Source organism: Arthrobacter sp. YAF17, from assembly GCF_052113365.1.
Classification (GTDB): domain Bacteria; phylum Actinomycetota; class Actinomycetes; order Actinomycetales; family Micrococcaceae; genus Arthrobacter.
Map to the genome: position 1 here is coordinate 113714 of NZ_JBFRDB010000009.1, position 113304 is coordinate 227017.

Here is a 113304-nt window from a genome sequence, read left to right on the forward strand (position 1 = left end):
CAATCCAACGCCTCTCGGAATTGCCTCCACTTCTATTCGAAGGAGGCCTTCGACACATGGGTGGATGATTTGTGGGAAGAACCATCGCACGCCGAAATCAGGAATCCGCCCGCTGCTGGCGGACGGCCGCCGCCGCGCCCACCCCGCGCGCGACCCGTTTGATGGCCAGTCCCGCGGGGTCACACTTCTCCAAGGACGAGCAGTGCCCGTGGCACACTGAGGGCATGGACAGCTCTGTTGCCCCGACCTCCAGCGCGGCCCTACCCGACGACGCGCTCCCCCAAACCTCTCGACCCGGCGCAGCTCATTCCACGGAGCTTCCTGTGGAGCTGCGCCGTCCCCTCGGTCCCCGTGACCCCGGTGATGCCTGGGTCGAGGGCGACCGCGGACGGTTCTGGGGGCGCTTCGGCTCGGCGGGGCTGCTGGTTCACGACCCCAGGAAGGGCATTTTGCTGCAGCACCGTGCCCTGTGGAGCGATCAGGGCGGCACCTGGGGACTCCCCGGCGGCGCCCTGCACCAAGGCGAAGAAGCGGTCCACGGCGCCTTGCGCGAGGCGAAGGAAGAAGCTGCCGTCCCGCCGGAAAACGTCCGGGTCTTGTTCACGTCGGTGTTCGACGTCGGCTACTGGACCTACACGACTGTCGCCGTCGAAGTTGTGGAAGCGTTCGACCCGGAAATCAGCGACCCGGAAAGCCTGGAGTTGCAGTGGGTTCCGGTGGAGCACGTCGCCGGCAAGGAGCTGCACCCCGGTTTCGGCGCGGCCTGGCCGGGCCTTCGCCGCAGACTCACCGGGTCTGACGCCGGGACGGACTGAGCCCAAACATCCGCCCGGGCGGCAGCGAGGGAAAGCGGGCATTCCGCACAGGAATCATCCGTCCTAAGGTTCCGGTATGACCACCGAAAATCACGCCCCGCCTCCCGTCCGGCAACTGCGCCTCGTCGTCGAAACAGAGGACTTCGACGCCGCCCAGACCTTCTACCGGGATGTCCTCGGACTCGTGGAACGTGAGGTGGTCCCCAGCGAGGGGGACGCACGCACCACGATCCTGGACGCGGGCCGGGCCACTCTGGAGCTCTCCAACCCCGCGCAGGTCAAATACATCGACCAGGTGGAAGCTGACGGTCAGCCGAGCGCCCGGATCCGGGTTGCCTTCGAAGTTGACGACGCGGCATCAGCGGCACGGGACCTCGTGGAAGCAGGCGGCACACTGATCGCGAAGCCGCGGGAAACACCGTGGCGCTCGCTGAACGCACGGCTGAAAGGCCCTGCCGGGCTCCAAATCACGCTGTTCCAGGAACTGGACCAGCTCGCGGACGAGCGTGCGGACGAGGACGCTTAGGCCTGCTTCGGGGCGGGACGACGGCGGTACAGCCAGATCAGGCCCAGGATCGGCAGCAGCAGCGGGATGAACGCATAACCGCGGCCGAACAAGGACCAGACGGTCTCATGCGGGAAGTTCACGGAGTCGAACACGCTGAGCGCCCCGACCACCAGCACGCCCACGAGTTCCACGAGCACAGCCGCGACGGACACCTTGAACCATGTGCGGCCGGACTTCGCGAGGGACACTGTCGCCACGAGATAGACGACGGCGGCGAACGCCGACAGCAGGTAGGCCAGGGGGGCTTCGGAGAACTTGGTGAGGATCTGGTATCCCGCCCGCGCTGTCGCCGAGATCGCGAACACGGCGTAGACGGCGATCAGGAGCCGGCCGGGGCCGGTGTTGCGCGTGTCCCGCGCCGCCGAAGCGCTTGCCGGAGTCGCGGCCGGGCCAGAACCGACAGTTCCGGAACCGGCCGTGCCGGAACTGGCGGCGTTGGCGCCGACCGCTCCGGAACCGGCGGTGTCGGAACCGGCAGTGTCGGAACCGGCGGCGTTGGCGCCGACAGTTCCGGACCCGGCAGCGTCGGAACCGACAGTTCCGGACCCGGAGACGTTGGCGGCGCCAGGGACGCCGGCAGAGCCGTTGTCCGGCGCAACCGCTCCCGGCGTCGTTCCGATGTCCTCGTTCGAAGGTTTCGCCGTCACGTTCTTTGCCTCTTCCACGTCAGTACCAAATCTGATTCATCCGGGCCGCCATCACCAGGGCGGTGACGCCGACGGCGGCCAGCACGAAGTTGCTCCACCGGGTGCGTTCCAGGATGGCCCAGTACACCGCCCCGACCGGCAGCAGCAGCGCGGTCAACAGGTAGCCCCAGAACTCCCACGGCTCCCCCGCGATCTGCTCCCCGGCCGCGACCCGCACGATTGAACCGACGAGGTACACCAGCAGTGACAGTTCGACGGCGGCCACCGAGAGGATGGTTGTGTCGTTCGGCGCCTTCTTAAGGATGCCCGCGGCCAGGCAGATGACGGTGGAGACCAGCCCGACCACCAAAATGATGTAAAAATACGCGTCCACTACTGCCCGGCCTGCTGTTCCGCTGTCGGGGGTTTCGGAGCGCGCTTCTCGTTGTCCGGCGCGAAGACCAGCACCGGTTTGGCGTAGCTGCCCTTGTCAGCGAGCAGCGCCACAAGAGTCCCGTCCGGGGCGAAGCCGGCGGCCGGATTCTCCGGCGTGGCTGCACCGGGAGTCCCCGCGGCCGCGCCGGCGGCGATCCTGCGGCCGAAGGAAATCTCCGTGGTCTCTTCGTCGCTGAGTTCTCGGTTGGGCATCAGCGCCCGGGCGGCCTGGGACATTTCCAGCACGTCCAGCTCTTCGGCGAGCTGTTCGAGGGTGTGGGCCTGGTCAATCGTGTAAGGGCCCACCTGGGTCCGGCGCAGCGCCGTCAGGTGGCCGCCGACGCCGAGCGCCTCGCCAAGGTCGCGGGCTAGCGCCCGGATATACGTGCCCGAAGAGCACTCCACGGTGACATCCACATCGAGGACATCCACGTCCAGTGCCTCACCGCCGCGCTCCGGACGGAGCCCGTGCACCTCGAAGCGGTGGATGGTGACCGGCCGGGCGGCCAGCTTGACCTCTTCGCCGGACCGGACCCGCGCATAGGCGCGCTCGCCGTTGACCTTGATGGCGCTGACGCTGCTGGGAACCTGTTCGATCTCCCCGGTCAGGGCCGCGACGCCGGCGCGCACCGCTTCCTCGGTGACCGAGGCGGCGCTGCGGGTGGCCGTGACCTCGCCCTCGGCGTCGTCGGTGACAGTTGATTCGCCCAGGCGGATGGTGGCCGTATAGGTCTTTGAGGTGCCCACGATGTAGGTGAGCAGCCGGGTGGCCTTGTTGATGCCCACCACAAGGACGCCCGTGGCCATGGGGTCCAGCGTTCCGGCGTGGCCCACCTTTCGGGTACCGGCGAGCCGCCGCATCCGTCCAACCACATCGTGGCTGGTCCAGCCTTGCGGCTTGTCCACTATTACCAGTCCAGAAAGCACGCTCCCCAGTATATCTGCGCCGGAGCCGCCCCCTGCGCGGGGGCCGCGCACGTCCCCCGCCGCCGCTGGCCACGGCGGCTAGGATGGCAGACATGCCCGAGCTTGCCGCCCACGTCCGCGACGTCCCCATCAACCAGATCCGCGAGATCACCGAAGCCGCCTGGGGAACTCCCGGCGCCATCGTCCTGAGCATCGGGGAACCGGGGTTCGCCGTCCCCCGCCACATCCTCGAGGCCGGGATGGCCTGCCTGGACCGCGACGAAACGAACTACACCCCCAACGCGGGCATCCCGGCCCTGCGCGAGGCGTTCGCCGCGAGGTTCCGCGAGCACAATGCGACGCCGGTCGGGGCGGACCGCGTGTACGTCGTCGACGGCGCCCAGCAGGGCCTGCACTTCGCGATGAGCCTGCTGCTCTCCCCCGGCGACGAAATCCTGATCCCCAATCCGGGCTATCCCACGTTCGCCATGACCAGCAGCCTGCTCCACGCCGTCCCGGTGCAGTATCCGCTCTACCCCGGGCACGACTTCCAGCCCCGGATCGCGGACATCGAGGAGCTCATCACCCCGCGGACCAAGGTGCTGATCCTCAACTCGCCGTCCAACCCGCTGGGCGCCGTCCTGGGCGAGGAGCTCACTCGCAGCCTCGTTGAACTGGCCGTCCGCCACGATCTGTGGATCATCTCCGACGAATGCTACGAGGCGTTCACCTACGACGTTCCGCATGTGAGCCCGGCCCGCTTCGACAGCGACGTCCCCGGCGAAGCCCGCGTGTTCACCTCGCTCACGCTCTCCAAGACCTACGGCCTCACCGGCCTGCGCATCGGTGCCCTGATCTGCCCGCCGGGCCTGGAGCAGAAGATGAACAACGTGATGGAGGCGATTGTCTCCTGTGTCGCCTCGCCTTCGCAGTACGCGGCGCTGGCCGCGCTCACGGGCCCGCAGGACTATGTCAGCCACGCCCACGCGCACTATCGGGCCAACCGGGACGCCGCCTCTGCGGTGTTGGAGTCCAAGGGGATCCCGTTCCTCACGGCGCAGGGCGCCTTTTACCTCTGGGCCGATGTGTCCCACGTCAGCGGCGGGGACGTCCGCTCGTGGGTCCGCCGCTTCCTGGCCGACTCCGGGGTGGCTTTCGCCCCCGGCACCGCGTTCGGCTCGATCGGCGAGGGCTGGATCCGGATTGCGCTGTGCAGCAGCCAGGCTGAGCTGGTGGAAGGCCTCGGCCGGCTCCCGGCCCGGCTGGCCTGAGGCCGGGGACCGGCGGGCCCCAGTCCCCTACCGCCGGGGGCCCGCAGCGCCTACCCTGAGCGCAACGCGTGCGCTTCGCGTGCCGTCCCGGGACATGCCGGGACTGGAGTTTCCGGGTTCGGTCAGAGAGGTTCATATGTGGTGGCAGGACTTGTTATGGGGCATCTGGAACGGGCTCACTGCGTGGATCGTGCTGATCGTCCACGTCTTCGGGCAGTGGAGCGAGTTCCCGTTCTACAACTCGGCCCGCGCGGGCAACTGGTACGACTTCGGCTTCCTGTTGGGCGTGGGCTCGCCGTTCCTGGGCGGCCTGGGAGCCCGGGGAGCGCGGAGCAAGCGCCGCTGAAGGCACCGCCTCCAGGCCCGCAGCGCGTCACAGCATGATCTCGTCCTCCGGCGCCACGTGCGCCAGATGCGCCGCGGCGGGCGCGTGTGAGAAGGACATCGTGACGACGAAGTGGGCCTCGGAGCAGTTCTGCGCGATGATTGCCCCGGCCTGACCGGCCAGCTTCACGCCGAACTGAACCTCCAGGCGCTCCGCACCGACTTCCTTCAGGACCTCCGCCGCCGCGGTGGCCGCCGGCCGGACGGCGGAAAGGGCATCTTCAAGCCGCCGCCCGGCGTCCGTGATCCCCTGTTCGTTCCGTGCAGGCCGTTCGACGCCGAAGCTGTTGTCCGCGGCTTCGACCAGCACGGTCCCGGAACCCACTTCATAGCGCAGTATTTCCGTCATAGCTCCTCCTTCTCGCCATCTCACCGTCTCCGTACCGTTGGGTCAGTCACGGGCGGCCCGGCGCCAGCGCGCCGTCGAGCCATTGGCGCAGGGCCGCCGCCGGCGGAGCGCCCGTCTGGCGGGCCACAACTTTGCCGTCCCTGATCAGCATCATGGTCGGTATGGCCTGGATGTCGAAGCGCTGTGAGAGCGCCGGTGATTTGTCGACGTCGACCTTGACGAGTTTGACCCGGCCGGCGCGTTCCTGGGCCAGCTTGTCGAGCACGGGGCTGACCATGCGGCAAGGTCCGCACCAGGCGGCCCAGAAGTCGATCAGGGCGGGAGTCGAGGACTGCTCGGCGACGACCGCGAAGTCGGCATCGCCGGCGTCGACGATCCAGGGCAGGTCCTGGCGGCAGTTGCCGCAGCGCGGGTGGCCGGCCGCCGCCGCGGGAATCCGGTTGGTCTTCCCGCAATGGGGGCACTTGATCAGGCTGGAGGCCACGGCCCGCCGCTTTCCCGAGTCCCCGCAGTCATGGTTCCATGGGACGCCCCTGCGCAGGGCGGGCATAGGGTCCAAAGTCCCCGGCTGCCCGCTGGCGCCGCCTCAGTACTCGATGCGGTCCGGGTTGTTGCGCCAGGCCTGGAAGGGAGCGTCCGACGCCGGGACAGCCGTTTGGAGCACCGGCATCAGGTCCGGCCTGGTCCCGTCGAAATACTCATAGAACAGCGCGTCGTCGAAGCCGGCGGCGGCGGCCGCGTGGCGGTCGGCGGCGAAGTAGACCGTGCCCACACGGGCCCAGAGGGCCGCGGCGAGGCACAGCGGGCACGGTTCACAGCTGGCATACAGCACGGCGCCGCTGAGGTCGAAGTTGGCGGACGCCGCCGCTGCCGTGCGGATGGCCACCACTTCGGCGTGCGCCGTGGGATCGTTGTCCCGCGTGACCCGGTTGACGCCCTCATGGATGCGCCCGTCGGCAGTGACCACCAGCGCCCCGAACGGTCCGCCGCCCGCAGCCACACTCCCTGCGGCGAGCCGGATCGCCTGATCCAGGAAGCGATTGATGTCCGGAGCTGAGGGAGGCGTGGCCATGGTCCGATCATAGCCAGCAACACCGTCGGTTGGGGGCGACCCTGGCTCGCCGAGGGGCCATCGACTTTGCGCCGCCGAGGGCCTAATATCCGCTTTAGGGGGCCGCCGTGAATTCTCCGGCCGCCAAAGTACCGGTCTCAGTGGTCTCAACGATGTGGATACTTCATCACTCGCCACGGGAGCCAACCATGAGAAAGAGTTTGTCATTGCTAGCCACGGCCGCCACGGCAGCCGTGTTCCTCTCGACAGGGACGGCCGCCGGCGCAGCCCCTGGAGGGAATGCCGGCGGAAATACCGCCGGGAACAGCGGCGGTAAGGAACCCGTTGTGCTCACCGGCGGGCTGGTGGGTCCGCTCCACCTCAGTGCCGGGCGCCACGGCTCCGTGACGGTGAGCGAGTCCTTCGCCGGCCGGCTGACCAGGGTCGACTCCGCGGGGAGCCAGCAAGTTCTCTACGAAAACCCTGACTGGAGCGTGGCGGGCAACGCCCAGCGGGACGGTTCGGTGTATTTCCTGGAGAGCCAGGGCGCCGGTCCCGACCCTGCCGAGCTGGCCGGCCACATCCGAATCATCGACGAAGAAGGCCACCAGCGGACCCTCGGCGATTTTGCCGCTTTGGAGACGGAGCACAACGCCGACCAGACAAACCGGTACGGCTTCCGGAGTCTGCCGGACGGCTGCGCGGCGCAACTACCCGCAGACATGCCCGAGACCTACAAGGGTGAAATTGATTCGCACCCGTACGGCATCGCCCTCACCGAGGAAACCATCTACGTCGCGGACGCCGGCGCCAACAGTGTGGTCTCCGTCGACGCCGGGAACGGCAAGACCAAGACCGTCGCGGTACTCCCGCCGCGGCCCTACAAGATCACCGCGGATGCTGCCGCTTCCAATGGCCTGCCGGACTGTGTCGTGGGATCGACGTACGACTTCGAGCCCGTCCCGACCGATGTCGCCGTCGGGCATGACGGCTGGCTGTACGTCACCACGCTCCCGGGAGGACCGGAGGATCCGGCGCTCGGCGCCCGCGGCGCGATCTTCAAGGTGAGCCCGGACGGGGACGAGGTTGAGCTCGTGGCCGAGGACATCATGTCGCCCACGGGACTCGCCCTGGCCGACAACGGCGACATGTACGTTGCCTCGCTCTTCGGCGACGGCGTCCTGAGGATCGACCCGGACTCGGGCGACCAGACAGTGGTACTCGCTGCCGGTTCCACCGCCGACGTGGACCTCCGCGGAAACACCGTCTACGCCACCGCCAACGCACTGCCCGGACCCGATGGCCCGCCCGACGGCCAGGTCGTGTATGTGGAGCTGCACAGCCACTGATCGACCCTGAAGCCAGACAGAAATGGCCGGTCCCCCAAAAGGGGGCCGGCCATTTCCTAGTGCAAAACGCTTTGTTCAGGACTGCAACGACGCTGGACTACTTGTTGCTGTCCTCGTCGACGTCGTCTTCGTCGATGAGGTCCAGGTCCTCTTCGTCGAAGTCGTCCTCGTCGAGCTCCACGTCCTGCGGAGTGTCGCTCTTGTAGGGGTCGGCGTCGCCGGCGTGCTTGGCGCTGGCGGCGAGTGCGGCCACCTCGGCGTCGCGCTTCTTCGCGGCGCGGAGCAGCTCCTCGAGGTTCGAGGCGTTGACCGGAATCTGGTCCGCCACGAACTCCAGCGTCGGGGTCAGCCGCACGGTGATGTTCCGCCCGACTTCCTGGCGCAGCACACCCTTGGCCTTCTCAAGCCCCTTGGCAGCCTCGGCCTGGACCAGCTGGTCACCGAACACCGTGTAGTAGACCGTGGCATGCTGAAGATCGTTGGTCACACGCGCATCGGTAACAGTAACGCCCTCAAGCCGCGGATCCTTAACCCTCCGGCCCAACGCCTCAGCAACAACAACCTTAATCCGCTGCGCCAACTTGGCAGCCCGTGCGGGATCAGCCATTTTCACTCCTAAAAATTTGGATGTACGACGGCGCGTTAGCGGCTTACGTACACCTGTTGGGTTTTCATGCCACGCGCCTAAAGCGAGTCTACGACGGACCCCCGTTGGATTCTTCCGGCGGCCCTTTGGAGCCGTGGAGGGGGCCCGGGAGTGGCATCGGGCCTGCCGGAGCTGGGTGGCCGACGTCGTAAGACGTCTCGATGATGTCGCCCTCGGTGATGTCGTTGAACGATCCAAGACCGATACCACACTCGAAGTCCGTGCGGACCTCGGTGGCGTCGTCCTTGAAGCGCTTGAGCGTCTCAACGGAGAGGTTGTCCCCGATGATCTTGCCGTCGCGGCTGATGCGGGCCTTGGCGTTGCGTCGGATAACACCCGAGCGCACGATCGAGCCTGCAATGTTGCCGAACTTGGAGGAACGGAACACTTCGCGGACCTCGGCGGTGCCAAGCTGGTGCTCCTCGTACTCCGGCTTGAGCATGCCCTTGAGGGCTGCCTCAATGTCATCGATTGCTGCGTAGATGACGGAGTAGAAGCGCATGTCCACGCCTTCGCGGTCTGCCAGTTCGGCAACCCGCTCGGCGGGCTTGACGTTGAAGCCGATGATGACGGCGCTGTCGACCGTTGCCAGGTTGACGTCGTTCTGCGTGATCGCACCGACACCGCGGTGGATAACGCGGAGCTGGACACCCTCGCCGACGTCGATCTTGAGCAGCGCGTCTTCGAGGGCTTCCACGGCACCGGACACGTCACCCTTGAGGATGAGGTTGAGGGTGTCGATCTTGCCATCGGCGACGGCCTGGTCGAAGTCTTCCAGGCTGATGCGCTTGCGGCGCTTGGCCAGTGCGGCGTTGCGGTCCGCAGCTTCACGCTTCTCGGCGATCTGGCGGGCGGTGCGCTCGTCAGCGGTCACGAAGAAGGTGTCGCCGGCGCGCGGGACGTTGGACAGACCCAGGACCTGCACGGGGCGGGACGGGCCGGCCTCGGTCAGGGCGCTGCCGTCGTCGTCGAACATCGCACGGACGCGGCCGTGGGCCGTGCCTGCCACGATGGTGTCGCCGACGTGCAGGGTGCCGGACTGAACCAGGACGGTGGCCACGGAACCGCGGCCCTTGTCCAGGTTGGCTTCAATCGCGATACCGCGGGCGTCCTTGTTCGGGTTGGCGCGCATGTCCAGGGCGGCGTCTGCGGTGAGCAGGACAGCCTCGAGCAGCTCGTCGATGTGCAGGTTCTGGCGGGCAGAGACCTCCACGAACATGGTGTCGCCACCGTATTCTTCCGGAACCAGTCCGTACTCGGTCAGCTGGCCGCGGACCTTCTCCGGGTTGGCGCCTTCCTTGTCGATCTTGTTCACGGCCACGACGATCGGCACGTTGGCCGCCTGGGCGTGGTTGAGGGCTTCAACGGTCTGCGGCATAACGCCGTCGTCCGCTGCGACCACCAGGATGGCGATGTCGGTGACCTTCGCACCACGGGCACGCATGGCGGTGAACGCCTCGTGGCCCGGAGTATCGATGAAGGTGATCTTGCGATCGGTGCCTTCGTGCTGGTGCGTGACCTGGTAAGCACCGATGTGCTGCGTGATGCCGCCGTGCTCGCCCGCCATAACGTCGGACTTGCGGATGGCATCGAGCAGGCGGGTCTTACCGTGGTCAACGTGACCCATGACGGTGACAACCGGAGGACGCGCCTCGAGGTCCTCGTCGCCTTCGGCTTCCAGCTCGGCTTCGAAGTCGATGTCGAAGCCGGAGAGCAGCTCGCGCTCCTCGTCCTCCGGGGACACGACCTGGAGCTTGTAGCCAAGCTCCTCGCCGAGCAGGGCGAAGGTCTCTTCGTCCAGCGACTGCGTGGCCGTAGCCATTTCGCCGAGGTGGAAGAGCACGGTCACCAGTGCGGCGGGGTTCGCCTCGATCTTGTCGGCAAAGTCCGTGATGGACGAGCCACGGCGGAGCCGGACTACGGTGTTGCCGTCGCCGCGGGGCACACTTACGCCACCCAGTGACGGGGCACTCATCTGCTCGAGTTCCTGGCGCTTGGCACGCTTCGACTTGCGCTGCTTGCCACGGCCTGCGCCGCCCTTACCGAAAGCACCCTGGGTGCCACCGCGACCGCGGCCACCCTTGCCGAAGCCACCGCCGGCCGGAGCGCCGCCACCGGCACCGGGAGCACCGGTACCTGGAGCGCCGCCCGGACGGCCCGGGCCGCGGGCTCCGCCGCCGGGACGGCCTGCACCAGCGGGTGCGGGACGTTCGGTGCGGTTAGGCATCATGCCGGGAGTCGGACGGTTTCCGCCGGCTCCTGCCGGACGGCCGGCACCAGCTGCGCCAGCCGGACGCGGAGCACCCGGACGTGCACCCGGAGCGCCGCCCGTGCGGGGAGCACCCGGACGGGGACCGCCGGCGCCTGCTGCGGGACGCGGGCCGCCGGGGCGTTCGCCCTCGGTACGGCTTCCGCCCGGACGCGGCATGCCCTGGGAAGGAGCGAACGGGTTGTTACCCGGACGCGACGGACGTTCGTTGTCGCCGCCGCGGCCGCGGGGCATGCCCTGGGACGTGGCGAACGGGTTGTTGCCGGGACGGGGACCGCCCGGGCGGGGTGCCGAGCCCTGGCGTGCCGGAGCAGCCGGGGTTTCAGCCTTGGGTGCCGGACGCGCGCCGGGCTTGATGCCCGTCGACGGCGCCGCCGGAGCCTGGGCAGCGGGTGCTGCCGCTGCGGCGGGGGCTGCCGGGGCAGCAGCGGGTACCGGAGCAGCTGCTGCCGGCGCCGGAGCTTCAGTCTTGGTTTCCGCAGCCTTCGGGGCGGCCGGCGCGGGCGCCGGACGGTTAGCCGAGGGGCTGGCGGGTGCCTTGGGGGCGGACGCGGGCGCTTCAGACTTCGAAGCTGCTGCTGCGTCGGGGAACGCGTTGCGGAGTTTACGCACAACGGGGGCCTCAATGGTGGAAGAGGCAGAGCGAACGAATTCGCCCAGTTCCTGCAGTTTGGTTACTGCATCTTTGGAAGTAATACCGAGCTCTTTAGCAAGCTCATGTACGCGGACCTTGGCCACATTTCTCCTGTCTCGGTCCGCACCGAGCCAGGCACGAACCGTCTACTTCTTACTGCGGACCTCCGCCGCGAGTGCAGCTGAAAGGTCCATTGCAGAGCGCAACAAAGTTGTCATCGTTGCGCACTCATCGCTGGGAACTCATCGGGTTTCCATCAGTTTTCTGACCCGCTTTCAGGTTGGACGGTTGTTGCTGCGGCCACCGGGGTGTCCACGGCTTGCGTGCCTGCCATGATCCGGCGCTCGACGTCGGCCGTTCCGGCAGCGCCGTTGAGGGCGCGACCGAACGCTCGACGTTTGACCGCCAGTGCCAGGCACTTTTCGCTGGGGTGCAGCCATGCACCCCTGCCAGCCATCCGGCGTCGTTCATCCACTACGACGGCGGATGAACCGCTGCCGTCGGCGACGAGCCGGAGTAGCTCCGACCGCGACCCTTTTTTCCGGCATCCGATGCAGGTACGCTGCGGCTGATTCTCGAGGTGTTGCACGTGTGCCACTTACGAGTATCTTCCTGCCAGTACATATCTGCCGCCCCGGGCTTCCGGCGCTTGCCTGGCGAGGATGTTGCGGACAACAGCTTCGCCGGACTCACCCGGACGCGTCGAGGACACGCGGATACCGGCCGTTAGGCGCGGTCATGTCTATTCTAGCCCCTCAAGCGCCCGGCCCCCGAACTTGCGGGAACCCGGACGCCGGCGGCGGGGGCCTGAGCCGGGACCCCGGTGTGGGGCCCGCGGCGGTCAGGCCTGCTTCGTTGGAGCCTATTTGTCGCGGGTGACCGCGGCGTCGGAGACGATGTCGATCCGCCAGCCGGTGAGCTTGGCGGCGAGGCGGGCATTCTGGCCCTCCTTGCCGATGGCGAGGGAGAGCTGGTAGTCCGGGACCACCACGCGGGCCGAGCGGGTTGCCTCGTCCGTGATGGTGACCGAATTCACCCGCGACGGGGAGAGCGCGCTGGCGATGAACGTCGCCGGATCGTCGCTGTAGTCGACAATGTCGATCTTCTCGTCGTTGAGTTCGTTCATGACTGCCCGGACGCGCGAGCCCATTTCGCCGATGCAGGCGCCCTTGGCGTTGATGCCGGGGTTGTTGGCCTTAACGGCCATCTTGGTGCGGTGACCGGCCTCGCGGGCCAGGGCAACGATTTCCACGGAGCGGTCCGCAATTTCCGGAACTTCCATTTCGAAGAGCTTCCGGACGAGACCCGGGTGGGACCGGGACAGCGTGATGGACGGACCCTTGGTACCGCGGTGCACGTCGATCACGAAGGCGCGGAGACGGTTGCCGTGGGTGTACTTCTCCCCCGGCACCTGCTCGGGCGGCGGCAGCAGTGCCTCCACCGTGCCCAGGTTGACCTGGATCATGTGCGGGTTGTTGCCCTGCTGGATGGTGCCGGCCACCAGCTCGCCCTCGCGGCCCTTGAACTGGCCCAAGACGTTGTCGTCCTCAGCGTCCCGGAGGCGCTGCAGGATGATCTGCCGTGCGGTGCTTGCCGCGATGCGTCCGAAGCCCGCGGGCGTGTCCTCGAATTCGCCGACCGGGGCGCCGTCGTCGTCGATCTCGGTGGCCCAGATGGTGACGTGGCCGCTCTTGCGGTCCAGCTCGGCCCGGGCCTTCTCGAAGGCGCCCGGCGTCTTGTGGTAGGCCACCAGCAGGGCCTGCTCGATGGTCGGAATCAGGAGATCCAGCGGGATTTCACGCTCACGCTCCAGGAGTCTCAGTGCGCTCATGTCAATATCCATTAGGCCTCCTCAGAAGGTCCATTGTTTGCGTTCTCCAGGCCGGCCTCTTCGAGGTGGCTGAACTCTATCTCGACTTTTCCACTGCGGATCCTGTCGAAAGGAAGCTTGACGGGCTCGCCCTGCTTGGGCTTCATACCCTTCTTCACGGTGATCTCCGGGACCAGCGTCACGCCGCCGTCGTCGACGGACTGGACCCGGCCGGTGACGTTCTCGCCCTGCAGGACGTTGACCTTGACCATGCGGCCCCGGGCGCGGTACCAGTGCCGCTCTTCGGTGAGCGGACGGCCGACGCCGGGCGAGGAAACTTCGAGCTCGTAGGGGCGGGAGTCGGTGCTGGGATCGTTGTCCAGGGTGTCGGAGAGGGTCTTGGAGATCTCCGCGATGACGTCGAGGCCGACTCCCCCGGTCTCCTCCTGCGGCAGGTCCACCACTACGTGGACCACCCGGTTGGCTCCGGCGACGTGAATGGAAACGTCCTCCAGGTACAGCCGGTTTGCCAGTACCTCGGGCTCCAGGAGGGCATGCAGCCGCTCGGCCTCGAAGTTGTGAGCGGGTGCGGCTTCAGCCTTCCCCGTCCCGGTCCGGTCTGTTGAAGTCGTGGCTTCTGCGTTGGTCATGATGCCGGCCGCCTCCCGCTAGATGATGTTGTGTGTACTAGCCTAGCGATTTTCCGGGCGACGTGGTGCACGGAGTTAGTGGCCGGCATGACAACATGGTCTGTTGTGAAAGACGACACCAGGCAAAAGCGGCGGCGGGGCCTCATTCCCCGCATCGCACTTCTGGCCTGCCTCGCCCTGGTGGTCGTCAGCCTGGGCATGGCGTTCAGTCCCGGCATCCCCAAAGAGCCCGCCGAACCGCCGTTTTCCGAGCAGGCGAGGTCCGCCGCGCTGACGGAAACCATGCGGCTGCGGGCCGCCGGCGAGGAACTTGGGCGGTCCATCGCAAGCGGCGGGCAACCGGCTGTGGCGCGGACTGTGAGTTTGCTGACAAGCCAGGCCAGGGCCCTCCTGCTGCCGGGCCAGGACAGCCCGGAATCCCCTCCGGCGGAGGGTGCGCCCTCAAGTGCTACCCCGTCCGCGTCGCCGTCATCCCCTCCCCTGCCCGCTACCGCCGCCGCCCTCGCGACCGAGCTGGCGGCCAGCGCCTCGCAACGGCTCGCCGACGCTGCCATGGCCGACGGCGGCATGGCCCGGTTGCTGGCCGCCGTCGGGACCGCGCAGCTGCTTCAGGCGTCCTCCCTCGCCGCGGCGGCCGGCGCACCGGCCCCTGCCGTGCCCGACCCGGCCGCACCGTCACTGTTCGGGGCGTGCCCGAGTGCCCCTGCGTCGCCGTCGTCCGCGCCGGCGTCCTCCGGGGCTGCTGCTTCGGCGGGCCGGGACACTGGCACCGCTACCCTGCCCGGAGCGCTGGCAGCCATCGTGCGGACCGAGCTGGAAACGGTGTACGGCTACCAGGTGGCGCTGACCCGGCTCTCCGGCGACGCGGCCGCCTCGGCGTCGCAGCAGCTCGCCCGGCATGAAGCCCTCGCTTCCGGCGCCGAAGCCCTCAGCAGGATGCACTGCGCCGCGGCTCCGGCCCGGGAAGCCGGGTACACCATGGCCCCGGCGTTCCTAGCCTCGCCCGCCACCGGCCTCGGCGGCCTGGAAACCTCTGCGCTGACGGCCTACGGCGACCTGGTGGCCCTGAGCGAGGGCCAGACCCGCCAGTGGGCGATCTCCGGACTCGTGGGGGCCGCCCGGCGGTCCGCCCTCTGGGGCGCTGACACCGGCGCCGTCCCCGGCCTGGCCGCAGACCCGGAGACGTTCCCGCCGCTGCCGGCTCCGTCGGTGATGCCCGGTCCCTAACCGGCTGGTCTCTCGCCCCCGGATTTCCTCCTTCCGGGTCCATGCCTGTCCGCACTCGCCCGCGGGGTTGGCACTCGCCCGCGGCCGTGCGGGGCAACTTTGGCGTCCGTGGGCCAGGATTCCGGCCCTGAGCGCGGCGTGTCCGTGTCAATGTGCCCCCGCTGCGCTGGCACGCCACGGGTTGATGGGCAAGGAAATCCCCCCGGGCCGGGGTAGCTGCGGCTTACCTTGCTTAGGCTTGTCATGCTGGCCAGCCGCGACCACCGGTGCTTTGCTGTAGTCATGGACAGCCAAGCCGCCCCCACGCAGCACGAGAACGAGCCCCACCACAACGACATTGCGCACCGCCTTAACTGGCTTCGCGCCGGTGTGCTGGGCGCCAACGACGGCATCGTCTCCGTCGCCGCGATTGTGGTCGGCGTTGCCGGCGTCACCACGGATTCCGGCCCCATCCTCGTCGCCGGTGCCGCCGGCGTCGTAGGCGGGGCAATCTCGATGGCCCTGGGCGAATACGTCTCCGTGAGCAGCCAGAAGGACAGCCAGAAGGCGCTGATCGAGAAGGAACGCCGGGAGCTGGCCGAGCAGCCCGAGGAGGAACTCGAGGAGCTCGCCGCGATCTACCAGGGCAAGGGCCTCAGCGCTGATACGGCGCGCACCGTAGCCAAGGAGCTCACGGCCCACGATGCCCTCGCCGCCCACCTCTCCGCGGAACTGCACATTGACGAGACGGACATTGTCAGCCCGTGGCACGCAGCGTTCGCCTCCGCCGCGGCGTTCCTCATCGGCGCGGTCCTCCCCATGCTTGCCATCCTGCTGCCGCCCGAGAACATCCGTGTTCCGCTGACCTTCGTGGCCGTGCTGGTCGCCCTCGCCCTGACCGGCGCCATCGGCGCGTGGATCGGCGGCGGCTCGAAGACGAAGGCGGCCGTGCGCGTGGTCATCGGCGGCGCGGCGGCGCTCATCGCGACCTTCCTCATCGGCAGCTGGCTCGGCGCCAGCGGCATCATCGTCTGACAACCATGTTTCGGCCGGTCTGGCTTGGCGGGCCGGTTGGTCCCGCCGGCTCGACTAACCCCTGCCGCGCCCAACTGCCACCGTCCCGCAGGCCGGATCAGGCGGCGTCAGCGGCTACCAAGCGCCCGGCAGCAACTACGCTGGATCCGATGAGCCAGACCGCAGACGTCCCGATCCCACCCGACCTCAGCCGCCGCTACTGCGGCAGCGCCACCGGCCGCGACTGGCTGGCGTCACTCCCCCGGCTGATCGAGCAGTCCCTCGACCGGTGGCAGCTCGAGCTTGACCTCGCTCCCGGTGAGCTGCCCTGGAACGGACACGGCGCCATCGTTGTCCCGGTGCGCCATCCGGCCGGCGCCGTTGCCGGCTCCCGCACCGGTGAACCCGCGGTCTTGAAGATCGCCTATCCGCACGACGAAGCCCTCGTGGAGCCGTATGCCCTGTCCCTCTGGAACGGGCACGGGGCTGTCCGGCTGCTGGCCCATGATGCCGGGGCCGGCGCGCTGCTGCTGGAGCGTCTGGACGCCGACCGCTCGCTACAGGACGCGCCGATGGACGTGGCAGTCCCGGTGTGGGCCGCACTGGTCCGCCGGCTGAGCCTGGTCCCGGACGGACAGCCGGACTGGGCGGAGTTCGGACACGTTGCGGCCCGGGCCGAACAATGGAGCGATGAGCTGCCGGAGACCTGGGAACGGCTGGGCCGGCCCTTCCCGCGCTGGCTGCTGGAAGCCGCGCTGGAGGTCTGCCAGACCCGAGGCGCCGTCGGCCGCCGCTCCGGCAAGGACGTGCTGGTCCATACCGACCTGCACTATCTGAACATCCTTGCCCGGCTCCCCCGCGACGAACCGGACCCCGGCGGTGAACCGGCCGGCGGCTGGGCCGCGATCGATCCGCAGCCCATGATCGGCGAGGCGGAGTTCGCGGTGGCGCCGTTGCTGTGGAACCGGATCCAGGAGCTTCCGCGGGCCGATCCCGCACGGGGCCTGCGGGAGCGCTGCCACGACTTCAGCAGTGCCGCCGGCCTCGACGCCGACGTCGCCCGGCAGTGGAGCCTGGCCCGCGAGGTGGAAAACGCCCTCTGGTACGCCGCCAAACCACGCCACAAGGGCGACCTCGCCCGTTCGCTCTGGGTGGCCAGCACGYTGGCCGGCCGGACCCTGCCGGGGCTTCCCGCACCGCACGAACTGCCGGCACCTGGGGACGCCGCCGGCTAAAGATGCTGCCTGCGGACCGCAGCCAGTRCATCCCGGACAGCGTCGACGGCGACTGCAACGTCGGCGTCGTCGGTGCTCCAGTTACTGACGGAGATCCGCAGGATATCCCTGTCCTGCCAGCGGGAACCGGACATCCAGACCCGCCCGTCGCCGATGATCCGCGCCGTCACCGCGCGGGTGGTGGCGTCGTCGCCGAAGGCCAGCGACACCTGGGTGTAGTCGACGTCGTTAAGCACCTCGACGCCGTCCAGCGCGGACAGCCAATCCGCGAGCTGCCGGGCGCGCAGCACGAGCCCGCGGACCTGGCCCGTGACGCCGTCCCGGCCCAGCGATTTCAGCGCGGCCCAGACCGGCACCCCGCGGGCCCGGCGGGACAGCTCGGGAACGGTCTCGAAGGGGTCCGCCGCGCCGTCCGCGTCCTGGATCAGGTAGCTGGTGTGGACGCCCATGGCTGCGCGCAGGGCCCGAGCGTCACGGACCACTGCGATCCCGCAGTCGTACGGGACGTTGAGGGTCTTATGCGCGTCAGTGCCCCACGAATCGGCCCCCTGCAGCCCGGCGGTCAGGGCGGCGAGCTCCGGGACGGCCGCGGCCCAGAGCCCGAACGCGCCATCCACGTGGACCCAGGCACCCCGCGCCTTTGCGACGGCGATTGCCTCCACGAACGGATCGAAGGCTCCGGAATGCAGGTTTCCAGCCTGCAGGCAGACCAGCAATGGCGCCGGGCGCGATCCCGCGGCCGACGCCTGTTCAACAGCGCGGCCCAGGGCACGGTCAAGTTCCCACGGGTCGATGCGGCCCTGCCGGTCCGCAGGGACAACGTCAGGCCGCCCCAGCCCGAGATACCGCAGTCCGAGATCGATGGTGTCGTGCCGTTCCTGGCCCACGAAGCAGCGGATCCGGGGCGCGCCGGCGAGGCCGTCGCCGTCGAGGTCCCAGCCGGAGTCGGCCATCAGCCGCCAACGCGCCGCTGCCAGGCCGGTGAAGTTCGCCATGGTGGCACCAGTGGCGAACCCGACGTCGGACTCCTCGGGGAGGCCCAGCAGCTCGAGGAGCCATTTGCCGGCGGCTTCTTCGATGGCCGCCGTCGCGGGCGTGGCGAACCGCAATCCGGCGTTCTGGTCCCAGGCGCTGACCAGCCAGTCCGCGGCCAGCGCGGCCGGAAGGGTCCCGCCGATGACCCAGCCGAAGAACCGTCCGGAGGGCATGGCCATCAACCCGGGTTCAGCCTTCGTCGCCAGGTAGTCCACCACTTCTGCGGCCGGCATTCCGTCCTGGGGCAGCGGACCGCCGAAGACTGCCGCCAGGTCCGCCGCGGTCACGCTGGGGCCGACGTGCCGGGTTTCCTGGCTCTCCAGCCACTGCCGTGCATGCCGGGCCGCAGCCTCCAGGGCACCTTCGTAGCGTTCTTCAGATGCTGACATAGCTGCATGCTACGCCCGCGGCGATGCGACGGGCAGGGCTGTTCGAACCTTCGTCGAACCGGTTCGGATGAAGCTGGGGGGTGGCGTCCAAAGTGCCGTCCGGCGCCGTGGATTTGAACGAATGGCCTTTTCCTGACAAGCTGTCGGCAAGATGTCGACATCGTGTCAGCAACCTTACCCGTTCATCCCTAAACCTAGGACTCCCAATGTTCCTTGCACTCCGCGAATTGATCTTCGCGCGTGGCCGCTTCAGCCTGATGGGCGGCGTGATTRCACTCATCGCCGTCCTGATGGTGATGCTCTCCGGCCTGTCCTCGGGCCTCGTCAACGACGGCGTGTCCGGCCTCAAATCGATGCCCGTGACCGCTTTCGCCTTCGACGAGGGCACCAAGACCGACAACGCCTTCTCCCGCTCCGTGATCGATGACCAGCAGCTCATCGCCTGGCGCGGCATCGAGGGCGTTGCCGCCGCCGAGAAGATGGGCGTTGGTATGGCCAATGCCACCACCGATTCCGGCAGGCAGATTGACCTCACGCTTTTCGGCATCGAGCCCGGATCCTTCCTGGAACCGTCCCGCTCTGCAGGTACCGGTCTCGGCGATACTGACGGCATTGTCGTGTCCTCGACCGCAAAGGCTGAAGGCATCAACCTCGGCACGGTGGTGACGCTGGACCGGATTGGCACGAAGCTTAGAGTTGTTGGCTTCACCGATGGGCAGGCAACGTTCGGACACGTCGATGTGGCCTACCTGCCCCTGAAAACCTGGCAGCTGATCGCCTCCGGCCAGGCCGCAGCCGGAGCCCCAAGCGCCGCGCAGCTGTCCGCAATTGATTTTGATACCGCCAGCGTCGTTGCCGTCCAGGCCAAGCCCGGCGCCAAGCCGGACCTTGCGGCCGGAGACAGTGCCGCCGGAACGTCCAGCAAATCCCTGTCCGCTGCCTTCAATGCATCTCCCGGCTATGAGGCCGAGACCATGACCCTCAGCATGATCCAGGTGTTCCTTTACGCGATCTGCGCTTTGGTGGTCGGCGCGTTCTTTACCGTGTGGACGATCCAACGCAAGCACGAAATCTCGGTGCTGCGGGCCATCGGGGCCTCGACCGGCTACCTGCTGCGGGACGGGCTGGCCCAGGCCGCCATCCTGTTGGTGGGATTCACCGCGCTGGGCGTGGCCGCCGGATTGGGCCTGGGCGCCGCCATGCCGGACGCCATGCCGTTCGCTCTCGAGGCCGCATCGATCGCCATCGCCACAGCTCTCACCATTGGCCTTGGCCTGATCGGTGCCGCCGTGGCCGTGGTGCGCATTTCCCGGATCGACCCGCTCAACGCCCTTGGAGGACAGCGATGACCAACCCCATGTTCCCGGCAGCCGGCGCAAGCCCCGCTGACACACTCCAAACCACCGGCCTGTCCATCCGCCACGCGGTGATGGAACTCGGCGACGGCGACACCCGGGTGAGAGCCCTGGATGACGTCAGCCTCGATGTTGCCCCCGGCGAGTTCCTGGCCATTGTCGGGCCGTCCGGTTCCGGCAAATCCTCACTGCTCGCCGTCGCCGGCGCCCTGGCAGCCCCTGATTCCGGAACGGTCACGGTGAACGGCCAGGACCTTTCCCAACTGCGCCAGGGCAAACGCGCTGCGTTCCGGCTGGCCAATATTGGCTTCGTCTTCCAGTCCGGCAACCTCATCCCTGCACTGACCGCAGCGGATCAGCTCAGGCTGGTCAACCGTCTCGCGGGCGGATCGAGGGCCTTCGACCCGATTGCCCTGCTGGAATCAGTCGGCATGGCCCACCGTGCGACCAACCGTCCCGGCCAGCTCTCCGGAGGCGAACGGCAGCGCGTCGGCATTGCGCGGGCCCTCGTCTCCGGGGCGAAACTGCTACTCGTGGATGAACCGACCGCGTCCCTGGACCGGGCGCGCAGCCGCGAAGTCGTAGAACTCCTCGCCCGGCAGAGCCGCGAGCACGGCGTCGCAACCGTCATGGTCACCCACGACCACGACGTCCTCGGCTACTGCAACCGCGTCGTCGAAATGGTGGACGGCCACTTAGGGGCCCCTGCCCCGGTCCGCTAACACGCACCACCCCGCGTACGACGACGGCGGCCTGCCCAGCAGGCCGCCGTCTCGCACCGTATCCTTGATGCGTACGTCAGTCAGTGTCAAAGGATCCCGCAATGCCCAGAATCAGTGCCGCCACCGTCGCGGAGCACCGCGCCGCACAGGAGCGCGCACTGCTGGACGCTGCCCACGAACTCCTGCAGGAAACTTCGGAAGCGCCGACCATGACCGACGTGGCCGCGCGGGCCGGACTTTCGAGACCCAGCGTCTACCAGTACTTCGACTCCCGGCAGGACCTGCTCCAGGCCCTGGTCCGCGACATTTTCCCACGCTGGACCGAGCGCGTGACCGGCGCCATGGCCGATGCCCCCACCAAAGCGGACCGTATCCTGGCCTACGCTACGGCCAATGTGGATCTTGTGGCCGAAGGAGCTCACGCCGTCGGGGCAGCGTTGGCCGCGCTGGCCCCGGGTGCCGAACTCGACGAGCAAGCCACCCTGATGCACCGGCAGCTTCAGGAACCGCTCATAGAGACGCTTAGGGAGCTTGGGGTTGCGGACCCCGAGTCGCTGGCAGAGTTGATCAACTCCGTCGTTCACGCCGGCACGCGAATGCTCGAATCCGGGCAAACGCTTGAACGAGTCCACTCCCACCTCAGGACGCTGCTCGGTCCCTTCGTGACAGAACACCAAACCGCCGAAGCCACCGGCCGTTAGGTCCGAAGTGCTGGCCGGCGGGAGCGGCTGCTAGGCGAAGCTGTCCTGCCAGATGTCCGAGCCGAGTTTGACGATGAGCGCCCCGACCACGGCCAGGAACACGATACGGATGAACCTGCTCCCCTGCTTCACGGCCGTCCGGGCGCCGAGGTAGCCGCCGGCCATGTTCGAGGCGCCAAGGACCAGCCCGAGTCCCCACAGCACGGCACCGTGCGGGACGAAGAACAGCAGGGCGCCTGCATTGGTGGCCATGTTCACGATCTTGGCCTTGGCGCTTGCCTCGAGGAAGGCGTAGCCCATCGCCGAGACGAGCGCGATGATCAGGAAGGATCCGGTCCCGGGGCCGATCAGCCCGTCATAGAAGCCGATCACGCCGCCGATCAGGCAGGCCACGACGTAGTGCCGGTGACCCTCGTGGCGCAGCTTGGTCAGCTGGCCGACGCTGGGCTGGAAGGCAGTGAACAGCGCGACGGCGACGAGCGCCACCAGGATGATGGGCTTGAACACACTCGCCGGCAGGTTCGCCGCGAGGACCGCCCCGCCGTAACTCCCGGCCATGGCGATCACCGCCATGGGCAGCGCCGTGCGGAGATCCGGCCGCACCCGGCCGTAGTACGTGGCGGCGCTGGTGGTGGTGCCGAAAATCGACCCCATCTTGTTCGTCGCCAGCGCCTGCACCGGGCTGATGCCCGGCACCAGCAGCATCGCCGGGAGCTGGATCAGTCCCCCGCCCCCGACGACGGCATCGACCCAGCCCGCGGCGAAGCCGGCGACGACGATCAGTATGAGGGTGCTGAGCTCGATTGATTCGAGTCCGGAAACCACGCCCGCAGGTTCAGCGGGTTAGTGGTTGCGGACGGCGTCGACACAGAAGTCGACGGCCTTCTCAACGGCGATGTTCTCGGCTTCGCCGCTTCGGCGGTCCTTGATCTCGACGACCCCGTCCACCAGGCCGCGCCCGACGGCGAGGATGGTCGGGACGCCGACGAGCTCGGCGTCGCCGAACTTCACGCCCGGGGAAACCTTGGGGCGGTCGTCGTAGATCACGTCGAGGCCGGCGGCTTCGAGCTCGAGGGCCAGCTTCTCCGCGGCGGCGAAGATTTCCTCGCCGCGGCCAACGGCGACGACGTGGACGTCGGCCGGGGCGACGGCGCGCGGCCAGACGAGGCCCTTGTCGTCGTGGTTGGATTCGGCCAGGGCCGCGACGGCGCGGGTGACGCCGACGCCGTAGGAGCCCATGGTCACCACGACCTGCTTGCCGTTCTGGTCCAGGACCTTGAGCTCGAGGGCTTCGGCGTACTTGCGGCCGAGCTGGAAGATGTGGCCCATTTCGATGCCGCGGGCGGTTTCCAGCGGGCCGGAGCCGTCGGGGGCCTCGTCGCCGGCGCGCACCTCGGTGGCTTCGATGACGCCGTCCCAGCCGAAGTCGCGGCCGGCGACCAGTCCGAAGACGTGTTTGCCGGCCTCGTTGGCGCCGGTCACCCAGGCGGAACCGCTGACGACGCGCGGGTCCACGAGGTAGAGCAGCTTGGCGGCACCCTCGGCGCCGAGCAGGGGCGCGTCCAGGGACATGCCCGGTCCGAGGTAGCCCTTGACGATGAGGGGCTGCTTCTTGAGGTCCTCCTCGTTGGCGGCCTCGAGCGTGATTTCGCCGGCGATGGGCAGGAAAGACCCGATGTTCGCTTCCACGCGCTTGAGGTCCACGCCGCGGTCGCCCGGAACGCCGATGACGACGAGCTGGCGTTCCCCGGTGGGCAGGGTGACGGCGAGGACGACGTTCTTGAGGGTGTCGGCGGCCGTCCAGGCGCCGCCGTCGGCCTCGGCACGGGGCACCAGGACGTTGGCGGCGTCCACGAGCGTGTCGATGGTGGGGGTGTCCGGGGTGTCCCGGACCTCGGCGGCAGGGGCGTTGCTGAAGTCGATGTCCGCGGGGACCACCGTGGTGACGGCCTCGACGTTGGCCGCGTAGCCGCCGGCGGAACGGACGAAGGTGTCCTCGCCGATCTCCGTCGGGTGCAGGAATTCCTCGCTCTTGGAGCCGCCCATGGCGCCGGCGGTGGCGGACACCGGAACGACCTCGAGGCCCAGGCGCTCGAAGATCTTCAGGTAGGCGCCGCGGTGTGCCTCGTAGCTGGCGTCCAGGCCGGCGTCGTCGACGTCGAAGGAGTAGGAGTCCTTCATGATGAATTCGCGGCCGCGCAGCAGGCCTGCCCGGGGACGTGCCTCGTCGCGGTACTTGTTCTGGATCTGGTAGATGCTCAGCGGCAGGTCCTTGTACGAGGAGTACAGGTCCTTGACCAGCAGGGTGAACATTTCCTCGTGCGTGGGGGCCAGCAGGTAGTCGTTGCCCTTGCGGTCCTTGAGCCGGAAGATGCCTTCGCCGTACTCGGTCCAGCGGTTGGTGGCCTCGTAGGGTTCCTTGGGCAGCAGGGCCGGGAAGTGCACTTCCTGGGCTCCGATGGCGGACATTTCCTCGCGGATGACCGTCTCCACCTTGCGCAGCACGCTCAGTCCCAGCGGAAGCCAGGTGTAGATGCCCGGAGCGGCGCGGCGGATGTACCCGGCGCGGACCAGGAGCCGGTGGCTGGCCACCTCGGCGTCGGCGGGATCTTCACGCAGGGTGCGCAGGAACAACTTGGAGAGTCGAAGGACCACTGGGTATCTATCCGTTTCTGGGAAGGTGCGGGAAAATCAGCGAAGCTGTGAACTTAGGCTGTGGATCAGGAGAGCCGGAGTGACCGGCGCAAAAGCCTAGATACTAATCTACCGTCCGCCCGGACGCAGAAGAGCCACGTCATGACCGGTGGAAGCCCCTGGCCGAATCCGGCTGGTCATCCTGTCATGACGTGGCTCTGCGGCCCCCAATACCGCCAAATCTCTGGCTGTGGGCCCCTGGTGTTGCCCTCAAGGGCGTCTGCTACCCCGGCTGGTACTCCCGGGGAAACACGTGCCCATGCGACACGGCTAGCTCGAACTTATGTGACGCGGGGCACGAAAACAAGAGTCCGCATCCAGATATTTTTCAGGAAGCCACGTGTTACTGCTGGGGCGGGAGAATACTGCTGTTAATCGTCGCGTAACCCGACGGCCAAAAAGCCACTGCAGTCAAGAAAGGATTGCCGCTAAAAAGAACTGGCGTCAAAAAAGAACTGTGGCGAAGGTGCCCGCCTGGCGGAAGCCCACTCGTTCGTAGGTGGCGCGCGCCCGGGAGTTGAAACTGTTCACGTAAAGGCTGGTCACCGGGGCCCGGGTTTGGGCCAGAACGACGACGGCGGCCATGTACCCGGCGCTGAGGCCCTGTCCGCGGAGGGCCGGGTTCATCCAGACACCCTGCACCTGCGTCACCTCCGGAGTGACCGCGCCGAGTTCGGCTTTGAAGACCACCTCGCCCGCGGCGTCCAGGTGGACCAGCGAATGCCCCTCGCGAATGAGGCCCTTGACCCGGCGGCTGTAGTACTCCCGGCCGCCCAGGTACGGCGAATAGCCCACTTCCTCTTCGAACATCGCCGCGCACGCAGGCAGGATCTTGTCGAAGTCGGCCAGCTGGCCAAAGCCCAGCCGCGGATTCGGCGCCACGGCGGGCGGGCCGGAAATCGTCATCAGCGGCTGGTCGTCGCGGATTTCATGGGCCGCCTGGCCGAACTGTTCCAGCCCGGCATACAGGGCCAGGACCGACTCCGCCGGACCGAAGATCGAGGCGTACCGGCGGCCCGTGCTGTGTGCGGCCACCGCCACCATGCCGGCAAGCTCCGGGTCCAGCTGCACCGGCACCAGGTTGGCGCCGGCCCARCACGCCCCCAGGAGGATGCCGCCGTCGAACACGCCAAGGATGCTGGCGCCGCCGGCAGTGGGGGCCGCCGAACCGGCGGTCTTCAGATGGGACAGGATAAAGACGTTGGCGACGGCGTCCTGCCGGGCCAGGTCCACAAGCTGGGAAGTGTCCGGGCCCCCGAGGGCCCGGACTGCGACGCCGGGAGCGGCGCCGTCCTTACGAGACGCTAACCACGGGGCTACCCTTGACAGCATCTTCGCCATCGGCCTCCCCCATCTCTTCAGCGATACGCATGGCCTCTTCGATCAGTGTCTCAACAATCTGGCTCTCGGGGACAGTCTTGATGACCTCGCCCTTCACAAAGATCTGGCCCTTGCCGTTGCCCGACGCGACGCCCAGATCGGCTTCGCGGGCTTCGCCCGGTCCGTTGACGACGCAGCCCATGACGGCAACGCGCAGCGGGATCTCCATGCCTTCCAGACCGGCCGTGACCTGTTCAGCAAGCGTGTACACGTCCACCTGGGCGCGGCCGCAGGACGGGCAGGAGACGATCTCGAGCTTGCGCGGGCGCAGGTTCAGCGACTGCAGGATCTGGTTGCCGACCTTGATCTCCTCCACCGGCGGGGCGGAAAGTGACACGCGGATGGTGTCACCGATGCCGCGGGACAGCAGCGCACCGAAGGCCGTGGCCGACTTGATGGTGCCCTGGAAGGCCGGTCCGGCTTCGGTGACGCCGAGGTGCAGCGGCCAGTCGCCCTGCTCGGCGAGCATCTCGTAGGCAGCGACCATGATGACCGGGTCATTGTGCTTGACCGAGATCTTGAAGTCATTGAAGCCGTGCTCTTCGAACAGTGAGGCTTCCCAGACGGCGGACTCCACGAGGGCCTCGGGGGTGGCCTTGCCGTACTTCTTCAGGATTCCGGGCTCCAGCGATCCGGCGTTGATGCCGATCCGGATCGAGGTGCCGTGGTCCTTCGCCGCGCGGGCGATTTCCTTGACCTGGTCGTCGAACTTGCGGATGTTGCCGGGGTTCACCCGGACCGCCGCGCAGCCTGCCTCGATGGCGGCGAAGACGTACTTCGGCTGGAAGTGGATGTCCGCGATCACGGGGATTTGGGACTTCTTGGCGATGATCGGGAGCGCCTCGGCATCGTCGGCGGACGGGCAGGCGACGCGCACGATGTCACAGCCGGACGCCGTGAGCTCGGCGATCTGCTGCAGGGTGGCGTTGATGTCCGTGGTGGGCGTGGTGGTCATGGACTGCACGCTGATCGGCGAATCGGAGCCGACGCCGACCGAGCCCACCTTGATCTGGCGGGTCTTGCGGCGCGGCGCAAGGACGGGGGGCGGTGCTGACGGCATTCCCAGGCTGACCGAGGTCACATGGACTCCTTGTATCGAAGTAGGTCTGGCGGGGTTGGTCAGGCGGCGTGACCGGCGAGGAGGCCGGTCAGGGGGGCCCAGACCATCGTGCGGGTACCGGAGATGGCGCCTGCGGTGGCGAAAGGATCCTGCTTGAGGAGCTGGTTCAGGGCCTGCTCGTCGGCGGCCTTGAAGATGAGGAGGGCACCGGCGCCGTCACCGTACGGACCGCTGGCGAGCAGCGTTCCCTCCTGGGCCAGTCCTGCGGTCCATTCGCGGTGTGCGGGGCGGGTGGCGTCGCGGACCTCAGAGGATTCGGCGCCGTATACGTACTCAACAGCAAAAACAGTCATACGGATACACTATCGCCCTGCCGGCCCGGTACCCATCCGGCGCCCACCGGGACACCGTGCGGGGCCGCGCTCCGGGGCGCAGCCGGGGACGCGCGGAGCCCCGCACGCGGCGGGACGGCGACGGGGCGGCGGGGTGGCGGGGCGACGGGGCGGCCAGCCCGCGTCGGGGTGGCGTCAGCTCAGGAAGAGCACTTTGGCCAGGGCCGCGACGCCAGCCGCCCACAGCAGGGACGTGAGGGTTCCGATGATGAACCGCTCCGCGGCGACCGGAGTCTCCTTCAACTCGGCAAAACGGCCCAGGCCCTTGATCGCAACCACGTAGGCGATAGCGACCGGTTCACCGGCGAGGATCGCAAGGCACACCGCCAGCCGTTCCAGCACGCCGATGATCGCGCCGCCGCGCAGGATCCGGACGCTGTTCACCGAGGCGCCCGCGGAGCCTGCTGCCAATGCCGCGGTGCCGGCGGCTGGAGTGGCTGCGGTGGGATCAGCGGCGGCCGAGGGGTCAACGGTGACGTCCGCCGCTGGATCGTTGGCCGGGTCCGTAGCGCGGGTGCCGGCGTCGGCCCGGTCGTCGATGGTCCGGGCGAGCCGGAAGACCAGCGCGGTGACGGGCCAGCCGACGAAGCCGGCAGCGAGCAGGGTCAGGGTGATCCAGAGGGCGTCCACCGATCTCCTTCTGTGCTGTCCCGCGGGCGGGAATCCGATTGCCGGGCCACTCCCGCGTCCCGGGCCCGGTCCGCAGGCTGCCCGCCGGCGTCGCCGTTTCCGGTGCCGTTTCCGGTGCCGGTGATTGTTCCGTGGGCGAAGGACAGCAGCATTTCCGCCGCCGGCCTCGCCGCCCATTCTTCCTGCCAACCGGAGCGCAGCAGTGCGCGGCTCACCGATTGTTCGGTGATTCCCAGTTCCTGTGCAGCGATTTTCTGCGTGCCGTGCGTGCCGGAGTGGCCCTGCTGCACCGAGCGCAGCGCATCCACGACCTTCCACTGGGCGGCCGTCCGGTCTTGGACGAGCCGTCCGATCAGCCGCAGCACCGCCTCGGCATTGGCGCAGGCGCGGGCGCCTGCTGATCCTGCGGGCGAGGGAGCCGCCTCTCCCCTGCGCAGCCCGCCGGAGACGACGGAGAACGGAACATGCGCTGACCCGGACTTTGCGTTCTCGACGGCCACACGCGCCGCCACGAAGGCCGGACCGGAACCTTCCCTCGGGCTGGCCGGCAGCGGCAGGTCCACAGCGCCCACTCCGATTCCCACGTACCAGCGGCCGCTCCGCAGGGCGTGCAGGGCAATCTCGACGACTTCGTCCGGACGCTCCACGACGCCCTGGACCTCGTCGCCCACTGAGCGCTCGAAGCGCCCGGCGGTGGACAAGCCGGCCAACTCCGCCAGGAGCCCGGGGACACGGTCTACGTCGGCGCTGCTGCCGCGCTGGTCGATCGTCATCACGTACATAGCCCCACCCTAAAGGGCTGATCTACGGGAATCAATCATTTTCAACTGATTACTGAAAATAAGACGAAATAAGCTGATAAGAGTAAATCATCGCAATCCGGTTCGCCCGGGCGGATTGGGCGGCCCCCGGCCCTCCGAGGTCGCCGGAAAGCTGCCAAATCGCCGTACAGTGTCGGCGAACTGGCAGCTTTCCGGCGATTTCGCGACTTCGACACAACGACGGCGGCCCCGGCAGGCCGGAAAGCCGCCGTGTCAGCCGAAGAGGTTGACCGGCTTGACGATGTCCGCGTAGATCAGCAGGGCGCCCATGCCCATCAGCAGCACTGCCACCACATAGGTGACGGGGAGCAGCTTGGCGATGTCGAACGCGCCGGGGTCCGGGCGGCCGAAGAGCTTGGCAATCCTGCGGCGCGCCCCTTCGTACAGCGCGCCGGCCACATGGCCGCCGTCGAGCGGCAGCAGCGGGATGAGGTTGAAGACGGCCAGGGCGAAGTTGAGCCCGGCCAGGAGCCCCACCAGGGTGGCCACCCGGGACTGCATCGGAACCTGCTCCATGGCGGCGACCTCGCCGGCCACCCGCCCCACGCCGACCACGCTGATGGGTCCGTTGGGGTCGCGGGGTTCCTCGCTGAAGGCTGCCTGCGCCACACCGGCCACACGGGCCGGAAGGTTCAGGACGACGCCGGCGATCTGTTTGATGTTCTCGCCCGCCATTGGCAGGACGGTCGACGCCGGCTGCGGCACGAGCGCGGTCTGCGCGCCGATGCCCAGGAAGCCGACGTCCTGGTACTGGAGGGTGCCGTCGGCGCTCTTGGCCTGCCGGCCGTCGTCGCCCACCACGGGCCGCGCGGAGAGGACCGGGGTGACGGTGGTGGTGACCGGGACGCCGTCGCGCTCCACCGTGATGCTGACCTGCTTGTCCGCGGAGGCGCGGATCCAGCCGGTGAGTTGATCCCAGCTGGTGACGGCCTTGCCGTCGAAGGAGGTGATGACGTCGTTGGGCAGCAGGCCCGCGGTGGCGGCGGGCGTGAGCTTGCAGTCGGCCGAGTTCGGGTCCACGGTTTCGCCGGCCTTGACCTGGCATTTGGAGACGTCGGCGATGGTGGTGGTTTGGGTGGCAATGCCGAAGCCCATCAGCAGCACGGCCGTCAGGGCGAGTCCGATGAGCATGTTCATGGCCGGGCCGCCGAGCATGATGATGATCTTCTTCCAGACCGGCAGCTTGTAGAAGACGCGGTTGGCGTCGGCGGGACCGACTTCCTCGTGCGCCAGGGAGCGGGCGTCTGAGGCGAGCGACTGGAACATGCCGGTGCTGGAGGTCCGGACGGTGCCGTCCTCCTTGTTCGGCGGGTACATGCCGATCATGGAGACGAAGCCGCCCAGCGGAATGGCCTTGAAACCGTATTCGGTCTCGCCCTTTTTGCGGGACCAGAGTGTGGGCCCGAAGCCGATCATGTACTTGGTGACGCGGACCTTGAAGAGCTTGGCGGGCAGCAGGTGGCCGACCTCGTGGAGGGCGATGGACACGGCGATGCCGATCGCCACAAAGACGACACCGAGGATAAAGAGGAGGACGGGGCTCATGCTTGAATCTGCTGCTTCCTAGACGCTTCTGAGGGCTAAACGTTCGTGGGTGCGGGCGCGTGCCCATCTTTCAGCATCCAGTACGGACTCCACCGTCAGCCCGGAGGAACCTGTGTGTTCGCTGAGCACCGCTTCGATGGTATCGACGATGTCGGTGAACCGGATCCGCCCGGCATGGAACGCCATCACGGCCTCCTCGTTCGCGGCGTTGAAGACCGCCGGGTAGGTACTCCCCTGCCTGGCGGCATCCTTCGCCAGCCCGACGGCGGGAAACGCCTCCGTGTCGAGCGGCTCGAAGGTCCAGCTGGTGGCCTGGGTCCAGTCGCACGGCCGGGCCGAGCCCGGAACGCGGTCCGGCCAGCCGAGGCCCAGGGCGATGGGCAGGCGCATGTCCGGCGGGGAGGCCTGGGCGATCGTGGAGCCGTCGATGAACTGGACCATCGAGTGGACCACGGACTGCGGGTGGACCACGACGTCGATCTTCTCCAGCGGGATGTCGAAGAGCAGGTGCGCCTCGATCACTTCCAGTCCCTTGTTGACCAGGCTGGCGGAGTTGGTGGTGACCATAAGGCCCATGTCCCAGGTGGGGTGCGCCAGGGCGTCCTGCGGGGAGACATCGTGCAGCTGCTCCCTGGTCTTGCCGCGGAAGGGACCGCCGGACGCCGTGAGGACCAGCCGGTCCACCTCGGCGGCGGAGCCGGAGCGCAGGCACTGGGCGATGGCGGAGTGTTCGGAGTCGACCGGGACGATCTGGCCTTCGCGGGCCGCGGCCTTGACCAGGGCGCCGCCGACAATCAGGGATTCCTTGTTGGCCAGGGCCAGGGTTGCCCCGGACTTGAGCGCCGCCAGGGTGGGGGCGAGGCCGATCGAGCCGGTGATGCCGTTGAGCACCACGTCGGCCTCGATTTCGGCGATCCGGGTGGAGGCGTCCGGGCCGGTGATGATCTCGGGCCGGTAGCCGGTCACTCCCGCCGCCCCGGCGGCGTCGTCGATCAGGTGCTGGAGGGCACCCGCATCTCCGGACGCGGTGCCGACGGCCCGGGCCCGGGTGTGGACGGCCTGCCGGGCCAGGAGTTCGAGGTTGCCGCCGCCCGCGCTGAGCGCCACGACCTCGAAAAGGTGCGGGGCGCCGTCGACGACGTCAATCGCCTGCGTGCCGATGGAACCGGTGGACCCGAGGAGGACGATCTTGCGCGGCTGCATGGTTCAAGTATCCCGCACCGCGTTCGTGCTCGGGTTCCCCATCGAGTTGGCATGTCACGGCAGTGTTCGCGCGGAACATTGCCGCGAAGTGTCCACTCGACGGCCGCCGTTGACGCTGCGGACCGCAGGCGTAACGTGGGGATCGTGGAGTGGACCGCCTGGTTCGACGCGCCGGAGTACGAGTTCGCCCGGCAGCTGCTGCAGCGCGGCATCGCCATCATCTACTTTGTCGCGTTCCTGTCCTCGCACAACCAGTTTCCGGCCCTCCTCGGCGAGCGCGGCCTGTTGCCGGTCCCGGATTTCGTGGCACGCTCCAGCCGGTACCGCCGGCCCACCCTGTTCAGTTGGCGCTACTCGGACCGGCTGCTGCGGGCCGTCTGCCGGGGCGGTATGGCGATCGCCGCCACGGTCGTCCTGGGCCTGCCACAGCTGGGCCCTCCGTGGGTTCCGATGCTGGCGTTTCTGGCGCTCTGGCTGCTGTACATGTCGATCGTCAATGTGGGGCAGACGTTCTACGGCTTTGGCTGGGAGATGCTGCTGCTGGAGGCCGGCTTCATTGTGGCGTTCCTCGGCTCCGACCAGACTCCCCCGCCGCGGACCATCCTGATCCTGCTGGCCTGGCTGGTGTTCCGCCTCGAGTTTGGGGCCGGCATGATCAAGATCCGCGGCGGCCGGGAGTGGCGCGACCTCACCGCCCTGTACTACCACCACGAGACCCAGCCGATGCCGGGCCCGCTCAGCCGGCAGGCGCATCTGCTGCCCAAGGCGTGGCACCGGGTGGAGGTCCTGGGCAACCATTTCGCGCAGCTGGTGGTGCCGTTCTTCCTCTTTGCCCCGCAGCCGCTGGCCAGCGTGGCGGCGGGAATCGTCATTTTCACGCAGCTCTGGCTGGTGGCGAGCGGGAACTTCGCGTGGCTCAACTGGATGGCGATCCTGCTCGCCTTCGCCGCCGTCAGCGACCCGGTGGCGCATGCCCTGGTCCCGGCGATTCCGCTCGACTGGCACACCGCGGCGGCCGGCACGGGCGGGGCAATTGCCACGGCGGGCGGGGCGGCAGCGACGGGTACCCAGGCGCCGGTCCCGTGGCTGGTGGTGGTCCTGGTCGCCACCGTGCTGCTCGTGGTGCTCAGCTACCGCCCGGCCGAGAACCTGTTCTCCCACGACCAGCTGATGAACGCCGCCTTCAACCGCTGGCAGTTGGGGAACACTTACGGCGCCTTTGGCACGGTCACGAAGCAGCGGATCGAAATCGCGGTGGAGGGAACCCTCGACGCCGAACCCGACGAAACTGCGGACTGGCAGGAATACGGCTTCCGCGGCAAGCCCGGCGACGTCCGCCGCATCCCGCGCCAGTGGGCGCCGTATCACCTGCGCCTCGACTGGCTGATGTGGTTCCTTCCCCTGCGCACCGTGCACGAGCAGTGGTTCTACGCCTTCCTGGCCAAACTACTGGAGGCCGACCGCCCCACCCTGCGCCTGTTGCGCCATGACCCGTTCGACGGCGCCCGGCCCCGCTGGGTGCGGGCCCGCAGCTACCTGTACCGCTTCGCCACCCGGAAGGAATTCCGCGCCACCGGCGAGCGCTGGATCCGGATCCCGCTGTACGAGTCCATCCCGCCGCTATCCTTGCCGCCGGAGGACTGAGTCCCGTTGCCGGGGCCCGGGGCACGGTCTGCGGCCCACCGCACCACCGATCTGACGCAAATGGCCGGAATGGTGGTCACCATTCCGGCCATTTGTGGCGAATCAGGAGAGCGTTCTGGCTAGACGGACAGCTCGTCCTTCACCGGCGCAGCCTCCAGGGACGACTGCCGGCGGCGGAGCCACCAGGAGCCCACGAAGATCAGTGCCATCGACACGTACACCACCACAGCGAACGGCGAGGAGAACAGGGCCGTGGGGTCGTTCTGGGAGAGCTGCAGCGAGCGCCGCAGCTGCACTTCGAACATCGGCCCGAGGATCATCGCCACCACCATGGGCGCCACGGGATAGCCGTAGCGTCGCATGAAGTAGCCCAGGATGCCGACCACCAGCAGGATGCCGACGTCGGCCGCCGCGAAGTTCACCGAGAAGGCGCCCAGGGCCGCGAAGACGAGGATGCCTGCGTACAGGTAGGGCCGCGGGATCTGCAGGATCTTCACCCAGAGCCCGACCAGCGGCAGGTTCAGCACCAGCAGCATCAGGTTGCCGACGTACAGCGAGGCGATCAGGGTCCACACCAGCGCGCCCTGGTTCTCGAACAGGAGCGGTCCGGGCTGGATCTGGTAGCGCTGGAACGCGGTGAGCATCATGGCCGCGGTCGCCGTCGTCGGAATTCCGAGCGTCAGCAGCGGGACCAGGACGCCGGCGGCAGCGGCGTTGTTCGCCGCTTCCGGACCGGCCACGCCCTCGATGGCGCCCTTGCCGAACTGTGCCTTGTTCTCGCCCTTGGCGAGTTTCCGCTCCGCGGCGTAGGACAGGAACGTGGAGACGTCCGCCCCGCCTGCCGGCACCGTACCGATCGGGAACCCGATGAAGGTGCCCCGCAGCCACGGCTTCCAGGACCGTTTCCAGTCCTCCTTGGACAGCCAGGCGTTCTTGCCCTTGCTGACCGGGATGACCTCGACCGGGCCGTGCCGCAGCTTCGAGGCCACGTACAGGGCCTCGCCGAGGGCGAAGAGACCCACAGCCACGAGGACCATGTCGATGCCGTCCACCAAGGTGGGGTTGTCGAAGGTGAACCGCTGCTGCGCGGTGCTGTCGTCGATGCCGATCATCCCGATGAACAGCCCCAGGGCCAGCGATGCGAGGCCGCGGAGCACGGAGGCGCCCAGCAGGGCACCGACGGTGAGGAACGCCACCACCATAAGCGCCACGTAGTCCACGGGTCCCAGGCCGACGGCCAGTTCCGCGACGACGGGGGCCAGGAAGGACAGCAGCACAGTCGCGATGGTGCCGGCGATGAACGAGCCGATCGCCGCCGTCGCCAGTGCCGCCGCGCCCCGGCCGGCCTTTGCCATCTTGTTGCCCTCGAGCGCCGTGACGATCGAGGACGATTCGCCCGGGGTGTTGAGCAGGATGGACGTGGTGGAGCCGCCGTACATACCGCCGTAGTAGATGCCGGCGAACACGATGAGCGCGGCCGCGGGATCCAGCGCGTAGGTGATGGGCATCAGCAGCGCGACGGTCATCGCCGGACCGATGCCGGGCAGCACGCCGACGGCGGTGCCGACGAAGACGCCGCCCAGGGCGTACAGCAGGTAGACCGGCTGCAGCGCCGTCGAGAAGCCCTCCAGGAGCAACATGAAGCTATCCATGGAAGAACGGCACCCCCTCAAGCAGCGGGCCCGGCGGCAGGGAGACGCCTAGCAGCCCGCCGAAGACGTACTGCAGCACGAGCGCCAGCACCACGGAAATGATGACCGCCTTCCAGAGCGGCTTGGCCTCCAAGGACCACGCCGCCCCGCTGAACAGCACAGCTGCGGCGATGGGCCAGCCGGCCGGTTCGATCAGGAAGATGTGGAGCACCACGAAGCCCACGAGTTTCGCCAGGGCCACCCAGTCTGTCTTGGCGGTGACGTCGAGGTCTTCGCTTTCCTCGGCCTGGCCCACCTTGCCGCGGAACACCTGCGCCACGATGCCGGTGCCCACGAGCACCAGCATGGTGCAGACGATGTACGGAAAGGCCCGCGGGCCGATGCCGGTCTCTGACGGCGGGATCGGAATGGACCCCGCCGTCAGGAGGCCGGCTGCGCCCACGCTTACGAACACCAGGGCGAAGAGGATCTCCCCCGTGGGCTGCTTGGCGGGCGTGCTGACTTGAACGGACATTGTTACTTGACCAGGCCAATCTCGGTGAGCGTGGTCTTGACCTTGGCGATGTCCTCGGTGAGGAAGGTCTTGAAACCGTCGCCGGCGAGGAAGGCGTCGTCCCAGTTGTTCTTGGCCAGGGTGGCCTTCCAGGCTTCCGTGGCGTGCAGCTTGGTGACAACCTCGGTCAGCTTTGCCTTCTGGGCATCGTCGATGGACCCCGGTGCCACGACGCCGCGCCAGTTGGTCAGGACGACGTCGATGCCCTGGTCCTTGAGCGGCTTGACGCCCGGCAGGGCCGGGGCCTCGGACGTGCCGGAGACGGCGAGCGCCCGGACCTTGCCGGCCTTGACCTGCTCGGCGTACTCCCCCACGCCGGAGATGCCGGCCTGGACCTTGTTGCCGAGCAGGGCCGCGATCGATTCACCGCCGCCGGAGTAGCCAATGTAATTCAGCTTGTCGGATTCGACGCCCTGGGACTTGAGGATCTGACCGGCCAGGATGTGGTCCGCTCCGCCGGCCGAGCCGCCGGTGATCGCCACGCCCTTGCCGTTGGCCTTGATGTCGTCCACAAGGTCCTTGACGGACTGGTACTTGGACGACGCCGGGACCACGAGGACCAGCGGCTCTTCGGTCAGGCGCGCAATGGGGGTGGTGTCTTCCAGCCGGGTCTTGGCGGCGTTGGTTTCCACGGCGCCCACCATGACGTAGCCCATCACCATCAGGGTGTTGACGTCCTTTTCGGTGGCGAGCTTGGCAAGGCCGTTCGTGCCGCCGCCGCCGCCGATGTTGCTGACCTGGGCGGAGGTGACGAGTTTGTTGGTCTGCAGGTCCTGCTGCATCGCACGGCCGGTCTGGTCCCAGCCGCCGCCCGGGTTGGCCGGAACGATGATGCTCAGCTTCTTGATGGGGTCGGCTGCCGCGCCGCTCTGGCCTGCCGCCGCGCCGCTCGCACCACCGGCACAGGCCGACATGGCGAGGACGACGCCGGCTGCCCCGGCAGCGAGCGCAGCCCGGCGGGTGAAGCTGGACCGCGTGGAATTGGAAGGGGAGGTCATGGTTTCTCCTTGTTGAAATGTGACGCACGTCATCGGAATCACTTCCCAGAGACTAGGAGCACCCCGGCCCGGGGACCAGAATTTGGCCATAGAGGTAGTAGTGGTCATATTGGTCACGGCCTGGAGCCCTCGTTTGGCCGGTGGGGCGGTGGCCGGATGGGAAACTTGTGACATGGTTCACAGGATTCCCTTACGCTTCCAGCTGGTGGCGCTGCAGCTCGCCATCGTGCTGGCCGTCCTGACGGCGGTGGGGGCCGTGACCATCCGGATGCAGGAACAGCAGCTCCGGGACGCCTACAAAGGCAGGCTGATCGGCGTCGCCGAAAGCGTTGCCCGGCTGCCCTCGGTGGTGCAGGCTTTCGGGACACCGCATCCGGCCCAGATCATCCAGCCCATCGCCGAAGTCATCCGGCAGGCCTCGAATGTCACCTATGTGGTGGTGACGGACCGGAACGGGGTCCGGCAGTCCCACCCGAACCCGGCGGAAATCGGCAGGCCCGTTTCCACCGATCCGTCTGTCCCGCTCTCCGGCGAGATCTACGTCGGCACCCAGACAGGAACCCTGGGTGAGTCCTGGCGGGTGAAGGTTCCCATTTTTGACGGAACCGGCACTGTGATCGGCTCGGCCTCGGTGGGCGTGCTCGAAACCACCCTGGCCCAGGACCTCTACGAGGACCTGCCGCAGCTGTTCGGCTGGCTCCTTGGGGCGGCGCTGCTCGGGTCGCTGGGGGCGATGTACATCTCCAAGCTCGTGTGGCGGCGGATCTACAAGCTGGAACCGGAGGAGATCGCCGCGCTCCTCGAGACCCGCGACGCGATGCTGCACGGCCTGGGCGAGGGGCTGGTCGCCGTCGACGCGGCGGGGACCGTGGCGCTGGTCAACGACGAAGCCCGCCGGCTGCTGGGACTGGGCGAGGAGATCACCGGGAAACCCGCCAGCGAATGCCTGGAACCCGGAATCCGCCGGATGCTGACCGCCGGGTCAGTCACCGAGGAGCTGGTGCTCTCCGGGGAACGGATCCTGCTGGGCAAGGTCAACGCCGCAACCGTGGACGGCCGGGAGGTAGGCAAGGTGCTGATCCTTCGCGACCGCACGGAGCTCCACACGATCCTCCGCGACCGCGACGGCGCCCTGGACGTCACGCAGGCGCTCCGGGCACAGGCCCATGAATTCGCCAACAAACTGCATGTGATCTCGGGTCTCCTGGAGCTGGGCGAGCAGGACAAAGCCGTGCAGTACCTGGGCCGGAGCCACAGCGACGCCGCCTTCGTCAGCCGCCCGCTGGCCGCTGGAATCACCGACCACGACGTCCGGGCGCTGCTGATTGCCAAGTCCACGGTCTGCGCCGAGCGCGGCATCGAGATTCTGGTCAGCCCGGATTCGGTGTGCACCCCGGACGGGACCGGCGACGTCATCACGGCCCTGGGGAACCTGATCGACAACGCGGTGGACGCGGCGGGCTACGACAGCACCGTCGCCGTCCGGTTGGAGGAGTCCCCCGACGGCGGCCGCACGATCACGGTCGAGGACGACGGTCCGGGCGTCCCCGAGCCAGAGTGGGCGGCCGTCTTCGAGGCCGGCGTCACCACCAAAGCAGCCGAGGGGATCAACAGCCGCGGCTTTGGGCTGGCACTGGTCCAGCGGGTGGCCCGGCGCCGGGGCGGCGGGGCGTCGGTGTCGCAATCCGCGCTGGGCGGCGCCTGCTTTACGGTGGTACTCAGGACAAAAGAGGCGGAACTACAAAAACAATGAGCCCCATTCGCACCCTCATCATTGATGATGACGTGGCAGTCGCCGGGATCCACCACGGGTTCCTGCTGGCCCGCGGCGGCTTCGACGTCGTCAGCATGGCCCACACCGGACAGCAGGGCCTCGACCTGGCGGCGGAGCTGCGGCCGGAACTGGTCCTGCTGGATATCCATCTCCCGGACATGTCCGGCCTGGACGTGCTCCGGCAGCTCCGCGGCCGCCAGCAGGCCCTGGACGTCCTGGTCATCACGGCGTCGCGGGAGCTGGAGACGGTCCGCGGCGCCATGGCCGGCGGGGTGCTGCACTACCTGGTGAAGCCCTTTACCTCCCAGGCCCTCAACGAACGGCTCGACGAGTACCTGTTCCTCCGCCGTGAACTCGCCGCGGGTGGGGCTGCGGGGCCGCTGGACCAGGACAGCATCGACAGGCTCGTGGCGCCGACCCGCCGGGCCACAGCCGGGGACCCCTTGGCCGGTCCGGTGGCTGACCCGGCTGCCGAGCCGATGTCGAGGCTGCCGAAAGGGCTGTCCCGGCCCACGCTGGACGCCGTCATCGAGGCGCTCAAGTCGAGCCCGGAGGACGTCTCGGCGGCCGGGATGGCGCTTCAGCTCGGGCTGTCCAGGGTCAGCGCCCGGCGCTACCTCGAGTACCTGGTCATCCACGGCTTCGCCCGGCTCACCCCCCGCTACGGCGCCGCGGGCCGGCCGGAGAACAGGTACTTGTGGAAGCGCTGAGCATGTCCATTCGTCGCCAATAAACCCCTCGCGGGACCCGGTCTCGATGCAATTGAGCACACCATCTGACGCAAGTGGCCGCTAAACGACCCGCCATAGCGGCCAATCGTGGCGAATCGACGAGGTTCAACCCCATGGGCCACACCCCGCCCCGCAGCTCAACCCAGGAGAATCCGGCAGAACAAGCCAGGACGCTCCGTGGCCCTTGCTCCGCACCCAAGGGGCACCCATCTGACGCAAGCGGCCGCTAAACGACCCGCCATAGCGGCCATTCGTGGTGAATCGACGAGGTTCAACCCGATGGCCCACACCCCGCCCCGCAGCTCAACCCAGGACACTCCCGCAGAACAAGCCAGGACGCTCCGTGGCCCTTGCTCCGCACCAAAGGTGCACTCATTTGACGCAAGTGGCCGCTAAACGACCTGCCGTAGCGGCCACTCGTGGCGAATCGACGACGTTCCACGCCATGGGCCACACCCCGCCCCGCAGCTCAACCCAGGACAATCCGGCAGAACAAACGAGGACGCCCGGTGGCCTGCGCTCCGCACCGAGGGGCACCCATTTGACGCAAGTGGCCGCTAAACGACCCGCCATAGCGGCCATTCGTGGTATCGACGAGGTTCGAACCCGCGGACCACACCCCGCCCAGCAGCTCAACCTAGGACACCACCCCCGCGGAACAAGCCAGGACGCCCGGTGGCCCGTGCTCCGCACCCAAGGTGCACCCATCTGACGCAAGTGGCCGCTAAACGACCTGCCCAAGCGGCCATTCGTGGTGAATGGCCGAGGTTCCACGCCGCGCAAGACCGGGCCGCAGCCACACGCCGCGCCACAAACGAAAGCCGTAGCCCCAGAAGCTAGCGGCCGGCGCGCCGGAGCGTGGATTCGGCGTGCTTGAGGATGGGGCCGTCGATCATCTTGCCGTTGAACTGGAACACACCGGAACCTGCCTCGGCGGCGGCGGCCAGCAGTTCGGCGGCCGCCTCGACCTCGGCTTCGGACGGCGCGTAGGCCCCGCGGACCACGGCCACCTGGTTCGGGTGGATGCAGGCCTTGGAGCCGAAGCCCGAGGCGACGGCGTCGCGGGCTTCGACGGCGAGGCCGTCCAGGTCCGGGATGTTGACGTAGACCGAGTCGACGGCTTCCTTGCCGAACGCGCGGGCGGCCAGCAGCACGGTGGAGCGGGCGTGCAGCGCAACCGCACGGTAGGCGCCGTCGTCCGTCCTGCTGGACGTGCCGCCGAGCGAGGCGAGCAGGTCTTCGGCGCCCCACATCAGCCCGACCACATTGGGTTCGGCCGCGATGGCCGCGGCATTAACAACGCCCAGCGCTGTCTCGCAAAGCGCAATCACGCTGAAGCCCTCGAGCTCCTTGAGTTGGGCAGCACTCTCGGCCTTGGCCAGCATGATGTGCCGGTAGGGGGTGTGCTTGAGGCAGTGCAGGTCCTTCTCGAACTCCTCCGTGCCGGCAGGGTTGATCCGGACGATCGTGCGGCTCGGGTCCAGCTCGGGGACGTCCCCGGTGGCGCCGAGCTGGGCGAGGATGGCGCCGCGGGCCCGCTGCTTGTCCGCGGGTGCGACGGCGTCCTCGAGGTCCACGATCACGGCGTCAGAGCGCTCGGCCGCCTTCTGGTAGCGCTCAGGGCGGTCGGCAGGGCAGAACAGCAGGGCGGGGCCCATCAGGAAACTCATGGATCTATTCTGCCCTTTTGCGCGCGTTCTGGGCTTCGGAGTGCGCATCCCGTGTCCACATCAGGCAGCTGCGGGTGGCGAGGGCGACGACGTCGCCGTTCTGGTTCCGGCCGGTGTGCTTCATGGTCACAATCCCCTGGCCCGGGCGGGAGGAAGACAGCCTTTTCCCGGTCACCACCGTCTCCGTGTACAGCGTGTCGCCGTGGTACATCGGGTGCGGGAAGGACACGTCCGTGAGCCCCAGCTGGGCGATGATGGTGCCCTGGGTCAGCTGCGGCACGGACTGCCCCACCACCGTGGCGAGGGTGAACATGGAGTTCATCAGGCGCTGGCCGAACGGCTGCTCCGCGCTCCAGGCGGCGTCGAGGTGCAGCGCCTGAGTGTTCATGGTCATGGTGGTGAAGAGGACGTTGTCCGCCTCGGTCACGGTCCGGCCGGGCCGGTGCGCGTAGACCACATCCTCTTCGAGTTCATCGAAGTAGAGTCCGCGCTGTTCAATGACGCGGGGCTCGACGGCGCGGGGTTCAGCCGCGTGCTGGGAATTCGTTGTCATACGGTCAGTTCCTGGTCTTCCTCGAAGAGTTCGGCGCCGGTGGCAGCGGCCACGTCCTCCGCCGTCACGTTGGGGGCAAGTTCGCGCAGTACCAGCCGGGACGTGCCGCCCTCCGTCACGACGTCGATCACCGCCAGGTCCGTGATGATGCGGTCCACGCAGCCCTTGCCGGTCAGGGGCAGCGTGCACTGTTCCACGATCTTGGGCCGGCCGTTCCGGTCGACGTGCTCCATCATCACGATCACCTTCTTGGCACCGAACACCAGGTCCATGGCGCCGCCCATGCCTTTGACCATCTTGCCCGGGATCATCCAGTTGGCCAGGTCACCGTTCCGGGCCACTTCCATCGCGCCGAGCACTGCGACATCCACGTGGCCGCCGCGGATCATGCCGAAGGAGGAGGCGGAGTCGAAGAACGCGGCGCCCTTGTTGACGGTGACGGTTTCCTTGCCGGCATTGATCAGGTCCGGATCCACCGCGTCCTCGGCCGGGTACGGGCCGACGCCGAGGATGCCGTTCTCGGAATGCAGGACCACCTCGACGCCAGCCGGGATGTAGTTGGGAATCAGTGTGGGCATCCCGATGCCAAGGTTGACGTACTGCCCGTTGTGCAGCTCCCGCGCCACCCGCGCGGCCAGTTCGTTGCGCGTCCAGCCTTTGCTCTCAACACCGGCGGGATGCCCGACGGCGGGGGGCCGGTATTCGTGGCGGACCGCTTCGGGACGGGGCGGCGCACCCGGCAGGCTGTTGGATTCCATGGCCTAGGCTCCTGACTGGACTGTTGCTGGGACGGCGGCGGCAGGGTTCGAAGCTGCGGCGGCAGGTGCGCTGCCGGAGGCGGACGCTGCGGCCAGCGCCACCGTCCGCTTCTCGATCCGCTTCTCAGCGCCGGGCGCGAGCACCACACGCTGGACGAAGATGCCGGGAATGTGGACGTGTTCGGGGTCCAGCTCCCCCGGCTCCACGAGTTCCTCCACCTCGGCGATCGTGACCTTCCCGGCCATGGCGCAGAGCGGGTTGAAGTTCATCGCGGTGGCGTGGAAGACGAGGTTGCCGTGGCGGTCGCCCTTCCATGCGTGGACGAGGCCGAAGTCGGGGGTCAGCGATTCCTCCAGGACAAAGTCGGCGCCGTTGAAGCTGCGCACCTCCTTCGCCGCCGAGGCAATCGCAATGTTGCCGTCGGCGTCGTACTTCTGCGGCAGGCCGCCGTCGGACACCTGGGTGCCGACGCCGGCAGGCGTGTAGAACGCCGGGATGCCGGCCCCGCCGGCACGCAGCTTCTCGGCCAGCGTGCCCTGCGGGGTGAGGATCACCTCGAGCTCGCCGGCGAGGTACTGCCGGGCGAACTCCTTGTTCTCCCCCACGTAGGAGCTGATAGTGCGGCGGATCCGGCCGTCCTTGAGCAGGATTCCGAGCCCCCAGTCGTCGACGCCGCAGTTGTTGCTGACGGTTTCCAGGTTCTTGGTGCCGCTCGCGTGCAGCGCGTCGATCAGGGCCACCGGAATGCCGCAGAGTCCGAACCCGCCGACGGCGAGCGAGGCGCCGTCGTGGATGTCCGCAACTGCCTCGGCAGCGCTGGCCACAACCTTGTTAATCATCGTTGATTCCCTCTCTCGACGGTTGCGGCCAGCGGGCCGGTCAGAGCCCCAGTTCGCGGGCGATCAGCATCAGCTGGACCTCCGTGGTGCCCTCGCCGACTTCAAGGATCTTGGAGTCGCGGTAGTGGCGCGCCACGGTGAATTCGTTGATGAAGCCATAGCCGCCGAACACCTGGGTGGCGTCCCGCGCGTTGTCCATGGCTGCCTCGCCTGCGACCATCTTAGCGATGGCTGCCTGCGTCTTGAACGGCTTGCCGGCGAGCATCCGGGCGGCCGCGTCGTAGTAGGCCAGCCGGGCAGTGTGGGCGCGCGCTTCCATCCGGGCTATCTTGAACGCGATGGCCTGGTACTTGCCGATGTTCTGTCCGAACGCGCTGCGTTCCTTGGCGTATTTCACCGACTGGTCCACGCAGCCCTGGGCCGCGCCGACGGCCAGCGCCGCGATCGCGATCCGGCCCTCGTCCAGGATTGAGAGGAAGTTGGCGTAGCCGCGGCCCCGGGTGCCCAGCAGGTTTTCCTCGGGGACGTGGACGTTGTCCAGCGTCAGCGGGTGGGTGTCCGAGGCGTTCCAGCCGACCTTGTTGTAGGCCTTCTCCGCCTTGAAGCCGGGCGTGTCGGTGGGCACCAGGATGGTGGAGATTTCCTTCTTGATGCTGCCGTCCGGGCGTTCCTCCTGGCCGGTGACCGCGGTGACGGTGACGAGCTTGGTGATGTCCGTGCCGGAGTTGGTGATGAACTCCTTGTTGCCGTTGATGACCCATTCCCCGCCGCCGAGCTTGGCGGTGGTCTTGGTGCCGCCGGCGTCGGAGCCTGCTTCCGGCTCAGTCAGGCCGAAGCCGGCGAGCGCCTTGCCGGAGGCCAGCAGCGGCAGCCACTCCTGCTTCTGAGCCTCGTTGCCGAAGCGGTGGATCGGCATGGCACCGAGGGAGACGCCTGCCTCCAGGGTGATGGCGACGGACTGGTCCACGCGGCCCAGCTGTTCGAGGGCGAGGGCCAAGGCGAAGTAGTCGCCGCCCATGCCGCCGAATTCCTCCGGGAACGGCAGGCCGAACAGGCCCATTTCCGCCATCTGGGAGACAACCTCGTAGGGGAAGCTGTGTTCCTCGTCGTGCTTGGCGGAGACCGGAGCCACTACTTCATCGGCGAATTCGCGGACGGTGTTGCTGAGGTCCTGGTAGTCCTCGCTGAGTTCAAAATCCGGCATGGTGACTCCTTTGTCTGGAAATTCTGTTGGTGGTGCTGTCTGAGAATTGCGGTCTGGTGGTGAAGCTGTGGAATCTAGTCCGCGGCGCCCATCGCGATGACGGATTCCTCGATGGAGTCTTCGGCTCCGGAGGGTTCCGGAGGGTGGATGGTGGCCAGGATCTGGTCTGCCTTCACGAGGTCGCCGGAGGCGGCGCTGATGTGCACGGTCCCGTCGAGCGGCGCCACGAGCTGGTGCTCCATCTTCATGGCCTCCACGGAGAGCAGGACCTGGCCGGCGGTCACGGCGTCCCCGTTGCTGACGGAGACGGACACCACCGTGCCCGGCATCGGCGAGCGCACCGCGGGGTCCGCGGCACCTTCCACGCGTTCGACGGCGGCCAGCACCCGGGCGAGCTTGGTCTCACGGGTGAGGGGTTCGAGGCGGCAGGACCACCCGTCGTTGCCGAGATAAACGAATTCCGGCGGGTTCTCCCGCGGGTGGTCCTGTCCGGACCCCGCATGGGCGAACCTGAGTTCCCCGCCGTCGAGCTCCAGAAATACGTTGGAACTGGACAGCCCGATGACTTTCACGTCGTGCGCCGGGCCGTTGTTGACCCGGACGGTGGCGTGGCCGAGGTCCAAATAGTTCAGCCAGGTCACGGCCACAGTAGCCAAGGCCCCACCGGGAACACCGAAGCTCATGGTCCAGGCGGCCGGTGCCCCCAGGCGCCAGCCCGTGGTGGTGTCCCACGGCGAGCTCAGCGTTTCCGGTGCCTCGGCCAGGACCCAGAACGGCATCGCCGCGGCGATCAGCTCGGCGTCGCCGGCGCGGCGGAAGGTGAAGCCGTCCATCTTCCGCTCGATCAGGCCGGTGTCGAGCCGGCCCGCCCGGACGTCGGCGTCGTTGATCAGCAGGCGGAGGTATTCGACGTTGGTGTCGATCCCCAGCGCCGTGTACCGGGAGAGCGCCGTGTCGAGCTTGTCCAGCGCCGCGGAGCGGTCCACGCCCCAGGCGATGACCTTGGCGACCATGGGGTCGTAGTCGCTGGAGATTTCCAGGCCTTCCAGCAGCGAGGAATCGATCCGGATGTCAGGATCAGCAGAGGCCGGGCTAACGGCGTCCAGGTCGTCCATCGCAGTGAAGATCTCGCCTCGCTCATCCAGGAGCAGCACCTCACCGCCCGAGGGCAGGAAGTTCCGTTCCGGGATCTCCGCGTAGACACGCGCTTCCACCGAGTGCCCGGTGAGGACGACGTCGTCCTGCCGGACGGTGAGTTCCTCGCCGGCGGCGATCCGCACCTGCCATTCGACGAGGTCGACGCCGGTAACCATTTCGGTGACGGGGTGCTCGACCTGCAGCCGGGTGTTCATCTCCATAAAGAAGAACTCGTCCGGGGCGTTGTCGGAAACCAGGAACTCCACGGTGCCGGCACCGCTGTAGTTGACGCTGCGCGCGGCGTTGCACGCGGCCTCACCGAGGCGGGCCCGGATATCGGCGCCGTCGGGCAGGGCGTCGAGCAGCGGGGACGGCGCTTCCTCGATGACCTTCTGGTGGCGGCGCTGCAGCGAGCACTCGCGCTCCCCGAGGTGGATGACGTTGCCGTGGTTGTCGGCGAGGACCTGGACCTCGATGTGCCGCGGGGTCAGGACGAGCCGCTCCAGGAACAGGGTGTCGTCGCCGAAGGCGCTGGCCGCGACCCGGCGGGCGGTGGCGAGGGTTGCCTCCAACTCCTCGGCGCGTTCCACGATGTGCATGCCCTTGCCGCCGCCGCCGGCGGAGGGCTTGATCAGCAGTGGGAAGCCGACGCCGGCCGCGGCGTCGATCAGCTGCGCGTCCGTCATGCCGGGTTCGGCGATGCCGGGGACCACCGGAACGCCGTAGCCGGTGACGTGGTTTTTGGAGCGGATCTTGTCGCCCATGACGTTGAGGGATTCGACGCCGGGACCGATGAACGTGATCCCGGCCTTCTCCAGCGCGCGGGCGAAGTCCACGTTCTCGCTCAGGAACCCGTAGCCCGGGTGCACGGCTTCGGCGCCGGTGTCGCGGCAGGCCTGGAGGATCGCCTCGATCTTGAGGTAGCTCTCGGCCGCGGCCGCAGGGCCGATCCGCACGGCGACGTCGGCCTCCCGCACGTGCCGGGCGTCTTCGTCGGCGTCGGAATAGACGGCCACCGAACGGATGCCCAGCGCCCGCAGGGTGCGGATCACGCGGCACGCGATCTCGCCGCGGTTGGCGACGAGCACGGTGCCGAAGAGAGGCTTGGCGCCCGTCAGCGTCGGCGACGTTGTAGTCGACGAAGAAATACTCGAGGAAGAAATAGTCATGGCTGGCTCACATCCGGAACAGGCCGAAGGAGGTCTCCGGCAGCGGGGTGCGGGAGACGACGTCGAGCGCCAGTCCCAGGACGGTGCGGGTGTCCGCGGGGTCGATCACGCCGTCGTCCCAGAGGCGGGCGGTGGAGTAGTAGGGGCTGCCCTGATCCTCGTACTGCTGTTTGATCGGGGCCTTGAAGGCTTCCTCGTCGGCGGCGGACCATTCCTCGCCGCGGGCCTCGTACTGGTCCCGCTTCACGGTGGCGAGCACGCTGGAGGCCTGGTTGCCGCCCATCACCGAGATCCGGGACGCCGGCCACATCCACAGGAACCGCGGCGAGTAGGCCCGGCCGCACATCGAGTAGTTGCCGGCGCCGAACGACCCGCCGATCACGACAGTCAGTTTGGGAACCCGGGCGGTGGCGACGGCGGTGACCATCTTGGCGCCGTTCTTGGCGATGCCGCCCTGCTCGTAGTCCTTGCCGACCATAAAGCCGGAGAGGTTCTGCAGGAAGATCAGCGGAATGCCGCGCTGGTCGCAGAGTTCGATGAAGTGCGCGCCCTTGAGCGAGGACTCGCTGAAGAGCACCCCGTTGTTCGCCACGATGCCCACGGGGTGGCCGTGCAGCTTCGCGAAGCCGGTGACCAGGGTGGTGCCGTAGTCCTTCTTGAACTCGTGGAAGCGGCTGCCGTCCACCAGCCGGGCAATCACCTCGCGGACGTCGTACTGCGCGTTGACGTCCGTGGGGACGGCACCGTAGAGCTCATCCGGGTCGGCAACGGGTTCGACGGCGGTGTCGATGTCCCAGGCGGGGGCCGCCGGCTTCGGCAGCGTGGAGACGATGTCGCGGACGATCTGGAGGGCGTGCTCGTCGTTTTCGGCGAGGTGGTCGGTGACGCCGGAGATCTTGGAATGCACGTCGCCGCCGCCGAGTTCCTCGGCCGTGACGATCTCGCCGATGGCGGCCTTCACCAGCGGCGGGCCGCCCAGGAAGATGGTGCCCTGGTTGCGGACGATCACGGTTTCATCGCTCATCGCGGGAACGTAGGCGCCACCGGCGGTGCAGGAGCCCATCACCGAGGCGATCTGCGGGATCCGGGCCGCGGACATCTTGGCCTGGTTGAAGAAGATCCGGCCGAAGTGTTCCCTGTCCGGGAAGACCTCGTCCTGCTTGGGCAGGAAGGCCCCGCCCGAGTCCACAAGGTAGATGCACGGCAGCCGGTTCTCCAGCGCGATTTCCTGGGCCCGGAGGTGCTTCTTCACCGTCATCGGGTAGTAGGTGCCGCCCTTGACGGTGGCGTCGTTGGAGATGACCAGCACCTGGCGGCCGTGGACCAGCCCGATCCCTGCAATCACGCCGGCGCCGGGGGAATCGTCGTTGTACATGCCGTTGGCGGCCAGCGGCGCGATCTCCAGGAACGGGCTGCCGTCATCGAGCAGGTGGTCGATGCGTTCGCGCGGCAGGAGTTTGCCGCGGGCCACATGGCGTTCCCGCGACTTCTCCGGCCCGCCGAGGGCTGCCGTGGCGAGGCGCTCGTTCAGCTCGCGGGCCAGCCCCAGCTGGGCCTCGCGGTTCGCGGCGAAGGCGGCGCTTGTGGCGTCCACCTGGCTGGCGATTGTCTCCATTGACTGCTTCCGTTCCGGGCCTTCATGCCGGGGGCTGCAATTGCACCCGCTCCAGCCACTTCGGTTAGTACCGCATAACTGAGATTTAGGTTAGTCTCTATTAACTGTGATGTCCAACACAGGACAGCAGAGTCAGCTGCACAGTCAAGTGGAATTCGAAAAGAGGGACGTGCCGGTGACCGAGTCCAGCCAGACAACCCAGGCCCCTCCGGCCTCTTCCGGTTCGACGCCTCCTACATCGACACCTCCCGCATCAACCCAGCGCAGCCAGGCCAAGGAGAACAGGCGGCAGGCCCTGCTGTCCGCGGCCGCCGAGCTGTTCGCCGTCGACGGCTTCAACCGCGTCTCGCTGGAGGATCTGGGCGCCGCGGCGGGCGTCAGCGGCCCTGCGGTGTACCGGCACTTCTCCGGCAAGCAGGCAGTCCTCGGGGCGCTGCTGCTCAGCGTCAGCCAGGATCTGTTCGACGGCGGCCGGCGCGTGATTGCCGCTTCCGACGGCGCCGCCGTTGCGCTGCGCCGGCTGGTGGAGTTCCACGTGGACTTCGCGCTGAGTAACCCCGACGTCATCCGCGTGCAGGACCAGGACTTCAGCAACCTCGCCGACGACGACCAGGCGCAGGTCCGCACGCTGCAAAGGAACTACGTGGAGCTCTGGGTCGAGGTATTGGCCGGGCTGCACCCCGAGACCGAAGATACTGAACTCCGGATGCGCGCCCACGCCACGTTCGGCCTGATCAACTCCACGCCGCACTCGGTCCGCAGCCACGGGCGCCGGATCGCAGTCAAGCGGGCACGGCCCCTGCTCCAGAGCATGGCGCTGGCGGCCCTGATGGCCCCGGCCGTTCCCGACCCGCTCGACTGACCTGTCCCTGCCCGCGTGCCGGGTCCCCCTGGCCCCGCGGCTCACGCCGTCCCGCCCACGCCGCCCGGCCCCGCAGCTCACGCCGTCCCGCGCTCCGGGGGCCCTTTGGCGCGAACACGCCGACTGCCAAGGCGCCGCCGTCGAACTTTCCGGCCAATGTGCCCCCGGACGGACAACCCGCCGCACAACAAAGCTGCCGGCCACCCCGGGAGGGGGCAGCCGGCAGCCGTGACGTTGGGGGCCTAGACCATGGCGAGGGCCATGCCCGGGTCGGAGAGCATGGCGCCGAGGTCCTGCAGGAAGCGTGAGCCCTGCTCGCCGTCGACCAGGCGGTGGTCGAAGGACAGGCTGAGCGTCATGACCTGGCGCAGCGCCACCTCGTCCCGGTACTCCCACGGCATCTTCCGCACGGCACCGAGGGCCAGGATGGCGGCCTCGCCCGGGTTCAGGATGGGTGTGCCGGCATCGATGCCGAAGACGCCGATGTTGGTGATGGAGATGGTGCCGCCGGAAAGCTCGGCCGGGGCCGTCTTGCCGGACCGCGCCGTGTCCGTCAGTTCGGTCAGCGCCGTGGAGAGCTCCAGCAGGGACATCCGGTCGGCGTCCTTGATGTTCGGAACGGTGAGGCCGCGCGGGGTGGCCGCCGCGATGCCCAGGTTCACGTAGTTGTACTGCACGATCTCCTGCTTGGCCTCATCCCAGCGGGTGTTGAGCGTGGGGTGGTTGCGCAGGGCGATGAGCACAGCCTTGGACACGATGGTCAGCGGGGTCAGCTTGTAGCCGGCAAACGCGCGGCTGGCCTTGAGCTTCGCCAGCAGTTCCATGGTCGGGGTGACGTCGACGGTCAGGAATTCCGTGACGTGCGGCGCCGTGAAGGCGCTGGAGACCATGGCCGCGGCGGTGAACTTCCGTACGCCCTTGATGGGCGTCCGGGTTTCCCGCTCGCCCTGCGCCTGGGCCTGGACGGGCACGCCGGCCAGGTCCCGGGGTGCCACCGGCAGGTCTCCCCCGCCGACGAAGTTGCGGACGTCGTCGCGGGTGATGAGCCCGAACTCGCCCGTGCCGGCGACGGCCGCGAGGTCGACGCCGAGATCCTTGGCCAGCTTGCGCACGGGCGGCGTGGACCGCGGGCGGTCCCCGGAGTGCGCGGCGGCAGCGGGTTCGGCCACCGGGGCGGGCGCGACCGGTTCGACCACCGTGGCCGGCGCGGCCGGGGCCGGTGCGGCGGCCGAAGCCGCGGGAGCGGCGAAGCTGCGGGTGCGGCGGGCCGGTCGGCCGGAGTTCTCCAGGACGGCGCCGTAGCCCACGAGGTTCGGTTCACGTTTGGCGGGCGCGTCCGCACCGGTACCTCCGGCAGTTCCAGAGCCGCCGGCGGGAGCGCCGTCGTCGCCCTCTACCTCGAAGGAAACGATCGGCTTGCCGACCTCCACGACGGTGCCGGGCTGTTCGTGCAGGGCAGCGACTACCCCGGCGAACGGCGAGGGAAGCTCGACGACGGCCTTGGCCGTTTCTACTTCCGCGATGATCTGGTTGAGCGCGACGGTGTCCCCCACCGCGACCTTCCAGGCGACGATTTCCGATTCGGTGAGACCTTCGCCGAGGTCGGGCAGCCGGAATTCCTTGATCATGGTGGCGCTCATCCTTCCAGCCCGCTCAGGGAGTTGGGGCGGCCCAGGGCACGGTCGACGCCGTCCAGGATCCGGTCCAGGCCCGGGAGGTGGTGCATTTCAAGCTTTGAGTACGGGTACGGGACGTCGAAGCCGGTGACCCGGACCGGTGCGGTTTCAAGGTGGTAGAAGCAGCGTTCGGTGATGCTGGCGGCTACTTCGGCGCCGATGCCGCCGGTCTGGGAGGCCTCGTGCGTGATGACGAGCCGGCCGGTCTTCCGGACCGAGGCTTCCAGCGTCGCGAAGTCCAGCGGGGCGAGCGAGCGCAGGTCGATGACCTCGACCGACACGCCTTCGTCGGCGGCGGCGAGCGCGGCGTCCGTGGCGGTCTTGACGAGCGGGCCGTAGGCCACGAGCGTCACGTCCTTGCCTTCGGTGACGACGCGGGCCTTCTCCAGGGACAGGGCGGCGCCGAGGTCAAGGGTCTCGTCCACCTCGCCCTTGTCGTGGTAGCGGCGCTTGGGTTCGAAGTACAGCACCGGATCATCGGAGGCGATGGCCTGCTGGATCATCGTGTAGGCGTCCTGCGGGTTGGAGACGCTGACGACGCGCAGCCCCGACGTGTGGGTGAAGTAGGCCTCGGGCGATTCCGAGTGGTGCTCCGGGGAACCGATGCCGCCGCCGAACGGGACGCGGATGGTGATGGGCATCTTGACCGCGCCCTGGGTGCGGTAGTGCATCTTGGCGACCTGGCTGACGATCTGGTCGAACGCCGGGTATATGAAGCCGTCGAACTGGATCTCCACCACTGGGCGGTAGCCGCGGTACGCGAGTCCGACGGCGGTGCCCATGATGCCGGACTCGGCGAGCGGGGTGTCCACGACGCGGTGCTTGCCGAAGTCCTTCTGCAGGCCGTCGGTGACGCGGAAGACACCGCCGAGGGCGCCGATGTCCTCGCCCATGAGGATCACCTTGGGATCGTTCTCGAGGGACTTGCGCAGGCCCGAATTGATGGCTCGGGCGAAGGTCATCTTCGTCATCAGCGTGCACCTTCTTCAGTAGCGGCTTCTGCGGGATCGCCGAAGGAAGCCAGGTAACGGGAATAGTGGTCCTGCTGGCGGTCCAGCGAGGAATTGGGCGTGCTGTAGACGTGTTTGAAGATGTCCATCGGCTGCGGTTCGGGCATGTTGATGGTGCCCGCCCGCAGTGCCTTCGCGACGGCGTCCGCCTTGGCGGCGACGGCGGTTTCGAGGTCCTCGGTGAGGAGCCCCTTGCGTTCCAGCAGCGACTTCAGCCGGGCGATTGGGTCCTTGGCGGCCCAGTCCTCGAGCTCGTTGGCGTCGCGGTAGCGGGTGGGGTCGTCCGCCGTCGTGTGCGGGCCCATGCGGTAGGTGACGGCCTCGATGAAGGTGGGGCCGCCGCCGCGGCGTGCACGGTCGATGGCGATGCGGGTTGCGGCCATCACGGCCAGGACGTCGTTGCCGTCCACGCGCATGCTGGGGATGCCGAAGCCTGCGGCGCGGTCAGCGATCTGGATGTGGGACTGCAGCCGGACGGGCTCGGAGATGGCCCAGTGGTTGTTCTGGCAGAAGAAGACCACCGGGGACTGGAAGCTGGCGGCGAACACCAGGGCCTCGTTGACATCGCCCTCGCTCGTGGCGCCGTCGCCGAAGTAGGCCACGGCGACCGAATCGGCGCCGTCGTTCTGGATTCCCATCGCGTAGCCGGTGGCGTGCAGGGTCTGGGCGCCGATGATGATCTGCTGCGTGGCGACATTGACCGTGTAGGGGTCCCAGCCGGCCAGGGCGTTGCCCCGCCAGGCTTTGACGATGTCCTCGGGGTTGACGCCGCGGCAGTAGGCGACGCCGTTGTCACGGTAGCTGGGGAAGACGAAATCGTCGTCCCGAAGGGCCCGGGCCGAGCCGATCTGGGAGGCTTCCTGGCCCAGCAGCGGCGGCCAGAGGGCGAGTTCGCCCTGGCGCTGCAGGGCGGTGGCTTCGGCGTCGATGCGTCGGATGACCACCATGTCCTCGTAGAGCGCGCCGAGCTGTTCGTCGCTGACGTCCTGGACCCAGGGATCGAACTCGGGATGGCTTACGCGTTCACCCCCGGGGGTGATGAGTTGGACGAGGTCCCCGCCCGTCCGCCTGTTTGATTCTGCACTGTTCCCGGGGCCCCCGGCGGAAATACCGCCCTTGCCCGCGTCGTCGGTAAACACAGTTGTCCGCACCTTCTGACGTCGTCTGACCGATACTCGCAGGACTCGTGATCCCGGCGCGCACCGGCCGCCCGGGCGCCGTTGCCCCGGATAGTTGTGACCCTACTCACAACGCCCATTGGGTACAACCACCTGCAGAAAAGTTGAGCATTCTGCACTGTCCGGCACCCTGGCACCGTGCTAATCTTGCGCACTATGCAACCCTTGGATGGCACCGACACCCGCCTGCTTTCGGCCATGGCCCGCGACCCGCGGCGGACCGTCGTGGCGCTGGCCCAGAAGCTGGGCCTGTCGCGGAATACCGTGCAGGCGCGGATGGCCCAGCTGGAGAAAAAACACGTCTTCCTGTCCTTCGAGCGCCGCATCAATCCGGCCTCGCTGGGCTACCCGCTGATGGCCTTCATCTCGGTGCACGTCCAGCAGCAGAAACTCGGCCAGCTGGCGGTGGAACTGGCGGACATCCCGGAGATTCTGGAGGGCTACGGGCTCACCGGTTCGGCGGACCTGCTGCTGCGGGTGGTGGCGCTCGACGCCGAGGACCTGTTCCGGATCAACGGCAAGATCCTGTCCTGCGACGGGGTGGACCGGACGGACACCGCCCTGGCGATGAGCGAGATGATCCCGTTCCGGATCCAGCCGCTGCTGGAACGCGGCTCCGCCGAAGGCTGACGGTCTACACGGCAGGAGCCCCCATGCGGTTGCATGGGGGCTCCTGCGGTGTGAGCGGGCGGGGGGCCGCCGACCCTCTTAGTGGTTGGTGGCCTTTTCGGCGCCCACACCCGTCAGGGAGCGGACTTCCATTTCGGCCTGCTTGGTGGTGTCTTCCAGTTTCTTGTCCAGCACCGTGCCGAGCCAGCCCAGGAAGAACGCGAGCGGGATGGAGACGATGCCGGGGTTGCTCAGCGGGAAGATCGCGAAGTTGGCGCCCGGGATCATGGACGTCTTCGCACCCGAGACCACCGGGGACAGCGCGATCAGGATCACCGCGGAGCCCAGGCCCCCGTACATGCTCCAGACGGCGCCCTGGGTGGTGAAACGGCGCCAGAACAGCGAGTACAGGATGGTGGGCAGGTTGGCCGAGGCGGCCACGGCAAAGGCCAGGGCCACGAGGAACGCGACGTTCTGCCCGTTGGCGAAGATGCCGCCGATGATGGCCAGCACACCGATCACAACGACGGTCTTCCGCGCCACCTTCACCTCGGTGTCGGGGTCGGCCTTGCCCTTCGCCAGGACGTTGGCGTAGATGTCGTGGGCGAACGAGGCCGCCGCGGTGATGGTGAGGCCGGCGACGACGGCAAGGATGGTCGCGAAGGCCACCGCGGAGATAAAGCCGAGCAGCAGCGGTCCGCCGAGGTGGAACGCGAGCAGCGGAGCGGCCGAGTTGACGCCGCCCGGGGCGGCCTTGATGGTCTCGGCGCCCACCAGTGCCGCGGCACCGTAGCCGAGTACCAGCGTGAACAGGTAGAACAGGCCGATCAGCCAGATGGACCAGACCACGGACTTGCGGGCTTCCTTGGCGGTCGGGACCGTGTAGAAGCGCATCAGCACGTGCGGCAGGGCCGCGGTGCCGAGCACCAGGGCCAGGCCGAGGGACAGGAAGTCGAGCTTGGAGGTCTCGGACTTGCCGTACTGCAGTCCCGGGTTGAGGATGGCCGGGTTGCCCGCGGTTTCCACCGCGCCGCCCAGCAGGGAGGAGAGGTTGAAGCCGTAAATGGCCAGGACCCAGAAGGTCATGACAGCGGCCCCGGCAATCAGCAGGATGGCCTTGATGATCTGGACCCAGGTGGTGCCCTTCATGCCGCCGATCAGGACGTACATGATCATCAGGGCGCCGACGACGATGATCACCAGCGCCTGTCCGCCCCAGTCGCTGATGCCCAGCAGCAGGGAGATGAGGCTTCCGGCGCCGGCCATCTGGGCCAGGAGGTAGAAGAAGCAGACCGCAAGGGTGGAGATGGCGGCGGCAATGCGCACGGGGCGCTGCTTGAGCCGGAATGAGAGCACATCGGCCATGGTGAACTTGCCCGTGTTGCGCAGGAGCTCGGCGACGAGCAGCAGGGCGACGAGCCAGGCGACGAGGAAGCCGATGGAGTACATAAAGCCGTCGTAGCCGTTGATGGCGATGGCCCCGGTGATCCCCAGGAACGAGGCAGCGGACAGGTAATCGCCGGCGATGGCGGTGCCGTTCTGCGAACCGGTGAACGAGCGGCCGGCCGCGTAGTAGTCGGCGGCCGTCTTGTTGTTGCGGCTGGCGCGGAAGACGATCACCATGGTGACCGCCACGAACAGGGCAAAGATCCCCATGTTCAGCAGGGTGGTGTCTTTCAGGGCGGCGACGTTGACCGCGGGAACCATCAATGTTGTCATTTTGCCGATCCGCTCACTGGATTACCGTGGGTGTCGAACTCGTGGCCTTCGATTTCGTCGCGGATCTCGGCGGCAATGGGGTCCAGCTTCCGGTTCGAGTAGCTGACGTACCAGCCGGTGATGGCGAACGTGGTCACGAACTGGAGCAGGCCCAGGATCAGGCCGATGTTGATGTTGCCCCAGACCTTGGTGGACATGAACTCCACCGCGTAGTCGGCCAGCAGGACATAGGCGAAGTACCAGAGCAGGAATGCAATGGCCATCGGAAAGACAAAGCTGCGGTGACGTTTGCGCAGTTCCTGGAACCGCGGCGTCGACTGGACTTCCTTGAAGTCCACGGCCGCCGTAGCGTCCGTTTCTTGGGCATCGTTACCCATCGTTCCTCCTCATTGAGACTGGCGTGTCCACACCGGCTGCCCTGGCCTGCTCCGAACAGCCCTCCGGCCAATGTGACTGCAATCACTGTCCCCCGTGATGCGGGTTACATTCCAGAATTACCGCGCCCTGCGTCGCTCAACGGTCCCGATGCTGCGCTCAGCGGCGCCCGAAGCCGTGCCTGAAAGGCAGGCGGGCGCACCCTCGGCCCCGTCCGGCAGGTGCCGCGATACGCTGGGCCCATGCCCGACTCTCCCCTGTTCACCGCCGCCGCCGTTGCCGTGATCGCGGCGGCGATCGCCGTCGTCGTCGCCGTCGGGCTCAAGGTGCTCCGCTCCTTCCGGGAGCTTGGCACCGACGCGGAGCGGGCCACCTACAAGACGCTTCACGCGGCCTCGCGCGCCGGCCAGCACCTGCGGACCGGGCTCAATCCGGCCGGGGCCGCCAAGGCGAGCCGCCAGCTGCGCACCCTGCTGGGCTGCGACGCGCTGGCGATCACCGATGCCTCCGGCGTGCTCGCCTGGGACGGCGCCGGCGAGGAACTCACGCCGCTGCTGATGGAACTGTCGGCAGGAGTGCTCGACGGCGGCCACACCGCCGTGATCCCGGCCGGCGAGGTGCAGGAACTCGCCCGGGGCCGAGGCGCCGTCGCGACCCGCACGGATGTGGAACGTGCCGCGGTGATCGCCCCGATCAAGGCCGGGACCCGTGTGGTGGGTGTGGTGGCCGCCTTCGCCCCGGCTGCCGGCGCCGGGCTGGTCCGGGCCACCAGCGAGGTGGCCGACTGGGTGGCGACGCAGGTGGAGCTGGCGGAACTGGATGCGTCGCGCACGCTCCTGATGGAGGCCGAGGTGCGTGCGCTCCGGGCACAGATCAGCCCGCACTTCATCTACAACTCCCTGAACGCGATCGCCTCGTTCATCAACACGGATCCGGTCCGGGCGCGCGAGCTGGTGGTGGAGTTCGCCGACTTCACCCGCTATTCCTTCCGCCGGCACGGCGACTTCACCACGCTCGCCGAGGAACTGCGCTGCATCGACCGCTACCTGCTGCTGGAACGGGCACGGTTCGGCGACCGCGTCCAGGTGAGCCTGCGGATCGCCCCCGAGGTGCTCAGCACGGTGATCCCGTTCCTGAGCCTGCAGCCGCTCGTGGAAAACGCGGTACGGCATGGCCTCGAGGCCAAGGAGGGTCCCGGCCACATCACCATCACGGCCAACGACTCCGGCGCCTTCGCCGAGGTCACCATCGAGGACGACGGCGTGGGCATGGACCCGGAGCAGCTGCGGGCAGTCCTCGCCGGGCACGGGGAAGGCGACCACGTCGGGCTGCGGAACGTCGACGCCCGGCTGCGGCAGGTCTACGGCGACGACACCGGCCTCGTGATCGAGACGGCGCCCGGCGAAGGCACCCTGATTACGATGCGCGTCCCGAAGTCGCAGCCCCGGCACGACGCCTGAGCCTGCGGCAGGCCGAAGCGCCTGCGGCAGTAGTCTTGATCCATGATTAACGTCCTCGTCGCCGACGACGAGCTGCCCGCTGTCGAGGAACTGGCCTTCCTGCTCGGCAAGGATGACCGGATCGGCACCATCCACCGCGCGTCCTCCGGGGCCGAGGCGCTGCGGGCCCTCGAAGCCGAGAATGTCGACGCCGTCTTCCTCGACATCCACATGCCGGCGCTCTCCGGCCTGGACATCGCGCGGGTCATCTCGCGCAGCAGCAAGCCGCCCGCCGTCGTGTTTGTCACCGCCGATGAGGACTGCGCCCTGGAAGCCTTTGAACTGGCCGCCGTGGACTACCTGCTGAAGCCCGTCCGGGCTGAGCGGCTGGCGAAGTCCGTCGGCCGGATCTGCGAGCTGCTCAAGGACGGCGCGCCGCCCCCGGAGATGATCACGGTGGACCTTGGCGGCACCACGAAAATGATCCGCCGCGAGGATGTCACCTACGTCCAGGCCCAGGGCGACTACGCCAGGCTGCACACCGCCGACGCGAGCTACCTCATCCGTGTCCCGCTGGCCGACCTGGAACAGCAGTGGGCGGACGCCGGATTTATCCGCATCCATCGTTCGTACCTCATCGCGCTGAACCACGTCAGCCACATGAAACTTGCCGCCGCGGCGCCCAGTGTCACCGTGGCGGGGGCCGAACTCCCGATCAGCCGGCGGCACCTGCCGTCCGTCCGGGAGAAGCTTGAGGCCACCCGGATCCGGCCGCAGGCATGACCCGCGTCCGCGTCACCGCGCCGCGGAGCGGCAACTCAGGCGCCGCTGCGACGGGCGGTGTCGCCCTGGGTGGCAGCGCGCTCCCGGCTGTGCGGTCGGCCGCCGACTCGCGCGAAGCCGCCGAGGAGTCCGACGCCGGCCAGGTGTTTGTCCGCTCGCTGATTCGCTCTCAGTTGCGGCTCGGGGTGGTGGTGGCTGCGGGGTTCCTGCTGATCCTTGCCGCCTTCCCGCTCATGCTGGGACTGGTCCCCGGGCTCGCGGAGTCCACGATCGCCGGGCTGCCGTTCGACTGGGTGCTGCTGGGCGCCGGGATCTATCCGGTGGTCGGGCTCAGCGCCTGGCTGTACATCCGGACGGCGGCCCGGAACGAGTCCCGCTACCGGGACCTCGTCGGGGACAAATGAGGCGCCCGTGAACCCGGTCGTCGGCATTGCAGCGTTCGTAGCCGTCTCGCTGGCCACGGCCGGCATCGGTTTCTACGGCCTGCGGATTTCCCGCACCACCGGGGATTTCTACGTGGCTTCACGGACGGTCCGGCCCTGGTGGAACGCCTCGGCCATCGGCGGCGAGTACCTTTCGGCGGCGAGCTTCCTCGGCGTCGCCGGGCTCATCCTGCTCTCCGGCACGGACGCCTTGTGGTTTCCGGTGGGGTACACGGCCGGCTACCTGATGCTGCTGCTCTTCGTTGCCGCGCCGCTCCGCCGCTCCGGCGCTTACACCATCCCCGACTTCACCGAGGCGCGGCTCGATTCGCGGGTGGTCCGCAGCGTCACGAGTGTCGTCGTCGTGATGGTCGGCTGGCTCTACATTGTCCCCCAGCTCCACGGCGCGGCGCTGGCCATCCGGATCACCACCGGGCTGCCGGCGTGGGTGGGCATGGTGGCGGTGGTGGTGGTTGTCTGCGTCACCGTGGTGGCGGGCGGCATGCGGTCCATCACGTTTGTCCAGGCGTTCCAGTACTGGCTGAAACTGACGGCGCTGGCCGTGCCGATCCTGTTCATTCTCTTCGTGCTGGCAGACTCCGGAACTCCCCTCGCTGCCGAGGCGTCCGTGAACCCGACGGGAGCGGCACCGGCCGGGATGTACCAGAACGTCTCCCTGCTGGTGGCTCTGCTGTTCGGGACGCTGGGGCTGCCGCATGTGCTGGTGCGCTTCTACACGAACCCGGACGGGCAGTCGGCCCGCCGGACCACCCTGATTGTCCTGGGCCTGCTGTCGGTGTTCTACCTGTTCCCCACGGCGTACGGGCTGATCGGCCGGGTGTTCGCCCCGCAGCTGGCGCAGAGCGGGCAGTCCGATGCGCTGGTGCTGCTGCTCCCCGGGGAGCTGGTGGGCGGGACGGCAGGTGACCTGCTGTCCGCACTGGTGGTGGCCGGGGCGTTTGCCGCGTTCCTGTCGACGACGTCCGGGCTGGTGGTCTCGCTCGCCGGTGTGATCAGCCAGGACCTCTTCGGCGGCAGCGTCCAGGGCTTCCGGCGGGCGGCCGTGATCTCGGCGGTGGTCCCGCTGGGCATCGCGTCCATGACGGGTTCCCTTGCTCTGGCCGGCAGCGTGGGGATGGTGTTCGCGTTCACCGCGTCGACGATCTGCCCGGTGCTCCTGCTGGGCATCTGGTGGCGCGGGCTGACCGACGCCGGGGCGATCGCCGGCATGGTGACCGGAGCCGTGCTGTGCGGCGGGGCGATGGTGGCCGGAGCCTTCCTGAGTGCCGCCGGAACGCCGTCCTGGCTGGCGCAGCCCGCGGCCTGGACCGTGCCGGCGGCGTTTGCCGTAATGGTCCTGGTTTCCCGGGCCACCCGGGACCGCGTGCCGCGGACCATCACCCGGCTCATGACCCGGCTGCACACTCCGGAGCGGCCGCTGGCCACTGAGCGCTGAGCGCGCTCAGTCTATGGCGGCCATAAGTTCGACGACGCGGTCCAGGAAGGCGTCCACCTGGTTCTCCTCGTAGCCGTCCTTGCCGACGGCGGGACGGAAGACAGCGCGGCGGACATTGTCCACGCTCAGCGGCTTGTCTTCTTCGAGGTAGCCGATCAGGTCGTGGCAGAGGTCGTCCACGTCCGTGGTGTTGTAGCTGCGCGCTTTGGCCTTGGCCGGGCGCCGGAACCGCTGGCCGTCGGGGCGGTGCAACCGTCCGCGGAGCAGGCCGGCGAGCCGGCCGATCTCGCGGAGCCAGGCGTCCTCGCCGCGTGCGGCGACGAGTTCGTCGCGTTCCCGCAGGGCAAGGGCGTCCTCCAGGCGGTCCAGGGCTGCATCCACGTCCGCCGCGACATACCCGCCCTTGACGGGGTCGAAGGAGACCGACCTGACGTCCGCGCTCTTGACCGGCCGGGCGGCAGACCGTGGCGATTCGAACGACACCCGTGCGCGCTGCATGAACTGGTCGACCTGCTTGGCGTTGTAGCCGTACTGGCTCCGCTGCACACGGTCAAAGGAAGCAGGAATCTGCCGTTGAATGTCCACTGTAACTTTTTGTTCCTTCAATGCTGTTCGGCCGGACTGTCCGGTTTGTCCGGTCTGCCCGGCACCATTCTAGGGGCCGCAGGGTGAATGCCGTGATGCCTTACGCGCCGGCAAAGATCGAGTAGAGGATGAAGGCCACCGGGGAAGCGAAGACGATCGAGTCCAGCCGGTCCATGACCCCGCCGTGGCCGGGCAGGATGCTGCTCATGTCCTTGATCCCCAGTTCACGCTTCACCATGGATTCGGAGAGGTCTCCGGCGGTGGCCGCGGCGACCATGCCCACGGCCAAGGCCACGCCGACCCACCAGGGTTTGTCCAGCAGGAAGACGGAGGCGAGCACACCCACTGCGGTGGCACCGGCGATGGAGCCGGCGAAGCCCTCCCAGCTCTTCTTCGGGCTGATCTTCGGCGCCATCGGGTGCTTGCCGAGCGAGGCCCCGACGAGGTACCCGAACGTGTCGTTGGCGACCACCAGCAGCAGCAGGGTGGCAATCTGCCACGCTCCGGCGGGAACAACGCCGTCGGGCCACAGCCCCACCGGTGTCTCCCCCGCGAACGTGTGCAGCGGCAACACGGCGAAGCTGATGAGGAACGGGATCCAGGCCAGGGTGAAGACACCGGCGAAGATGCTGCGCGCGGAACCTGCAGCGCCCTCCAGGGACCGCCAGATCAGGACCGCGACGCTGCTGAGCATCATCGCGAACAGGAGGCTTTCGGGGCCGCCGAAGTAGGCGGCCGCCGGCATCGCAACGGTTCCGGTCATCACCGGGATGATCGGCAGCCTGGTGCCCGACGCTTCCAGGGCCCGGAAGACTTCCCAGACGCCGAAAACCGCGAACGTGGTGACGATGAGCACGAACCCCAGCGGAAGGAACAACAGCCCGCCCAGCACAACGATGAGCATGCCGAGGCCCACGGCGGTCGCAGCGGGAAGGTTCCTGCCGGCCTTGGGCGTGGGGTTCCGCCGCTGCTTCCCCCGCACCCGGATGCGTGCTCCGGGGTCCCCCTGTTCCTGCGTCATTAGACCTCGAGCAGCTCGGCTTCCTTGCGCTTGAGCAGCTCGTCGATCCCGTCGACGTGGGCCTTGGTCAGGGCGTCCAGTTCCTTCTCGCCCCGGCTGCCCTCGTCCTCGCCGGCTTCGCCGTCCTTGACCAGCTTGTCCAGGGTTTCCTTGGCCTTGCGGCGGATGTTGCGGATGGACACCTTGGCATCCTCGCCCTTGGACTTGACGATCTTGACGTACTCCTTGCGGCGCTCCTGCGTGAGGTCCGGGATGGTGATCCGGATGACGTTGCCGTCGTTGGAGGGGTTGGCGCCCACCTCGGAGTCGCTCAGGGCTCGTTCGATGTCCCGCAGGGCGGTCTTGTCGAACGGCGTAATCAGGATGGTGCGGGCGTCCGGGATGGCGAAGGAGGCCAGCTGCTGCAAGGGCGTGGGCGAGCCGTAGTAGTCCACCAGGACCTTGTTGTAGAGGCCCGGGTTGGCGCGGCCGGTGCGGATCGAGGCGAAGTCTTCCTTGGCTACTTCAACCGCCTTGTCCATCTTGTCCCCGGCTTCGAGCAAGGTTTCTTCGATCACGATCTCTCCTCAGAAATTTGGTGCAGCCGCCGCTGGCGGGTACTGCACGGTCTTGGTGGTGTTCCGACTGCTGGCCCCAGGCTTCGAAGTGCGGAAATGTCCTGAAAACATCCTAGCCGTTGCTAGGGCGTGACGACGGTGCCCAGGTCCTCGCCGCGGATGGCCCGGGTCACGTTGCCGTCGCCTTCCATGCCGAACACCACCATGGTCAGGTTGTTGTCCTTGCACATGGTCATGGCGGTCTGGTCCATCACGCGGATGTCTCGGCGAAGGGCGTCGTCGTAGCTGAGGCGGTGCAGCTTCTCGGCAGTGGGGTCCTTCTTCGGGTCGGCGGTGTAGACGCCGTCGACCCCGCTCTTGGCCATCAGGACGACGTCGGCGTGGACCTCCATGGCGCGCTGGGCGGCGACGGTGTCGGTGGAGAAGTACGGGAGTCCGGCGCCGGCGCCGAAGATGACGACGCGGCCCTTTTCCATGTGGCGGATGGCGCGGCGCGGAATGTACGCCTCTGCGACCTGGCCCATGGTGATGGCGCTCTGCACACGGGTTTCGACGCCGGCCTGCTCCAGGAAGTCCTGGAGCGCCAGGCAGTTCATGACCGTGCCGAGCATGCCCATGTAGTCGGCGCGGGAACGGTCCATGCCGCTCTGGGACAGCTCGGCGCCGCGGAAGAAGTTTCCGCCGCCGACCACGATCGCGACTTCGACGTCGGGGACCGCCGCGGCGATCTGCTTGGCCACGCCGCGGACGGTGTCAGGGTCGACGCCCAGCTTCCCGCCGCCGAAGACCTCGCCGGAAAGCTTCAACAGGACCCGGCGCCGGCTCTTCTTTGGCTGGGCTGAATTGGTGACGGTTTCCATGGTGCCTTCCCGTTGGTGAACTCTGAGCTAGGTTATCGTGCCGGGGACCAAAGGCGTGATTCCGCCTGGCCCCCGGCCTGCCCCGATCTTCCCGGGACTTCCCGGGACTGCGTCCCGGGTGCATGCAAAAGGGGTGGCCACCGCAGTGACCACCCCCTCAGCGTGTCTGACTAATGTCTGACTGGTGTCTGACTAGGAACCGACGCGGAAACGCGTGAATGCGGTGCCCTTGACGCCGGCCTCTTCGAGGACCTGCGCGACAGACTTCTTGGCATCCTTGGCGAATGCCTGGTCGAGGAGAACCTCGCCCTTGTAGAAGCCCGTGACGCGGCCTTCCACGATCTTGGTCATGGCTGCTTCAGGCTTGCCTTCAGCCTTGGCAGTCTCCTCGGCGATGCGACGCTCGGACTCGACGAGCTCGGACGGAACATCCTCGCGGGAGAGGTAGTTCGGGGACATCGCGGCGACGTGGACGGCGACGTCGTGGGCTGCGGTGGCAGCTGCTTCGCCTTCGCCGTCAACAGCGAACAGGACGCCGACCTGGGCCGGGAGATCCTTGGAGGTCTTGTGCAGGTAAGCGTCGACCGTTGCGCCCTCGATGCGGGAGATGCGGCGGACAACAACCTTCTCGCCCAGAACCGCGCCCTCTTCGACGACGACCTCGGACAGCGGCTTGCCGTCGACCTCGGTGGCCAGCAGGGTCTCGAGGTCGGCAGCGCCGGACTCGACTGCAATTGCCAGGACCTTGTCGGCGAGCTGGATGAACTTGTCAGCCTTCGCGACGAAGTCGGTCTCGCAGTTGACTTCGATCATCACGCCAACGCCGCCGTCGACCTTGGCAGCAACCAGGCCTTCAGCGGTGGAGCGGCCTTCGCGCTTGGTAGCGCCCTTGAGGCCCTTGATGCGGATGATTTCGATGGCCTTCTCGGCGTCACCGTTGGCTTCGTCAAGAGCCTTCTTGACATCCATCATGCCGGCGCCCGTGCGCTCGCGCAGAGCCTTGATATCAGCGGCAGTGTAGTTCGCCATGTGAACCCCTCTGTCTAGAAATTTTATGTGGTGTACGGACTGACAGGACGGCAGCTCACCTTGTGAGCGGCCATCCTGTCAGTTCCCCTGCGCGGAGACCGCGCGGGGAGATCCGGATTTATTTGTCAGCTGTGCAAAGCAGACTGTTGTGTCTGACTACTTGGATTCGCCTGCGGCGTCGTCGGCAGCCGGAGCTTCCTCAGCAGCAGCCGGAGCTTCCTCAGCAGCGGCGGGTGCTTCAACAGCCTCGGCCGGAGCAGCTTCTGCGGCCGGAGCGGCAGGGGCTTCTTCGGTCTTGCTGCCTTCGAGGAGCTCGCGCTCCCACTCGGCCAGCGGCTCTTCCGGAGCTTCCGTGGTGCCGGTGGCGCGCTGGTTGCGGGCGATGAGGCCCTCAGCAACGGCGTCAGCAACAACGCGGGTCAGCAGGTTGACGGAGCGGATGGCGTCGTCGTTACCCGGGATCGGGAAGTCGACTTCGTCCGGATCGCAGTTGGTGTCCAGGATGGCAACAACCGGGATGTTCAGCTTCTTGGCTTCGTCGACAGCAAGGTGTTCCTTCTTGGTGTCAACGATCCACAGTGCGGAAGGCGCCTTGGTCAGGTTGCGGATACCACCGAGGTTGGTTTCCAGCTTGGTGAGTTCGCGGCGAAGGAGCAGCAGTTCCTTCTTGGTGTAAGCGGAACCGGCGACGTCGTCGAAGTCGATCTCTTCGAGTTCCTTCATGCGCTGGATGCGCTTGGAGACCGTCTGGAAGTTGGTCAGCATACCGCCGAGCCAACGCTGGTTGACGTACGGCTGGCCAACGCGGGTGGCCTGCTCGGCGATGGATTCCTGCGCCTGCTTCTTGGTGCCGACGAAGAGAACGGTGCCGCCGTGTGCAACGGTGGCCTTCACGAACTCGTAGGCACGGTCGATGTAGGACAGCGACTGCTGCAGGTCAATGATGTAGATGCCGTTGCGCTCCGTGAAGATGAAACGCTTCATCTTCGGGTTCCAACGACGGGTCTGGTGTCCAAAGTGGACGCCGCTGTCAAGCAGCTGGCGCATAGTTACGACGGGCATGCCGACGCTCCTTCCGGCAGGTCATTCATGAGACAGCCCATGGACTGTCTTACCCTGCCAATAGTTGACGGTTGATTAGCAACACCCAGGCGGGCGGTGCTCCTGGCATCCACTGCGCTTCTTATCCGGACCACAAGGGCCGGACCGCAAGAGGCGCAGTCCTCCGCACGCTGAAGAGTTGAGGCTTCCAATGTGGAGGGCTGGATACGCGTAGTCAGCTGCTGCTCCCCCGCACCCCTGAATGAGGCGTGCCGGCTCTGATAATTACGTTGCTTATACAAAGACAGTACGTACACAAAGAGAATGATCAAGCGTGAGGGCACAGCAAACTGCTCCACCAAGTGTACTACAGGGCACGTACGGGAATGGACCGTTTCCGGGGGCTGCCGGATTGGCGCGCAGGGGTTTTGCCGAGGGCTGCGCAGGTGACTTTTTGGGCCGCATTTTCGGGGCACCTTCGCAGGGCTGGCACTCCCTCCGGGATCTATCCACATAGCGCGGAGTAGGGGTTAACCAGATCCGGCGGCAGCCGCAGGCTGGGTGGATGAAAACTCAGGCGATCAGGAACGTCATGGCTGCCGCCCTGCTCGTGGCCTTCTCCCCCGCCGCGGCGTCCGGGGGACCCGGCGCGGCAGTTGCGTCCAGTGTCTATACCGGCTCAGACGTGGCGGCCGGCGGGTGGAGCTGGCCCCTGGACCCGAGGCCCGCCGTACTGCGCGCCTTTGACCCGCCGGCCAAGCCGTGGCTCAGCGGCCACCGCGGCGTTGATCTTCGGGCAGCTCACGACGGCGCCCCGGTCACCTCACCGGCGGCCGGGACCGTCACCTTTGCCGGCGTCGTGGTGGACCGTCCTGTCATCACCGTTGACCACGGGAACGGATTGAGGAGCAGCTTCGAGGCGGTGCGCAGCGAACACAAGCCGGGCACCGCCGTCGCCGAGGGAGACGTCCTGGGCTGGATCCAGCCGGGCCATTGCGGACCTGGACCCTGCCTGCACTGGGGAGTCCGCCGCGGCGAGGAGTACCTCAATCCGCTGGGCTTCGTGACGGACCTGCGGCCCTCCGTCCTGCTCCCTCCCCTGGACCCCGCACCCGGGTAGGGGCTAGAGGAGGATGGCACGGCAGACTGAAGGGCCGCGTGCCCGGCCGGGCGCCGCCGGCTAGACGATCGCGGAGATGCCGGTGATTGCCCGGCCGGTGACGAGCGTGTTGATCTCGTGGGTGCCTTCGTAGGAGTAGATGGCCTCGGCGTCCGAGAAGATCTTGGCCATTTCGAAGTCGGTCACAATGCCGTTGCCGCCGAGGATGCTGCGGCCCAGGGCAACGCTTTCGCGCATCCGGGCGGTGGTGAAGGCCTTGGCCAGGGCGGACTGCTCGTCCTTGGCCTGGCCGAGGTCCTCCAGCTGGGAGAGCCGGACCATCATGCCCATCGAGCTGACGGCGTTGCCGAGGATCTGTACGAGCTGGTCCTGCACCAGCTGGAAGGAGGCGATCGGGCGGCCAAACTGGCTGCGTTCGACAGCGTAGCGGCGGGCGACGTCAAAGGCGGCGAGCTGCTGGCCGACAGCCTGCCAGGCGACGGCCAGCCGGGTGACCTTGAGGACTTTGTTCGTGTCGCGGAAGCTGTTGGCGTTTGCGAGCTTGAAGAAGTCCGGCACCACGACGTTGTCGAGGGTGATGTCAGCGTTCTGCACCGTGCGAAGCGAGATCTTGTTCTCGATCTTGCTAGCGCTGTAGCCCTCGGTTTTGGTGTCGACAAGGAAGCCCTTGACCTGGTTGTCGGCGAGATCCCGGGCGTAGATGACCACCCAGTCGGAGAACGTGGCGTTGCCGATCCAGCGCTTGGCCCCGTTGAGGATCCAGCTGTCCCCCTCGCGGCGCGCAGTCGTGCGGGTGCCGCCGGCGACGTCGGAACCGCCCAGGGGTTCGGTGAGGCCGAAGGCGCCGATCTTCTTGAGTGAGTAGATGTCCGGTAGCCACGCCTCCTGCTGCTCCTGCGACGCGAGAGCCTCGATCGAGCCGGTGAAGAGGCCGTCGTGGACGCCCATGAAGGTGGCAATGGATGTGTCCGCCCGGGTCACCTCGGCGTGCATGATGCCCGCGAAGACGTTGGAGTAGCCCTGCCTCCGGACGGGGCTCACCAGATCGACCTCGGCGAGCTTGGGAATGAGGTCCATAGGGAACTCGCCGCGGTTCCAGCAGTCGACGGCGATCGGCTTGACCTCACGGGCCAGAAAGTCGCGGACCTCCGCGAGCCTGTCCTGTTCCTTGCCGCTGAGCAGCTGTTCGAAGGCGTAGAAGTCGCCATCGGCGTACGGGAGGTTGTTGATGTCGACGGCAGCTTTGGACATGGTGTTCCTTCACGTGTGATCAGCAGCGACCAGAATGGCGCGCGCTTCGCGCCAACGGGATGTTACTCACCAGTAACTTATCGCAATCAGGAGGGACACTGCAAGTGACGGAGGCCATGTGGAGGACACAATCCCGGCGTGATTCCCCACGGGACGTTCCCAGTGCGCCGGCGGCGGAGCCGGGGAACGAGAAGGGAGCCGGGCCGACGTCGGAACATCGGCCACGGCTCCCGTGGACGCGGGTCCCCTGCAGGGTTCCGCGAAAATGTAGGGCTACTCGGACTTGAACCGAGGACCTTAGGATTATGAGTCCCGCGCTCTAACCAGCTGAGCTATAGCCCCTTGCACCCGGAAAACCGGCCCGACCAGGGCCGGATGGTTCCGGGCGAAAATCACTCTAACAATAGTAGTGGCCCGGTTCAGACCACGAGGTCGTCGTAGCTCGCGCCGCGGTAGAGATCCTCGAAGGACTGCAGGGTGCGCTCGATGCTGTGGTTCTCCACGATGCCCCGGCTCGCCTTGCCCATGGCCGCCAGCTCAGCCGCAGGGAGCGACAGGACGCTGACCATCTTGGCCGCGAGGTCGTCGCTGTCATTGGGCGTGAACAGGTAGCCGTTTTCGCCGTCGCGCACCAGGTGTGGCAGCGCCATGGCGTCCGCCAGCAGCACAGGCGTGGAGGCAGACATCGCTTCCAGCGTCACGAGTGACTGCAGCTCGGCCGTGCCGGGCATGCAGAACAGGTCCGCCGCGATGTAGGCGCGGCGGAGTTCGGCGTCGGTCGCCAGTCCCAGGAACTTGACCCGGGCCTGCAGGCCGAGCCGCTCGACCTGGGCCTCGAGGCCAGGCCGCACCTCGCCGCCACCGACGATTTCGAGATGGACGTCCAGTTCCTTCGGTGTCTTGGCAACGGCGTCGATCAGCACGTCGACATGCTTCTCTTCGGCGAGCCGGCCGGCGAACAGGACGGTGGGGCTGCTGTGGCGCGCCACTTCCTCACCGGGCTTGAGTTCGTAGGCGGCGGAGTCAATGCCGTTGGAGAGCGGCAGTACCTGGCGGAGGAAGGCGTGCTGGTGCATCGCTTTGGCCGCCAGCGGCGTCGGCGTCGTGACGACGTCGGCCTGGCCCATGACCTTGCCCATGTCCTTCCAGGAAATGCGCCCCACGATGTCTTTGAACCACTGCGGGAACGGAAGGAAGGGGTTCAGGTTCTCAGGCATAAAGTGGTTGGTCGCAACGATCCGGATGCCGCGCTTGACGGCTTCGTAGAGCACGTGCTCGCCGATCATGTAGTGGCTCTGGATGTGCACGACGTCCGGCTGGATCCGGTCGAACAGCAGGCTGATTTCCTTCTTGATCTCCCAGGGGAAGGTGATCCGGAAGTACTCGTGCGTGGGAACTGAGTGCGAGCGGATCCGGTGGACGGTGCCTTCCTCGCAGAACTCGGTGTAGCTCTTGCCCTTGTCCGGGCGGCAGGCCAGAACGTGGACATCGTGTCCGCGCGCCGTCATTCCCTTGGCCAGGCGGTAGCCGAACATGGCAGCGCCGTTGACGTGGGGCGGGTAGGTGTCCGCGGCAATCAGGATGGTCAGCGGGTGCTGGTGGTCAGGCATGGTCACGGGGAGAACTCCTGGTGGTCACGGTGCGGTCAGCTGGAACTGTAGTGGCCGGCTGGCCCTCGGCGCAGGCGTACCGGGCCTACTGCTGAAGTCTGGTTTTGTCCGGGGATACCCGCCCCGCGGCCTTGCGCGCGTCCTTCTTGCGCTTGGTGACTTCGGGGTGGTGCCTGGACAAGGCGATCACTCCCACGATAGCAAGCAAACCGGCCGCCCCCATCGCAATTGCGGTGACGGCGTGGACATCCGGGCGCAGCTCGCCGAGGATCGTGATGCCGATTCCTATGCCCACGATCGGGTCGATCACGGTCAGCCCGGCAATCACAAGGTCCGGCGGGCCACCGGAATAGGCGTTCTGGACGAACCACGAGCCAAGGACGCCTGCGGCCACAATCGCGACCACCGAATACCACGGCACATTCAGCACACCCAGGCCATTGGGATCCAGCAGGTGCTTGCCGATGATGCGGGTCAGGACGGCGACGAAGCCGAACAGGATCCCCGCGCCAAGGATGTAGATGAAGGCGCTCATCCGGTGCCGGAACACCAGGGCGAGCGTCCCGAACAGCCCGACCGCCAGGGCCAGCAGAAGCACAACCGTCAGCTCGTCGGAGGCACTGACCTGGTGGTTCTCCTGGGTCACGTTGACCGCCAGAATCACAAACAGGGCCGAACCCGTGACGCAGGCGGAGATGGCCACCACCGTGGCCCGGTTGATGCTCAGTCCCTGGTCCTTGGCGTTGACGATTGTGGTGATGACAAGGGCGATCGCACCGATCGGCTGCACCACCGTGAGCGGTGCCATCACGAGGGCGACGGAGTTCAACGCCATGCCCACACACAGCAACAGCAGACCGAACACCCAACGCGGATTGCGGATCAGGCGCAGCATGCCATGGTTGCTGAGCGCCAGTCCCCCGGTGTCCGCCTTGACCGCACTGCCCTGGCGCTGGGCGCCGAACGCGAGGCAAAACGCGCCAAGTACAGCCAGCAAAACGGCGAACCACATCATCAGCGGGTGCCGCCGTCGACGTCGAACTTGCTGCCCTTAATCATTTTGCCCTTGCGGACGATGGCCCAAACGTAGTTGTACGCGGCAATCCAATGCCCCACGAGCCCCAGCCCCAGGAAAATCCACGCGGCCACTAAGTACACATCGGCGCCCGGGACCGGGAGTGCCGAGACGACGAGCAACGGCGTGCCGACCAACAGCAGCGCGGTCCGGATCTTACCGATTCTGCTGACAGGCAGGTCGGGGTGGCCGCGGAAGTAGAAGAGCGACAGGGCGAGCAGGACGGCGTCCGGGATCAGCAGCGCTGCGAGGTACCACCACTCGACCACGCCGGCGATTACGAGCGTGACAGCAACCGCGATCAGCGACAGCCGGTCGGCGATGGGATCCATGACCCGGCCCAGGTTGGACATCTGGTTGAACCGGCGGGCGACGTAGCCGTCCACCCAGTCGGTGCTGCCCATGACCGCCAGGACAAGGGCGGCGTAACCGTATTCCTGGACCCCAAGGACCAGCCAGACGAACAGCGGTACGCCGAGGAACCTCACTACGGTCAGGACGTTGGGGACGGTGAAGATCCTGTCGTGGTGAATCTGAGCCTGACCAGGCCGGGCACCAGCGCCAATAAACTTCATCCAGTCCCCCTTTCCGTGGCCGACAACGAGTAGGCGTTGCAGTTCAGCAGGCTGCCTAGCCCTTGAAGAGTCTGCGCAGCAGGAACACCAGGGCAGCGGCTGAGGCGGTGAGAGCGACGAGGGGCTTCCACCGCTGGCTCAGCTGGTCGGTCACGCCCGCGCTGTCCCTGCCGGCACCGGCCTTGGAGGCACCGGCCGACGTCGACGGACGCTTCGTGGCGCGCGCGGCCGAGGAGCGGAAGCCGGCGACCTTGCCGCTGAGCTGTTCCTTGCCGTCCTGCAGCTTCACCTGGGCAGCCGCCAGCAGCGCCTGGGCCTGGGTCTTGACGTCGAGTTCCTCGTTGAGTTCATCGCGGACGCCGGTGAGGTGCGTGCGGCGCTGGTCCAGCCGGCGTCGCAGTTCAGCTTCGGTGGGCGGCGGACCGAGGTCCGGTTCGGCGGCCTTCTTGGCTTCCTTCTCAGCCTTGGCCTTGGCCTCGGCCTCCACTTTGGCGGCCTTGGCTGCCTTGTACTGCTCGGAATCCGGGTCCAGCACGGCGGGATCGAAGGCGGAACCCTCCTTGGCGATGCCGAGGTCATACTTGAGGCCACGGATGGTGTCCTCGGGAACCAGCGGCATGGCCTTCTTGAATTTGCCGACCCCCACCAGACCCGCGATCGCGGCGATCAGYAGGAAGACAGCACTGACCAGCAGGGCGGCGAGCCAGGCGGGCATGATCGTGGCGAGGCCCATGATGGCGGCAACGATGAGGCCGACGACCAGGAAAGCGGCAAAGACCAGCGCGGCGGCGAGGAACGCGGCGGCAACGCCGACCGCGATGCCCTTGCGTTTGAGCTCAACCTTGGCAAGAGCGATCTCGTCGTTGAGCTGCCGCGGAGCCAGTTTGAAGATCAGTTTGAGGGTTCTGGGCAGCGTGGAAATGCGCAGCACCCCATTTGTCCCGCCGGTGTGACGTCCGCTCATCGGTCCCGCCTAACTGGTTACATCCATGATTCCGCGTTCGCGGGCTTGCCGGTCTGCGCAGCTTCACGCACACCCCGGTGTCAAAACTACCATTCAGGCTCCGGGCAGGGGCGCGGCGGCGGGCTGTGGCGCGCCCCCTGCCGCACACCCGATCAACTGAATGCGGGCCCTAGGATTGACCTCTGTGACTACACCCACCAATCCCGGCGATTCGCTGAGCCGCCGCCGCAAGCTCCTCTACATCTTGATGCTCGGCGCGCTCACCGCCCTGGGACCGTTCACGGTGGACCTGTACCTTCCGGCCTTCCCCGCGCTGGAGGAGAGCCTGGGCGTCTCCGAGGCGGCCGTGCAACTGACGCTGACCGGCACCACAATCGGCTTTGCCCTGGGCCAGCTCGTGGTTGGCCCGCTGAGCGACAAGTTCGGCCGGCGGATGCCGCTGATCCTGGCCACTGCTGTGCACATCATGGCTTCCCTTGGGGCGGCCCTGTCGACCGACATCACGACACTGGGCTTCTTCCGCGTGCTGATGGGCATTGGCGCTGCGGGAGGCGGCGTGGTGGCCATGGCGATGGTTCGGGACCTCTTCAGCGGATTCGCGATGGTGCGGATGTTCTCGCGGATGGCCCTGGTGAACGGTCTGGCTCCGATCCTCGCGCCGGTGATCGGTTCGCAGCTGCTGCTGTTTATGCCGTGGCCGGGGATCTTCTTCTTCCTTGCCGCTTATGGGACGTGCGTCCTTATTGCCGCGGTGTTCGTGGTGCGCGAGACGCTCCCCCGGGAACTGCGGGGAAAGACCGGCATGACTGCCCGTCAGCGGTATGGCGTCCTGTTCGCGGACAGGATCTTCGTCGGGCTGCTGCTGGTGGGCGGGATGAACTTCGCGGGCCTATTCACCTACCTGTCCGCGTCGCCGTTCCTTTTCCAGGATGTCTACGGTTTCAGCCCGCAGCAGTACGGCCTGCTCTTCGGCGTGAATTCCCTGGGCATCGTTGCGGGCGTGCAGACCAGCTCAAGGCTCGTGCGGAGGGTCCCGCCGCAGTGGATCCTGGCCGGCTCCACGGCGTGGATGTTCCTGATGGCCTTGTTGATCGTGGTCTTCGACCAGCTGGGCTTCGGGCTGTGGGGCGTCATGGTGCCGCTGTGGTTCTATATCCTCGGCGCCGGCTTTACGTTCCCCTGCGTCCAGGTGCTGGCGCTGGCCAAGCACGGCGCACAGGCCGGCACAGCTGCCTCCCTGCTGGGTGCCGCCACCTTCCTGATGGCAGGTCTCATCTCACCGGTGGTGGGCTGGTTCGGCGTCACTTCCGCCACCCCGATGGGTGCCGTCCAGGCCGCGTGCATCTTCCTTGCCGCGGCTGCACTCTGGCTGGTCGTCAGGCCCCGCACCGTCCCGCCGATCCAGTAGCCCGGCTTCCGCAGGCCGCCGTTGGCACCGGCCGCACAGGAGTGGACATATGGGCGCGATGTCCACGCTTCGACCCCAGCGCGGGGCATGTCCACCGGCGGGCCGAGGAGGGCTGGGCGCGGGAACATCGAGCCGCGGCCCGGTCTAGGCGCTCCTGCCCAGTTACACGTTCTAAGAACGCGCCCGTACCCGGACTATCCCCGGAATGTCGCGGGCGGCCACTGATGCACCCCGGAGTAACTGGGAAGGAGCGTCGGGCCCTGGGACGCGAGGCATGTCGCCTCCAACAAGCCCAGGCAAGGTGTGCTGAGACTCTCCGGGAGGACATGTCCAGTGGTCGCGGCCAAGGGCGGCATATGGGGACCATGTCCAAGCGCCTGCCTCACCATAGGGCATGTCCCCTCCAGCAGGCCCAGGCAAGGCTCGGCGCGACTCCCCCAGAACGACATGTCCAGTCCTCACGGCCAGAGGCGGGCATATAGGGACTATGTCCACGTGCCAGCCTCAGCGTGGGGCATGTCCCTGGGGGTGTGCTGCCGCTGGTGCCTCCCGGCCCTGTTCCAGCCCCACCCCGGGCGATAAAGTTGTAGATGTGCCCCACTGGCAGGATCATCCGCCCCTACCGGCCACGTGGCAGCGGTGCGACGCCGGCATTCTGCCACTGTGGTGGGATCGCTTGTGCAGTCAGACCAGCCAGCAGTCTGCGGCGCTCTTTGCGGCCGGATTGTTTACCGAGGACCGGCGGCGCCCGATCGCGCAGTGGTACAACCCGGCCTTCGATTCGGCCCTTCTGGTCGCCCCCGAGACCTCCCCCGAGTGGCCTGTGCAGCGCTTCGGCATCTTCTACGCCCCGGCTGGCGGCGGCTTCACCCAGATCCACTCCGCCCCGCACGAGTGGCACCCCCGCGAGCCGCGCAAGTCCCCCACCGAGCTCGAAGCCTTCCAGGGTGCCGTGGCGGAGGCCGAGCGGTTTCTGCAGGTGGAGATGTACTTCGTCTGAGAACGAACCTGAAACGACATAAGAGGGCATAAAAAAGGTCCCGCAGCCGGTTTTCGCTGGCTGCGGGACCTGTCCGCTCCTCCTGCTGGACTTGAACCAGCAACCCTTCGATTAACAGTCGAATGCTCTGCCAATTGAGCTAAGGAGGAATGAAGCAGGTATGACATTAGCAAAGGTTTTGCCGCTTAGGAAATCGGCCCCGTTTCCTCCCGGCCGGATCCCGGAGATACCCCCTCCGGGTATAAAAAAGTCCCCGTCCCGGTAACCCGGAACGRGGACTGCGCGCTCCTCCTGCTGGACTTGAACCAGCAACCCTTCGATTAACAGTCGAATGCTCTGCCAATTGAGCTAAGGAGGAATGAAGCGGATATAAGCCTAGCAAACACCCGGCCGGGAAGTGAAATTGCCTCCCGGACGGGAGCACCCGGGACAACAGCGCGGGAGAACACGAGACACCAGCGCCGGACAACACGGACACCAGCGCAGGACTGTCAGGCCTCCGAGCGAAGGGAGCGCCGCTGCATCTCGAGCTCCATGAGCTCGCGGTTCAGCCGCTGGAACTCCTCCGGGTCGGATGACGCATCCAGGCGCTGCAGCTGTCCCATCTTTTCAGCCTTGACCCTGGTGATCTGCAGCTCGAACAGGCGGGCCAGGATATCCCGGCAGTAGCGCAGGACGCCGTCGGCGGTGCTGGCCGGGAGCGGCACCACGGACAGCTCGGACACGAGCGGACGCAGCGGCTCGGGAACCTCCTGCAGCAGTTGTTCCACCCAGCGCACGGGGTCACCCGTGAGCGCCAGGCCGTTGGCCCGGATGGCCTCATGGATAGCCAGGTACGCCGGCGTCGAGAACCTCGCCTCGGAGAACCGCTGCCACGTCTCACCTTCCAGCATCCCGGGCTGTTGCAGGGCAACCTCCAGGGCCTGCCGTTCCATCGCTGCCACAGGGTCCCGCGGATCGGGCCGGTTGAAGGACGGCAGGACGGGCGACGGCGGCAAGGGCGCAACCCCCGGCGCGGATCCCCCGCCGTACCCCGACCCTTGGCTGCGGCCCTGGCCGTTGCCCGGACCCTGGTAGTGGCCGGAACCGCCGTTGCCCGACGGCGGCTGGGCGGCACGCTTGGCGGCCGCCCCCACCGCCCGGCTGACCTCCTCGACGGGCATGCCCAGCCAGCCGGACAGTTCCCGGGCGTAGGCAGGACGGATCCCGGCGTCGCGGATCTGGGCCACCACGGGGGCGGACTCCCGCAGGGCGGCGACGCGGCCCTCGACCGTGTCCAGGTTGTGCCGCTTCAGGGAGGCCCGGATGGCGAATTCGAACAAGGGACGCCGGGAGCCGATCAGGTCCCGGACGGCGGCGTCGCCCTTTGACTGACGCAGCTCGCAGGGGTCCGCGCCAGTGGGCTCCACGGCCACGTAGGTCTGCGCGACGAAGCGCTGGTCCTCTTCGAAGGCCCGCAGGGCCGCCTTCTGGCCGGCGGCGTCGCCGTCGAACGTGAAGATGACCTCGCCGCCGCTGCCGTCGTCCGAGAGCAGGCGGCGGGCAATCTTGATGTGCTCGGTGCCGAACGCCGTGCCGCAGGTGGCGACCGCCGTCGGGATCCCGGCGAGGTGGCAGGCCATCACGTCGGTGTAGCCCTCCACCACCACGAGCTGGCGGTCCTTGGCGATGTTGCGCTTGGCGAGGTCGATCCCGTAGAGAACCTGCGACTTCTTGTAAAGCGCGGTCTCCGGCGTGTTCAGGTACTTCGGACCCTGGTCGTCCTCGTAGAGCTTGCGGGCACCGAAGCCGATCGTGTCCCCCGCGATGTCCCGGATGGGCCAGATCAGCCGGCCGCGGAACCGGTCGTAGATACCCCGGCCGCCTTCGGAGAACATGCCCGTCAGCTTGAGTTCGGGATCGGTGTAGCCCTTCCCGCGGAGGTGCTTGAGCAGGGAGTCCCAGCCCTGCGGGGCGTAGCCGACGCCGAACTGGTCGGCTGCCGCGCGGTCGAAGCCGCGTTCGTGCAGGAAGTTGCGGCCCTCGGTGGCCCCCGGGGTCAGCAGCTGGGCGCGGAAGAACTCATCCGCGAGCTTGTGGGCATCGAGCAGGCGCTGCCGCCGGCCCACGTCCTCGCGGTTCGGGCCGGAGCCGCCGTCCTCGTAGCGGAGCTCGAAGCCGATGCGGGCGGCCAGTTTTTCGACGGCCTCGTGGAACGATGTGTGGTCAAGTTTCTGCACGAAGGAGATGACATCGCCGTCCTCGCCGCAGCCGAAGCAGTGGTACCTGCCTACCTGGGGACGGACGGTGAACGAGGGCGAGCGCTCGTCGTGGAACGGGCACAGGCCCTTGTAGGAGCCCAGCCCGGCGCCCTTGAGCGTCACGTAGCCGTCAACGACTTCCTTGATGTCCGTCCGCTGGCGTACTTCGTCGATGTCTTCGCGTTTGATCAGGCCGGCCACAGTGCCATCCTAGTACCCGGGTACGACGCCGCCGGGCCGGTTATGGCGCCTGTCACCACAGCGACGGCAGGCTGCCCACGAGCCGCTCGTACATGGCCAGCGCGGAGCCGTCGGTCAGCGACGCGACCTGGTCGATCACGACGCGCAGCCGCGCGCCGTCGTCCGGGGCGTCGCGCCAGTCGGCCGCGAACATCGGCTCCAGATGGCGGTCGCCGGTGGCGCTCAGGGCCGTCACGAGGGCGTGCAGGACCTCGCGCTGGCGTTCGTAGATGGGCTGCCGGTGTTCGGTGGTCATCACGAAAGTGGTGGCCAGGCCCTTCATCACGGCGATTTCCATCACGGTCTCGTCCGGCACGATCAGCTCCGCGTTGTAGCGGGTCAGGTTCTCCGGGCCGTAGACCGCGCGGGTGGACGCGAGCGCACTCTGGCAGAACCGGCCGATGAGCTGGCTGGTCATGTCCTTGAGCGCCGCCATCGACTTGCGGCTGCCGTCGGCCTCGCGCACCCAGACGCTGGTGGCTTCGAGCCGGGCGAGGGCCGCATCAATCGCGGCGGGGTCGTTGTGCGGCAGGTACCACTGCTTGGCGTACCCGACCACGCGGGCGCGGTGGTCCGGGTTGTCCATCCAGCGGAGCTGGAAGTGCCCGGCGACGATCGCGTCCTCGACGTCGTGCACGGAATAGGAGATGTCGTCGGCGAGGTCCATGACCTGCGCTTCCAGGCAGGAGCGGCGCTCCGGGGCGTCCTCGCGGATCCAGTCGAAGATCGGCAGGTCGTCCTCGTAGGCGCCGAACTTGCTGGTCCGCTCGCCGTGGATGACGGGGGCGTTCGCGGCCGACCACGGGTACTTCGCCGCAGCGTCGAGGCTCGCCCGGGTCAGGTTCAGGCCGGCCGGCCGGCCGTCGGCAGTCACGACCTTGGGCTCCAGCCGCGTCAGGAGACGCAGCGTCTGGGCGTTGCCTTCGAAGCCGCCGATCGCGTGCGCGACCTCGTTCAGGGCCGATTCGCCGTTGTGGCCGAAGGGCGGGTGGCCGAGGTCGTGGCTGAGGCAGGCGGTGTCCACGACGTCGGGGTCGCAGCCCAGGGCGCGGCCCAGTTCGCGGCCCACCTGGGCCACCTCGAGGCTGTGGGTCAGGCGGGTCCGGACGAAGTCGTCGGTGTCCGGGGCCACGACCTGGGTTTTGGCGCCGAGCCGGCGCAGGGCCGAGGAATGCAGCACCCGGGCGCGGTCGCGTTCGAAGTCGGAGCGGTACGTGGACTTGGCCGGTTCCTCCACCCAGCGGGCGGAGTCGCGGGCCACGTAGCCGTCCAGCACGGGTGCGGTGGTCCTGGTTTCAGCCACCGGACACGTCCAGTTCCGCGTGGCAGATCTCGCGCGACTGCTCGGCGTCCATGCTGCGGTCCAGCAGCCAGTCCTTGGGCAGTGCGGGTTTCTTGGGCGAGCCAGCCCGGCCGCGGGGGCCCTCGGCGTCGACGCCGGGGTACGGCGAGTCAAGGTCCAGCTGGTCCAGCGTCCCGCGGAGCACTTCGAGGCTGGTCACCATCGCCAGTTTGGTCCGCAGTTCGCTGCCGACCACGTAGCCCTTGAAGTACCAGGCCATGTGCTTGCGGATCTCCCGGAGCGCCTTGCCTTCATCGTTGCCAAAGGTCTCCACCATCAGCTCGGCGTGGCGGTACACCCCTTCGGCCACCTGTCCCAGGCTCGGTTTGTGGCGCTCGTCGCTGCCTTCGAAAGCGGCCATGAGGTCGCCGAAGAGCCACGGGCGGCCTTGGCAGCCGCGGCCCACCACAACGCCGTCGACGCCGGTCTCGCGGACCATCCGGATGGCGTCCTCGGCGGACCAGATGTCGCCGTTGCCGAGAACCGGAATGTCCGGCAGCGCCTCACGCAGCCGGGCGATCGCGGACCAGTCGGCCTGGCCGGAGTAGAACTGCGCGGCGGTGCGGCCGTGGAGGGCGACGGCGGCGACGCCGGAGTCGCGGGCGATCCGGCCGGCGTCGAGGTAGGTGAGGTGGTCCTCGTCAATGCCCTTGCGCATCTTGATGGTCAGCGGGACGTTGCCCTTGGAGGCTTCCTTGACTGCGGTCTGCACGATCGAGGTGAACAGGTCGATCTTCCAGGGCAGGGCGGACCCGCCGCCGCGCCGGGTCACCTTGGGCACGGGGCAGCCGAAGTTGAGGTCGATGTGGTCCGCGCGGTCTTCCTCGACGAGCATGCGGACGGCCTGGCCGACGGTGACGGGGTCCACGCCGTAGAGCTGGACGGACCGGACCTTCTCGTCGTCGTCGTGGGAAATGATCCGCAACGATTCCGGGGTGCGCTCCACGAGGGCACGGGAGGTGACCATCTCCGCGACGTACAGGCCGCCGCCGTATTCACGGCAGAGCCTGCGGAACGCGGAGTTGGTGATGCCCGCCATGGGAGCCAGGATCACGGGGGTGTCCACCGTGAGGGGGCCCAGCTTCAGGGGCGGGAGTTCCAGCTTGGGGGCGGGAGGGGTAGCTACAACAGTCACCCGTTCATTGTCTCAAATCCGGGCAAATCGGCCGGATCCGCGCCAGCTATGTGGAAATCCGGCGTCAGTCCCGCGGGGCGGCGCGGCGTCCGCGGCGTCCCGCCGGCGCCGATTCGAAGGCGTCGGCGGGCGCGACGACGTCGTCCTCCAGCCGGCGGTCGGCGTCGTCATCGAGCCAGCGGCTGCCATTGTCCGCAGCAGCACTGGTGCCGGCGCTGCCGGCGGCCTGGCGGCCGGTGTTGCCGACTGAATCGTCCCCGCTCCCGGCGTTCCTGCGGCCGCCGGCCACGCCGCCCAGTGCCTTGATCCCGGTCGCCTTCACGACGAGCACGGCGATCAGAGTGGTAACCGGGATCGCCAGGACCAGCCCGACGGAGCCGACGAGCGTGCGGATCACTTCCTCCGAGAGTTCGGCGCTGGTCAGGGCATCGCCGAGCGGCCGCTCGTAGAGCATCACCAGAATCAGCACGGGAAGGGCCGCGCCGGCGTAGGCGAACGCGATGGTGTAGACGGTGGAGGCGATGTGGTCCCGGCCGATCCGCATGGCGGAGGTGAAGAGCTGGCGGGCGGTCGTTTCCGGGGCCAGTTCCCAGAGTTCCCACACTGCGGAGGACTGGGTGATGGTGACGTCGTTGAGGACGCCCAGGCCGGAGATGATGAGGCCGCACAGGATGATGCCGGAGATGGAGATGTTGTCCGAGACGTTCGCGAGGGCGGCGGAGTCGTGGCTGCCGACGCCGGCGAGGTTGGCCGCGTCGGTGGCCCAGGCCGCCAGCAGTGCGGTGATGGCAAGGCCGAACATGGTGCCCAGCAGCGCCGTCGAGGTCCGGGCGGAGAATCCGTGGGCGAAGTAGAGCACCCCGATCATGATCACCGTGGACCCCACCAGCGCCAGCAGCAGCGGCGGCTTGCCCTCCACCAGTCCCGGCAGCATGAAGGACACCAGCACTCCGTAGGCCCCAACGAGCCCGATCAGGGCCCGCAGCCCGCGCCAGCGCGCCACGGCGATCACAACGACGGCGTAGAGCACGGCCAGGAAGATGATCGGCAGGGTCCGGACGAAGTCCACAAAGACGTAGGCGGGGGTTCCCTGGGCTTCGGAGCCCTGGACCTTGGAGAGGTTCAGGTAGCGGATGTTGTCGCCGGCCTTCACACCGTGGGATTTGGCGACGTCGGGGTTGATGACCACCTTGACGGGATTGCCGCCCTTGTCCGGGTCAGTGAACGCAAAAGTGCACTGCGACCCCTGCTGCGCTGCAGCGTCCGCCCCGGCCTGTCCCTGCTGGACGTCCATGCAGCTGCCGGTGACAACGCGCTGGATCTTTCCGGTATCGAACGTGACCCCCGGCGCGGCCGCATAGGGGCTGGCCAGTGTGATGCCTTCCTTGCTGCCCGAGGGCCACAGCAGTGCCATGGCCACGAGCGTGAGCAGCGTCAGCGGGATCAGGACGGCGGCCAGGATGAGGTTGGCTTTCTTCCGTGCGGCGAGCGCCCGGGGCGTCGGGTCCGTGTGCCCAAGCGGAGCGTGTGAATGTCCGGCGCCCATCAGCAGTTCAACCTCATGCCGAAGACTTTACGGGGTTCCGCGGCTCCGTCCGGACCCATGACGGGCCGGGACCCCGCTAGGCTACGCCGGCAGGATGTTCTGGTTCACGTGGAAGAGGTTCTGCGGATCGTACTTGGCCTTGACCTCCCTCAACCGCTTGTAGTTCGGTCCGTAGTTTTCCGCGACCCGGGGCAGGTCGTCGCCGTCCATGAAATTGATGTAACCCGCTGTCTCTGAGTACGGCTGCAGCGCGGCCGCGTAATCCCTGACCCAGGCGATATTCGCCTCGGTGTCGCCTGCATCCTCCCAATGGCACGCTATGACCGGGGAGAACCTGGCGTTCCTGTTGGGGAACGCTGTGTCCGTGGCCCCCACCCGGTGCACGGCCCCGTCGATCGGATAGATATGCACGGCGGTCTGGACGGTGGGCACCCGGCGGCCGAAGTCCAGATGGGCGCTGATGGCTCCGTCGTTGAGTTCGGTCAGGAAGGCCGCTTTCCAGTAGGCCAAGAGCCCCTTGGGATACATCCCGTCGAAGGCCGAGTTCAAGGCCGGATAGGGCATCGGCCCCACCATGGACCCTGCCAGCGGAGCAGCGTCGAGGAATGGTTGCCAGCGGGCCGGCCCCTCGGCCGGGTCGCCCGTCCACATGCCGACCACAATGCAGACGGGCTTCCCGTGCCATTCCTCCGGGAGGAACGGGACCGGAGGCCCCTGGTGGAAGGCGAGGAACGCGCCGAACTCTTCGGGCGCTGCCGCCATGTGGTCACGATAGAACTTCGCAACCGTTTCGGCGTGCTCCGCGGGGTAGATGACAATGCCGGCGTGGACCAYGTCCACGGGGTGCAGGCGGAATTCCAGCGAAGTCACGACGCCGAAGTTCCCGCCGCCGCCGCGCAGCGCCCAGAAGAGATCCTCGTTCTCGCTCTCACTGGCCGTCAGGAACTTGCCCTCGGCGGTGACCACATCGGCCGAGAGGAGGTTGTCGCAGCTGAGTCCGTACTTGCGGTCAAGGTAGCCGATGCCGCCGCCGAGGGTTAGCCCGGAAACCCCGGTCGAGCCGACGATGCCGCCTGTGGTCGCGAGCCCGAAGGCATGTGTGGCGTGGTTGAAGTCCGCCCACGTTGCGCCGGCCTCGGTCCTGGCTGTTTTGCCGGCCGGATCGACCCGGACCCCACGGGTGTGGGCAAAGTCGATGACCAGGGCCTCATCCGCCGTGCCAAAACCCGGCCCGCTGTGGCCGCCGCCGCGGACGGCCAGGGCCAGGCCGTTGTCCCGGGCGAAGTTGACGCCCGCAATCACGTCTGCCACCTGGGACACCCGGACCACTGCTGCCGGCCTTTTGTCGATCATGCCGTTCTGCACTGCCCGCGCCTCGTCATAGTCCGCATCGCCGGACGTGATGACCTGCCCGCGGACCTGCTCGCGCAGGCTATCGAAGTTGGTTCCATTCATTTTCTGTGCCGTCGATTCGTCGTGATTTCCGACCCGGACGGTGGTTTGTGCTCCCAGCCGGCATGACGCCCGGAGGTTTACGAGCACAAGGCTTACTCCTCCGCCCGAGGCCCGTCAAGAGGTCCGGACCTGCGCCCGGTCGGTCCGGCTCGCGGAACGCCGGCCCGGAACGCTTTCCCGCCCCATCTTTCTCGGGCACAGCTCCGAATGTCCTGTGGACATGTCCCCCGCGAAACAGGGGGAAGTGCCCGCCCCTTCGGGGGGAAAGCTTGAACCGCGGGCACCGCGCCCTATGGTTGGAATTGTCGGATGAGATGTGGAGGACACAGCGTGGCCAGACGCAAGATGGACGACCGTGAACCTGCGGCGGCGGGAGCCGGGGCGGATGCCAGGGCCGTGTTGAGCATTGCCGGAGCCATTGGGGAAACCCGAGGCGTCGCCCTGGTCCTGCACGGCGGCCGCGCGGACAGCTACGAATCCGTCCGCGGAACGCACCTCAGCCCCGCCCGGATGCTTCCCTTCGCCCGGGCCCTCCGGCGTGCCGGCGGACGCGACGGGCTGGCCGTCTGGACGCTCCGGAACCGGTACCGGGGCTGGAACGGGAAGGACATGTCCCCTGTGCAGGATGCCCGCTGGGCCCTCTCCCGCATCAGCCGCGAACATCCGGGAGTCCCCGTCTATCTCCTCGGCCACTCGATGGGCGGCCTGACCGCGCTCTACGTCGCCGACCACCCGCAAGTGGAAGCCGTCGTCGCCCTCGCGCCCTGGCTCAACGGCGAAACCCCGGTGAACCGCGTGGCCGGGCGCCGCATCCTGATCGTCCACGGCACCGACGACCGCTGGACCAGCCCCGCGAACTCGCTCGCTTACGCACGCCGGGCCGACGGCGTCGCGGAGTCCGTGGACTACGTCGCCCTCAAGGGGGCGGGACACTTCATGTTCCGCCGGATCAGCCTGTGGAACTCACTCGCGACCGGCTTCATCCTCGACGCCTTCGCCGGCAGTTCAGGCCGCAATATCCAGAGCCGCGCCGACACGTTCCGCAGCCTCCTTCCCGCGGCCGGCGCCAGCCTCCCGGTGGTGATGTGATGCCGGACTTTCCGCTGAACGCCTTCCTGGCCAGCCTCCCGTGGGTGGCCACGGGGCTTGTTGTGCTGCTGGCCGTCACCTACGCCGTGGCCGTCCGCCAGAGCCGCCACTCGGTCATCGACACCGTCTGGGGCCTCGGCTTCGTCGTTGCGGCCTCCATCTCCTGGTTCCTCTCGGCCGGACACGGCGACGGCGGCCGTCGCCTGCTGCTGCTGGCGCTCGTGGCGGTCTGGGGCATCCGCCTTGCCCTCCACATCGGCCTCCGGGCCCGCGGCGGCCACGAGGATCCCCGGTACGTGGACATGCTCTCCTCCGCCCCCGGGTCCCGCAACATCTACGCGCTGCGCAAGGTCTACCTGCCGCAGGGCGTGATCCTGTTCTTCGTCTCGCTTACCGTCCAGGTGGGGATGTTCAGCACCGGGGGCCTCGGCTGGCTGGCCTGGCTGGGCGTCATGTTCTGGGCGGTCGGCTTCGTCTTCGAGACGGTCGGCGACTGGCAGCTGGCACAGTTCAAGAACGACCCCTCGCGGCGCGGCACCGTTCTCGACACCGGGCTCTGGCGCTACACCCGCCACCCGAACTACTTCGGCGACGCCGCCGTCTGGACCGGAATCTTCCTCGTCGCCGCCGATTCGTGGCCGGGCGTGCTCACCGTCCTGTCCCCCGTGCTGATGATCTGGCTGCTCGCCGGCAAGTCAGGCAAGCCGCTGACCGAAAAGGCCATGTCCGCCCGCCCCGGCTACGAGGAATACGTGGAATCCACCTCGGGGTTCCTGCCGCTGCCTCCGCGCCGGCCCCGCAGCGCCGGGCACCAGCAAGGCAAGCAGCAGCCGGGCGGCCGCTGAGATGCCCTGGCGCCCCCAGCCCAGCGACCGCTTCTACCGCGTCATTGTCCGGACCGGGCTGGCGCTGCGCCGGCTGTTCCGGATCCGAGTCATCGTCACCGGGCAGGAGCACCTCCCGGAGCCTCGCAGGGAGACCGGCGAACTGGGCAGCCAACCAAGCAGTCAACCAACCAGCGGCCCGCACCGCTCATCCCGCAACGCTGTCCCGGGCACCGGCGCCGTCGTCGCGATCACGCACTTCGGCTACCTCGACTTCGCGTTCGCCGAACTGCTGCTGTGGCGGCACGCCAGGGTCCAGATGCGATTCCTGGTCACCCAGGGCGCTGCCGACCACTGGTTCGCCGGACCCGCCATCAGCGCCGCCGGGCACGTCGTCGTCGGCTATGACACGGGAGCGCACGCCTACGACGCCGCCGTGCAGAAGCTCCGCGCGGGTGAATACGTCGCGATCCTGCCGGAAGCCGGGGTCAGCCGCAGTTTCCGGGTGCGCGAATGCAAGACCGGCGCCGTGCGGATGGCCGCCGAAGCCGGCGTGCCGGTCATCCCGGTCTCCGTCTGGGGCGCCCACCGGCTGATGACCCGCCGCCACGGCTTCTCCCCGGCCCGCGCCTGGCGCGCCCCGGTGCGGATCCACGTGGGCGAACCGGTGACCGTTATCCCGTCCCGGGACGCCGCGGCGGCCACCGAAGCGCTGCGCGCGGTCCTCCAGTCCGGGATCGACGCCTGCATCGCGGACTTCCCTTTGCAACCGGCTCCGGGAGCGTGGTGGATGCCGGCGGAACTGGGCGGCGGGGCCCCCAGCGAAGCGGAACGGCGGCGGCTGGACGAGGCCGAGGGCCCGCGGCGCGCAGGCGGCCGGCGCCGATAAGCCCGGTTACCGCGATCGTCTTGACTAAACTCCATCGGGTACAAAATCGCACTCAATGGAGAGGTCCCACTCTGTGGCAAACACAGTCCTGACGAAAAGCGGAATCGGCGAAGAACGCGGTCTCGCCCGAATAGCCCAACGGATAGCGGCGTGGACCGAGAAGTGGTTCCCGGACGCCTACATCTTCGCCCTAGCCGGCGTCATCATCATCGCCCTGGCCGCCCTGGCCATCGGCGCCTCGCCCCAGTCGATCGCCGATTCCTTCGGCAACGGATTCTGGGACCTGACCGCCTTCACCTTGCAGATGGCCATGGTGGTGCTGACAGGCTTCGTCGTGGCGACCTCCCCGCCCGTGGCGAAGCTGATCAACCGGCTGGCCCTCATTCCCGCCACCGCCCGCACCGCCGTGAGCTTCGTGGCGATGATGTCGATGTCGGTATCCTTCCTCAACTGGGGCCTCAGCCTGATCTTCGGCGGCCTCCTGGCCCGGGCCATCGCCCGCCGGAAGGACCTGACCGTGGACTACCGGGCCCTCGGCGCAGCAGCGTTCATGGGCCTCGGCGCCGTCTGGGCGCTCGGCCTGTCCTCCTCCGCCGCGCAGCTGCAGGCCACGGCTGCCTCGCTGCCGCCGGCCCTGCTGAAGATCACCGGCATCCTGGACTTCGGCACCACCATCTTCACCTGGCAGTCGCTGCTCACCCTGGCCATCCTGATGGCGCTCACCACGGTGATCGCGCACTTCTCGGCACCCCAGGGCGGCGCCATCCGCACCGCGGAGGATCTCGGCGTCGACCTTGACGACGAACCCAGCGAACCGGAGCCGCGCTCCCGCCCGGGCGAATGGCTCGAATACAGCATGATCCTGCCGATCCTGGCCGGCCTCCTGACGCTCGGCTGGCTGGTCTCGCAATTCCTGACCAAGCCCTTCCTGACCGTGGTGAGCAGCCTCAACGGCTACCTGCTGGTCTTCCTGATCCTCGGCCTGGTGCTGCACGGCACCCCGCGGAACTTCCTGCAGGCCGTCACCAAGGCCGTGCCGGCCACCGCCGGCATCCTGGTCCAGTTCCCGCTCTACGCCGCGATGGCCGCGATCCTGACCAAGGCCACCGGCCACGGCGGCATGACCGTTTCCGCGCACCTGGCCGAGTTCTTTACGGAGATCGGCAGCGGCGGCGGCTTCGCCGTCGTCATTGCGCTGTACACGGCCCTGCTGGGGCTGCTGGTCCCCTCCGGCGGCGGCAAGTGGCTGGTGGAGGCGCCGTATGTGATGCAGTCCGCCACCGATGTGCAAATGAACCTCGGCTGGACCGTGCAGATCTACAACATCGCCGAGGCCCTGCCGAACCTCATCAACCCGTTCTTTATGCTGCCCCTGCTGGCGGTGCTGCGGCTGCGGGCCCGCGACCTGGTGGGCTTTACGTTCCTGCAGTTCGTGTTCCACCTGCCGGTGGTGCTGCTGCTCGTCTGGCTGCTGGGGATGACGTTCGACTTCGTTCCGCCGGTGATGCCGCCGGCCAAGTAGCCCGCAACGCAGCTGACCCGCAGCTGTGGCCGTTTTTTAACGGCCACAGCTGCGGGTCAGTTGGGTTAAGTCCTAGGCGGGATCCGAGACAATGAGCGTTTCGGCGCCCTGGACGCGGGCCTTGCCGGTCTCCAGCAGGGGTTCGACGACGGCGCGCAGGGCCTCCATCGAATCGTCCAGTTCCAGCACCACGGGGTGCTGGAACGCAATCAGCGCGAGAAGGTCCCGGACAGCGGCCTGGGCTTCCTCCGCCGCGAGTTCCGGCTCGTGGCCCAGGAACACGTCGGTGGGCTGGCCGGACGCGGCCGCACCCTCCGCGTTGTCCCCGGCGGCAAGCTCCGCGAAGCTGATGACGAATGCCTCGAGCCGGCCCTTCCGGCTGGCCGGCACACCCTGGCCGAAGGCGCTGGCCTTCGGGGCGCGCAGCACGATCGCGCCGTGTGCGCCGCTGAGCTCGTCCAGGAACAGCCGCTGGACCGTGCCGATGCCGAGCTCCCCGGGGCTGTCCCAGGTGTGCACGGCCGTGTAGTAGCGGCCCACGACGTCGCTGAGCTCCACCGAACCGGTGGCCAGGTCCTCGATCTGCTCGGATGCGGCAGCCTCGGAGCCGTCGCCGAAGACGGGCAGCCTGAGCGCCCCGGGCTCGACGACGACGAGCCGGGAACGCTGGATCGGGGCCAGGCCCGCCGCCTCGGCGAAGGCGGCGCCGGGGGTGCCCGGCTCCACCTTGGTCCGGAGGCGGGTGACGCCCGACGGCGACTGGGCGGCTTCGTGTCGCAGCATGGTCAGCAGGGTGGAGCCGACGCCGGTGCGCCGGTGGAGCCGGTCGACCTCGATGTAGGCCCAGAGCCGTTCCGGGTGCAGCGAGGCCTCGTGGACCACGCCCGCAGCGACCGGGATGGCCACGCCGTCGACGACGTCCTCGGCGACGATGCAGCGCCGCCACGGCGCGTTGCCCGAGGGCGCCAGGGTGCCGCGGAACTGCCGGGCCTGTTCGGTTTCGGGCCCGCCCCAGATTTCGAGCAGGGCGAGATCGTCGCCGTCGCGCCATTCACGGTATCGGATCGCCACGGTCAGGCGCCGATCAGCCGTGCGGCCAGGTAGCCCTCCACCTTGTCCAGGGAGACGCGTTCCTGGCTCATGGTGTCGCGTTCGCGGATGGTGACGGCCTGGTCGTCGAGGGTCTCGAAGTCCACGGTGATGCAGAACGGGGTGCCGATTTCGTCCTGGCGGCGGTAGCGGCGGCCGATGGCGCCGGCGTCGTCGAACTCGATGTTCCAGCTCTTGCGCAGCTGCGCGGCGAGGTCCTTGGCCTTCGGGGACAGGTCCTCGTTGCGGCTCAGCGGCAGCACGGCCGCCTTGACCGGGGCCAGGCGCGGATCGAGCTTGAGCACGGTGCGGATGTCGACACCGCCCTTGGCGTTGGGTGCCTCGTCCTCGGTGTACGCGTCGATCATGAAGGCCATGAAGGAACGGGTGAGGCCGGCGGCGGGCTCGATCACGTACGGGGTGTAGCGCTCATTGGTGGCCTGGTTGAAGTAGCTCAGGTCCTGGCCGGAGGCCTTGGCGTGCGTGGACAGGTCGAAGTCCGTGCGGTTGGCGATGCCCTCGAGCTCGCCCCACTCGGAGCCGTGGAACCCGAAGCGGTATTCGATGTCCGTGGTGCCCTTGGAGTAGTGGCTGAGCTTTTCCAGCGGGTGCTCAAAGAAGCGCAGGTTGTCTTCCCGGATGCCGAGGCCGGTGTACCAGGACATCCGCTCCTTCATCCAGTACTGGTGCCACTGCTCGTCGGTGCCGGGCTCGACGAAGAATTCCATCTCCATCTGCTCGAACTCGCGGGTGCGGAAAATGAAGTTGCCCGGGGTGATCTCGTTGCGGAAGGACTTGCCGATCTGGCCGATGCCGAACGGGGGCTTCTTGCGGGAGGTGGTGAGGACGTTGCTGAAGTTGACGAAGATGCCCTGCGCCGTTTCGGGGCGCAGGTAGTGCAGGCCCTCTTCGCTGGCTACCGGGCCGAGGTAGGTCTTGAGCAGGCCGGAGAATTCCTGGGGTTCGGTCCATTCGCCGCGGGTGCCGCAGTTGGCGCAGGCGATGTCCTTGAGCCCGTTCTCGGCAGGACGGCCCTTCTTCTCCTCGTATTCTTCCTCGAGGTGGTCGGCGCGGTAGCGCTTGTGGCAGGAGAGGCATTCCACCAGCGGGTCGGAGAACACGTCGACGTGGCCGGACGCCTCCCAGACCTGGCGGGGCAGGATGACGGAGGAGTCAAGGCCGACGACGTCTTCGCGGCCGCGGACCACGGACTGCCACCACTGGCGCTTGATGTTTTCCTTGAGCTCGGCACCCAGGGGCCCGTAGTCCCAGGCAGAACGCGAGCCTCCATAGATCTCACCGGCCTGGAATACGAAACCCCGGCGCTTGGCGAGGGAAATGATCTGGTCGAGGACGGATTTTGCTGCCATGGGAACTCCACTTTCTACAGGGCCGCTGGGTGCGGTCCGCGGTCTTAGCCCCGGAACTCCGGCTGGTTGCCGGACGGGGCACTACAAATACGCAAAACTGGCCACAGACCTACGCACACTACGACCACGCGCCCGTGTTCACGGGCCGGCTGATGGCGGTGCAGGAAGCGGCGCCTCCTAGCCTACCGGCCCGTCGGCACCCGGCGCCGCTTCAGGGACACGGCTTCAGGGTCACCGCTTCAGGGCACCCCTCGGCCACGGCAGGCTGGCCAGCACGATCGCGGCGAGGGTCAGCAGCGTTCCGAGCACCGTGGGAAGCGCCACCACGGTGCCGGGCGCCGGGAAGACGAGGTCCAGCCCCAGGGATCCCAGCAGTTGGCCCGCGATCATGCCGAGTCCCGTCACCAGGACGCCCAGGCTGCGGACCAGCAGGGCACCGACGCCGATAAAGACGCAGCCCAGGGGCCCGCCAAGGTAGTACCACCACTCCCCCGGCAGCGCGTTGCCCGGTCCCGTGACGGCGGTCTTGACCAGCCAGGCGGCCCACAGCATGACCGACCCGGCGATGAAATTCATCAAGGTCGCGGCAATGGGCGTGCCGTAGTGCATGGCGGCGGTGCCGTTCATGGCCTGCTGGAAGCTCATCAGGAACCCGGCCAGCACGGGCAGGAGCACCGGCACCAGCAGCTCCCCCGGCCCGGGACCCGTGCCGGCGACGCGCGGCGAGACGGCCCAGGCGACGGCGGCGACGGTCAGGATGCTGCCGATCACCCGGATCCCGGTGATGGACCTCTTGCCGGCCGGGCCGATCCCCATCCGGTCCACAAGCAGTCCGCTCAGGGTCTGTCCGGTCACGGTGGCAACGGTGAACAGGGCGACGCCCAGCAGGCCCACGGTGAACGACTGCGCGAAGACGAAGAACCCGCCGATGCAGCCGGCCAGGAGATAGTAGGGTGGGAATTTACGCTCCCGGACAGCCGGCAGGATCTGCCGGAGCCCGGCCCTGCCGCGCGGCAGTGCGAGCGATATCACAGTCATCAGGGCCAGTCCGGTGGTGAAACTCACGACGGCGGCGGCGATCCCGTCCGCGAGCGCCGCACCGAGGGCGCCGTTGATCCTGCCCTGGACAGGCATGAGCAGCCCCGCCGCCACTGCGAGGGGCAGCCCGGCGAGGAACGGAAGCCGGGGAGTGTGGGTCATTCCTGCCACCTTACGTCAGGCATCATTGCTTGTATGAGCAACCCGGAAATCGAAGAGATCCCCATCCGCGACGACATGATCCGGCTCGGCCAGCTGCTGAAGCTCGCCAGCCTGGTCGAGGACGGGGTGGAGGCGGCTGAGCTGATCAAGGCCGGGCTCGTCAAGGTCAACGGTGAGATCGACGAACGCCGCGGCCGCCAGCTCCGTCACGGCGACACCGTGACCGTTAACGGCCAGACCGTGCGGATCAGCACCCCCGCCGGAGCCTAGCCCCGGCATTCGACGCGGACACACGACGCCGGGCGGAAGCCGCCGGGCGTCGTGGGGCGAATTGCGCCGTGGGGCTACTTAGCCAGCACGCCGTGCGTGAGGAACTCGGACACGTGCCCGATTTCCTGCTGGTTGATGCCGTGCCACATGCCGCTGTAGAGCACCTTGGTGAGCTTCACATGCTTGCGCACCCAGCCCATGGTGAACTCGATCTTGTCCGGCGTGATGACCGGATCCTGCTGGTCGCGGCCCCAGAACACCGGCACCGTCCCGTCCAGTTCGGCGTCGCGGAAGCTGGGGTCGCCGTCGGCGTCGACCGCGAACCCGGACAGCCCGACGACGGCGGCGTAGTCCGCGGGCCGCCGCCGGAGCAGGGTGGTGGCCAGCGCCATCCCCATCGAAAAGCCCAGCAGCGTCACGGACGGGTGGTCCGGCCGGACCGAGTCCAGCCAGTCCTCCACGTACGAGGCGGCATCCTTGACCGCTTCCAATGAGTAGTCGATCGAGGCAGTCAGCGGGAACCAGGTAAATCCCGCACCGGACACCAGCGGGGCGCGCACTGAGGCCACCACGAATTCCTGCGGCAGCAGGTCCGCCAGGCTCAGGAGGTCCTCTTCGTTGGCCCCGTAGCCGTGCAGCAGGACCAGGAGCGGCTTTCCGGCCCGCTCCTCCGCGGGCTTGGACCAGAGGACAACGGGGGCGGGGAAAGCAGCGGCGGAAGTCATGGGTCCATTCTTACAGTTACCCGAAGGTAACAACCTACGGTGGCGTAGCTTTGCAGGAACAGTGCACGATATGAAGGTGAGCGAAACCGAAGCCATGGAGAACTCTCCAGACAACGCCGTTACCCACCCCTGGACGCGCTATGTGGCCATGGGAGATTCCTTCACGGAAGGCATCGGTGATCCCGAACCGGCGAGTCCGGGCGGCCACCGGGGCTGGGCGGACCGCGTGGCCGAGGAGCTCAGCCGCGGCCACGAGGGTTTTGCCTACGCCAACCTGGCCGTCCGGGGCCGGCTCCTGCAGCAGATCGTGGACCAGCAGTTGGCCCACTGCCTGTCCCTCCGGCCTGATCTTGTGACGTTGTCCGCCGGCGGGAACGACCTGATCCGCCCCGGCGGGGATCCGGATGCCCTGGCTGAGAAGCTGGACTCGGTGGTGCAGATCCTCAGCCTGGCCGGCGCCACGGTGGTCCTCTTCAACGGCCCCGACACCGGTTCGACCGTGCTGGGCCGGGTGCGCAGCAAAGTGGCCATCTACAACGAGAATCTCCGCACCATCGCGGCCCGCCACGACGCGATCATCGCGGACATGTGGTCCCTGCGGCAGCTGAACGATCCGCAAATGTGGGATGCGGACCGCCTGCACTTCTCGCCGCTGGGCCACCACACCATCGCGGCCATGGTCCTGGATTCCCTGAACGTCGAGCACACCCTGGAACCGCTCTCCCCCAAGCCCCTGCCGCCCCGCAGCTGGCGGCAGGCACGCTCCGGGGATCTGGTGTGGGCGCGCGAACACTTTGTGCCGTGGGTGGTCCGCCGGCTCCGGCACCGGTCCTCCGGCGATGGCATTACGGCCAAGCGCCCCCTCCCCGGCCCGGTCTTCGGCCCCGGAATGCCGCTCGGCTCGGGCGAAGGCCCGCCCGGCGCCGAGGAGCCCGTGCGCTCCTGACCGCCGCAGGGCAGCGGCCGGAATGATGCGATGGACCCCGACGACGTCGTGCGGCTGCGGCTGCGCCATCAGCGGCTGCGCGAACCCTTCGCGCCCACGGCGGAGGACGCGCTGAAAAACCTGCTGGCGGTGCAGTCCCAGGAGTTCGCCTACGCCCGCTGGACGCTCGCCCAGCGCAGCGCGGGAAGCACAGCAGCCGCGGTGGAGCAGGCCGTGTCCGACGGGACCATCCTGCGCACCCACATCCTGAGGCCCACGTGGCATTTTGTGCACCGGGACGATCTGCGCTGGCTGCTGGCGCTCTCCGCGCCGCGGATTCACCAGGGGAACGCGGGGATGTACCGCCGGACCGGGCTCGATGCCGCTGAGGCCGCGCAGAGCAACCGCGTGCTGGCCGGAGCCGTGGCCGGCGGCAAGCACAAGACAAGGGAGCAGCTCGCCGAAGTACTCCGGACAGCCGGCCTGGCCGCCGAGGGCCTCGGGCTGGCCTACCGGATCATGCACGCCGAGGCCAGCGGGGTGCTGGCCAGAGGGACCCCGGTGCGGAGCGCGGGAGGCGCGCTGAAGCAGAGCTACGCGCTCTTTGAGGAGCGCGTTCCCGCCGCTCCGGCCTCGCTGCTGGAACGGCCGGCAGCCCTGGCCGAACTGGTCCGGCGGTATTTCGCCAGCCGCGGCCCGGCGACGGACAGGGACTGCGCGGACTGGTCCGGACTGACCCTGGCGGACATCCGGGCAGGGCTGCGGCTCGTGCAGGACAGCACGCCCGGGGCGCTGGAGACAGTACGGATCGACGGCGTCGACTTCCACGTCGGGCCGGAGGCTGCCGTCACGGCGGCCGCCAGCATCCCGCCCCGGATCGATCTGGTCCAGTGCTACGACGAATACGTCATGGGGTACTCGGTGTCGCGGCATTATCTGGGCGGCGCGGCGCCTTTTTGCGCCGGCAGCGGGCGAACCGGCCCATCTGGTTTTGCGGGACGGCCGGCTGGCCGGGGTGTGGCGGCACCGCTTGGTCCGCGGCCGCTGCGAACTGGATATCCGGCTGCGGACCAGGCCGGATCCCGAAACGGAATCCGCCATCAACCTGGCCGTGGCGCAGTACGGCAGGTTCCTGGGGCTGCCGGCCGTCCGCGCCGCATGACCACGCCGCTGCCCCCGGGCGGCCGGGCACCGTGGGGCACGTCAGACAGAGTGCGGGCGTTAAGCTGGAAGTACACTTCCTGAGAGGCCCGGTACCGTGAACAGTCTGTTCTTTTGGATCATCATTTTGTCATTCCTGATCCCGATGGCGATGCGCTACTACAAGAAGTCCATGCGGGGCAGGAACCAGAACCAGGGCATGCCCGGCGGCCCGGACCAGTTCGGGCAGTTCCCCGGCGGCCCGGACCAGTTCGGGCAGTTCCCCGGCGGCCAATCCGGTTACGGTCCCGGCCCCTATCCGGGGCAGCAGAACAAGCAGCCGCGCGACGGCATGACCCAACGGGACTATTTCGGGGCGTTCGGCGAGCTCGGCGCGCCGCGGCAGCCCATGCCGCCGGCAAACCAGCAGTACCCAAACCAGCAGTACCCCGGCCAGTACCCCGTCCCCTATGAGGACAGCCCGGATTACCCCGGCAACCAGCCCCGGCCCTTCCCGCAGCAGGACGCCGGGCAGTTCGGCGCCCCGCAGTTCGGTACCCAGCAGTCCAGCACTCCCCCGCCTTCCGGGCCCGCCGTGCCCCCGCCGCCGTCCGCGGCAGCGCCGCAGGGATTCCGGGCGCGCAAGCTCGCGGAACTGGACCAGCGCTACAGCGACGGCGACCTCGCCATGGAGGACTACATGGCCCAGCGTGCGGAGATCATGAAGGGCTAGCGAAGTCGACGTCGGCCGCGTTGACCGTTCCTGCCGTCCTCCCGGGGGCCTTGTGGTATTGCCAGTACAAATTGGTGTGCGCCACCACCAGCTCCGGCGGCGGCGCCCCAAATTCGCTCAGGTCCTCGGTGGTGTGGGCGTCCGCGACCAGCGTGACATCGTAGCCGCGGGTGATACCGCCGTGGAGGGTCGAACGGATGCACTCGTCGGTCTGCGCTCCGGCCAGGAAGAACCGGCCGATGCCGCGATCGGCAAGCACGGCCTCCAGGCCGGTCGCCTCGAACGCGTCGCTGTACTCCTTCGGCACGAGGGGCTCCGATTCGCGCCGGGCGAGCTCCGGCACGTACGACCACGCGTCGCTGCCCCGCGGGAGCTCCTCGCTGCTGTGCTGGACCCAGACGACGTCGACGCCGGCGCCGCGGGCCTTGTCCACGAGGGCGGCGATGGTCGCGATGACGTCGTCCCGGCGATAGGCATCGGCGACGACGCCGAGCTGCATGTCGACGACGAGCAAAGCCGTATTGGGGCGGTTGATGAGCGTGGTCACAATGCCTCCTGGGTCCTGGGTGCTCCTGCCAGCCCACTCTAATCCCCAAAACCCAAGCAACGCGGAGTCACTTACGGCCCAAAATCCAGTCGTGGATGGGCTCGGAGTGACCCCGCGTTGCTTTGGCGTGGGGGGCTAGTCGACCTGCGGGAAGCCGAGGTCGATGACCGAGGTGGACGGATCCGGCCAGCGGGTGGTCACTACCTTGCCGCGGGTGTAGAAGCGGATGCTCTCCGGGCCGTACATGTGGGTGTCGCCGAAGAGCGAGCTTTTCCAGCCGCCGAAGGAGAAGGTGCCCACCGGAACCGGGATCGGCACATTGACGCCCACCATGCCGGCCTCGACGTCGAACTCAAACTGCCGGGCGGCGCCGCCGTCGCGGGTAAAGATCGCCGTGCCGTTGCCGAACTCGTTGTCGTTGACGAGCTGGACGGCGTCGGCGTAGCTCTCGACGCGGACCACGGACAGGACCGGGCCGAAGATCTCGTCGTCGTAGACCTTCATGCCGGGCTTGACGTGGTCAACCAGGCTGACGCCGATGAAGAAGCCGTTGGAGTCGAACTGCTGTTCCCGGCCGTCCACCACCACGGTGGCGCCTTCCTCGGCCGCGCCGGCGACGTAGGAGGCGACCTTGTCGCGGTGCTCGGCGGTGATGAGCGGGCCCATCTGTGATGCCGGGTCCGTGCCGGGGCCGATCTTGAGCGTGGCCATCCGGGTGGTGATCGCATCGACGAGCTCATCGGCGATGTTCCCAACGGCGACCAGCACACTGACCGCCATGCAGCGTTCGCCGGCGGAACCGTAGGCGGCCGAGACGGCGGCGTCGGCGGCCATGTTCAGGTCCGCGTCGGGCAGGACCACCATGTGGTTCTTGGCGCCGCCCAGGGCCTGGACACGCTTGCCGTGGTCGGCGGCGCGCTTGTAGATGGACTGGGCGATCGGCGTCGAGCCGACGAAGCTGATGGCCTTGACGTCCGGGTGTTCGAGCAGGACGTCGACGGCTTCCTTGTCGCCGTGCACGACGTTGAGCACACCGGCGGGCAGGCCGGCCTCGGCAAAGACCTGCGCGATGAAGTTGGCGGAGGACGGGTCCTTCTCGCTGGGCTTGAGGAGCACGGTGTTGCCGCAGGCCAGGGCGCTGCCGATCATCCACAGCGGCACCATGGCCGGGAAGTTGAACGGGGTGATGCAGGCGACGACGCCGACCGGCTGGCGCACGGAGTGGACGTCGACGCCGCCGGCCACCTGCTCGGAGCGCTCGCCCTTGAGCGCGTGGGACAGCCCGGTGGCGAATTCGATGTTCTCCAGGCCGCGGGTGATCTCGCCCTCGGCGTCGGAGAGGACCTTGCCGTGTTCGCTGGTCAGGAGGGCGGCCAGTTCCGGCCGGCGCTGCATGAGCAGTTCGCGGACCTTGAAGAAGATGGTGGTGCGCTTGGCGAGGCTGGTGGCGCGCCAGCCGGGCAGTGCGGCGCGGGCGGCCGCGATGGCCTCCTCGACGCGGGCGGCGGAGGCCAGGGCGACCTCTTTCTCCTGCTCGCCCGTGGCCGGGTTGAAGACCGGGCCGTAGCGCTCGGCGTCGGAAATCAGGGCGCCGTTGATGAAGTGCGGAATGCGTTCCATGGTGGTTCTCTTTCTAAAAAATGTGGAGGCTAGTTGGCGGCGTCGAGGGAGCCGTCGACCAGCTTGACGATTGCGGAGCAGTCGGTGCCGGACTGGCCGGCGTCGATGAGGCGCTGGAACAGCTGCTGGACGTGCTCGCCGATTTCCAGCGGGGTGCCGGTGTCCCGGGCCGCGCTGATGGCGAGTCCGATGTCCTTGTTGGCCAGCTCGGTGGTGAAGGTCGGGGCGAAGTCGTTGTTGGAGGCCGCGGTGGGGACCACGCCGGCCACCGGGTACCACGTGCGGAGCGCCCAACTGTCGCCGGAGGAGACGGACGCGATGTCCCAGAAGACCTGCTTGTCCAGCCCGAGCCGGTCGGCCAGGACAGCGCCTTCGGCCGTGGAGGCCAGGTTGATGAAAAGCATGAGGTTGTTGCAGATCTTGGCGGCCTGGCCGGTGGTGGCCCCGCCGGTCGGGATGATGTTGGCGGCCATCGGCCTGATGTACTCGGTGGCCTCGGCCACGGCCCCGGCCTCGCCGCCGATCATGAAGGTCAGGGTGGCGGCCTTCGCCCCACTCATGCCGCCGGACACCGGTGCGTCGACGAAGCGGAAGCCGGCGGCAGCGGCGGCGTCGTGCAGGGCCTGGGCGGAGGCGATGTCGATCGTGGAGGAATCCACCAGCAGCGTGCGGGTGTCCGCGTGGGCCAGGACGCCGTCTTCGCCGAGGTAGACGGCGCGGGCGTGCTCGCCCTTGGGAAGCATGGTGAAGACGACGTCGGCGCCGTCGACGGCGTCGGCGATGCTCCCGGCGGGCTTGACGCCGCCCGCCTCTGCGGCGGCCACGGCCTCGGCGTTCAGGTCGAAGCCGCGGACGTCGTGGCCGGCCTTGGCGAGATTTACCGACATGGACCCGCCCATGTTCCCCAGTCCGATCCAAGCGATTACTGCCATGGCATAAGCTCCTTTGCTTGCGTGTTCCTGCGCGTCGTTGCCGCAGGTCTTTCCGGTGCTGCTGATACGCGCCGTGCGCGCGTTCCGGACGTTCACCGGAAGTTCCGTGTCCAGCATCACACCCTGTTACAGTGCAATCAAGGGGAAAAACTACAGACGGCATGTGCATGGATGCACATACCTTGATCCGAAGGAGTTCTGGTGGACTTAAGGCGGCTTCCGAGTCCCGACGATCTGCTGATCCTGCTGACCGTTGCCCGGCTGGGCAGGTTCAATGCGGTGGCGGAAACGCTCGGTACCACCCACACCACCATCTCCCGCCGGATCCTGGCCCTGGACAAGCAGCTCGGCGGGCGCACGCTGGAGCGGAGCCCGCACGGCTGGGAACTGACCGACCTCGGCAATGAGGCGGTGGCCGCCGCCGAGGCGATCGAGGGAACGCTCGGGGCGCTCACCAACCGGATCGCGCAGTCCGAAGACGTCCTCTCGGGCCTGGTCCGCATCAGCACGCCGGACGGTTTCGGCGCCGGGTTCGTTGCGCCGGCCCTGGTGCGGCTGCAGCGGGAACACCCGCTGCTCAACGTCGAAATGCTCAGCGCCACCCGCAAGGTCAGCCAGAACCGGTCCGGCGTGGACCTCGAGGTGGTGGTGGGCAACCTGGATGTCAGCAATGCGCAAACCATCTTCCTGTCCAACTATTTCCTCCGGCTCTATGCGAGCCCGGAGTACGCCCGGGACCACGGGCTTCCGGTGACACTCGACGACGTCCGGCAGCACGGCTTTGTCTCGTACGTGGAGTCGGCGCTGCAGGTCGCAGAACTGGGCCACCGTTCCACCCAGCTGCCCGTCCCGCGGTCCAGCTTCCAGGCCACCAGCATCTTTGCCCAGCTGGAGGCCGTCCGGCGTGGTGCCGGGATCGGCCTGCTGCCCAACTTCCTGGTGGTGGGAGACCCCACGTTCCTGCCTGTGCTGCCGGACGACTTCCAGCGTCAGCTCCCCATTTGGGCGGTGGCACGGGCGGAGTCCCTGCGTTCGGCGCCAGTACAGGCCGTGCTGGAGGCGATCCGGACCGAGATTTCCGCACGTCAGGATGTCCTGGCAGGCTGAGAAGTCTTGGCCGGCTGAACCGGCCTGGCAGGCTCAGCCGGACGGCGCAAACGGCAACAGCCCGGGTCCCGCAGTGCGGGGCCCGGGCTGTTTCCGTTGCTTCGTTGTTGCTGTCGGTTCTGCTTGCCTACTTCTTGGCAGCGGCGAGCAGGTCCGCGGTGCCCTGGGCATCCGCGGCGTCGACGTCGTGCAGGGAGATACCGCGGGTTTCCTTGAGGAAGAACACGGCCACCATCGTGACCACGCAGGCGCCGAGCAGGTAGATGGCCACCGGCGTCGAGGACTTGAACTGGCTGAGCAGGGCGACGGCGATGATCGGCGCCATTGAGCCGGCCACGATCGAGGTGACCTGGTAGCCCAGCGAAACGCCGGAGTAGCGCATCCGGGTCGGGAACATTTCGGCCATGATGGCCGGCTGGCCGGCGTACATGAGCGAGTGGAACAGCAGGCCGATGGTGATCGCCGCGAGGATGATGAGGTCGTTCTTGGTGTCCATCATCGGGAAGGCGAAGAAGCCCCAGGTGCCGCCCAGAATGGCGCCCGCCATGTAGACCTTCTTGCGGCCGAGGCTGTCGGAGAGCTTGCCGACCATGGGGATCACGGCGAAGTGGATTGCGTGCGCCACGAGCAGCAGGAGCAGGATCCGGGAGGTGTCCGTCTGGACGATGACCTTCAGGTAGGTGATGGAGAACGTGACCACGAGGTAGTAGAGGATGTTCTCCGCGAAGCGCAGGCCCATGGCGGTGAAAACGCCGCGGGGGTAGCGGCGGAACACTTCGCCGACGCCGTAGCCCTTCTTCTCTTCCGCGACTTCCTTCTGGGCCTCCAGGAAGATGGGGGCGTCAGTGACCTTGGTCCGGATGTAGTAGCCGACCAGCACGATCACGGCGGAGAGCCAGAAGGCCACGCGCCAGCCCCAGCTGAGGAAGTCAGCGGAAGACAGCGTGGCGGACAGCGCGAACAGCACACCGGTGGCGAGCAGGTTGCCCAGCGGAACGGCGGACTGCGGCCAGGAGGACCAGAAGCCGCGGGACTTGCTGGGGCTGTGCTCGGCAACGAGCAGGACTGCACCGCCCCATTCACCGCCAACAGCGAAGCCCTGGGCGAAGCGCAGGAAGACGAGGAGTGCCGGAGCCCAGTAGCCGATCTGCTGGAAGGTGGGCAGGCAGCCCATCAGGAAGGTGGAGACGCCCACCAGGATGATGCTGAGCTGGAGCAGCTGCTTGCGGCCGAACTTGTCGCCGAAGTGGCCGAAGACGATGCCGCCGATGGGGCGGGCAACGAAGCCGACGGCGTAGGTCAGGAAGGCGGCGATGATGCCGTCAAGTTCCGTGCCGGAGTTCGGGAAGAAGATCTTGCCGAAGACGAGGGTCGCCGCGGAGGCGTAGAGGAAGAACTCATACCATTCGACTACGGTGCCGGCCATGGAGGCCGTTACAACTTTCTTGAGGCCGGACGATTTGACGTCTTCCTCTTCCGGCCGCCTGGCGGCAGCGTTTTGCGTACTCATTTCGACTCCTTTGGCGTCTCCGTCGACACCCTATGGACCTCTGGGCAATGGATACCTGTGATTTGTGACACGGGCATCATTCTCAACGAGTATGGACGCTCAAGCCCCGGTCCTCAACGGCCATTAGTGCAGAGCGCATCTGCAAAAATGCACAACTGGCCTCATTCTCCGGTGCTTCCGTCCACGGATTCGCGCAGCAAATCGGCGTGGCCGTTGTGCCGGGCGTACTCCTCGATCATGTGGCAAAGGATCCACCGCAGGCTGGGCGCCCCGCCGTCGGGCCATGCACGGCGTGCCAGCGAGTCCGTCCCGCCGTCGGCGAGGGCCTCGCCCACGAGGGTGCGCGAGCGCACAGCGGCGTCCTGCCAGCGGGTGCGGAGCTCGCCGGCGGAGTTCCCGGCGGCCGAGGCAAATTCCCAGGGCGGTTGCCGGTCCTTCCTCCGGCGCCAGTCCGGGCCCGACGTCGTTCTGCCGGACCGGCGCGGCCCGTCCGGCAGAGTGCCGAAGTACGCCTAGCCGAAGAAGTTCTGCCGAAGCTGGGTGCTGAGCTGGCCGATCTCGGTCAGGAAACCGTCGTGTCCGATCGGCGCCTCGATGGTGTGGACGGCCACGTCCCCCGGCAGGGCGGCGGCGAGCGCCCGGGACTGGGCCGGGAAGTACAGCCGGTCCGAGTCGACGGCTGCCACCAGGAATTCCGCCGTGGCCGGGGCCAGGGCCTCCGTGAGGGCGCCGCGGCCGCGGCTGATGTCATGGCTCATGAGCGCTTCGGTGATGGCGATGTAGCTGTTCGCATCGAAGCGGCGGACCAGCTTGTTGCCCTGGTGGTCGAGGTAGCTCTCCACCTGGTAGCGGCCGCGGCCGGCCAGCGAGCCTGCTTCCAGCGGGGCCTCTTGTTCCTGGGCATTCCGGCCGAACCGTCCATCCAGCTCCGCGGCCGAGCGGTAGGTGATGTGGGCGATCCGCCGGGCCAGTGCCAGGCCTGCTTCCGGCTGCTGACCGCCGTAGTAGTCCCCGCCGTTGAAGTTGGGGTCCTGCCTGATGGCCAGGGTCTGGGCCTGGGCGAAGGCAATCTGTTCGGCGGTGCTGCTGGCGCCCACCGAAAACACGCCGCAGCGCCGGACCCGGTCCGGGTAGCTGACGGCCCACTCGAGTGCCCGCGCCCCGCCCAGTGAACCGCCCAGCACGGCGTACCAGCTGCGGATGCCCAGGGCGTCCGCCAGCCTGGCTTCGGCCGCCGTCGTGTCCCGCAGGGTGACCAGCGGGAAGCGGGACCCCCAGGGCCGGCCGTCCGGCGCCGGCGTCGAGGGTCCCGTCGAGCCGTAGCAGCCGCCAAGGATGTTGATAGAGACGACGAAGTACTTGTCCGTGTCCACGGGGGCGCCGGGTCCGGCAAGCTGCTCCCACCACCCCGGTTCCTCGCCGGCACCCCGCGTGACGTGGGTGTCCCCCGTCAGGGCGTGTTCGATCAGCACCGCATTGGAGCCGTCCGGATTGAGGGTTCCCCAGGTCTCATAGCCAAGGGTGACATCCGGCAGCCGGGCGCCGGATTCGAGGTCCAGGTCGCCAATCCGGAGGTACCGGACCGTTCCATCCAGGGCTGCATCACCCGGAACCGGGGCCTGGACGTGGGCGGTCGTGTTTACGGGTGCACCCTGGCGGGTGACGGCAATCGTCATGTGAGGACCTAACTTCGCGCTTGCCCACCGTCAGCTGACCGGCAGGCCAGGTCTTCACCCGGGGCACCCCGCCGCGAAAGGAGGGTTGCCGGCCAGCAAGCCGGGGCTGTCGCTGGCACTCATGACCTGCACTGAGCTTACGAAATGCGGCGGCGTTGTGGCGAAGATTGTGACGCCCGTGTGACAGCCACATGCGTCAGCACCGCAGTTTCCCCACTTTTGAAGGCCGTGGGCGGCGGGTCGCCCCGGAGTGTCGGCGACTCCCGGCCTCATGCCCGCAAAGGTGGGGAAACTCGGCGTTGACCTCGCTTAGGCGTCCTTGGCCGCCCGGAAGCCGGCTTCGAGGTCCGCGAGGATGTCGTCGATGTGCTCCAGGCCCACGGACAGGCGCACCAGACCGGGGTTGACGCCGGCAACGGCCTGCTGCTCCGGGGAGAGCTGGCTGTGCGTGGTCGACGCCGGGTGGATGACCAGCGAGCGCACGTCACCGATGTTCGCGACGTGCGAGTGCAGCTCCAGGGCGTCGACGAACCGCTTGCCGGCCTCCGCTCCCCCGGCGATGTTGAAGGCCACGACGGCGCCGGTCCCCCTGGGCCCGTACTTGCGGCCGCGCTCGTACCAGGGGCTCGACGGCAGCCCGGCATAGGCGACCGATTCGACGTCGTCCCTGGCCTCGAGCCATTCGGCGACAGCGGTGGCGTTGGCGACGTGCCGCTCCACGCGCAGGCTCAGGGTCTCGATGCCCTGGGCGATGAGGAAGGCGTTGAACGGGGATACCGCCGAGCCGAGGTCGCGCAGCAGCTGGACGCGTGCCTTGAGGATGTAGGAGAGGTTGGCGCCGAGGGCGCCGTCCTTGCCGAGGTCCCGGGCGTAGACCAGGCCGTTGTAGGTGGGGTCAGGGGTGTTGAATCCCGGGTACCGCTCCGGATCCGCGCCGAAGTCGAAGTTGCCGGAGTCCACGATCACGCCGGCGATCGCGGCGCCGTGGCCGCCGAGGTACTTGGTGGCGGAGTGGACCACGATGTCCGCGCCCCATTCGATCGGCCGGATGAGGTACGGCGTGGAAAGGGTGTTGTCCACGATCAGCGGCACCCCGGCCTCATGGGCCACCTGCGAGATGCCCTCGATGTCCAGGACGTCCTGGCGCGGGTTGGAGACCACTTCGCCGAAGAACAGCTTGGTGTTGGGCTGCACGGCGTCGCGCCACTGGGCCAGGTTGTCCGGGTCCTCCACAAACGTTACGAAGATACCGAACTTCTTCAGGGTGTGCGCCAGGAGGTTGTAGGTGCCGCCGTAGAGGCTGGGGCTGGCCACCACATGGTCTCCGGCCTCGGCGATGTTCAGGATCGCGAAAGTCTCCGCGGCCTGCCCGGAGCTCAGCAAGAGCGCCGCGAGCCCGCCTTCCAGGCTGGCCACGCGCTGTTCCACGGCGTCCTGGGTGGGGTTGCCGATCCGGGTGTAGATGGGAGCCAGTTCGGCGAGGGCGAACCGGTTGGCGGCGCTTTCAGCGCTGGGGAAGACGAACGACGTCGTCTGGTAGATCGGAAGCGACCGGGCACCGGTGGCGCTGTCCGGCTCCTGGCCGGCGTGGATCTGGCGGGTTTCGAAGGACCAGGCGTTGGACATCGGAGACTCCTTTGGGGACTGGGCACAGACTGCCCGGAGCTCCTTGGCCCGGGTCAACTCTGGCGCCGCGCTTGCCTTCCGGCGGGCGCCGGACGGCCAGGTCTTCACCCGGGGCACCCCACCGCGATACGAGGGTTGCCGGCCAGCAAGCCGGGGCTGTGCGCTGGCACTCATGACCTGACCCCAGTCTAGGAACGGGTTCCGGGCTCTGGATAGCTTTGTGACGAAGATGAAGCCGGGCGGCCGGCTGGCCCGGCCGGGCCCCCTGGTTCCGCGCAATGACGCGGAAAAGAGCACTTCGGGGGCACCCCGAAAATGACATCCCATCTCGGTTAGGCGAGCCTAAGCTGAGAGCCGCATCACAAAGTGCCAAGATGAGGTCATGCGCATGGATCACGTCTCTTACGCCTGTGAACAAGATGGCCTCGCTGCCACCACCGAACGAATTGCGTCTGCCCTCGGCGTCGAAGCCGTGAAGGGCGGAGTACACCCCCGATTCGGGACCCGCAACATGATCATCCCGCTCGCGGGACACAAGTACCTGGAGGTCGTGGAGGTCCTGAACCACCCGGCCTCCGACAAGGCCCCCTTCGGCCAGGCCGTCCGTGCCCGCTCCGAAGCAGGCGGCGGCTGGATGGGCTGGTGCGTCGAGGTTGACGACCTGGCCCCGTTCGAGGAGCGGCTCGGCCGCGCCGCCGTCAACGGCAACCGCAAGTTCCCGGACGGCCGCGAACTGGTCTGGAAGCAGATCGGCATCCTCGGGCTCATCGCCGATCCCCAGGTCCCGTACATGCTCAGGTGGGAAGGCGACCCGGAACTCCACCCGTCGAAGGCCTACGAGAGCCAGGTCAAGATGTCCGCCCTCACGATTGCCGGCTCCGCCGAGCGCGTCACCGAATGGCTGGGTGTTCCGGTGGAAAAGCCGCTGGAAGACGTGGCCGTGAACTGGATCGCTCCCCGCGGAACCCCCGGCATCCTGTCCGTCACGTTCGAGACGGCCTCCGGAGCCGTCACGATCTGACGTTTCACCGCCCCACACTTCGGCCGCCATCAGCGGGTGCCAATGACGTCACCCACCGATGACGGCCGAAATACTTTAACGCCAATACAGAAACGGCGCACCGGCGGCCCGGCCGGCTCTGAAAGGCGACGCGGGGTCACTTCGCGCCCGTCCAGTGCCTCCGGATGGGCTCGAAGTGACTCCGCGTTGCTTTGTGTTGGTGCGCACTCAGCCCAGGCCGATGGCCTTGCCAAAGAGGCTGAAGCCGACGAATGCCACGATGTCCAGGACGGCGTGGGCGATCACGAGCGGCATCAGCCGGCGGGTTTTGGTGTAGACCACGGCGAAGATGACGCCCATGATGGCATTGCCGATGAACGGGCCGAACCCCTGGTACAGGTGGTAGCTGCCCCGCAGCATGGCGCTGGCGAAGATGGCCGCAGGCACGGACCAGCCGAGCTTCCCGAGCCGGTCCAGCAGGTAGCCCACCACGATCACTTCCTCCACGATCCCGTGCCGGATCGCGGAGAGGACCAGCACCGGCACCGTCCACCAGTAGGCGTCCAGCGCGCTGGGAATGATCGCCGTCGTGATGCCGAGCGCGCGGCCGGCGGCGTAGAGGCCCAGCGACGGGATGCCGATCAGCGCCGCCAGGCCGAAGCCCTGCAGCAGGTCCCTGCCGGGCCGGTTGAAGTTGAGGCCCAGTCTCTGGAAGGCCGTGATGCCGTGGCCGGACGGCCGGTTTTCCGTCAGGAAATAGATCACGAGGACCACGGGGACCAGGGCGAAGATGATGTCCAGCAGCTGGTAGGTGAGGTCGAAGTACTCGCGGCTGCTTTGCGAGCGGTTCAGCGTGGAGGTCCCCTCGGCGAGCGGCGCCCTGGTCATCTTGTCCAGCAGCTGCACCACCGAATACACGGCCGACTGTCCCAGGGACAAGCCCAGGACAATCCACATTTCAAGCCGCAGCCGGCGGCGGGAGGGAACCAACATGGTTACATCTTGCCTGCAGTTGCCGGTAGTTGCCTGAATCGGGGCCGCGACGCTGCCGGGCCCTATGCTTGGGGTTTATGAGTGCGCCCGGGAAAATCATTCTGATCCGGCATGGCCAGTCCGCCGCCAACGCCGACACTTCCATCTACAACCGGGTGCCCGATTACCGGATTCCGCTGACCGAACTCGGTGTGGAACAGGCCCGGGCAGCCGGTGAACAGGTCCGGCGGCTGCTGGACGGCCAGCAGGCCTGCGTGTATGTCTCCCCTTACCTTCGGGCCTACCAGACCCTGGAGGCCCTCAACCTCGGTCCGCTGATCGAGCGGGTCATCGAGGAGCCGCGGCTGCGGGAGCAGGACTGGGCGAATTTCCAGATCGCCGGCGAGATCGAGGACCAGAAGGAGCTCCGCAACGCCTACGGCCACTTCTTCTACCGCTTCCGGGAGGGCGAATCCGGCTCGGACGTCTACGACCGGGTCTCCTCATTTATGGAAACCCTGTACCGCCACTGGTCCAGGCCGGACTACGCCCCCAACGCGCTGTTCGTCACCCACGGGCTCACCATGCGGCTGTTCTGCATGCGCTGGTTCCACTGGTCCGTGGAGTACTTCGAGTCCCTCAACAACCCGGACAATGCCGAGGTCCGGAGCCTCCTGCGGACCGAGCTGGGCAAGTATGAGCTGGACAAACCCTTCAGCCAGTGGGTGGAGCGCCGCGTCGACGAAACGGTGCTCGACGCCCCGCCGATGTATTTCTAACTAACGAAACTGACTCGCAGCAGGGGCTGTTTTGAGCGTCCAAAACAGCCCCTGCTGCGAGTCAGTTGGGTGGGTCAGCGGGCGCGGACCCCCGCGCGCCAGACGGCGTGGGTCAGCGGAATGCCGGGCCGGTAGGCCAGGTGCGTGGCCGAGGGCGCGTTGAGCAGGTGCAGGTCCGCGCGGTGTCCGACGGCGATCGAGCCGACGGCGCGTTCCCCGTCGGCGTCGTTCCCTGACTCCCGGCCGAGCGCCAGCGCGCCGCCGTAGGTCGCGGCGCGCACCGCCTCGTGGACGCTCAGGCGCATCTGGAGCACGGCGGTGGTGACGCAGAAGGCCATCGAGCTGGTGTAGGAGGTACCCGGGTTGCAGTTGGAGGCCAGGGCAAGCTGCACGCCGGCGTCGAGCAGTTCCCGGCCCGGCGCCAGCGGCTGGCGGGTGGACAGGTCACATGCCGGCAGGCACGTCGCCACGGTGCCGCGCCCGTCACCGGACGCGGCGTCCCAGCCGGACCAGCTGGCGGCGAGGGCGTCGACGTCGGCGACGGACAGGTAGTTCACGTGGTCCACGCTCGCGGCACCGAATTCCACGGCGAGCCGCACGCCGGGGCCTTCGCCGAGCTGGTTGCCGTGCACGCGCAGGCCCAGCCCGGCGTCGCGGCAGGCCTGGAGCACGCGCCGGGACTGGTCCTCATCGAAGGCGCCCCGCTCGCAGAAGACGTCGGCCCAGTGCACGAACGGCCGGACGGCCGAGAGCATGGGGCCGCAGACCAGGTCCGTGTATTCCTCGGCGTCCATCCCGGCGGGCACGAGGTGCGCGCCGAGGTAGGTGACCTCGTCCGCCACGGTGGAGGCGATCCGGGCGCTGCGGGCCTCGTTCTCCACATCCAGGCCGTACCCGGTCTTGGTTTCGAGGTAGGTGGTGCCCTGCGAGACGGCTTCCGCGACCCGGCCCATCGCGAGCCGGGTGAGGTCGAAGTCGCTGGTGCTCCGGGTGGCGCCGGTGGTCACGGCGATTCCGCCGGCGCTGTAGCTCTCCCCCGCCATCCGGGCCTCGAACTCGCCGGTCCGGTCGCCGGCGAAGATCAGGTGGGTGTGCGAGTCGACCCAGCCCGGCAGCAGGGCCCGGCCCCCGGCGTCGACGGCGTCGTCGGCGGCCGGCGCGTCCGCCGCGGAGCCAAGCCACGAGATCCGTTCGCCCTCGATGACCACCGCCGCGTTCTTCAGGACCCGGTGGTCCGCGTCCTGGGTCATCAGCTCGGCAATGTTGGTAATGAGGGTGCTCATGAGTCCATTCTTCAGCGTCGGATGGACCAGCGTGTCGCCGCCAGCGCTTCCACTGTCCGGGATGCCGGACCGGCTGCTTGGGCCCCGCCCGGAACCGCAGAGGCTCCCTGGCCTGCGAGGACGAGTTCCGCGGCCAGTTCGGCGATGCCGGAGGACGTCTGGAAGCCGTAGCCACCCTGGCCGGCGAGCCAGAAGAATCCGGGGGCTTCGGCGTCGAACCCCACCACCGGGATACCGTCGGCCGCTTCCGTCCGCAGCCCGGTCCAGGCCTGGCGGACGCCGCGGATGCCGAGGGTGGTGAGGGTGTTGAGCCGGGCGATCAGCGCCTCGATGTCGCCCGGGTGCGGCTGCGCATCCTCGGGCCCGCTCGGTTCATGCTCCGACGGCGAGATGAGGACCTGTTCGCCGTCTCGCCGGAAATAGAAGCTGTCATCGGCGGCGGCCACCATTGGGCTGTTTTGCGGAAGGGGATGCTCGACGTCGACAATCGCCGCGGTGCGCCGGTACGGCTGCAGCTGGACTTTCTCTACGCCGCTGAGCACGGCGAGTTCGTCGGCCCAGGCACCGGCGGCGTTGACCACGACGGCGGCCTGGAAGCCTTCCTGCCCGGCACCGAGTTCCCAGCCTGAGCCGAGGCGCTGGGCCGAGTGGACCCTGGCGCCGGTGATGATGTCCACGCCGCCCTCCTGCGCACGCCGGCGGTGGTCCTCCAGCAGCACGGGGGCGTTGCAGGCGAAGGAACCGGTGTCCAGGCCGGCGGCGGAGAAGGAATCCGGGGCCAGGGCCGGGCAGAGTTCCAGGGCCTCGGCGTGGGTGATGGGCCGCATGTGGCCGCTGGCCTGCTCCTGGACGGCGGCGTCGTCGCCGATCAGCATAAAGCTGCGCGGTGAGAGCACCGGTTCCGGCCGGCCGGCGTCCTGCCCCGCGATCAGTTCCAGGGTGCGGAGGGTGAGCTCCTGGACCACCGGAGGCCCGTAGCTGGGGATCAGCTGCCGGGCCGAGCGCGCAGACGTGTGGTACGCCAGTGTCTGCTCGGCTTCCACCAGCGCAACGCTGCACTTTCCGGCAAGGGCAGAGGCAAGGGACAGGCCGGCGATACCGCCGCCGACAATCACGACATCGTAATGGGCTGACATGGTTCCATCCTTGCAGATGGAAACGGTTGCGGCGTTGCCATATCCACGCTTCACACCACTGGACATGTCCCACGTTGCGGTCTGCCGGTCCGGGACATGCCCTCCCTGGGTCGTGACCCTTGGACATAGTGGCACTATGTCCAGTCCTCGCTGCCGGGACTGGGCATGTCCCGCGGACCAGCAAGTGGAGGAACCCGGGATGAACCTGCAGGGCCGGCCCAGGCGAGACCCCGTGCATAGCTGGGGTCCGGCCTCGGGGATCCGTCCTAGGCTGCCGCCACCGCGGCGCGGCTGCGCACGAAGGCCTGCACGCAGGTCTCGACGTCGTCGGCGCTGTGCGCGGCGGAGAGCTGGACGCGGATCCGCGCCGCGCCCTTGGGGACCACCGGGTAGCTGAACGCGGTCACGAAGACGCCGTTGTGCAGCATGGCGTCCGCCACCTTGGCGGCCATCACGGCGTCGCCGAACATCACCGGGACGATCGCGTGCTCGCCCGGAAGCAGCTCGAAGCCCTCCTCGGACATGCGGTTCCGGAAGAGTTCTGCGTTAGCGAAGAGCTTGCTCCGCAGCTCGCCGGAGTTCTCCACGAGGTCCAGGGCCTTGAGCGTGGCCGCGACGATGGCCGGGGCCAGCGAGTTGGAGAACAGGTAAGGGCGCGCCTTCTGCCGGAGCATGGCCACGACTTCGCGGCGGCCGGAGACGTAGCCGCCGGATGCGCCGCCAAGGGCCTTCCCGAAGGTGCCGGTGTAGATGTCCACGCGGTCGGAGACGCCGGCGTGCTCCGGGGTTCCCGCGCCGGTGCCGCCCATGAAGCCGACGGCGTGGGAATCGTCCACCATGACCATGGCGTCGTACTTTTCCGCGAGGTCGCAGATCGCTTCCAGCGGGGCCAGGAAGCCGTCCATCGAGAACACGCCGTCGGTGACGATGATCTTGCGGCGGGCCGGGTTCTCCTGCGTGGTGGCTTCGATCAGCTTGGCTTCGAGGTCCGCCATGTCCTGGTTGGCGTAGCGGAAGCGCTGGGCCTTGCAGAGCCGGATGCCGTCAATGATCGAGGCGTGGTTCAGCGCGTCGGAGATGACGGCATCTTCCGGGCCGAAGAGCGATTCGAACACGCCGCCGTTGGCGTCGAAGCAGCTGGAGAACAGGATGGTGTCCTCGGTGCCGAGGAACTTGGAGACGCGTTCCTCGAGCGCCAGGTGCAGGTCCTGGGTGCCGCAGATGAAACGGACACTGGCCATGCCGAAGCCACGCTCGTCCATCGCGGCCTTGGCGGCGGCGATGATCTCCGGGTGGTCCGCGAGGCCCAGGTAGTTGTTGGCGCAGAAGTTCAACACGTCCGCGCTGGACTCGCCGATCTGGCCGGCTTTGATGTGGTTGGCCTGGGGCGAGTCAATGTGCCGCTCGGTCTTGAACAGGCCGGCGCTGCGGATCCCGTCCAGTTCGTTCTGCAACTGGTCCTTGATGGCTGAATACATGGGTTGTGCTCCTCAGCTGGTGGGTCGGTGGGCCGAAACGGTGGCGGTTAGAAGCAGGTCCAGTCGAGGACCACCTTGCCGCCGACACCGGCGCGGGCAATCTCGAAGCCCTTCTCCCAGTCGGTGGCGGGAAGGGTGTCCGTCACGACCGCGGAGATGTTGGCGTGCAGTACCGGGTTGGAGGACAGCATGGCGCTCATGGCGTACCAGGTCTCGAACATTTCGCGGCCGTAGATGCCCTTCATGGTCAGCATGTGCGTGACCACCTTGCCCCAGTCGATGTCGATGGACTGGCTGGGCAGTCCCAGCATCGCAATCCGGCCGCCGTGGTTCATGTTGTCGATCATCTCAGGCAGTGCCGTGGGGTGTCCCGACATTTCCATACCGATGTCAAAGCCCTCGCGCATGCCCAGTTCGCGCTGGGCGTCCTTGACGCGCATCTTCGAGACGTCGATGGCGAGGTCGACGCCGAGCTTCCGGGCCAGTTCCAGCCGCGGGGCGGAGACGTCGGTGATGGCGATCTTGCGGGCGCCGGCGTGGCGGGCGACGGCGATCGCCATCAGCCCGATGGGCCCGGCGCCGGTGATCAGCACGTCCTCGCCGACGAGCGGGAAGCTGAGCGCGGTGTGCACGGCGTTGCCGAAGGGGTCGAAGATGGCACCGAGTTCCGGGGTGACCGAGGCGTCGGTGTGGACCCAGACGTTGGTCTCGGGGATCACCACGAACTCGGCGAAGGCGCCGTCGCGCTGGACCCCGACGCTGACGGTGTTGATGCACATCTGCTTGCGCCCGGCGCGGCAGTTGCGGCAGATGCCGCAGACGATGTGGCCTTCGCCRGAGACGCGGTCCCCGATCTTGACGTCGAGGACGTCCTCGCCGACCTCGACCACCTCGCCGTAGAACTCGTGGCCGGCGATCAGCGGGGCGTTGATGATGCCCTGGGCCCAGGCGTCCCAGGACTGGATGTGCAGGTCGGTGCCGCAGATGCCGGTGGTCATGACGCGGATCTTGACGTCGCCGGCGCCGGTTTCAGGCTCCGGGCGGTCGACGAGTTCGAATCCTGCGTGGGCACCGGCCTTGTAGAGAGCCTTCATGGGCCTTCCTAACTTCTGGGACACTCTGCCGTGGAGGCAGATGGTGTGGGACAACTCACCCATTAGACCCGGACGGAAAGCGTTAGCACAACCGTATTTTTCTCAATCGACGATTTAGCTTTTCCTTGCGCATAGACTGGGCGGCATGGAAATCCACCAGCTTGAGATGCTCCGCGAACTGGGGGCCCTCGGCAGCGTCAAGGCCGTCGCCGAAACCCTTCTGGTCACGCCGTCGGCGGTGTCGCAACAGCTGGCCGCGCTGCAGAAGTCGGTGGAGGTCCCGCTGACCCGCAAGGAGGGCCGCAACCTCGTCCTGACGGAGGCCGGCCAGGTGCTCGCGGATGCCGGGGCCGCCGTCGTATCCGCCATGGCGGACGCCCGGACGGCGATCGGCGCGTACCACGGCTCCCCGGTGGCGCCGGTGACGCTGAGCGGCTTCCACAGCGCGGGGCAGGCCTTGTTCGCGCCGCTCGCGCGGCTCCTGGCCGGTCCCGGGCAGCCGCGGATCCTGCTCTCCGACGAGGACGTGGCGCAGCAGGACTTTCCGGCGCTGACGGCCCGGTATGACCTGGTGCTGGCGCACCGGATGGACCACAGCCCGCGCTGGCCGGAGGAACGCGTCGCGGTGATCCCGCTTGCGCACGAGCCGCTGGACGTCGCGCTGCCGGCGGGGCACCGGCTGGCGGGCCAGCGGGCGGTGACGGCTGACGACGTCGTCGGCGAACCCTGGGTGACCAGCCGCACCGGGTACTCCCCCGCGGACGTGCTCTCCGCCGTGGCGGCCGTCTCCAGCCGGGAACTGAACATCGTGCACCGGATCAACGACTACTCCACGGTGGCAGCGCTGGTGGCGACGGGGAGCGTGATCGGGCTGCTGCCGCGGTACACGGCGCGGCCGGTCCTGAACCCGGACATTGTGCTGAGGCCGCTCGAAGGCATCAGCACCCGGCGCCGGATCGACGTCCTGGCCCGTCCAGAGAACCTCAAACGCACCTCGGTCATGATGGTCTGCGACGCGCTGCAGACCATCATGACGGAACTGGTCACCTGATCCGTTAACCGAAACTGGCCCGCAGCAGGGGCCGTCTTGAGGGTTCAAAACGGCCCTGCTGCGGGCCAGTTTCGGCACGCCAGTTGGGCTGGGCGGGGCGTTAGCCGTCGACCTAGCCTTCGACGCCGAGGCGCTCCAGGATCAGTTCCTTGACGCGGCCGGCGTCGGCCTGGCCGCGGGTGGCCTTCATGACGCCGCCGACGATCGCGCCGACCGCCTGGAGCTTGCCGGCACGGATCTTGTCCGCGACGCCGGGCTGCGCGGCGAGGGCCGCGTCGATGGCTTCGAGCAGGGGGCCGTCGTCGGAGACCACGGCGAGGCCGCGCTTCTCGACGATTTCCGCCGGGGTACCTTCGCCGGCGAGGACACCGTCGAGGACCTCGGTGGCCATCTTGTTGTTGATCTTGCCGTCCTCGACCATCTTGTTCAGCTCCACGATGGTGGCCGGGGCGACGCCGAGCTGGCCGGGGTCGACGTCGGCGTTCTTGGCGCGTCCGACGATCTCGCCCATCCACCACTTGCGGGCCACCGTGGCGGTGGCGCCGGCGGCGATGGTTTCCTCGATCTCGTCCATGACGCCGGCGTTGACGACGTCGCGGAACTCCAGGTCGGAGTAACCCCAGTCAGCCTGCAGGCGCTTGCGGCGGGCGGCCGGCGGCTCAGGCAGCGTGGCGCGGAGTTCCTCGACCCACTCGCGGGACGCGGTGATCGGCACCAGGTCCGGCTCCGGGAAGTAGCGGTAGTCGTCGGCGTCGGACTTGGGCCGGCCCGACGTCGTGGAGCGGGTGTCCTCATGCCAGTGGCGGGTTTCCTGGATGACCGGCTCGCCGGATTCCAGCACGGCGGCGTGCCGCCGGATCTCGTAGTGGACGGCGTGCTCGACGGCGCGCAGCGAGTTGACGTTCTTCGTCTCGGAGCGGATGCCGAAGCGTTCGCGGCCGTGCGGGCGGAGCGAGACGTTGGCGTCGCAGCGCACGTTGCCGCGTTCCATCTTGGCGTCCGAGACGCCGAGGTTCTTGACGATCTCGCGGACGGCGGCCACGTAGGCCTTCGCGAGCTCGGGCGCGCGGCTGCCGGCGCCCTCGATCGGCTTGGTGACGATCTCGACGAGCGGCACACCGGAGCGGTTGTAGTCCACGAGAGAGTAGTCCGCACCCTGAATGCGACCGGCGGCGCCGCCCATGTGGGTCAGCTTGCCGGCGTCCTCCTCCATGTGGGCGCGTTCGATTTCGACGCGGAACACTGTGCCGTCGGAGAGCTCGATGTCGAGGTAACCGTCGTACGCGATGGGCTCGTCGTACTGCGAGGTCTGGAAGTTCTTCGGGGTGTCCGGGTAGAAGTAGTTCTTCCGGGCGAAGCGGCAGGTCTCGGCGATCTTGCAGTTGAGCGCCAGGCCGATCTTGATCGAGGACTCGATCGCGGTCTTGTTCACCACGGGCAGCACGCCGGGCATGCCGAGGTCCACCTCGTTGACGTTCGTGTTGGGCTCGTCGCCGAACACGTTCGGTGCGGAGGAAAACATCTTGGTCTTGGTGTTGAGCTCCACGTGGACCTCAAAGCCCAGGACGGGATCGTACTTCTCCATCGCCTCTTCGAAGCTGAGGGTTGCGTCAGTCATTAGTGGGAACCTCCGTGGCTCGAAGCGGCAGCGTCAGTAAGGGCGGAGCCCGTAAGAGATGGGCCCGTCAGTGAGGGGGCCTTGTCGAGCAGGGGGCCGCCCCACTGCGCCTCGAGCAGGGATTCGAGCACCGCACCGACCCGGTACAGCCGGGCGTCCTGGCGGGCCGGGGCCAGCAGCTGGACGCCGACCGGCAGCCCGTCCTCGTCGGCCAGGCCGCCGGGCAGGGACAGCCCCGGGACGCCGGCCATGTTGGCGGGGATGGTGGCGACGTCGTTGAGGTACATCGCCAGCGGGTCGTTAAGCTTCTCGCCGAGCTTGAACGCCGTCGTGGGCGCCGTCGGGGAGATCAGCACGTCGGCCTTGGCGAACGCGGCGTCGAAGTCGCGCTGGATCAGGGTGCGCACCTTCTGGGCCGAGCCGTAGTAGGCGTCGTAGTAGCCGGCGCTCAGCGCGTAGGTGCCCAGGATGATGCGGCGCTTGACCTCGTCGCCGAAGCCGGCGGCGCGGGTGGCGGCCATGACGCGTTCAATCGTCATCGGGCCGTCTTCGGGCAGGACCCGCAGGCCGAACCGGACGCCGTCGAACTTGGCCAGGTTGGAGGAGGCCTCGGACGGCATGATCAGGTAGTAGGCGCCCAGGGCGTACTTGAAGTTGGGGCAGGAAACCTCGACGATTTCGGCGCCGGCGTCCTTGAGCAGCTCGAGGGATTCGTTGAAGCGGTTCTCGACGCCGGCCTGGTAGCCCTCGCCGTGGAGTTCCTTGATGATGCCGATCTTCATGCCGTGCACGTTGCCGATCGACGCGGCTGCCACGAGATCCTCCAGCGGGTCCGGCAGCGACGTGGAGTCGTGGGGATCGTGCCCGCCGATGACCTGGTGCAGCAGGGCGGAGTCCAGCACGGTGCGGGAGACCGGGCCGATCTGGTCCAGCGAGGATGCCATGGCGATCGCACCGTAGCGGGAGACGCCGCCGTAGGTGGGCTTGACGCCGACGGTGCCGGTGACGGCGCCGGGCTGTCGGATCGAGCCGCCGGTGTCGGTGCCGAGGGCCAGCGGCGCTTCGAAGGCCGC

The 113304-nt window shown here is 67.8% G+C and carries 103 protein-coding genes, 3 tRNA genes, 2 pseudogenes and 2 riboswitches (1 of these 110 running past the window's edge); of the genes and pseudogenes, 35 read left to right on the forward strand and 73 right to left on the reverse strand.

Annotated features, from left to right (window positions below):
• Nucleotides 1–224: 224 nt before the first annotated feature.
• Nucleotides 225–815 (forward strand): NUDIX domain-containing protein, encoded by a 591-nt coding sequence (locus AB4Y67_RS09310; protein WP_441405489.1) that lies wholly within the window; start codon nucleotides 225–227, stop codon nucleotides 813–815.
• 76 nt (nucleotides 816–891) lie between these two features.
• The gene (locus AB4Y67_RS09315) at nucleotides 892–1341 is read left to right on the forward strand and encodes a VOC family protein (protein ID WP_441405490.1); all 450 of its coding nucleotides are present in this window, start codon (nucleotides 892–894) and stop codon (nucleotides 1339–1341) included.
• On the opposite strand, the pseudogene AB4Y67_RS09320 reads toward AB4Y67_RS09315, so the two are convergent.
• The 3 genes and pseudogenes from AB4Y67_RS09320 to truB all read right to left on the reverse strand — a co-directional run.
• Nucleotides 1338–1739, reverse strand: a pseudogene (locus AB4Y67_RS09320) (hypothetical protein); the annotation flags it as partial. The gene AB4Y67_RS09315 and the pseudogene AB4Y67_RS09320 overlap by 4 nt on opposite strands.
• Before the next feature lie 310 nt (nucleotides 1740–2049).
• On the reverse strand, nucleotides 2050–2403 hold the full coding sequence (locus tag AB4Y67_RS09325; RefSeq protein WP_441405491.1) for a hypothetical protein: 354 nt from the start codon (nucleotides 2401–2403) through the stop codon (nucleotides 2050–2052).
• Complete coding sequence (truB, locus tag AB4Y67_RS09330) at nucleotides 2403–3371, reverse strand: tRNA pseudouridine(55) synthase TruB (RefSeq protein WP_441405492.1); 969 nt, start codon at nucleotides 3369–3371, stop codon at nucleotides 2403–2405. The genes AB4Y67_RS09325 and truB overlap by 1 nt, the downstream gene beginning before the upstream one ends.
• A gap of 92 nt (nucleotides 3372–3463) precedes the next feature.
• On the opposite strand from truB, the gene AB4Y67_RS09335 reads away from it, so the two are divergent.
• Both AB4Y67_RS09335 and AB4Y67_RS09340 read left to right on the forward strand, forming a co-directional pair.
• Nucleotides 3464–4621, forward strand: coding sequence for a pyridoxal phosphate-dependent aminotransferase (locus tag AB4Y67_RS09335; RefSeq protein ID WP_441405493.1), 1158 nt, complete (start codon nucleotides 3464–3466; stop codon nucleotides 4619–4621).
• Nucleotides 4622–4757: 136 nt separating this feature from the next.
• A complete protein-coding gene (locus tag AB4Y67_RS09340; protein WP_441405494.1) occupies nucleotides 4758–4967 on the forward strand; it encodes a hypothetical protein in 210 nt (69 codons plus the stop codon).
• Between the two features lie 27 nt (nucleotides 4968–4994).
• Here AB4Y67_RS09340 and AB4Y67_RS09345 read toward each other — a convergent pair whose 3' ends face one another.
• From AB4Y67_RS09345 to AB4Y67_RS09355, 3 genes are all read right to left on the reverse strand, one after another.
• The gene (locus AB4Y67_RS09345) at nucleotides 4995–5354 is read right to left on the reverse strand and encodes a CU044_2847 family protein (RefSeq protein ID WP_441405495.1); all 360 of its coding nucleotides are present in this window, start codon (nucleotides 5352–5354) and stop codon (nucleotides 4995–4997) included.
• Between the two features lie 46 nt (nucleotides 5355–5400).
• Nucleotides 5401–5838 carry a thioredoxin gene (trxA, locus tag AB4Y67_RS09350; RefSeq protein ID WP_441405496.1) on the reverse strand — a complete coding sequence of 146 codons (438 nt, stop codon included), beginning with the start codon at nucleotides 5836–5838 and terminating at the stop codon, nucleotides 5401–5403.
• 102 nt (nucleotides 5839–5940) lie between these two features.
• Entirely contained in the window at nucleotides 5941–6426 is a 486-nt protein-coding gene (locus AB4Y67_RS09355; protein WP_441405497.1) for a nucleoside deaminase, read from the reverse strand.
• A 206-nt stretch (nucleotides 6427–6632) separates the two neighbouring features.
• Here AB4Y67_RS09355 and AB4Y67_RS09360 point away from each other — a divergent pair, with 206 nt between their 5' ends.
• Nucleotides 6633–7754 (forward strand): ScyD/ScyE family protein, encoded by a 1122-nt coding sequence (locus tag AB4Y67_RS09360; protein WP_441405498.1) that lies wholly within the window; start codon nucleotides 6633–6635, stop codon nucleotides 7752–7754.
• A gap of 97 nt (nucleotides 7755–7851) precedes the next feature.
• On the opposite strand, the gene rbfA is transcribed toward AB4Y67_RS09360, so the two are convergent.
• The 5 genes and pseudogenes from rbfA to rimP all read right to left on the reverse strand — a co-directional run bounded on the left by rbfA (nucleotide 7852) and on the right by rimP (nucleotide 13763).
• Nucleotides 7852–8361 carry a 30S ribosome-binding factor RbfA gene (gene rbfA / locus AB4Y67_RS09365; RefSeq protein ID WP_056432514.1) on the reverse strand — a complete coding sequence of 170 codons (510 nt, stop codon included), beginning with the start codon at nucleotides 8359–8361 and terminating at the stop codon, nucleotides 7852–7854.
• Nucleotides 8362–8554: 193 nt separating this feature from the next.
• Nucleotides 8555–11407, reverse strand: a pseudogene (gene infB / locus AB4Y67_RS09370) (translation initiation factor IF-2); the annotation flags it as partial.
• Nucleotides 11408–11559: 152 nt separating this feature from the next.
• Nucleotides 11560–11892: a YlxR family protein gene (locus AB4Y67_RS09375; protein WP_224049098.1), complete on the reverse strand. Its 333-nt coding sequence runs from the start codon at nucleotides 11890–11892 to the stop codon at nucleotides 11560–11562.
• Between the two features lie 273 nt (nucleotides 11893–12165).
• Complete coding sequence (gene nusA / locus AB4Y67_RS09380; protein WP_441405499.1) at nucleotides 12166–13146, reverse strand: transcription termination factor NusA; 981 nt, start codon at nucleotides 13144–13146, stop codon at nucleotides 12166–12168.
• Nucleotides 13146–13763: a ribosome maturation factor RimP gene (gene rimP, locus AB4Y67_RS09385; protein ID WP_441405500.1), complete on the reverse strand. Its 618-nt coding sequence runs from the start codon at nucleotides 13761–13763 to the stop codon at nucleotides 13146–13148. The genes nusA and rimP overlap by 1 nt, the downstream gene beginning before the upstream one ends.
• Nucleotides 13764–13850: 87 nt before the next feature.
• Here rimP and AB4Y67_RS09390 point away from each other — a divergent pair, with 87 nt between their 5' ends.
• The 3 genes from AB4Y67_RS09390 (at nucleotide 13851) to AB4Y67_RS09400 (ending at nucleotide 17218) form a co-directional block, all read left to right on the forward strand.
• Nucleotides 13851–14990: a ferritin-like domain-containing protein gene (locus AB4Y67_RS09390; protein WP_441405501.1), complete on the forward strand. Its 1140-nt coding sequence runs from the start codon at nucleotides 13851–13853 to the stop codon at nucleotides 14988–14990.
• Between the two features lie 282 nt (nucleotides 14991–15272).
• Nucleotides 15273–16004, forward strand: a complete 732-nt coding sequence (locus AB4Y67_RS09395; RefSeq protein ID WP_441405502.1) for a VIT1/CCC1 transporter family protein — start codon at nucleotides 15273–15275, stop codon at nucleotides 16002–16004.
• A gap of 149 nt (nucleotides 16005–16153) precedes the next feature.
• The gene (locus AB4Y67_RS09400) at nucleotides 16154–17218 is read left to right on the forward strand and encodes an aminoglycoside phosphotransferase family protein (protein ID WP_441405503.1); all 1065 of its coding nucleotides are present in this window, start codon (nucleotides 16154–16156) and stop codon (nucleotides 17216–17218) included.
• Here AB4Y67_RS09400 and AB4Y67_RS09405 read toward each other — a convergent pair.
• A complete protein-coding gene (locus tag AB4Y67_RS09405; RefSeq protein WP_441405504.1) occupies nucleotides 17215–18642 on the reverse strand; it encodes a pyridoxal phosphate-dependent decarboxylase family protein in 1428 nt (475 codons plus the stop codon). The two genes, AB4Y67_RS09400 and AB4Y67_RS09405, sit on opposite strands and share 4 nt — an antisense overlap.
• A 206-nt stretch (nucleotides 18643–18848) precedes the next feature.
• On the opposite strand from AB4Y67_RS09405, the gene AB4Y67_RS09410 reads away from it, so the two are divergent.
• The 3 genes from AB4Y67_RS09410 (at nucleotide 18849) to AB4Y67_RS09420 (ending at nucleotide 21420) form a co-directional block, all read left to right on the forward strand.
• Nucleotides 18849–19991: an ABC transporter permease gene (locus AB4Y67_RS09410; protein ID WP_441405505.1), complete on the forward strand. Its 1143-nt coding sequence runs from the start codon at nucleotides 18849–18851 to the stop codon at nucleotides 19989–19991.
• Nucleotides 19988–20719 carry an ABC transporter ATP-binding protein gene (locus tag AB4Y67_RS09415; RefSeq protein ID WP_441405506.1) on the forward strand — a complete coding sequence of 244 codons (732 nt, stop codon included), beginning with the start codon at nucleotides 19988–19990 and terminating at the stop codon, nucleotides 20717–20719. The genes AB4Y67_RS09410 and AB4Y67_RS09415 overlap by 4 nt, the downstream gene beginning before the upstream one ends.
• 101 nt (nucleotides 20720–20820) lie before the next feature.
• The gene (locus AB4Y67_RS09420) at nucleotides 20821–21420 is read left to right on the forward strand and encodes a TetR/AcrR family transcriptional regulator (RefSeq protein WP_441405507.1); all 600 of its coding nucleotides are present in this window, start codon (nucleotides 20821–20823) and stop codon (nucleotides 21418–21420) included.
• A 30-nt stretch (nucleotides 21421–21450) separates the two neighbouring features.
• Here AB4Y67_RS09420 and AB4Y67_RS09425 read toward each other — a convergent pair whose 3' ends face one another.
• From AB4Y67_RS09425 to dxr, 9 genes are all read right to left on the reverse strand, one after another.
• Nucleotides 21451–22245 carry a sulfite exporter TauE/SafE family protein gene (locus tag AB4Y67_RS09425; protein WP_441405508.1) on the reverse strand — a complete coding sequence of 265 codons (795 nt, stop codon included), beginning with the start codon at nucleotides 22243–22245 and terminating at the stop codon, nucleotides 21451–21453.
• Nucleotides 22246–22263: 18 nt separating this feature from the next.
• Nucleotides 22264–24075 (reverse strand): proline--tRNA ligase, encoded by a 1812-nt coding sequence (locus AB4Y67_RS09430; RefSeq protein ID WP_441405509.1) that lies wholly within the window; start codon nucleotides 24073–24075, stop codon nucleotides 22264–22266.
• Nucleotides 24076–24558: 483 nt separating this feature from the next.
• Nucleotides 24559–25446, reverse strand: coding sequence for a GNAT family N-acetyltransferase (locus AB4Y67_RS09435; RefSeq protein ID WP_441405510.1), 888 nt, complete (start codon nucleotides 25444–25446; stop codon nucleotides 24559–24561).
• Nucleotides 25409–26575, reverse strand: coding sequence for a flavodoxin-dependent (E)-4-hydroxy-3-methylbut-2-enyl-diphosphate synthase (gene ispG, locus AB4Y67_RS09440; protein WP_441405511.1), 1167 nt, complete (start codon nucleotides 26573–26575; stop codon nucleotides 25409–25411). The genes AB4Y67_RS09435 and ispG overlap by 38 nt, the downstream gene beginning before the upstream one ends.
• A gap of 38 nt (nucleotides 26576–26613) precedes the next feature.
• The gene (locus tag AB4Y67_RS09445; protein WP_441405512.1) at nucleotides 26614–26907 is read right to left on the reverse strand and encodes a YciI family protein; all 294 of its coding nucleotides are present in this window, start codon (nucleotides 26905–26907) and stop codon (nucleotides 26614–26616) included.
• Between the two features lie 174 nt (nucleotides 26908–27081).
• Nucleotides 27082–27576 carry a hypothetical protein gene (locus tag AB4Y67_RS09450; protein ID WP_441405513.1) on the reverse strand — a complete coding sequence of 165 codons (495 nt, stop codon included), beginning with the start codon at nucleotides 27574–27576 and terminating at the stop codon, nucleotides 27082–27084.
• Nucleotides 27552–28358 (reverse strand): MarR family transcriptional regulator, encoded by an 807-nt coding sequence (locus tag AB4Y67_RS09455; RefSeq protein ID WP_441405514.1) that lies wholly within the window; start codon nucleotides 28356–28358, stop codon nucleotides 27552–27554. Before AB4Y67_RS09455 ends, AB4Y67_RS09450 begins: the two co-directional genes overlap by 25 nt.
• 252 nt (nucleotides 28359–28610) lie before the next feature.
• Nucleotides 28611–29942, reverse strand: coding sequence for a M50 family metallopeptidase (locus tag AB4Y67_RS09460; protein ID WP_441405515.1), 1332 nt, complete (start codon nucleotides 29940–29942; stop codon nucleotides 28611–28613).
• 18 nt (nucleotides 29943–29960) lie between these two features.
• Complete coding sequence (gene dxr, locus AB4Y67_RS09465) at nucleotides 29961–31145, reverse strand: 1-deoxy-D-xylulose-5-phosphate reductoisomerase (RefSeq protein WP_441405516.1); 1185 nt, start codon at nucleotides 31143–31145, stop codon at nucleotides 29961–29963.
• A 144-nt stretch (nucleotides 31146–31289) separates the two neighbouring features.
• Between dxr and AB4Y67_RS09470 the strand changes: the two genes are divergently transcribed.
• Complete coding sequence (locus AB4Y67_RS09470; protein ID WP_441405517.1) at nucleotides 31290–32789, forward strand: lipase maturation factor family protein; 1500 nt, start codon at nucleotides 31290–31292, stop codon at nucleotides 32787–32789.
• 119 nt (nucleotides 32790–32908) lie between these two features.
• On the opposite strand, the gene AB4Y67_RS09475 is transcribed toward AB4Y67_RS09470, so the two are convergent.
• From AB4Y67_RS09475 to AB4Y67_RS09485, 3 genes are read right to left on the reverse strand one after another with little or no spacing between them, the layout of a single operon-like run.
• Complete coding sequence (locus AB4Y67_RS09475; RefSeq protein WP_441405518.1) at nucleotides 32909–34441, reverse strand: tripartite tricarboxylate transporter permease; 1533 nt, start codon at nucleotides 34439–34441, stop codon at nucleotides 32909–32911.
• Nucleotides 34434–34955, reverse strand: coding sequence for a tripartite tricarboxylate transporter TctB family protein (locus tag AB4Y67_RS09480; RefSeq protein ID WP_441405519.1), 522 nt, complete (start codon nucleotides 34953–34955; stop codon nucleotides 34434–34436). The genes AB4Y67_RS09475 and AB4Y67_RS09480 overlap by 8 nt, the downstream gene beginning before the upstream one ends.
• A gap of 2 nt (nucleotides 34956–34957) precedes the next feature.
• Nucleotides 34958–35992: a Bug family tripartite tricarboxylate transporter substrate binding protein gene (locus AB4Y67_RS09485; protein WP_441405520.1), complete on the reverse strand. Its 1035-nt coding sequence runs from the start codon at nucleotides 35990–35992 to the stop codon at nucleotides 34958–34960.
• A 172-nt stretch (nucleotides 35993–36164) separates the two neighbouring features.
• Here AB4Y67_RS09485 and AB4Y67_RS09490 point away from each other — a divergent pair, with 172 nt between their 5' ends.
• Nucleotides 36165–37745 carry an ATP-binding protein gene (locus tag AB4Y67_RS09490; protein ID WP_441405521.1) on the forward strand — a complete coding sequence of 527 codons (1581 nt, stop codon included), beginning with the start codon at nucleotides 36165–36167 and terminating at the stop codon, nucleotides 37743–37745.
• Nucleotides 37742–38476 carry a response regulator gene (locus AB4Y67_RS09495; RefSeq protein WP_441405522.1) on the forward strand — a complete coding sequence of 245 codons (735 nt, stop codon included), beginning with the start codon at nucleotides 37742–37744 and terminating at the stop codon, nucleotides 38474–38476. Before AB4Y67_RS09490 ends, AB4Y67_RS09495 begins: the two co-directional genes overlap by 4 nt.
• Before the next feature lie 857 nt (nucleotides 38477–39333).
• On the opposite strand, the gene AB4Y67_RS09500 is transcribed toward AB4Y67_RS09495, so the two are convergent.
• The 7 genes from AB4Y67_RS09500 to AB4Y67_RS09530 form a co-directional block, all read right to left on the reverse strand.
• A complete protein-coding gene (locus AB4Y67_RS09500) occupies nucleotides 39334–40167 on the reverse strand; it encodes an HpcH/HpaI aldolase/citrate lyase family protein (RefSeq protein WP_441405523.1) in 834 nt (277 codons plus the stop codon).
• Between the two features lie 4 nt (nucleotides 40168–40171).
• Nucleotides 40172–40720 carry a MaoC family dehydratase gene (locus AB4Y67_RS09505; RefSeq protein WP_441405524.1) on the reverse strand — a complete coding sequence of 183 codons (549 nt, stop codon included), beginning with the start codon at nucleotides 40718–40720 and terminating at the stop codon, nucleotides 40172–40174.
• Nucleotides 40717–41478, reverse strand: a complete 762-nt coding sequence (locus tag AB4Y67_RS09510) for a CoA transferase subunit B (protein ID WP_441405525.1) — start codon at nucleotides 41476–41478, stop codon at nucleotides 40717–40719. Before AB4Y67_RS09510 ends, AB4Y67_RS09505 begins: the two co-directional genes overlap by 4 nt.
• A 3-nt stretch (nucleotides 41479–41481) precedes the next feature.
• The gene (locus tag AB4Y67_RS09515) at nucleotides 41482–42318 is read right to left on the reverse strand and encodes a CoA transferase subunit A (RefSeq protein ID WP_441405526.1); all 837 of its coding nucleotides are present in this window, start codon (nucleotides 42316–42318) and stop codon (nucleotides 41482–41484) included.
• A 40-nt stretch (nucleotides 42319–42358) separates the two neighbouring features.
• Entirely contained in the window at nucleotides 42359–43522 is a 1164-nt protein-coding gene (locus AB4Y67_RS09520) for an acyl-CoA dehydrogenase family protein (RefSeq protein WP_441405527.1), read from the reverse strand.
• Between the two features lie 74 nt (nucleotides 43523–43596).
• The gene (locus AB4Y67_RS09525; protein ID WP_441405528.1) at nucleotides 43597–45828 is read right to left on the reverse strand and encodes an ATP-binding protein; all 2232 of its coding nucleotides are present in this window, start codon (nucleotides 45826–45828) and stop codon (nucleotides 43597–43599) included.
• Nucleotides 45829–45835: 7 nt separating this feature from the next.
• Nucleotides 45836–47443 carry a carboxyl transferase domain-containing protein gene (locus AB4Y67_RS09530; RefSeq protein WP_441405529.1) on the reverse strand — a complete coding sequence of 536 codons (1608 nt, stop codon included), beginning with the start codon at nucleotides 47441–47443 and terminating at the stop codon, nucleotides 45836–45838.
• A 148-nt stretch (nucleotides 47444–47591) separates the two neighbouring features.
• Here AB4Y67_RS09530 and AB4Y67_RS09535 point away from each other — a divergent pair, with 148 nt between their 5' ends.
• On the forward strand, nucleotides 47592–48305 hold the full coding sequence (locus tag AB4Y67_RS09535) for an SACE_7040 family transcriptional regulator (RefSeq protein WP_441405530.1): 714 nt from the start codon (nucleotides 47592–47594) through the stop codon (nucleotides 48303–48305).
• A 242-nt stretch (nucleotides 48306–48547) separates the two neighbouring features.
• Here the strand turns inward: AB4Y67_RS09535 and AB4Y67_RS09540 are convergent, their stop codons facing one another.
• Genes AB4Y67_RS09540 through pdhA form a run of 3 tightly spaced genes read right to left on the reverse strand, consistent with a single transcriptional unit; the run spans nucleotide 48548 to nucleotide 52130 of the window.
• A complete protein-coding gene (locus AB4Y67_RS09540; protein WP_441405531.1) occupies nucleotides 48548–49945 on the reverse strand; it encodes a dihydrolipoamide acetyltransferase family protein in 1398 nt (465 codons plus the stop codon).
• On the reverse strand, nucleotides 49942–50952 hold the full coding sequence (locus tag AB4Y67_RS09545) for an alpha-ketoacid dehydrogenase subunit beta (protein WP_441405532.1): 1011 nt from the start codon (nucleotides 50950–50952) through the stop codon (nucleotides 49942–49944). Before AB4Y67_RS09545 ends, AB4Y67_RS09540 begins: the two co-directional genes overlap by 4 nt.
• Complete coding sequence (gene pdhA, locus AB4Y67_RS09550) at nucleotides 50952–52130, reverse strand: pyruvate dehydrogenase (acetyl-transferring) E1 component subunit alpha (protein WP_441405533.1); 1179 nt, start codon at nucleotides 52128–52130, stop codon at nucleotides 50952–50954. Before pdhA ends, AB4Y67_RS09545 begins: the two co-directional genes overlap by 1 nt.
• A gap of 195 nt (nucleotides 52131–52325) precedes the next feature.
• On the opposite strand from pdhA, the gene AB4Y67_RS09555 reads away from it, so the two are divergent.
• Complete coding sequence (locus AB4Y67_RS09555) at nucleotides 52326–52799, forward strand: Lrp/AsnC family transcriptional regulator (protein WP_441405534.1); 474 nt, start codon at nucleotides 52326–52328, stop codon at nucleotides 52797–52799.
• Between the two features lie 78 nt (nucleotides 52800–52877).
• Here the strand turns inward: AB4Y67_RS09555 and AB4Y67_RS09560 are convergent, their stop codons facing one another.
• Nucleotides 52878–54497 carry a solute symporter family protein gene (locus AB4Y67_RS09560; protein WP_441405535.1) on the reverse strand — a complete coding sequence of 540 codons (1620 nt, stop codon included), beginning with the start codon at nucleotides 54495–54497 and terminating at the stop codon, nucleotides 52878–52880.
• Nucleotides 54494–54874: a DUF485 domain-containing protein gene (locus AB4Y67_RS09565; protein WP_441405536.1), complete on the reverse strand. Its 381-nt coding sequence runs from the start codon at nucleotides 54872–54874 to the stop codon at nucleotides 54494–54496. The genes AB4Y67_RS09560 and AB4Y67_RS09565 overlap by 4 nt, the downstream gene beginning before the upstream one ends.
• 240 nt (nucleotides 54875–55114) lie before the next feature.
• On the opposite strand from AB4Y67_RS09565, the gene AB4Y67_RS09570 reads away from it, so the two are divergent.
• The 4 genes from AB4Y67_RS09570 to AB4Y67_RS09585 are packed head-to-tail and all read left to right on the forward strand — an operon-like array spanning nucleotide 55115 to nucleotide 58972.
• On the forward strand, nucleotides 55115–56332 hold the full coding sequence (locus AB4Y67_RS09570; protein ID WP_441405537.1) for a sensor histidine kinase: 1218 nt from the start codon (nucleotides 55115–55117) through the stop codon (nucleotides 56330–56332).
• 42 nt (nucleotides 56333–56374) lie between these two features.
• A complete protein-coding gene (locus tag AB4Y67_RS09575) occupies nucleotides 56375–57094 on the forward strand; it encodes a LytR/AlgR family response regulator transcription factor (protein ID WP_441405538.1) in 720 nt (239 codons plus the stop codon).
• Entirely contained in the window at nucleotides 57091–57498 is a 408-nt protein-coding gene (locus tag AB4Y67_RS09580; RefSeq protein ID WP_441405539.1) for a hypothetical protein, read from the forward strand. Before AB4Y67_RS09575 ends, AB4Y67_RS09580 begins: the two co-directional genes overlap by 4 nt.
• A gap of 7 nt (nucleotides 57499–57505) precedes the next feature.
• A complete protein-coding gene (locus tag AB4Y67_RS09585) occupies nucleotides 57506–58972 on the forward strand; it encodes a sodium/solute symporter (protein WP_441405540.1) in 1467 nt (488 codons plus the stop codon).
• 6 nt (nucleotides 58973–58978) lie between these two features.
• On the opposite strand, the gene AB4Y67_RS09590 is transcribed toward AB4Y67_RS09585, so the two are convergent.
• From AB4Y67_RS09590 to rpsB, 6 genes are all read right to left on the reverse strand, one after another.
• A complete protein-coding gene (locus AB4Y67_RS09590) occupies nucleotides 58979–59557 on the reverse strand; it encodes a DivIVA domain-containing protein (RefSeq protein WP_441405541.1) in 579 nt (192 codons plus the stop codon).
• 100 nt (nucleotides 59558–59657) lie between these two features.
• Nucleotides 59658–60578 carry a phosphatidate cytidylyltransferase gene (locus AB4Y67_RS09595; RefSeq protein WP_441405542.1) on the reverse strand — a complete coding sequence of 307 codons (921 nt, stop codon included), beginning with the start codon at nucleotides 60576–60578 and terminating at the stop codon, nucleotides 59658–59660.
• Entirely contained in the window at nucleotides 60578–61135 is a 558-nt protein-coding gene (gene frr, locus AB4Y67_RS09600; RefSeq protein WP_441405543.1) for a ribosome recycling factor, read from the reverse strand. Before frr ends, AB4Y67_RS09595 begins: the two co-directional genes overlap by 1 nt.
• Nucleotides 61136–61257: 122 nt before the next feature.
• Nucleotides 61258–61995: a UMP kinase gene (gene pyrH, locus AB4Y67_RS09605; RefSeq protein WP_441405544.1), complete on the reverse strand. Its 738-nt coding sequence runs from the start codon at nucleotides 61993–61995 to the stop codon at nucleotides 61258–61260.
• A gap of 192 nt (nucleotides 61996–62187) precedes the next feature.
• Entirely contained in the window at nucleotides 62188–63024 is an 837-nt protein-coding gene (gene tsf, locus AB4Y67_RS09610) for a translation elongation factor Ts (protein WP_441405545.1), read from the reverse strand.
• 156 nt (nucleotides 63025–63180) lie between these two features.
• The gene (gene rpsB, locus AB4Y67_RS09615) at nucleotides 63181–64086 is read right to left on the reverse strand and encodes a 30S ribosomal protein S2 (RefSeq protein ID WP_441405546.1); all 906 of its coding nucleotides are present in this window, start codon (nucleotides 64084–64086) and stop codon (nucleotides 63181–63183) included.
• A 544-nt stretch (nucleotides 64087–64630) separates the two neighbouring features.
• Between rpsB and AB4Y67_RS09620 the strand changes: the two genes are divergently transcribed.
• Nucleotides 64631–65185, forward strand: a complete 555-nt coding sequence (locus AB4Y67_RS09620) for a M23 family metallopeptidase (RefSeq protein ID WP_441405547.1) — start codon at nucleotides 64631–64633, stop codon at nucleotides 65183–65185.
• A gap of 60 nt (nucleotides 65186–65245) precedes the next feature.
• On the opposite strand, the gene AB4Y67_RS09625 is transcribed toward AB4Y67_RS09620, so the two are convergent.
• From AB4Y67_RS09625 to AB4Y67_RS09650, 6 genes are all read right to left on the reverse strand, one after another.
• Entirely contained in the window at nucleotides 65246–66436 is a 1191-nt protein-coding gene (locus tag AB4Y67_RS09625; RefSeq protein WP_441405548.1) for an acyl-CoA dehydrogenase family protein, read from the reverse strand.
• Nucleotides 66437–66704: 268 nt separating this feature from the next.
• Nucleotides 66705–66778, reverse strand: a tRNA-Ile gene (locus tag AB4Y67_RS09630).
• Nucleotides 66779–66855: 77 nt separating this feature from the next.
• Complete coding sequence (locus AB4Y67_RS09635) at nucleotides 66856–68052, reverse strand: glycosyltransferase (protein ID WP_441405549.1); 1197 nt, start codon at nucleotides 68050–68052, stop codon at nucleotides 66856–66858.
• Nucleotides 68053–68131: 79 nt separating this feature from the next.
• Complete coding sequence (locus AB4Y67_RS09640) at nucleotides 68132–69061, reverse strand: DMT family transporter (RefSeq protein ID WP_441405550.1); 930 nt, start codon at nucleotides 69059–69061, stop codon at nucleotides 68132–68134.
• On the reverse strand, nucleotides 69061–69696 hold the full coding sequence (locus tag AB4Y67_RS09645; protein ID WP_441405551.1) for a CDP-alcohol phosphatidyltransferase family protein: 636 nt from the start codon (nucleotides 69694–69696) through the stop codon (nucleotides 69061–69063). Before AB4Y67_RS09645 ends, AB4Y67_RS09640 begins: the two co-directional genes overlap by 1 nt.
• Nucleotides 69697–69751: 55 nt before the next feature.
• Nucleotides 69752–70660, reverse strand: coding sequence for a phage holin family protein (locus tag AB4Y67_RS09650; protein ID WP_441405552.1), 909 nt, complete (start codon nucleotides 70658–70660; stop codon nucleotides 69752–69754).
• A gap of 184 nt (nucleotides 70661–70844) precedes the next feature.
• Here AB4Y67_RS09650 and AB4Y67_RS09655 point away from each other — a divergent pair, with 184 nt between their 5' ends.
• Together AB4Y67_RS09655 and AB4Y67_RS09660 are read left to right on the forward strand one after the other, a co-directional pair.
• Entirely contained in the window at nucleotides 70845–72068 is a 1224-nt protein-coding gene (locus AB4Y67_RS09655) for a multidrug effflux MFS transporter (protein ID WP_441405553.1), read from the forward strand.
• 592 nt (nucleotides 72069–72660) lie between these two features.
• The gene (locus AB4Y67_RS09660) at nucleotides 72661–73068 is read left to right on the forward strand and encodes a hypothetical protein (protein WP_441405554.1); all 408 of its coding nucleotides are present in this window, start codon (nucleotides 72661–72663) and stop codon (nucleotides 73066–73068) included.
• A 76-nt stretch (nucleotides 73069–73144) separates the two neighbouring features.
• On the opposite strand, the gene AB4Y67_RS09665 is transcribed toward AB4Y67_RS09660, so the two are convergent.
• From AB4Y67_RS09665 to AB4Y67_RS09695, 7 genes are all read right to left on the reverse strand, one after another.
• Nucleotides 73145–73217: transfer RNA gene (locus tag AB4Y67_RS09665), tRNA-Asn, on the reverse strand.
• Between the two features lie 136 nt (nucleotides 73218–73353).
• Nucleotides 73354–73426: transfer RNA gene (locus AB4Y67_RS09670), tRNA-Asn, on the reverse strand.
• Between the two features lie 133 nt (nucleotides 73427–73559).
• Complete coding sequence (gene dnaG / locus AB4Y67_RS09675; protein ID WP_441405555.1) at nucleotides 73560–75509, reverse strand: DNA primase; 1950 nt, start codon at nucleotides 75507–75509, stop codon at nucleotides 73560–73562.
• A gap of 52 nt (nucleotides 75510–75561) precedes the next feature.
• Entirely contained in the window at nucleotides 75562–76851 is a 1290-nt protein-coding gene (locus tag AB4Y67_RS09680; protein WP_441405556.1) for a deoxyguanosinetriphosphate triphosphohydrolase, read from the reverse strand.
• Nucleotides 76844–78025 carry a tRNA dihydrouridine synthase DusB gene (gene dusB, locus AB4Y67_RS09685; RefSeq protein WP_441405557.1) on the reverse strand — a complete coding sequence of 394 codons (1182 nt, stop codon included), beginning with the start codon at nucleotides 78023–78025 and terminating at the stop codon, nucleotides 76844–76846. Before dusB ends, AB4Y67_RS09680 begins: the two co-directional genes overlap by 8 nt.
• A gap of 64 nt (nucleotides 78026–78089) precedes the next feature.
• The gene (locus AB4Y67_RS09690; protein ID WP_441405558.1) at nucleotides 78090–79571 is read right to left on the reverse strand and encodes a YibE/F family protein; all 1482 of its coding nucleotides are present in this window, start codon (nucleotides 79569–79571) and stop codon (nucleotides 78090–78092) included.
• An 81-nt stretch (nucleotides 79572–79652) separates the two neighbouring features.
• Nucleotides 79653–81026 carry an FAD-binding oxidoreductase gene (locus AB4Y67_RS09695; protein ID WP_441405559.1) on the reverse strand — a complete coding sequence of 458 codons (1374 nt, stop codon included), beginning with the start codon at nucleotides 81024–81026 and terminating at the stop codon, nucleotides 79653–79655.
• Between the two features lie 330 nt (nucleotides 81027–81356).
• On the opposite strand from AB4Y67_RS09695, the gene AB4Y67_RS09700 reads away from it, so the two are divergent.
• The 4 genes from AB4Y67_RS09700 to AB4Y67_RS09715 all read left to right on the forward strand — a co-directional run bounded on the left by AB4Y67_RS09700 (nucleotide 81357) and on the right by AB4Y67_RS09715 (nucleotide 85350).
• Complete coding sequence (locus AB4Y67_RS09700) at nucleotides 81357–82115, forward strand: alpha/beta hydrolase (protein WP_441405560.1); 759 nt, start codon at nucleotides 81357–81359, stop codon at nucleotides 82113–82115.
• Nucleotides 82115–82960, forward strand: a complete 846-nt coding sequence (locus tag AB4Y67_RS09705; protein ID WP_441405561.1) for a DUF1295 domain-containing protein — start codon at nucleotides 82115–82117, stop codon at nucleotides 82958–82960. The genes AB4Y67_RS09700 and AB4Y67_RS09705 overlap by 1 nt, the downstream gene beginning before the upstream one ends.
• Before the next feature lies 1 nt (nucleotide 82961).
• Nucleotides 82962–83828 (forward strand): lysophospholipid acyltransferase family protein, encoded by an 867-nt coding sequence (locus AB4Y67_RS09710; RefSeq protein WP_441405562.1) that lies wholly within the window; start codon nucleotides 82962–82964, stop codon nucleotides 83826–83828.
• Between the two features lie 73 nt (nucleotides 83829–83901).
• Entirely contained in the window at nucleotides 83902–85350 is a 1449-nt protein-coding gene (locus tag AB4Y67_RS09715; RefSeq protein WP_441405563.1) for a short-chain fatty acid transporter, read from the forward strand.
• 72 nt (nucleotides 85351–85422) lie between these two features.
• Here AB4Y67_RS09715 and AB4Y67_RS09720 read toward each other — a convergent pair whose 3' ends face one another.
• The 3 genes from AB4Y67_RS09720 to AB4Y67_RS09730 all read right to left on the reverse strand — a co-directional run bounded on the left by AB4Y67_RS09720 (nucleotide 85423) and on the right by AB4Y67_RS09730 (nucleotide 89009).
• Nucleotides 85423–86421 (reverse strand): GNAT family N-acetyltransferase, encoded by a 999-nt coding sequence (locus AB4Y67_RS09720; RefSeq protein WP_441405564.1) that lies wholly within the window; start codon nucleotides 86419–86421, stop codon nucleotides 85423–85425.
• Nucleotides 86422–86423: 2 nt separating this feature from the next.
• Nucleotides 86424–87809, reverse strand: coding sequence for a glycine--tRNA ligase (locus AB4Y67_RS09725; RefSeq protein WP_056432683.1), 1386 nt, complete (start codon nucleotides 87807–87809; stop codon nucleotides 86424–86426).
• A 231-nt stretch (nucleotides 87810–88040) separates the two neighbouring features.
• On the reverse strand, nucleotides 88041–89009 hold the full coding sequence (locus AB4Y67_RS09730; protein ID WP_441405565.1) for a DMT family transporter: 969 nt from the start codon (nucleotides 89007–89009) through the stop codon (nucleotides 88041–88043).
• 33 nt (nucleotides 89010–89042) lie between these two features.
• Here AB4Y67_RS09730 and AB4Y67_RS09735 point away from each other — a divergent pair, with 33 nt between their 5' ends.
• Complete coding sequence (locus AB4Y67_RS09735) at nucleotides 89043–89279, forward strand: RNA-binding S4 domain-containing protein (protein WP_441405566.1); 237 nt, start codon at nucleotides 89043–89045, stop codon at nucleotides 89277–89279.
• A gap of 74 nt (nucleotides 89280–89353) precedes the next feature.
• Here the strand turns inward: AB4Y67_RS09735 and AB4Y67_RS09740 are convergent, their stop codons facing one another.
• Nucleotides 89354–90004 (reverse strand): alpha/beta hydrolase, encoded by a 651-nt coding sequence (locus tag AB4Y67_RS09740; protein WP_441405567.1) that lies wholly within the window; start codon nucleotides 90002–90004, stop codon nucleotides 89354–89356.
• A gap of 70 nt (nucleotides 90005–90074) precedes the next feature.
• Here AB4Y67_RS09740 and AB4Y67_RS09745 point away from each other — a divergent pair, with 70 nt between their 5' ends.
• From AB4Y67_RS09745 to AB4Y67_RS09755, 3 genes are read left to right on the forward strand one after another with little or no spacing between them, the layout of a single operon-like run.
• Entirely contained in the window at nucleotides 90075–90950 is an 876-nt protein-coding gene (locus tag AB4Y67_RS09745; protein ID WP_441405568.1) for an SGNH/GDSL hydrolase family protein, read from the forward strand.
• Nucleotides 90951–90980: 30 nt separating this feature from the next.
• Entirely contained in the window at nucleotides 90981–92174 is a 1194-nt protein-coding gene (locus AB4Y67_RS09750; RefSeq protein ID WP_441405569.1) for a winged helix DNA-binding domain-containing protein, read from the forward strand.
• A gap of 13 nt (nucleotides 92175–92187) precedes the next feature.
• Nucleotides 92188–92802, forward strand: coding sequence for a hypothetical protein (locus AB4Y67_RS09755; protein ID WP_441405570.1), 615 nt, complete (start codon nucleotides 92188–92190; stop codon nucleotides 92800–92802).
• Here the strand turns inward: AB4Y67_RS09755 and AB4Y67_RS09760 are convergent.
• The 3 genes from AB4Y67_RS09760 to mmsB all read right to left on the reverse strand — a co-directional run bounded on the left by AB4Y67_RS09760 (nucleotide 92789) and on the right by mmsB (nucleotide 95901).
• On the reverse strand, nucleotides 92789–93349 hold the full coding sequence (locus AB4Y67_RS09760) for an isochorismatase family protein (RefSeq protein WP_441405571.1): 561 nt from the start codon (nucleotides 93347–93349) through the stop codon (nucleotides 92789–92791). The two genes, AB4Y67_RS09755 and AB4Y67_RS09760, sit on opposite strands and share 14 nt — an antisense overlap.
• A gap of 135 nt (nucleotides 93350–93484) precedes the next feature.
• A complete protein-coding gene (locus AB4Y67_RS09765) occupies nucleotides 93485–94969 on the reverse strand; it encodes a CoA-acylating methylmalonate-semialdehyde dehydrogenase (protein ID WP_441405572.1) in 1485 nt (494 codons plus the stop codon).
• Between the two features lie 29 nt (nucleotides 94970–94998).
• Complete coding sequence (gene mmsB / locus AB4Y67_RS09770; protein WP_441405573.1) at nucleotides 94999–95901, reverse strand: 3-hydroxyisobutyrate dehydrogenase; 903 nt, start codon at nucleotides 95899–95901, stop codon at nucleotides 94999–95001.
• Nucleotides 95902–96102: 201 nt separating this feature from the next.
• On the opposite strand from mmsB, the gene AB4Y67_RS09775 reads away from it, so the two are divergent.
• Nucleotides 96103–97008: a LysR family transcriptional regulator gene (locus AB4Y67_RS09775; RefSeq protein WP_441405574.1), complete on the forward strand. Its 906-nt coding sequence runs from the start codon at nucleotides 96103–96105 to the stop codon at nucleotides 97006–97008.
• 127 nt (nucleotides 97009–97135) lie between these two features.
• On the opposite strand, the gene AB4Y67_RS09780 is transcribed toward AB4Y67_RS09775, so the two are convergent.
• The 4 genes from AB4Y67_RS09780 to AB4Y67_RS09795 form a co-directional block, all read right to left on the reverse strand.
• Nucleotides 97136–98518, reverse strand: coding sequence for an MFS transporter (locus tag AB4Y67_RS09780; RefSeq protein WP_441405575.1), 1383 nt, complete (start codon nucleotides 98516–98518; stop codon nucleotides 97136–97138).
• Between the two features lie 161 nt (nucleotides 98519–98679).
• Nucleotides 98680–99015, reverse strand: coding sequence for a mycothiol transferase (locus tag AB4Y67_RS09785; protein WP_441405607.1), 336 nt, complete (start codon nucleotides 99013–99015; stop codon nucleotides 98680–98682).
• A 15-nt stretch (nucleotides 99016–99030) separates the two neighbouring features.
• The gene (gene metX, locus AB4Y67_RS09790) at nucleotides 99031–100194 is read right to left on the reverse strand and encodes a homoserine O-acetyltransferase MetX (protein WP_441405576.1); all 1164 of its coding nucleotides are present in this window, start codon (nucleotides 100192–100194) and stop codon (nucleotides 99031–99033) included.
• 11 nt (nucleotides 100195–100205) lie between these two features.
• A riboswitch (SAM riboswitch) is annotated at nucleotides 100206–100321 on the reverse strand.
• Nucleotides 100322–100503: 182 nt separating this feature from the next.
• Entirely contained in the window at nucleotides 100504–101877 is a 1374-nt protein-coding gene (locus AB4Y67_RS09795) for a bifunctional o-acetylhomoserine/o-acetylserine sulfhydrylase (RefSeq protein ID WP_441405577.1), read from the reverse strand.
• 5 nt (nucleotides 101878–101882) lie between these two features.
• Nucleotides 101883–101998, reverse strand: a riboswitch (SAM riboswitch).
• A 204-nt stretch (nucleotides 101999–102202) separates the two neighbouring features.
• Here AB4Y67_RS09795 and AB4Y67_RS09800 point away from each other — a divergent pair.
• Complete coding sequence (locus tag AB4Y67_RS09800) at nucleotides 102203–102841, forward strand: VOC family protein (protein WP_441405578.1); 639 nt, start codon at nucleotides 102203–102205, stop codon at nucleotides 102839–102841.
• Between the two features lie 207 nt (nucleotides 102842–103048).
• Here AB4Y67_RS09800 and AB4Y67_RS09805 read toward each other — a convergent pair whose 3' ends face one another.
• Nucleotides 103049–103813: a CPBP family intramembrane glutamic endopeptidase gene (locus AB4Y67_RS09805; protein ID WP_441405579.1), complete on the reverse strand. Its 765-nt coding sequence runs from the start codon at nucleotides 103811–103813 to the stop codon at nucleotides 103049–103051.
• A 77-nt stretch (nucleotides 103814–103890) separates the two neighbouring features.
• Here AB4Y67_RS09805 and AB4Y67_RS09810 point away from each other — a divergent pair, with 77 nt between their 5' ends.
• A complete protein-coding gene (locus tag AB4Y67_RS09810; protein WP_441405580.1) occupies nucleotides 103891–104571 on the forward strand; it encodes a histidine phosphatase family protein in 681 nt (226 codons plus the stop codon).
• Nucleotides 104572–104645: 74 nt separating this feature from the next.
• On the opposite strand, the gene hutI is transcribed toward AB4Y67_RS09810, so the two are convergent.
• From hutI to tdh, 4 genes are all read right to left on the reverse strand, one after another.
• Nucleotides 104646–105854, reverse strand: coding sequence for an imidazolonepropionase (hutI, locus tag AB4Y67_RS09815; RefSeq protein WP_441405581.1), 1209 nt, complete (start codon nucleotides 105852–105854; stop codon nucleotides 104646–104648).
• An 11-nt stretch (nucleotides 105855–105865) separates the two neighbouring features.
• Nucleotides 105866–106990 carry an NAD(P)/FAD-dependent oxidoreductase gene (locus AB4Y67_RS09820; RefSeq protein WP_441405582.1) on the reverse strand — a complete coding sequence of 375 codons (1125 nt, stop codon included), beginning with the start codon at nucleotides 106988–106990 and terminating at the stop codon, nucleotides 105866–105868.
• A gap of 266 nt (nucleotides 106991–107256) precedes the next feature.
• A complete protein-coding gene (locus AB4Y67_RS09825; RefSeq protein WP_441405583.1) occupies nucleotides 107257–108468 on the reverse strand; it encodes a glycine C-acetyltransferase in 1212 nt (403 codons plus the stop codon).
• A 47-nt stretch (nucleotides 108469–108515) separates the two neighbouring features.
• Nucleotides 108516–109562, reverse strand: coding sequence for an L-threonine 3-dehydrogenase (gene tdh / locus AB4Y67_RS09830; protein ID WP_441405584.1), 1047 nt, complete (start codon nucleotides 109560–109562; stop codon nucleotides 108516–108518).
• Between the two features lie 145 nt (nucleotides 109563–109707).
• Between tdh and AB4Y67_RS09835 the strand changes: the two genes are divergently transcribed.
• Nucleotides 109708–110613: a LysR family transcriptional regulator gene (locus tag AB4Y67_RS09835; protein ID WP_441405585.1), complete on the forward strand. Its 906-nt coding sequence runs from the start codon at nucleotides 109708–109710 to the stop codon at nucleotides 110611–110613.
• 112 nt (nucleotides 110614–110725) lie between these two features.
• Here the strand turns inward: AB4Y67_RS09835 and gatB are convergent, their stop codons facing one another.
• The gene (gatB, locus tag AB4Y67_RS09840; protein ID WP_441405586.1) at nucleotides 110726–112231 is read right to left on the reverse strand and encodes an Asp-tRNA(Asn)/Glu-tRNA(Gln) amidotransferase subunit GatB; all 1506 of its coding nucleotides are present in this window, start codon (nucleotides 112229–112231) and stop codon (nucleotides 110726–110728) included.
• Nucleotides 112231–113304, reverse strand: the 3' portion of a protein-coding gene (gene gatA / locus AB4Y67_RS09845) for an Asp-tRNA(Asn)/Glu-tRNA(Gln) amidotransferase subunit GatA (RefSeq protein WP_441405587.1). It continues 510 nt past the right edge of the window; 1074 of the gene's 1584 nt are visible here — the last part of the coding sequence; the start codon falls outside the window, past its right edge; it ends in the stop codon at nucleotides 112231–112233. The genes gatB and gatA overlap by 1 nt, the downstream gene beginning before the upstream one ends.

Coding starts and splice junctions, on each gene's coding strand:
- AB4Y67_RS09310 (WP_441405489.1), top strand. CDS start 225: ATGGACAGCTCTGTTGCCCCGACCTCCAGCGCGGCCCTACCCGACGAC.
- AB4Y67_RS09315 (WP_441405490.1), top strand. CDS start 892: ATGACCACCGAAAATCACGCCCCGCCTCCCGTCCGGCAACTGCGCCTC.
- AB4Y67_RS09335 (WP_441405493.1), top strand. CDS start 3,464: ATGCCCGAGCTTGCCGCCCACGTCCGCGACGTCCCCATCAACCAGATC.
- AB4Y67_RS09340 (WP_441405494.1), top strand. CDS start 4,758: ATGTGGTGGCAGGACTTGTTATGGGGCATCTGGAACGGGCTCACTGCG.
- AB4Y67_RS09345 (WP_441405495.1), bottom strand. CDS start 5,354: ATGACGGAAATACTGCGCTATGAAGTGGGTTCCGGGACCGTGCTGGTC.
- AB4Y67_RS09355 (WP_441405497.1), bottom strand. CDS start 6,426: ATGGCCACGCCTCCCTCAGCTCCGGACATCAATCGCTTCCTGGATCAG.
- rbfA (WP_056432514.1), bottom strand. CDS start 8,361: ATGGCTGATCCCGCACGGGCTGCCAAGTTGGCGCAGCGGATTAAGGTT.
- nusA (WP_441405499.1), bottom strand. CDS start 13,146: ATGGATATTGACATGAGCGCACTGAGACTCCTGGAGCGTGAGCGTGAA.
- rimP (WP_441405500.1), bottom strand. CDS start 13,763: ATGACCAACGCAGAAGCCACGACTTCAACAGACCGGACCGGGACGGGG.
- AB4Y67_RS09390 (WP_441405501.1), top strand. CDS start 13,851: ATGACAACATGGTCTGTTGTGAAAGACGACACCAGGCAAAAGCGGCGG.
- AB4Y67_RS09395 (WP_441405502.1), top strand. CDS start 15,273: ATGGACAGCCAAGCCGCCCCCACGCAGCACGAGAACGAGCCCCACCAC.
- AB4Y67_RS09415 (WP_441405506.1), top strand. CDS start 19,988: ATGACCAACCCCATGTTCCCGGCAGCCGGCGCAAGCCCCGCTGACACA.
- AB4Y67_RS09420 (WP_441405507.1), top strand. CDS start 20,821: ATGCCCAGAATCAGTGCCGCCACCGTCGCGGAGCACCGCGCCGCACAG.
- AB4Y67_RS09445 (WP_441405512.1), bottom strand. CDS start 26,907: ATGACTGTTTTTGCTGTTGAGTACGTATACGGCGCCGAATCCTCTGAG.
- AB4Y67_RS09455 (WP_441405514.1), bottom strand. CDS start 28,358: ATGTACGTGATGACGATCGACCAGCGCGGCAGCAGCGCCGACGTAGAC.
- AB4Y67_RS09460 (WP_441405515.1), bottom strand. CDS start 29,942: ATGAGCCCCGTCCTCCTCTTTATCCTCGGTGTCGTCTTTGTGGCGATC.
- dxr (WP_441405516.1), bottom strand. CDS start 31,145: ATGCAGCCGCGCAAGATCGTCCTCCTCGGGTCCACCGGTTCCATCGGC.
- AB4Y67_RS09475 (WP_441405518.1), bottom strand. CDS start 34,441: ATGGATAGCTTCATGTTGCTCCTGGAGGGCTTCTCGACGGCGCTGCAG.
- AB4Y67_RS09480 (WP_441405519.1), bottom strand. CDS start 34,955: ATGTCCGTTCAAGTCAGCACGCCCGCCAAGCAGCCCACGGGGGAGATC.
- AB4Y67_RS09485 (WP_441405520.1), bottom strand. CDS start 35,992: ATGACCTCCCCTTCCAATTCCACGCGGTCCAGCTTCACCCGCCGGGCT.
- AB4Y67_RS09490 (WP_441405521.1), top strand. CDS start 36,165: ATGGTTCACAGGATTCCCTTACGCTTCCAGCTGGTGGCGCTGCAGCTC.
- AB4Y67_RS09495 (WP_441405522.1), top strand. CDS start 37,742: ATGAGCCCCATTCGCACCCTCATCATTGATGATGACGTGGCAGTCGCC.
- AB4Y67_RS09500 (WP_441405523.1), bottom strand. CDS start 40,167: ATGAGTTTCCTGATGGGCCCCGCCCTGCTGTTCTGCCCTGCCGACCGC.
- AB4Y67_RS09505 (WP_441405524.1), bottom strand. CDS start 40,720: ATGACAACGAATTCCCAGCACGCGGCTGAACCCCGCGCCGTCGAGCCC.
- AB4Y67_RS09510 (WP_441405525.1), bottom strand. CDS start 41,478: ATGGAATCCAACAGCCTGCCGGGTGCGCCGCCCCGTCCCGAAGCGGTC.
- AB4Y67_RS09515 (WP_441405526.1), bottom strand. CDS start 42,318: ATGATTAACAAGGTTGTGGCCAGCGCTGCCGAGGCAGTTGCGGACATC.
- AB4Y67_RS09520 (WP_441405527.1), bottom strand. CDS start 43,522: ATGCCGGATTTTGAACTCAGCGAGGACTACCAGGACCTCAGCAACACC.
- AB4Y67_RS09525 (WP_441405528.1), bottom strand. CDS start 45,828: ATGACTATTTCTTCCTCGAGTATTTCTTCGTCGACTACAACGTCGCCG.
- AB4Y67_RS09530 (WP_441405529.1), bottom strand. CDS start 47,443: ATGGAGACAATCGCCAGCCAGGTGGACGCCACAAGCGCCGCCTTCGCC.
- AB4Y67_RS09540 (WP_441405531.1), bottom strand. CDS start 49,945: ATGAGCGCCACCATGATCAAGGAATTCCGGCTGCCCGACCTCGGCGAA.
- AB4Y67_RS09545 (WP_441405532.1), bottom strand. CDS start 50,952: ATGACGAAGATGACCTTCGCCCGAGCCATCAATTCGGGCCTGCGCAAG.
- AB4Y67_RS09555 (WP_441405534.1), top strand. CDS start 52,326: ATGCAACCCTTGGATGGCACCGACACCCGCCTGCTTTCGGCCATGGCC.
- AB4Y67_RS09560 (WP_441405535.1), bottom strand. CDS start 54,497: ATGACAACATTGATGGTTCCCGCGGTCAACGTCGCCGCCCTGAAAGAC.
- AB4Y67_RS09565 (WP_441405536.1), bottom strand. CDS start 54,874: ATGGGTAACGATGCCCAAGAAACGGACGCTACGGCGGCCGTGGACTTC.
- AB4Y67_RS09570 (WP_441405537.1), top strand. CDS start 55,115: ATGCCCGACTCTCCCCTGTTCACCGCCGCCGCCGTTGCCGTGATCGCG.
- AB4Y67_RS09575 (WP_441405538.1), top strand. CDS start 56,375: ATGATTAACGTCCTCGTCGCCGACGACGAGCTGCCCGCTGTCGAGGAA.
- AB4Y67_RS09580 (WP_441405539.1), top strand. CDS start 57,091: ATGACCCGCGTCCGCGTCACCGCGCCGCGGAGCGGCAACTCAGGCGCC.
- AB4Y67_RS09595 (WP_441405542.1), bottom strand. CDS start 60,578: ATGACGCAGGAACAGGGGGACCCCGGAGCACGCATCCGGGTGCGGGGG.
- pyrH (WP_441405544.1), bottom strand. CDS start 61,995: ATGGAAACCGTCACCAATTCAGCCCAGCCAAAGAAGAGCCGGCGCCGG.
- tsf (WP_441405545.1), bottom strand. CDS start 63,024: ATGGCGAACTACACTGCCGCTGATATCAAGGCTCTGCGCGAGCGCACG.
- rpsB (WP_441405546.1), bottom strand. CDS start 64,086: ATGCCCGTCGTAACTATGCGCCAGCTGCTTGACAGCGGCGTCCACTTT.
- AB4Y67_RS09620 (WP_441405547.1), top strand. CDS start 64,631: ATGAAAACTCAGGCGATCAGGAACGTCATGGCTGCCGCCCTGCTCGTG.
- AB4Y67_RS09625 (WP_441405548.1), bottom strand. CDS start 66,436: ATGTCCAAAGCTGCCGTCGACATCAACAACCTCCCGTACGCCGATGGC.
- AB4Y67_RS09640 (WP_441405550.1), bottom strand. CDS start 69,061: ATGATGTGGTTCGCCGTTTTGCTGGCTGTACTTGGCGCGTTTTGCCTC.
- AB4Y67_RS09645 (WP_441405551.1), bottom strand. CDS start 69,696: ATGAAGTTTATTGGCGCTGGTGCCCGGCCTGGTCAGGCTCAGATTCAC.
- AB4Y67_RS09690 (WP_441405558.1), bottom strand. CDS start 79,571: ATGGGCGCCGGACATTCACACGCTCCGCTTGGGCACACGGACCCGACG.
- AB4Y67_RS09705 (WP_441405561.1), top strand. CDS start 82,115: ATGCCGGACTTTCCGCTGAACGCCTTCCTGGCCAGCCTCCCGTGGGTG.
- AB4Y67_RS09710 (WP_441405562.1), top strand. CDS start 82,962: ATGCCCTGGCGCCCCCAGCCCAGCGACCGCTTCTACCGCGTCATTGTC.
- AB4Y67_RS09725 (WP_056432683.1), bottom strand. CDS start 87,809: ATGGCAGCAAAATCCGTCCTCGACCAGATCATTTCCCTCGCCAAGCGC.
- AB4Y67_RS09730 (WP_441405565.1), bottom strand. CDS start 89,009: ATGACCCACACTCCCCGGCTTCCGTTCCTCGCCGGGCTGCCCCTCGCA.
- AB4Y67_RS09735 (WP_441405566.1), top strand. CDS start 89,043: ATGAGCAACCCGGAAATCGAAGAGATCCCCATCCGCGACGACATGATC.
- AB4Y67_RS09740 (WP_441405567.1), bottom strand. CDS start 90,004: ATGACTTCCGCCGCTGCTTTCCCCGCCCCCGTTGTCCTCTGGTCCAAG.
- AB4Y67_RS09745 (WP_441405568.1), top strand. CDS start 90,075: ATGAAGGTGAGCGAAACCGAAGCCATGGAGAACTCTCCAGACAACGCC.
- AB4Y67_RS09750 (WP_441405569.1), top strand. CDS start 90,981: ATGGACCCCGACGACGTCGTGCGGCTGCGGCTGCGCCATCAGCGGCTG.
- AB4Y67_RS09765 (WP_441405572.1), bottom strand. CDS start 94,969: ATGGAACGCATTCCGCACTTCATCAACGGCGCCCTGATTTCCGACGCC.
- mmsB (WP_441405573.1), bottom strand. CDS start 95,901: ATGGCAGTAATCGCTTGGATCGGACTGGGGAACATGGGCGGGTCCATG.
- AB4Y67_RS09780 (WP_441405575.1), bottom strand. CDS start 98,518: ATGAGTACGCAAAACGCTGCCGCCAGGCGGCCGGAAGAGGAAGACGTC.
- metX (WP_441405576.1), bottom strand. CDS start 100,194: ATGACGATTGCCGTCACCCGCCAGGGTGCACCCGTAAACACGACCGCC.
- AB4Y67_RS09800 (WP_441405578.1), top strand. CDS start 102,203: ATGCGCATGGATCACGTCTCTTACGCCTGTGAACAAGATGGCCTCGCT.
- AB4Y67_RS09805 (WP_441405579.1), bottom strand. CDS start 103,813: ATGTTGGTTCCCTCCCGCCGCCGGCTGCGGCTTGAAATGTGGATTGTC.
- AB4Y67_RS09810 (WP_441405580.1), top strand. CDS start 103,891: ATGAGTGCGCCCGGGAAAATCATTCTGATCCGGCATGGCCAGTCCGCC.
- hutI (WP_441405581.1), bottom strand. CDS start 105,854: ATGAGCACCCTCATTACCAACATTGCCGAGCTGATGACCCAGGACGCG.
- AB4Y67_RS09820 (WP_441405582.1), bottom strand. CDS start 106,990: ATGTCAGCCCATTACGATGTCGTGATTGTCGGCGGCGGTATCGCCGGC.
- AB4Y67_RS09825 (WP_441405583.1), bottom strand. CDS start 108,468: ATGTATTCAGCCATCAAGGACCAGTTGCAGAACGAACTGGACGGGATC.
- AB4Y67_RS09835 (WP_441405585.1), top strand. CDS start 109,708: ATGGAAATCCACCAGCTTGAGATGCTCCGCGAACTGGGGGCCCTCGGC.
- gatB (WP_441405586.1), bottom strand. CDS start 112,231: ATGACTGACGCAACCCTCAGCTTCGAAGAGGCGATGGAGAAGTACGAT.